Raw genomic sequence first — 113,097 nt, 5'->3', positions numbered from 1 at the left:
GGTTGCCGGTCAGGGCGTCGGCGTAGTTGTCCAGACCCACGAACTCGTAGGTGGCGGGCATCTCGTTGACGCCGATGGACCGGGCGACGTTGCGCTCGTTGGCGTCGGTCATCGACAGCCAGATGCCGCGGACCAGCGGGTAGCCGATGATCACGCCGATCACGAGCACGACCGGGGCGACCATGGTCCAGGCGTACCAGTGGACCGACAGGGCGCGCCGGAACCTGCTCGGCGGCGGGGGGTTACCAGTACCGCGGCTCCGGCCGCGGGCGACGTCGTCGCCCGCGGCCTTCGCCACCGACTGGCTGGTGTGGACAGCCATCAGCCGGCCTGCCTTCCTGAGTTACTTCCAGCCCTTGAGGAGCTTGCGGTAGGAGTCGCCGGTCGCCTTGGCGGCCTTCTCCGGCGTGGTCTGGCCGGTGAGGACCTTGGTGTACTCGACGTTCAGCGGGGCGAAGAGGCTGCCGGTCTCCGGGATCCACGGACGCTCGACCGCGGTCTCGACGACGGGCTTGAAGAACTGGACGATCTCGCTGTTCACGGCCTCCTTCTTGGAGTACGCGGAGGTGCGGGTCGGCAGCAGGTTGAGCTCACCCGCGGTCTGTGCCTGGGCCTCGACCGAGGTCATGTACTCGACGAACGCGTAGGAGGCGTCGAGGTTCTTGGAGCCCGCGTAGACACCGAGGTTGTGGCCGCCCTGCGGAGCGCCCTGGCCCGCGGTGCCGGCCGGCACCGTGGAGATGCCCAGGTTCGCCTTGTCGGTGAACTCCTTGCCGGTCAGGGTGTCGGCCACGGCCCAGGGGCCGTTGATCATCATGGCGACGTCGCCGTTCTTGAACGACTGCATCATGTTCTCCCAGCCGTCCGTGGCGTCGGTCTTCGCCGTCCCGGAGTCGACGAGGTCCTTCACGACACCGAACGCCTTGACGCCCGCGGCGTTGTCCACGGTGACGGTCTTCGCGTCGGCGTCGACCAGGTCACCGCCCTCGCCGTAGAGGAAGGAGAGGAAGTAGTACGAGTCGTCGCCGCGCAGGTAGAGGCCGGTCTTGCCGGTCTTCTTCTTGATCTTCTCGGCGACGGTCTTCAGGTCGGCGATCTTCGCCGGCGGCTCGACGCCCGCGTCAGCGAACATCTTCTTGTTGTAGAAGATGCCCATGGAGTCGATCACCTGCGGGACCGCGTACGTCTTGCCCTTGTACTTGGTCGAGGCGGCGGCCTGCTTGAGGAAGTCGCTGTCGTCCTTGAGCGCCGCGGTGCCGTCCAGCGGGGCCAGGTAGCCGAGGTCGGCGAACTCGGGGGTCCAGGCGACCTCGGAGCGGATGACGTCGGGGGCGCCGGAACCGGCCTGGGCCGCGTTCTTGAACTTGTTCTGCGCCTCGCCGAAGGGAACGTTGACGTACTTGACGTCGACCTTCGGGTGCTTCTTCTCGAAGCCCTCGGCGATCTTCTTGAAGACCTTGTCCTCGCTGCCGACGTTCGAGGTGTCCCACCAGGTCACCGTGCCGGAGAGCTCGCCCGAGCTCTTGCTGCCGCCGGACTCGTCGTCGCCTCCGCAGGCGGTCGCCGCGAGCGCCAGGGTCGCGACCAGGGCGGTGGCCGTTATGCCACGTCGCATCTGAACTCCTTCAACTGCCGTACCGCTCCGTCGCGGCGCCGGGTCGACGTGAACGTAACAAGGATGAAAGACGACCGAAAGACCTTGCGGAATATTTCTGCAAGCACCGCTGATCGTTACATTGGCGTGTCCGCAAGGTTGCCGTCAAGCCTCTTGACGGAAGCCCTTTCACCCTGCCCATGCCTGGCCAGGCCCGCCGTAGCAGCGGTACGACGATCTGATCGCAGGGGGCCGGGTGCGCCCGCAAGGACTTGCAAGATGTTGCTGCGGGAGGGCCGTCCAGCGGTGACGGCCGGGGCCGTCCGGCCGGATCCCGTGCATGGTGGGCAATCCGACACGCGCCCGGTACAGTCCATTGCCATGACCGCACGGCTTGCCGATATCGCAACTCAGGCGGGGGTCAGCGAAGCGACGGTCAGCCGCGTACTGAACGGCAAGCCCGGTGTCGCCGCGACCACCCGTGAATCCGTCCTGGCGGCGCTCGACGTCCTCGGCTACGAACGCCCCGTCCGGCTGCGCCGGCGCAGCGCGGGCCTCGTCGGCCTGATCACGCCCGAGCTGGAGAACCCGATCTTCCCGGCGCTGGCCCAGGTCATCGGCCAGGCGCTCACCAGGCAGGGCTACACACCGGTCCTGGCGACGCAGACGCCGGGCGGCTCCACCGAGGACGAGCTCACCGAGATGCTCGTCGACCGCGGCGTCTCGGGCATCATCTTCGTCTCCGGACTGCACGCGGACACCTCCGCCGACATGCAGCGCTACGAGCAACTGCGCGCCCAGGGTGTCCCCTTCGTCCTGGTCAACGGCTTCTCCCCCAAGGTGCAGGCGCCGTTCATCTCCCCCGACGACCGTGCGGCGATGCGGCTCGCGGTGACACACCTGGTGGCACTGGGGCACCAGCGCATCGGACTGGCGGTCGGGCCGAAGCGCTTCGTTCCGGTGCTCCGCAAGATCGAGGGGTTCCACGCCACGATGCGGGAGCAGCTCGGTCTCACCGCCGACGCGGTGGAGGAGCTGATCCAGCACTCCCTGTACACGCTGGAGGGCGGGCAGGCGGCGGCCTCGGCACTGATGGAGCGCGGGTGCACCGCGGTGGTGTGCGCGAGCGACATGATGGCGCTCGGTGCCATCCGGGCGGCCCGCAGGCTGTCGATGGAGGTCCCCCGCGACCTCTCGGTGGTCGGGTACGACGACTCGCCCCTCATAGCGTTCACCGATCCGCCGCTCACCACGATCCGGCAACCGGTGACCGCGATGGGCCAGGCCGCGGTGCGCACCCTGCTGGAGGAGATCGGCGGCACCCCGGCTCCGCACAGCGAGTTCGTCTTCATGCCCGAGCTGGTCGTACGCGGTTCAACCGCATCGGGTCCGGCCCCTTCCTCCCCGGGGCACACCCGCCGGTGAAGTGCTGGATGTGCGACCGGAACCCGACCGGAGGATCATCGGGCGGAGGGGGATGTATCTGGCAGACTCTGCGCCTATGGGTGAATCGCACGTGACCACACAGGAAGACCGCACGGCGGCCACCCCGTCACCCGTCGCGGACGGAGCGACGGCGTCCGGTTTTCACGGTCCAGCCGGTTCATCCGGTTCGTCCGGTTCGTCCGGTTCGACGAGAGCGATCATCCCTCCCCGTATGCGCACCCGCCTCGCCCTCAGCTCCCTGCGTTCCCCGCGCCGCCCGCGTCTCTGGTTCGAGATCCTGCTGATCGCGGTCAGTTACTGGCTCTACTCGCTGGTGCGCAACGCCGTGCCCGAGCAGAAGGCCGCGGCCCTGCGCAACGCCGACTGGATCTGGTCCCTGGAACACAGCATGGGGCTCGCCTTCGAGCAGACGGTCAACCACGCCGTCAACTCGGTGACATGGCTGATCGTGTCGATGAACTACTACTACGCGACGCTCCACTTCGTCGTGACGATCGGGGTGCTGGTCTGGCTGTTCCGCCGGCATCCGGGCCGTTACGCGGCAGCCCGTCTGGCCCTCTTCGCCACCACCGCGGTGGCCCTGCTCGGCTACTACGTCTTCCCGCTGGCGCCGCCCCGGCTGATGAACGGCGGCGGCTTCTTCGACACGGTGATGCTGCACGAGACCTGGGGTTCGATGGCCTCGGGCAACTTCAAGCACATGTCGAACCAGTACGCGGCGATGCCGTCCATGCACATCGGCTGGTCGCTGTGGTGCGGGCTGACCATCTGCGCCCTGGCCTCCGCCCCGTGGGCGCGGATCCTGGGGGCGCTGTACCCCGTGGCCACGCTCGTGGTGATCGTGGCGACCGCGAACCACTTCTGGCTGGACGCGGTGGGCGGGATGGCCTGCCTGACGTTCGGCGTGGCGATGTCCTACGCCTGGTACGGAGCTCTGCCGCACCGGCTGCCGAAGCGGATCCAGGGGCCGGGCAGGAGCCGTCTGCGCGCTCTGCGCCGGCCACCCCGGCGAGCGCCCGAGCCGGTCTCCCGGGCAGCCGGGCCGGGCACCGTCGCGGACTGAGACCGTCGACGAAGCCCGCCGACCGGGACGGGCGGCCGAGGCGCCGCCCGGGTGGTCGAACGGGGTGGCGGCGTGTCCGGCGCCTCAGCCCGAGGCGCCGTAGAACCGCTCCTCCACCACCGCCCGTGCCCGCCGGGTGATCCGCCGGTAGTCGTCCAGCATGTCCCCCACGTGCCCCTCCTCGTACCCGAGGTAACGGCCCACCGCCGTCAGCTCACGCGGGTTCGAGGGGAACGTGTCGCCCGGCCGCCCCCGCACCAGCATCACCGCGTTGCGCACACGGGAGGCCAGCACCCAGGCCTCGTCGAGCATCTGGGCCTCCTCCGCCGGGATCAGGTCCGCCGCGCACGCGGCCGCCAGCGCCTCGCGGGTCCGCGTGGTCCGCAGGCCGGGTTCCGCCCAGCCGTGCCGCATCTGCATGAGCTGCACCGTCCACTCGACGTCGCTCAGCCCGCCGCGCCCGAGCTTCGTGTGGAGCGTCGGGTCGGCGCCGCGCGGCATGCGCTCCGACTCCATCCTCGCCTTGAGCCGCCGGATCTCCCGGACCGCCTCGTCGCCCGGTCCCTCGACCGGGTAGCGCAGCGGGTCGACGAGCTCGACGAAGGCGCGTCCCAGCTCCTTGTCACCGGCCATGGGCTCGGCGCGGAGCAGCGCCTGGCTCTCCCAGACCAGCGACCAGCGCCGGTAGTAGGCCCCGTACGACTTCAGGGTGCGGGCGAGGGGCCCGGTCTTGCCCTCCGGCCTCAGGTCGGCGTCGATGAGCAGCGGCGGATCAGCGGTCGGCAGCTCCAGCAGTCTGCGCATCTCCGACACGACGGCGTTCGCGGCCCGGCTGGCCTCCTCCTCGCCGACCCCCTCCCGGGGCTGGTGGACGAACAGGACGTCCGCGTCCGATCCGTAGCTCAGCTCGTGCCCGCCGAAGCGGCCCATGCCGATGACGGCGAACCGGGTCGGCAGGGTGGAGCCCCACCGCTCGCGGACCGCGGCGCGCAGCGCCCCGGAGAGCGTGGCGGCGTTCAGATCGGTGACCGCGGACCCGACCCGGTCGACCAGGGCACCCGGGTCGGTCTCGGCCGGGTTGTCCTCGGTGCCGTACGAGCCGATGATGTCGGCCGCCGTCGTCCGGAACAGCTCCCGCCGGCGCACCCCGCGGGCCACCGCGACGGCCGCCTCGGCACCGGGGGCGCGGCCGACCGCGGCCAGCACCTCCTGCTCCAGGTGGTCGCGGCTGCGCGGTTTCAGCCCTTCGGGGTCACCGAGGATGGCGACGGCCTCCGGGGCGCGCATGAGGAGGTCCGGGGCGAGACGCCCGGCGGACAGGACCCGGGCGAGGTTCTCGGCGGCGGCGCCCTCGTCGCGCAGGAGGCGGAGGTACCAGGGGGTCTTGCCGAGCGCGTCGGACACCTGGCGGAAGCCCAGGAGACCGGCGTCCGGATCGGCGGAGTCCGCGAACCAGCCGAGCAGCACCGGCAGCAGCGTCCGCTGGATCGCGGCCTTGCGGGAGACCCCCGAGGACAGGGCTTCCAGGTGCCGCAGCGCGGCGGCGGGGTCGGCGTAGCCGAGGGCCTCCAGCCGGACGCCGGCGGCCTTGGCGCTGAGCCTGCGCTCGCCGGGGGCGAGCTGGGCCACGGCGTCCAGGAGCGGCCGGTAGAAGAGCTTCTCGTGCAGCCGCCGCACGACGGAGGCGTGCCGACGCCACGCCCGGTTGAGTTCGGCCACCGGGTCCGTGCGCAGCCCGAGGGACCGCCCGAGCCTGCGCAGGTCGGCCTCGTCCTCGGGGACCATGTGGGTGCGGCGGAGCCGGTAGAGCTGGATGCGGTGCTCCATCGCCCGCAGGAAGCGGTAGGCCTCGTCGAGCTGGGCGGCGTCCGCCCGCCCGACGTATCCGCCGTCGGCGAGCGCCCCCAGGGCCTCCAGGGTGGAGCCGACGCGCAGGGTGCTGTCGCCGCGCCCGTGGACGAGCTGGAGCAGCTGGACGGCGAACTCGACGTCCCGGAGCCCTCCGGGGCCGAGCTTGAGCTCGCGGTCGACGCGGTCGACGGGGATGTTGTCGACGACGCGGCGGCGCATCTTCTGCACGTCGCCGACGAAGTTCTCCCGGTCGGCGGCCTGCCACACCAGGGGGGAGACGGCTTCGAGGTACTGCGCCCCCAGCTCCGGGTCGCCCGCGACGGGCCGGGCCTTGAGAAGGGCCTGGAACTCCCAGGTCTTGGCCCAGCGCTGGTAGTAGGCGAGGTGCGAGGAGACGGTCCGTACCAGGGGTCCGTTGCGGCCCTCGGGGCGGAGGTTGGCGTCGACGGGCCAGATGGTGCCCTCGACGGTGGTGTCGGAGCAGATCCTCATCATGTGGGCGACCAGCCGGGTGGCGGCCTGCAGTGCGCCGCTCTCCTCCGCGCCGTCGACCGGTTCGCCGACGAAGATCACGTCGACGTCGGAGACGTAGTTCAGCTCGTGTCCCCCGCACTTGCCCATCGCGATGACGGCGATGCGGCACTGGGCGGCGTCGGAGGGCGCGTCGGCGCGGGCGATGGCGAGCGCCGCGCGCAGGGTGGCCGTCGCGAGGTCGGCGAGCTCGGCGGCGACCTCGGCGACGTCCGTCGTCCCGCAGACGTCACGGGCCGCTATCGACAGCAGGGACCTGCGGTAGGCGACCCTCAGCGAGTCCGGGTCGACGACGTCGCAGAGCATCTGCTCGAACTCCCGGACCCCGGGGTGCAGATCGGTGGCCTCGTAGGTGACCAGCACCTGCCAGTCGCGCGGATGCCGTGCCAGATGGTCCCCGAGCGCCTCGGAGGCACCGAGGGCCCCGAGCAGCCGGTCCCGCAGCGGCTTCGCGGTGACGAGGGTGTCCAGCAGGATCTGCCGCTCGTCGGGCTCCTCGGCCTCGACCAGCCGCACCAGGCCGTGCAGGGCCAGATCGGGGTCGGCCGTCGCGCCGAGGGCGTCGAAGAGCACGGGATCGGCGCGCACGGAGGAGAGCTCGGGCAGGTCCAGCAGCCTTTCGGCGGCCGAGGGATCGGTGAAACCGTGCCGCAGCAAGCGGGTGAACGTACTGCTTCTGCGTCCCGGCACCGTCGTCATCCCGTGTCTCCTGCCCGCCGCTCACATATCCGCCCTACGAGCCTAGCCCCGCGCAGTTGAATACGGAGCGGCGGCGTGGCCCGACCGCGGGGCCGCGACCGGTGCAAAGGCCACGCACACCGCCATACCCGCCCGGGTTCCGCCCGGCCGTCTCCTCGCCTACCGGGGTCTGGTGCCGATGACGACGGTGGCGTACAGCTCCTCGGAGACCACGACGCGCGCGGCCAGTCCGCCGCCGCGCACCGTCTCCTCGGCCGCCGGCGCCTGCCGCTCGCTCGTCTCGACCAGCAGGCTGCCGCCGGGGGCCAGCCAGTCCGCCGCCTCGGCGACGACGCGGCGCATCACGTCGAGGCCGTCGCCCCCTCCGTCGAGCGCGACGAGCGGCTCGTGGACGCGCGCCTCGGCGGGCAGCAGCCCCACGTCGCCGGTCGGCACGTACGGCACGTTGGCGAGCAGGACGTCGACCCGTCCCCGCAGGGCGCGGGGCAGCGGCGTGAAGAGGTCGCCCTCGTGGACGGTCCCGAGCGCGCCGACGTTGCGCCGGGCGCAGCGCACGGCCGCGGGCTCCACGTCGGCGGCGTGCAGTTCCACGTCCCGCAGCGTCGAGGCGAGCGCACGGCCGAGCGCCCCGGTACCGCAACAGAGGTCGACCACGACCGCCCGGTCGGGGGCGAGTGCGGCGGCCTGCCGCACGAGGAACTCCGTACGCCGCCGGGGCACGAAGACCCCCGGGTCCACGGCGATCCGCAGTCCGCAGAACTCGGCCCAGCCGAGGACGTGTTCGAGGGGGTTTCCGGCCACCCGGCGTTCCAGCATGGCCGCGAGTGCGGCGGGGTCGGCCGCTGTCGAGAGGAGGAGCTCCGCCTCGTCCTCGGCGAAGACGCAGCCGGCGGCCCGGAGGGCGGTGACGAGGGTGGCGAAGGTGAGCGGTGGGGCGAAGTCCTGCACGGTGCGGAGCCTTTCGGGAGTACCGATGGGCGCTCCGCGATCGCTCAGGCCCGGTCGGCCCTACGACGGCGAGGGGTGAGCGCCCAGCCTGCTGAAGCGGTAATGGGTCTCACCTCCTGGGTCGGTCCCGGTCTCGGGAGGGGTCACACTACCCGAGACCGTCCGCGCCGACACCGGCCGAGACGGCGCACGACCGCTTCCCCTCGCCCCGGACCTCAGACCACGACCCGGTAGTGGGTGGTCAGCCGCCCGTCGTCGTCCAGCACGTGGAAGGCGAGGCCGGGAGGCTGGTCACGGTCGGCCGCGTGGTCGCCCTCCCAGGGCATCCGCAGCGTCCAGGTGACCGCCGGCCCCACGATCAGGGGGCGTCTGGCGAAGGCGGAGGCCGCCGCGGTGTGGGCGTGTCCCGTGAGGACGGCGGCGACCTCCGGATGCGCGTCGAGCAGGGCCGCCAGATCGCCGGGACGCTCCAGCATGCAGGAGTCCGGCAGCGGGTGGTGGAGCTCGACAGGCGGCTGGTGAAAGGCGATCAGGGACCGTGTGCCGCCGGGGAGTTCCGTGAGGGTGGTGTCGATCCAGGCGAGGGTCTCCTCGTCGAGGCGGCCCTCGTCACGCCCCGGAACGGTGGAGTCGCACATCAGGATCGCGACCCCCGCGATGTGGTGCACCCGGTTGACCGGTCCGGTTCCGGGCTCCTCCCCCAGCAGCGCCGTCCGGTAGGCGGGCCGGGCGTCGTGGTTCCCGGGGCAGGGCAGGACCGGGAACGGCGCGGCCAGGATCCGCCTCGCCTCCTCGTACTCCGCCTCCGCCCCGTGGTCCGCGATGTCCCCGGTGACCAGCACGGCGTCGACGGGGCGGGGCAGGGCCCGCAGGTGGTCCATGACGCGCTCGGCGCGCCGGGTCGCCCTCTCGCTGCCGTCCAGATGCAGATCACTGATCTGCGCGAGCAACACGGTCATGCCGTCCCCCTCCAACGGTTGCTCCACGGTATCCGCCGGCGACCTCGGGGTGTGCCTGCCATCACGGTCAACCGGCCCGGACGGCCGCGTCCTTCACGGACCGCTGGGCGGCACCGGAACGCGCGAGCACGGTCCGCCGGGACGGCACAGGCGGTGTCGGAGGCAGGCGGCCCTGCTCCGTTCCACGTCCCGCGATACGCACTTCCGCTGCCCGACCCATGAGTGTACGTTCGTACATGCTGAGCCCCGGGGTGACGTCCGCCCCGTCGCATTCTCGTGAAAGACGTGCCTGATGGACCTGTCCACCCGTCGCCGCAGGACGGCGTTGTTCCTCTTCTTCCTCATCCCCGGCCTGTCGATCTCCTCGTGGGTGACGCGGACCCCCGACATCAGGGATCAACTGGGCGCTTCCACGGCCCAGATGGGACTCGTCCTGTTCGGCCTCTCCGTCGGCTCGATGCTCGGCATCCTGGTCTCAGGGGCTCTGGTCGCACGGTTCGGCACCAGGCCGGTCATGGGCCTGGGGGTGGCGCTGGTCATCGTCAGCATGGTGGTCATCGGCTTCGGGGCACAGATGCAGTCCGCCCCCACCGTCACGGCGGGGCTGTTCCTCTTCGGCGCCGGGATGGGCGGTGGAGAGGTCGCGGTCAACATCGACGGGGCCGAGGTCGAGCAGCTCATCGGCAGGACCGTACTGCCCACCCTGCACGGCTTCTTCAGCCTCGGCACGGTGGTGGGGGCCGCCGTCGGCATCCTGTTCACCGCGACCGAGTTCCCGGTGCAGTGGCACCTCGCGGCGACGGCCCTGATCACGGCCGGGATGTTCCTCTACGCCTTCCGCGCCATCCCTCCCGCGGTCGGCAGGACCAAGGGGCTCCGGCCGGCCGACGGCGGCACCGCACCGGCGCGGAGCGCGGTGTGGAAGGACAAGCAGCTGCTGCTGATCGGCGGCATCATCCTCGCCATGGCCCTGGCGGAGGGCGCCGCCAACGACTGGCTCCCCCTCCTCATGGTCGACGGCCACGGCGTGGACCCCGCCCTCGGATCGGCCGTCTACGCGGGCTTCGCCGCCGCCATGACGATCGGCCGCTTCTGCGGCGCCTTCTTCATCGACCGCTTCGGCCGCGTGCCCGTGGTGCGGGCCAGCGCCCTGTCCGCCGCCCTCGGACTCGCGCTCGTCATCTTCGCCGACTCGCCCGTGTTCGCGGGCGCCGCGGTGCTGTTCTGGGGCCTGGGTGCGTCGCTCGGATTCCCCGTGGCCCTGTCGGCGGCCGGCGACTCGGGTCCCGACTCGGCCGCCCGCGTCAGCCTGGTGGCGATGATCGGCTACATCGCGTTCCTCGTCGGGCCCCCCGGGCTCGGCTTCCTGGGCGACCACTACGGGCTGCGCTCCGCCATGATCCTCGTCCTCGCCTTCGTCGCCGTGGCGGTCTTCCTGGCCCCGGCCATCGGCACGCGCCGGACCCCGCAGCCGGAGGTGCACCCGGCGCAGCCGGCCGCCCCCGACGCCACCCCGGACGTCACCCGGACGGCCCAGGGCGACTGACGGGCCCGGGGCGGCTGACCGGCCCCGATACGGCGACGAACGGTACGCCGTGTACCGGACCCGCCCCGCGCCGGACGGCCCGGGGACGGCCCGGACGGCAGGAGGGCCCGCGGCCGGTGGCCGCGGGCCCTCCACCGGACGTGCCGTTACAGCACCGGCAGCAGGTTCTTCAGCTCGAAGGCCGTGACCTCGCTGCGGTACTCCTCCCACTCCTGCTTCTTGTTGCGCAGGAAGAAGTCGAAGACGTGCTCGCCCAGCGTCTCGGCGACCAGTTCGCTCTTCTCCATCAGCGAGATCGCCTCGCCCAGGTTCTGCGGAAGCGGCTCGATGCCCATCGCGCGGCGCTCCGAGTCGGAGAGGGCCCAGACGTCGTCGTCGGCTCCGGCCGGGAGTTCGTAGCCCTCCTCGATGCCCTTGAGACCGGCGGCGAGCAGTACCGCGTACGTCAGGTAGGGGTTGGCGCCGGAGTCGATGGAGCGGACCTCGACGCGGGCCGAGCCGGTCTTGCCGGGCTTGTACATCGGGACGCGGATCAGGGCCGAGCGGTTGTTGTGGCCCCAGCAGATGTACGAGGGGGCTTCGCCGCCGGCGCCCGCGGAGCGGCTGGAGCCGCCCCAGATGCGCTTGTACGAGTTGACCCACTGGTTGGTCACGGCGGAGATCTCCGCGGCGTGCTTGAGCAGCCCCGCGATGAAGGAGCGGCCGACCTTGGAGAGCTGGTACTCGGCGCCCGACTCGTAGAAGGCGTTGCGGTCGCCCTCGAAGAGGGAGAGGTGGGTGTGCATGCCCGATCCCGGGTACTCCGAGAACGGCTTCGGCATGAAGGTGGCCTGCACCCCCTGCTCCAGCGCGACCTGCTTCATGACGAGGCGGAACGTCATGATGTTGTCGGCCGTGGAGAGCGCGTCCGCGTAGCGCAGGTCGATCTCCTGCTGGCCGGGGGCGCCCTCGTGGTGGCTGAACTCGACCGAGATGCCCATCGATTCGAGCATGGTGATCGCCTGGCGGCGGAAGTCCATGCCGACGTTCTGCGGGGTGTGGTCGAAGTAGCCGGAGCTGTCGGCCGGGGTGGGGCGGCTGCCGTCGACCGGCTTGTTCTTCAGCAGGAAGAACTCGATCTCGGGGTGGGTGTAGAAGGTGAAGCCGAGGTCGGAGGTCTTCGCCAGGATGCGCTTGAGGACGAACCGCGGGTCGGCGAAGGAGGGCGAACCGTCCGGCATCAGGATGTCGCAGAACATCCGTGCCGTCCCCGGGGCCTCCGCACGCCACGGAAGAATCTGGAACGTGCCGGGGTCCGGCTTCGCGATCATGTCCGATTCGTATACACGGGCGAAGCCCTCGATCGCCGAGCCGTCGAAGCCGATGCCCTCGTCGAACGCCTGCTCCAGCTCTGCGGGGGCCACGGCGACGGACTTGAGGTAACCGAGAACGTCGGTGAACCACAGCCGTACGAAGCGGATGTCGCGCTCCTCAAGCGTCCTGAGGACGAATTCCTGCTGCTTGTCCATAGCCACATCCTTGCAGTTCAGACGGTCCGTGCACCACCGCCCGGGGTAGGGGGGACACCTCAGTATCACGACCCGGGATTTCACCCAGATTACGCACACGGTGTGAGAGAGAGCACGCGGCCACCCACTACGATCGGCGCCCATGGTGTGCACGGGTCGCAGCCTCCGCGCCACGGCCCGCCACGACCAGGTTCCCCACGCTCCGCTCCCGTCCCTCCCGACCCCTTGGCAGAAGGACCCGACCTCATGAGCTTCGACCGCAGGACCCGCATAGAGCAGATGCGCAGCGCCGACCGTGCGCGCGACCGCCGCAACAAGGTCCTCGCCATAGGCCTGAGCGCCGTCGTGGTGGCCGGCCTGCTCGGTTTCGGCTCGTACATGCTCCTGGAGAAGTCCGAGGCGAAGGAGAAGACGGAGGAGAGCCAGGCGCAGGACGCCAAGCAGACCGAGCAGGAGAAGAAGAAGCTCGCCACCGAGCCGATCGCGGACGAGAAGTCGTGGGACGCGAAGAAGCTGACCCGTGACCACGTCACCACGGAGGTGACGTATCCCATGGAGCCGCCGGTCGGCGGGAACCACAATCCGGCCTGGCTGAACTGCGACGGCGTCGTATACGAGAAGGCCGTCCCGAACGTCAACGCCGTGCACGCCCTGGAGCACGGTGCGGTCTGGGTGACGCACAACGCGAAGGCCTCCGCGAAGGACGTCGACGCGCTGGCGTCGCGCGTCGGGAGCACCCCGTACTCCCTGATGTCCCCGTACGAGGGCCAGGCCGGGGCGATCATGCTCAGCGCCTGGGGCAAGCAGGTCACGGTGGACGGCGCGGACGACCCGCGGGTGGCCCGGTTCTTCGCGAAGTACGTCCAGGGCGCGCAGACGCCCGAGCCGGGCGCCCCCTGCACCGGCGGGGTCGACGGGTGACCGCCTCGCTCACCCGTCGTACGCGGTGGGCCCTGGGGTCCGCGGTGGCTTTGGCCGCGCTGTTCGCGGGGGCGGCCACGGTCGCCTCCGCGCGGGGGGACGGGGCGGCGTCCGCGCCCCTCACGCCCGCCGCGGACTCGGCCGACGCGGGCTTCGCGCGGGACATGGCCGTCCACCACCAGCAGGCCGTGGAGATGTCCTTCGTCGTGCGGGACGTGACCGACGACGAGGACGTACGGCGTCTCGCCTACGACATCGCGCAGACGCAGGCCAACCAGCGCGGGATGCTGCTCGGCTGGCTCGACCTGTGGGAGCTGCCGAAGACGGCGCCCGACGGGCAGGGCCCGATGTCCTGGATGCCGGACGCCCACAGCGGCCACGACATGCAGGACATGAAGGGCATGGACCACGACGGGGCCCTGATGCCCGGTATGGCCACCAGGGCCGAGCTGGCGCGGCTCCGCTCGGCCCGCGGCGAGCAGGCCGAGATCCTCTTCCTGCAGCTGATGACCGACCACCACGAGGGCGGCGTCGCGATGGCCCGGGGCTGCGCCGAGCGGTGCGCCGTGCCCGTGGAGAAGCGGCTGGCACAGGGAATGGTCGAGGCCCAGCGGTCCGAGCTCGGCCTGATGGCCGACATGCTCGCGGAGCGCGGGGCCGCACCCCGTCCCTGAACACGGAACCGGCTCGGCGTACGCCCGGACGAGTGACAGCACTCGCGTGCGCCGGGCGGTCCCGGCACGATGGAAGGACTCGGGGACCGTCGAGCAGTGCCCATCGGCACGCAGGAGGCAACCCCATGACCACGGCCAAGGACATCATGCACCCCGGGGCCCACTGGATCCCCGCCCACGAGACGCTCGACCGCGCCGCGCAGATGATGCGTGACCACACGGTGGGCGCCCTGCCCGTCTCCGCCGGCGGCGAGAAGGACCGGATGGTCGGGATCATCACCGACCGGGACATCGTGACCAAGTGCGTGGCGTCGGGGCACGACCCGTCGACGGTGACGGCGGGCGAGCTCTGCGACGGCACTCCGCGCTGGATCGAGTCGTCGGCGGACGTCGACGCCGTGCTGGAGACGATGCAGAGCCGACGTATCCGCCGGCTCCCGGTGATCGAGGACAAGAAGCTGGTCGGCATGATCAGCGAGGCCGACCTGGCGCTCCACCTCTCGGACGAGCAGGTCGCCGGCTGGGCGGAGAAGGTCTACTCCCGGGCCTGACCGCCGCCCCCGCCGCCCGGCACCGCGCACGGCGGCCCGTGGCACGGACGAACCCGTGGTGCCCCGGACCGGGCCGTCGGGTGTCGGGTGCCGTACCCCTCTACCTGACAGGGGTACGGTGCGCAATATGTCTGAAATGCACACTCGCCGCGCCGTGCTCGGCGCGGGTGTCGCCCTGGCCGGAGCAGCGGGACTCGCCTCGCAGGCCGTCACCCCCTCCCGGGCCCACGCCGCTCCCCGCCGCACGCCCGCCCCCTCCCCCGCGCGAGCCGCCGACCAGTACGTCACGCCCGACGGTCCCGAGGTGGTGGACGCCGAGGCCCGCCGGGGTGCCGGCCCGGTGCGGAAGGTCTCGCTGACCGCCACCTCCTCGCGCCTGGAGCTGGGCGGCGGCCTCACCGTCCCCAGCTGGGCCTACGGCGACCGCCTGCCGGGTGAGGCGATCCGGGTCACCGCGGGCGAGATCCTCGAACTCGCCCTGGCCAACAACCTGCCGCAGGCCACCACGATGCACTGGCACGGTCTCGCCCTGCGCAACGACATGGACGGCGTGCCGGCGCTGACGCAGCAGGCGGTGAAGGCGGGCGCCGACTTCACCTACCGGTTCGCGGTCAGCCACCCCGGGACCTACTGGATCCACCCGCACTCGGGCGTGCAGCTCGACCGGGGCCTGTACGCGCCGCTGATCGTCGAGGACCCGAAGGAACCGCTCGCGTACGACAAGGAGTGGGTCGTCGTCCTCGACGACTGGCTCGACGGGGTGGACGGCTCCACCCCCGACGCGGTCCTCGACGAGCTCACCGAGGGCCGGGGGTCCGCCCATGACGCCACCGGCCACCAGGCGGCCCGCCGCGCGGCCGACGGCGACGCCCCCTCGCGGCTCCTCGTCGGCGCGAGCAGCGATCTGCTCGGCGGCCACGCCGGCGACGTCGCCTATCCGCACTACCTGGTCAACGGCCGCAGGGCGAGCGACCCTTCGGTCTTCGAGGCGGCTCCCGGCGACCGCATCCGGCTGCGCGTCGTCAACGCCGGCGGCGACACGGCGTTCCGGCTGGCGCTCGGGGGCCACCGGATGACGGTGACGCACACGGACGGCTTCCCGGTGCGGCACACCGAGACCGACACCCTGCTGCTGGCGATGGGTGAGCGGTACGACGTGCTGGTGACCGCGGGGGACGGGGTGTTCCCGCTGACGGCGCTCGCCGAGGGCAAGGAGGCGTCGGCGCTGGCCGTGCTGAGGACGGGGCTGGGAGCGATCCCGCCTGCCACGGTGCGGCCCGCGGAGCTGGACGGCGAGCTGGTCACGGCCGACCGGCTGGCCCCGGACGAGGCGGTGGCACTGCCGGAGCGCGCACCCGACCGGACCGTGCGCATGACGCTCACGGGTTCCATGGACGCCTACGACTGGGCCTTCGACGGCAAGCCCTACGACCCGGCGGTCCGGCATCCCGTCAAGGCCGGGGAGCGCGTGCGACTGGTCTTCACCAACCGCACCGCGATGTGGCATCCGATCCATCTGCACGGCCACACGTTCGCGATGGCCGGCACGGCGCTCGGCGCCCGCAAGGACACCGCCGCGGTCCTGCCCGGACGCTCGCTGACGGTCGACTTCGACGCGGACAACCCCGGCCTGTGGATGCTCCACTGCCACAACGTCTACCACGCCGAAGCCGGGATGATGACGGTCCTGGGCTACCTGCGCTGACCGGGCGGCGTGCCGCCGTCCGGGGGCGGTCCGCCGCTTCCGGGCGGAGATACGCCGGGACATAGCGTCAGTCAGACGATTACACTGGCCACGTGCCTCAACTACGTCTCGCACTCAATCAGATCGACGCGACGGTCGGAGACCTCGCCGGCAACTCCGAGTCGATCCTCCACTGGACCCGGCACGCCGCCGAGCAGGGCGCCCACCTGGTGGCGTTCCCCGAGATGGTGCTGACCGGCTATCCCGTCGAGGACCTGGCCCTGCGGTCGTCCTTCGTCGAGGCCTCGCGGCGGGCGCTGCGCGCGCTCGCCGTCCGCCTCGCCGACGAGGGCTTCGGGGAACTGCCGGTCGTCGTCGGCTACCTCGACCGCTCGGAGCACCCCGCGGTCCGCTACGGCCAGCCCGCGGGGTCCCCGCGCAACGCCGCCGCGGTGCTGCACCGCGGGCGGGTCGCGCTGAACTTCGCCAAGCACCACCTGCCCAACTACGGCGTGTTCGACGAGTTCCGGTACTTCGTGCCGGGCGACTCCATGCCGGTCGTGCGGGTGCACGGCATCGACGTGGCGCTCGCGATCTGCGAGGACCTGTGGCAGGACGGCGGCCGCGTCCCGGCCGCGCGCGCCGCCGGAGCGGGGCTGCTGCTGTCGGTCAACGCCTCCCCGTACGAGCGCGACAAGGACGACACCCGGCTCGAGCTGGTCCGCAGGCGGGCCCGGGAGGCCGGCTGCACCACGGCCTACCTGGCGATGACCGGCGGCCAGGACGAGCTGGTCTTCGACGGGGACTCCATCGTGGTCGGCAAGGACGGCGAGGTCATCGCCCGCGCACCGCAGTTCTCCGAGGGCACCGTGATCCTCGATCTCGACCTGCCCGCCGCCTCCGCCGAGGCACCGTCCGGTGTCGTCGCCGACGGGCTGCGGATCGACCACGTGGTCCTGAGCGAGGAACCGCTGCCGGCCTACGAGCCCGAGCTGGCCGGCGGGTACGCCGAGCGGCTGGACGACGACGAGGAGCTGTACTCGGCGCTGGTCGTGGGTCTGCGCGCGTACGCCGCGAAGAACGGTTTCAGCAGTGTGCTGATCGGGCTCTCGGGCGGTATCGACTCGGCCTTGGTCGCGGTGATCGCCTGCGACGCGCTGGGCGCCGACAACGTGTACGGCCTCTCGATGCCGTCGAAGTACTCCTCGGACCACTCCAAGGGCGACGCGGCGGAGCTGGCCCGGCGGACGGGGCTGAACTTCCGCACCGTACCGATCGAGCCGATGTTCGACGCGTACATGGACTCGCTCGGGCTCACCGGGCTGGCGGAGGAGAACCTCCAGTCGCGGCTGCGCGGCACGATGCTGATGGCCGTCTCCAACCAGGAGGGCCAGATCGTGCTCGCGCCGGGCAACAAGTCCGAGCTGGCGGTGGGCTATTCCACGCTGTACGGGGACTCCGTCGGCGCGTACGGGCCGATCAAGGACGTGTACAAGACATCGGTCTTCCGCCTCGCGAAGTGGCGCAACCGCGCCGCCGAGGAGCGCGGGCAGACCCCGCCCATCCCGGAGGCGTCCATCACCAAGCCGCCGAGCGCCGAACTGCGCCCGGACCAGGTGGACACGGACTCGCTGCCGGACTACGACGTGCTGGACCGCATCCTGGAGCTGTACGTCGACCGGGACCAGGGCCGGGACGCGATCGTGGCGGCCGGGTTCGACGACGCGCTGGTGACGAGGACGCTGCGGATGGTGGACACGGCGGAGTACAAGCGCCGGCAGTACCCGCCGGGCACGAAGATCTCGCCCAAGGGCTTCGGCAAGGACCGCCGTCTGCCGATCACCAACCGGTGGCGGGAGTCCCCGGAGCACTGACTCGGCAGGACGGACACCGCCCGGGACGCCTCGGCCTCCCGGGCGGTCCCGTGTGCCCGCCCGCGGTGTGGCACAGGTCACCGGAACCCCCCGGACCGTCCGGAGCGGTAGGTGGTGTGAGCTGTGATGAACAAGAAGAGCGGGATCGGATGCGTGCACGGATCAGGGCCGGCGACCGCGAGGCGTTCGCCGCGCTCTACGAGGAGCACGCGCGGGCGGTCTACAACCACGCCCTCCGGCTGACGGGCGACCGGTCGACGGCCGAGGAGGTCATGTCCGAGACCTTTCTGGCCGCCTGGCGCACCCGTCGCGGCGTCGAACCGGAAGGCGGCTCGCTGCGGCCGTGGCTGTTCGGGATCGCCACGAACAGGGCGCGCAACGCGAACCGCGGTACGGGGCGTCGCCTGGCCTTCCTGTCCCGCCGCAGCGCCCCGGAACCGGTGGCGGACATCGCGGACGCCACGGCGGGACGCGTGGACGACGCGCGGCGGCTCGCCGCGGTCCGGCGGGCACTGGGCGGGCTGCGCCGCCAGGAACGCGAGGTGCTGGTCCTCTGCGTCTGGTCGGGTCTCGACTACGCCGAGGCCGCCGAGGCCCTCGGCATCCCCGTGGGCACGGTGCGGTCGCGGCTGTCCCGCGCCCGTGACCGGCTGCGGCGGCTCACCGACGAGGAACTCGGCCGGACGCGGGACGGGCCGGCGCGGGACGTAGGGCCCGGAGAAGGGGCCCGTACCGCGAGGGAACCCCGCACCGGCCGCGGAGAGGTAGGGAGCAGGGCCGCGTTCGTGGCCCTGCCCATCCAGGAGGAAACCCGATGAACGACCGCACCTCCGGCCCCGAGCAGGCCGAACGCGAGGAACTGGCCCTGCTGTTGCCGGCACCGGCCGAACGGGACCTGCCCCCGGGCCGTCATCTCCATCACAAGGACACCCTGATGCGTCTGATCGACCAGGACGGCGAACGCGCCACCGCACGCCCCCGCCCCCGCCTCCTGCGCCCCGCCGTCCTGCTGCCCGCCGCCGGACTGGCTCTGGGCGGGGTGCTGCTGACCACCCTCGCCGTGACCGGCCAGGACAGCGCTCCGGCACCGTCCGCCTCCGCCACCGGCTCCAAGGCCACCGGTACCCGTGGCGCGGCCGTGCTGCTCGACCGGATCGCCCTGGCCGCCGGGAAGGGCGGCGAACGGACGGTCACCGGGGACCAGTTCGTGTACGTCAGGACACTGGTGTCCGGGAACGAGGGCGAGTTCGGCGGTCCGGTGAAGCTGGCCGAGCCCGGCGAGCGCGAGGTCTGGATGACGCAGAAGGCCGGTCCGGTGATCGACGAGGGCCTGATCCACCAGGACGGCTCGTACATCCCGCTCGTCGTCGGCGTCCCGGACGGCGAGAAGCCCGTCGGCCACCCGGCGGGCCTCGACCGCCCGACGTACGCCTGGCTGGCCTCGCTGCCCACCGACCCCGACGTCCTGCTCCGGCGGCTGACGGCCGAGATCACCCGGGACCAGGACTCCCGCGACACCCCGGCCGAGGACCGGGACGAGGCGCGGGACGCCTTCGACGCCATCGGCGAGCTGCTGCGGGAGACGGTGATGCCCCCGAGGACGGCGGCCGCCCTCTACAGGGCCGCGGCGAGGATCCCCGGCGTGAGGGTGGACCCCGACGCGGTGGACGCGGCCGGCCGGCACGGGATCGGCGTGGCCCGCGACGACACCGCGGCCGGCTGGCGCACCACCTGGATCTTCGACTCGACGACCCTGGAGTACCGGGGCGAGCGGACCTACCTCATCAGGGACACCTCCATGGGCAGGAAGGGCACCCTGATCGGCGTGTCGGCGGTCCTGGAGCGTGCGGTCGTCGACGCCCTCCGCGAGAGGCCGTCGAAGACGACCTGAGAGGACGGGCCGGTGGGGGCGCGCGTCGCGCGCCCCCACCGGCCCGTCGTCGTGAGCGGAGGCCGTGGAGCCGTCCGGTTCAGCCGTCGGAGGAGGAGCGGGCCTCCGCGTACTCCCGAGTCTCCGCCCGGGCTCCGGAGGCCACGACCCGCGAGGGGGCCGGGGTCCGGTCCATGACGCCCGCCGTGACCGCCACGGCGAGTCCGGCCACGGCCAGCACCGCGCCGACCAGGGCCGGGGACGTCCAGCCCCAGCCGGCCGCGATGGCGACCCCGCCGAGCCAGGCGCCGCCCGCGTTGGCCAGGTTGAAGGCGGAGTGGTTGGAGGCGGAAGCCAGCGTGGGGGCGTCCTTCGCCTTGTTCATCACGAGCATCTGGAGCGGCGTGGTCGTCATGAAGCCGATGCCGCCGAGCAGCACCACCATGACCAGGGCCGCCCAGTGGACGTGCACCGTGAAGGGGAAGACCACCAGGACGACGGCCAGGGCCCCCAGCGAGCCGTAGAGGGTGGGCCGCAGCGCCCGGTCGGTCAGCGGTCCCGCCGCCAGCGCGCCGAGGGTCATCCCGATGCCGAAGAGCGCCAGGACGAGCGTCACCGAGGACTCGCCGAAGCCCATCGCCTCGGTCGTCATGGAGGAGAGGTAGGAGTAGACGGCGAAGACACCCGCGAAGCCGAGGACGGCGGTGAGCAGGCCGAGCATGACCTGCCGGTTGCCCAGCGCGCTCAGCTCACGGCGTACGTTCTGGTGCGCCTCGACGGGGATCTGCGGTACGAGCCGGGCGAGCGCGGCCATCGCGCCCAGCCCGATCACCGCGACGACCATGAACGTGGCGCGCCAGCCGAGGTGCTGTCCCAGCAGGGTGGCCGCCGGTACGCCGACGATGTTGGCCACGGTCAGCCCGAGGAACATCGTGGCGACCGCGCGTGCCTGGCGGCCGTCCGGCACGAGCCGCGCGGCGACGACGGCGCCGACCCCGAAGAACGCGCCGTGCGGAAGCCCGGCCAGGAAGCGTCCGGCCAGCAGCCAGCCGAAGTCGGGAGCGAAGGCGGAGGCGAGGTTGCCGACGGTGAAGACGGCCATCAGCAGCAGGAGCATCCGCTTGCGCGGGATCCTGGAGCCGAGACCGGTGAGCAGCGGGGCGCCGACGACGACGCCGATCGCGTACGCCGAGACGAGGTAACCGGCGGTGGGCACGGACGTTCCCAGGTCGTCCGCGACGTTGGGCAGCAGGCCCATCATCACGAACTCGGTGGTGCCGATGCCGAAGGCGCTCACAGCGAGGGCGAGCAGGGCCAGGGGCATGGGGAGAACCTTTCGGGCAGGAGCCGCCCGGACCGTGTGGATCCGGGGGCGGTGGTGTGAGTGCGGGAGCGTCGGCGTCATTGCCGGAACGGGTTATGTATCCCGTCGGAACAAAGTCTCTCAGACGTTTTATGCCCGGACGTGAACATGCCGTTGCGCCGGGGTGTGATCTGGGCGTCACTCGGTGGGGGCGCCCGCACCGGAGCGGGCCGCCGGTAGGGCTCGCGACGACAGCGCCGGAAGTCCGGCAGCCGCGAGCGCCGCGCACATGAGCAGGGCGCTCACCCAGACCGGGGCTCGGAAGCCGAGGCCGGCGCCGAGGGCCAGACCGCCCAGCCACGGTCCGGCCGCGGCACCCACGTTGAAGGCGGCCGTCGCGAAGGACCCTGCCATGGTCGGTGCGTCGGGGGCCAGTCGGAAGACCCGGGTGATCAACGTCGTTCCCGTACCGAAGGCGAGAGCCCCCTGGAGCAGCACCAGTGCGAGGGCCGCGGCCGGGTGCGCGGCGGTCAGCGCCAGTGCCGCCCAGCCGGCGGCCAGCGCGGTCATGCCGATGCCGACGACCGCGGCCGGACGGGCGTCGGCCAGGCGTCCGGCCAGGGTGACACCCGCGAACGAGCCGACGCCGAACAGTGCCAGCACCACGGGGACCCAGCCCGCTCCGAGGCCGGTCACCCGGGTGACCAGCGGTTCCAGATAGGAGAACGTGCAGAAGGTCGCGCCCTGCACGAACGCCATGACCAGCAGCGTCAGCAGCAGCCGGGGCCGGGCCAGGGCACGCAGTTCACTCCTGGCGCTCACCGTCGGTACGTCGTCGGGCGTGCCGCCGGGCACGGCCACCAGCAGGGCGATCGCGGCCGGCAGGGACACGAGGGCCACCGCCCAGAACGCCGAGCGCCAGCCCCACAGTTCGCCGAGCGCGGCCCCCGCCGGAACACCCACCACGCACGCGAGGGTGACCCCGCCGACGACCACGGCGGTGGCCCGCGCCCGCCGGTGAGGGCCGGCCAGGGCCAGAGCGGTGACCAGGGCCACCGCCCAGAAGCCCGCGTTGGCCAGCGCCCCGACGACCCGGGTGGCGAGCAGCACGCCGTAGCTGGGGGTCAGCGCGCCGACGACGTGGACGGCGACGAAGACGCCGAGGAAGAACAGCAGGGCCCCGCGCCGGGGCCAGGAGCGGCAGGCCAGGGCGGTGAGCGGCGCACCGACCACCATCCCGACCGCGAAGGCCGAGGTCAGCAGCCCGGCGGCGCCGAGCGGGACGTGCAGGTCACCGGCGATGCCCGAGAGCAGGCCGGACAGCATGAACTCCGAGGTGCCCTGGGCGAAGACGGCCAGCCCGAGCACGTGAACAGCGAATGGCATGAGAAGGGAACCCCTTGTGCGGAACCGTCGGAGGAACGAGCGGTGTGCAGGGGATGCGGGCCGCGCCCGTCCTCACGCGTGGGATCGCGAGGACGGCGACGCGGTGGAACGCCCGGTGTCCGTCACGGACGTGGAGCCGGCCCGCACCGCCGCGGAGGATCCGGCGGCGGACGACGGCGCGACGGGGGGAGCCCGGTGACCGCAGGGGTCAGGAGCTGCCGGCGTCGGTGACCGGCCACCGGCGAACCGGCGGCCCGGTTCTGTCGGACTCGGGGCTGGACATGGCTGCGAGCGTACCTCCTGTCGGCGGGACGGCGCTCAGCATCGCGCGAAGGCGCTCACCATTGCACGCGGGCCGCGATCGGGAGGTGGTCGCTGTCCGTGGCGGGAAGGGTCCAGGAGGCGCGGGGCTCGACGCCGCGCACCATGATCTGATCGATCCGCGCCATCGGGAAGGACGCGGGCCAGCTGAAGCCGAACCCGTCGCCCGCCGCGCCCTGGGTGGAGCGCATCTGAGCGGTGACCGCGTTCAGCGAGCGGTCGTTCATCGTGCCGTTCAGGTCGCCGAGCAGGACGACCCGCTCCACGGGTTCGTCGGCGATCGCCTCGCCCAGGGCGTCGGCGCTGTCGTCCCGCTGGTTGGCGGTGAAGCCCGCGTTCAACTTGACCCGCACGGAGGGGAGGTGGGCGACGTACACCTTGACCGGGCCCCGGGGGGTGGTGACCGTGGCGCTCATCGCGCGGGTCCAGCCCAGCTTGATGTCGACAGGGCTGGAGTCCGTCACCGGGTACTTGCTCCACAGTCCCACGGTGCCCTGCACGGAGTGGTGCGGATACCGGTCGGCGAGGGCGTCCTCGTACGCCTCCACCTTGCCGCTCGGCAGTTCCTGCAGGGCCAGGATGTCCGCGCCGGAGCCGGCGACCTGCCGGGCGGTGCCCGCGGGGTCGGGGTTGCCCGCGTTGACGTTGTGCGTGGCGACGGTGAGGTCGCCGCCGGCACCCGACTTGTCGGCGAAGAGCAGGCCGCCGAAGAGGTTCAGCCACACGGCGACCGGCAGGACGAGGGCAATCACCGCCGTCGCGGAGCGCCGTAGGAGTCCGAGGATCAGCAGCACCGGCACGAAGAGGCCGAACCAGGGCAGGAACGTCTCGATGAGGCTGCCCGTGTTGCCGATGGTGTTCGGGATGTCCGAGTGGAGGACCAGCACGACGGTCAGGAGGACCGAGCAGAGCGCCAGAAGGATGCCGCGCCGCCAGATCCCCGGGTCCGAGGTCAGTTTTCGGCGCATGGCCCGGAAACGGGAGACCGGCTGCGGACCCGCACCGGCGTTCTCGGTGTCCGCCCTGTACGCCTGCACCATTGCGCTCGTCCTCACTGCCTTGCCGTACACATCACCGCGCCTCCCGACCCTAGGCGATGGGTGACGCCGTTCTCGCCGTCGACGACGGCCGTTCTGCCATCAGGACGACCGGCGCGGCGTCACAGGTTCCGGTCCGTGAGGCCGTTGTGAGGCTTGTGACAGAACAGTCACGCGGGGGCAGCCGTCGGTTCCCCGGCTGTGGCCTGCGGTTTCCGTCCGCGTGGCGCGAGGCCCTGGAGGAGGGTGCCGATGATGCGGTCGGCGAGGTCCTCCGGCAGCGACGCCTCGGGACGGTGGACGGTGCGGACGAGCATCGGGCCCAGGAAGAGGTCGCCCATGAACTCCACGTCGAGGTCGTCGCGCAGTTCCCCCGCGTCCACCGCCCGCTGCACGGCGGCCACCATCGCGACGCGGCGGGGCGCGATGACGGTGCTGTGGTACTCCGTCCACAGCCGGGGGTGCTTCTTCATCTGCACGAACACGTTGTGCAGGAGGGCCGAGGAGCGCTGGGCGAGACCGCGCGTGCGCATGGACTCCAGCAGCACCCGCAGGTCGTCCAGGCCGGCGGTCCCGGAGACGGTGGGGTCGGGGGGCTCGATGTCGCGCAGTACGTCGACGAAGAGCTCCTCCTTGCCGCTCCAGCGGCGGTAGATCGTGGCCTTGCCGACACCCGCCGTACGGGCGATCCGCTCGATGGACAGTCCGTCCAGGGTCTCCCCCGCCTCCAGGAGCTGGACGACGGCGTCGAGGATGGCCCGCTCCACGGCCGCGCTGCGGGGACGGCCGCGACGCGGCTCCCCGTCAGGGCAGGACGGCCCCGCGGGGCCCGTGGCCGGGTCCTGCACCGGGTTCTGTGCCGCCTGCCGCACCTGGTCCGCCTCTCGCCGCGCCGTCGGCCGCTCACTGCGCAGCCGTACCTCTCGATTCTCGCCGACCGGCCGGGGGTGGAGCGACTTCCCCCGGCCGGAGCGGCGCATCAGGACTGGCGCACCGGTTCCCCGGTGTCCTGCGGCGCCTCGGCCCGCTCGTCCCGCACCGCCGGCCTGCCGGGCAGGAAGAGGGCCACCACGGCCGCACCGACCAGCGCGACCGCGGCCGAACCGAGCGCGGTCACGTGCATGGCCCCGATGAACGCGTCGTTCGCCGCGGCGACCAGCGGCTTCCCCGCCGGGCCCAGCTTCTCGGCGACACCGAGGGTCGCCTCGATGGACTCGCCGGCGACGTCGCGGGCGGCGGCGGGGACGCCGTCGAGGTGGCCCTCGATGTCACCCCGGTAGACCGTGGAGAGGACCGAGCCGAGTACGGCGATGCCGAGCGCCCCGCCGACCTGGCGGAACGTGTTGTTGATCGCGGAGCCGGAGCCCGCCCGCTCGCGGGGCAGCGCCTGCATGACCGCGACGGTCACCGGCGGCATGATGTGCGCCATGCCGGTGCCCTGGACGAAGAAGACCAGGCAGAGCACCCACAGCGGGGTGTCCGCGTCGAACAGGGCGAAGGCGGCGAGGCCCACGGCGACGAGCAGCATGCCGACGGTGCAGACCGCCCGGGCCCCGAACCGGTCGACGACCAGCCGGGCGCGCGGCGCGAAGATCATCTGCGCGGCGGCGAGCGGCAGGATCAGCAGCCCGGACTCCAGCGCCGTGTAACCGCGCACGCTCTGGAGGTAGAAGGCGGAGAAGAACGTGACGCCCATCAACGCGAAGAAGACCAGCGCGATGGCGGCGACGGCAGCGGAGAAGGCGGGCTTGCGGAAGTAGGAGATGTCGATGGACGGGTGGCTGCTGCGCTTCTCGTGCCAGACGAAGCCCGTCAGGACCAGCAGGCCGCCGATCAGCGGTGCGAGGACGGTGACGTCGGTGAAGGACGCCAGCTCACCGCCCCGGATGATGCCGTAGACCAGCAGGACCAGGCCGATGATGGACAGGACGACCCCGAACGGGTCGACGCGGCCGGGGGCGGGGTCCTTGGAGTCGGGCACGAGTACGGCCATGGCGATCAGCGCGACGACGACCACAGGCACGTTGACCAGGAAGATCGAGCCCCACCAGAAGTGCTCCAGGAGCAGCCCCCCGGTGATCGGTCCGATCGCGATGCCGAGGCCGACGCTGCCGGCCCAGATGCCGATGGCCTTGGGCTGCTCGTCGCGCTCGAAGACGTTCATCAGGACGGCGAGGGTGGCGGGCATCACGAACGCCGCGCCGAAGCCCATCAGCGCGCGCCAGGTGATGAGTTCGCCGGGGGACGAGGAGAGCGCGGCCAGGGCCGACCCGATGCCGAAGACGAGGATGCCGGCCAGCAGGACCTTCTTGCGGCCGATGCGGTCGCCCAGCAGGCCGGCCGTGAACAGCAGGCCGGCGAAGACGAGCGTGTAGGAGTTGATCGCCCACTCCAGCTCGCTCTGGGTGGCGCCGATACCGGTCGGCGCGGGGCTGGCGATCGTCTTGACCGCGACGTTCAGGATCGAGTTGTCCAGAACGACGATGAGCAGGCTGAACATGAGGACGCCGAGGATGGCCCAGCGGCGGCGGTGGACCGCCTCCGGGACACGGGGCGCGGCGACGGGGGCGCCGGACGGTATGGACATGGCGACGACCCTAGTCCACTTCCAATACGAGACCGTCTCGTATTGTAAAGACTTTACCCGGTTGCCGCGCACCGTTCACCGGGCGCGGCGGGCCCACTTCCCGGGAACCGTTCCGGGATGCCACCATGGAAGGGATCCGGGGACGCCGTCAGGGCGCCTCGAGATGACGAAGGAGCCGTTGGCCATGTCGCTTCAGGCTGCGCAGACCCAGTCCGCCACACCCCCCGCGGGTCCGACTCCCGGCGCCGGCAAGGCGCTGTACGGAGGCACGAGCACCCGCCGCATCAGCGTCCACGACATCGCCGCCGCCACCGAGCGCGGCGAGAAGTGGCCCATGCTCACCGCCTACGACGCGATGACCGCGTCCGTCTTCGACGAGGCCGGCATCCCGGTCATGCTCGTCGGCGACTCCATGGGCAACTGCCACCTCGGCTACGAGACCACGGTGCCCGTCACCATGGACGAGATGGCCGTCCTCTCGGCCGCCGTCGTACGCGGCACCAAGCGCGCCCTCATCGTGGCCGACCTGCCCTTCGGGGCGTACCAGGAAGGCCCGGTCCAGGCGCTGCGCAACGCCACCCGGCTGATCAAGGACGCCGGTGTCGGCGCGGTCAAGCTGGAGGGCGGCGAGCGCTCCCACGAGCAGATCCGGCTTCTGGTCGAGGCCGGGATCCCGGTCATGGGACACATCGGCCTGACCCCGCAGTCCGTCAACGCGATGGGCTACCGGGTCCAGGGCCGCGGCGAGGAGGCCGCCCAGCAGCTGCTCCGCGACGCGAAGGCGGTCCAGGACGCGGGCGCGTTCGCCGTCGTCCTCGAGCTCGTGCCGGCCGAGCTGGCGGCCGAGGTCACCCGCACCCTGCACATCCCGACCGTCGGCATCGGCGCCGGGCCCGACACGGACGCGCAGGTGCTGGTCTACACCGACATGGTCGGTCTGACCGGCGGCAAGGTCCCGCGCTTCACCAAGCAGTACGCGAACCTGCGTCAGGTGATGGCCGACGCCGCGAGGGAGTACGCCGAAGAGGTCGTCGGCGGCACCTTCCCGGCGGCGGAGCACACCTTCCACTGACGCCCACACGACCACTGCCGCACCACCGACAGCCCGCCGACTTCCCCCATCGGCGGGCTGTCGCCTTCCGTCGGCACCCCGTCCGCCTCCCTGTCGGCGCGCTGTCGGCTCCCCTGTCGGCGACATGTCGGTGACTTGTCGGTGGCGGCTGGTCCGATGGTGTCCATGACGCGAAACGACAACGACCTCAAGGGCGGCGTGAACGCCGTCGAGGTACGGGGGCTGGTCAAGCACTACGGCGGGACCAAGGCGCTGGACGGGGTGGACCTCGACGTGCGCGAGGGCACCGTCCTCGGCGTGCTGGGACCCAACGGAGCCGGGAAGACCACCCTCGTACGCTGCCTGTCCACCCTGATCGTGCCCGACGCCGGGCACGCGGTCGTGGCGGGCTGGGACGTGGTGAAGCAGCCCCGGCAGCTGCGCCGCACCATAGGCCTCACCGGGCAGTACGCCTCGGTCGACGAGAAGCTCTCCGGCTGGGAGAACCTCTACATGATCGGGCGGCTGCTCGACCTGCCGCGCAGGAAGGCACGGTCCCGCGCCGACGAGCTGCTGGAGCGCTTCTCGCTCACCCCGGCGGCGAGGAAGGCCGCCATGGACTACTCCGGCGGTATGCGCCGGCGCCTGGACCTGGCCGCCTCCATGATCGGCAGCCCGGCCGTCCTCTACCTGGACGAGCCGACGACGGGCCTCGACCCGCGGACCCGCAACGAGGTCTGGGACGAGGTGCAGCGGATGGTCGCGGAGGGGGCGACCGTGCTCCTCACCACCCAGTACATGGAGGAGGCCGAGCAGCTCGCCAGTGAGCTCACCGTCATCGACCAGGGCAGGATCATCGCCCGGGGCGGGGTCGACGAGCTCAAGGCGAAGGTCGGCGGCCGCACCCTGCAGATCCGGCCCTCCGACCCGGCCGAGCTGGCCGCGATGGCCCAGGCGCTGCGGGAGGCCGGTCTCGACGGCGTCGCCGGCGCCCAGGCGGTCCCGGACGAGGGGCTGCTCCACGTCCCGATCCTCAGCGACGCGCAGCTGACCGCCGTGATCGGGCTGCTCGGCACCCGGGGCTTCTCCCTGGCCCACGTGGCCACCGCTCTGCCCAGCCTGGACGAGGTCTTCCTGGCCATCACGGGCGACAAGGCCACCCACACCGAGACGATCCCCCAGGAGGTCGCGGCATGAGCACGACGACTCTGACGCCCACCCCCACCGGCACCGGCACGTCCGCACCGGCCGCGGTGCTCCACGACGAGGGCCGGATCGGTCTGCGCGGCAACCTGCGCCACATCGGGGCCCTGGTGCGGCGCAACCTGCTCCAGATCAAGAAGGATCCGGAGTCGATGTTCGACGCGCTCCTGATGCCGATCGTCTTCACGCTGCTGTTCGTGTACGTCTTCGGCGGCTCGGTGGGCGGCAGCATGGGAGGGGACCGGCAGGACTACCTCAACTACCTGATCCCCGGTCTGATGGCGATGATGGGCATGAACATCGCCATGGCGGTCGGTTCCGGTGTCAACGACGACTTCCGCAAGGGGGTCATGGACCGGTTCCGCACGATGCCGATCGCCCGCTCCTCGGTGCTCATCGCCAAGATCGTGGTGGAGCTCGGCCGGATGATGGTCGCCACGCTGATCCTGCTGGGCATGGGCTTCGCGCTCGGCATGGAACTCCAGGAGTCGGTGCTCGGGCTCGTCGGGGCCATCGCCCTGTCGGCCGCGTTCGGCGCCGCCATCATGTGGATCTTCATCCTGCTCGGACTGACCATGAAGACGGCCCAGGCCGTCCAGGGGACGGGGATGCTCGTGCTGATGCCGCTCCAGTTCGGTTCGTCGATCTTCGCCCCCACGCAGACCATGCCCGGCTGGCTCCGGACGTTCACCGACTACAACCCGCTGTCCAACCTGGCGGACGCGGCCCGCGCCCTGATGATGGGCGGTCCGCTCGCCCACTCGGTCTGGGTGACGCTCGGCTGGACCGTGGTCATCACCGCGGTGACGGCCCCGCTCGCGGTGTCCCGGTTCCGCAAGAAGTCCTGACGGGTCACTCCCGGTGCGCTTCGACGAGGGCGGTGGCCTCCTCCTGGGAGAGGCCGGCGCCCTCGGCGTACGCCGTCTCGTAGGCGGCGTCACCGAGCACCCCGCGGGCGAGCTCCTCGGCCGCGGCGAAGTTGGCCCGCTCCGTCGACGTCGGCACGTGCCCGTCCGGCAGCAGCGCCTGTCCGGCGGCCAGCAGCCGCGCCGCCAGGGCGGCCCGGTGCTCCCCGCCGAGTCCGCCGAGCGCCCGTGCCACGGTCACCAGGTGGAGCAGGTGCATCTGCGGCGCCACCATCTGCGACAACCGGTCGTCGGCCTGCGCCAGCGCCTCGCGGCCCCGGGCCAGGGCGTCCGCGTACAGCCCCTCCTGGTTGTCCAGCCATGCCATCCCGCCCAGCACGAACGCCTCGAAGACACCGATGGAGGCGGACCTGAAGTCGTCGTGCAGCACTCCGAGCTGCTCGCGCGCCTCGACGGTACGGCCGGACGAGCCCAGCCACATGGCGAGGAAGAACCGGGCGAACGCCGTGCCCTCGTGCCCGACATGCCGTCCCTCGACCAGCACCTCCCGGAGGATCGCCTCGCCCTCCGCGCCACGGCCCAGCTCGATCAGCGCCGAGGCGTACCGGGTACGGAGGACCAGGACCTGGGCCCGGGCGCCGAGCTTCTCCGCGTAGCCGATCGCGGCGTGGTAGTCCTCGGCCGCCCGGCCGTGGTCGCCCCTCTTCTCGCTGGCCTCGCCGCGTGCGGAGAGTGCCTCGGCCGTACCCCAGTCGTCGCCGAGGCGCCGGACGATCTCCAGGCTCTCGTCGGAGTCGGCGAGGGCGGCGGCAGCCCAGTCCGGCCGGTTGGCCAGGACGTTGGCGCGCATCTGGAGCGCGGCCGCCAGATCCCACTCCTGCCCGAGGTCCCGTGCGGCGCGGACCGACTCGTCCAGCAGTCCCCGCAGGTCCGTGGTCTCCCCGGTGAGCACGACGGCGAAGAGCCAGAGCGAGCCGGGGCTGCGGCAGGTCTGCGGCTGACCGGCGCGGTAGGTGGCGGCTATGGTCCGCAGGCGCGCCATGCCGGCCTCGTTCGCCCAGACGTCCATCGCGTGGTCCAGGCTCGCCATCCGGACCAGCGCCACCTGGCGCCGCGCCTCCTGGAGCAGTTCGGGGCCCATCGGAGGCGGTGCGTCGGTGCAGCGTTCGACGAGCGAGGGCGCGGGAGCGGCGGGCGGGGCGAACGGATCCGGGCCGAGCGCCGCGGCGGCTTCGGACCACTGCAGGGCGTCGCCGCGCAGATCGCGCATCTGCCAGTACCAGGCGAGCGAGAGCACCATGCTGAGCGCCTCCTGCTCGTCGCGGGCGGCGACGGCGTGCCGGAGGGCGCTGCGCAGGTTCTCGTACTCCCGCTGGAACAGGTCGAGGGCGGCGAGCTGTCCGGCACCGCGGAGTTCGGGGTCGGTGGTGCGGGCCAGCTCCCGGTAGAACGTGAGGTGCTGCCGCGCCACGGAGTCCCGCTCCCCCGCCTCGTCGAGCCGTTCGGAGGCGTACTCGCCGACCGTCTCCAGCAGGCGGTAGCGCATCCCGCCGTCGGCGCCGGGGGCGGCGACGACGAGGGACTTGTCGACGAGCGAGCCGAGCGCGGCGGCCACGTCGTACGCGCCGCCCGGCAGGTCCGCGCAGATCGCCTCGGCGGCGGCGAGGGTGCAGCCGCCCGAGAAGACGGACAGCCTGCGCAGAGCGGTGCGTTCGTCCTCGTCCAGGAGGTCCCAGGACCAGTCGACGACCGCGCGCAGGGTCTGCTGCCGCGGAAGCACGGTGCGGCTGCCGCTGGTCAGGAGGCGGAAACGGTCGTCGAGGCGGTCGGCGATCTGACGGGGGGTGAGCATGCGCAGCCGGGCCGCGGCGAGTTCGATCGCCAGCGGGAGCCCGTCCAGGCGCCGGCAGATCTCGGCACAGGCCGCCGCCGTCTCCTCGTCCGCGTCGACCCGGAAGCCGGGCAGCGCCGCGGCGCCCCGGTCGGCGAGCAGCCGCAGCGCCGTCGGGTCGGGCAGCGGGTCGACCGGCCGGACGAACTCCCCCGGTACGCCGAGGGGTTCACGGCTGGTCGCGAGGACGGTGAGCCCGGGGCAGCGGGCCAGCAGGTGGTCGGCGAGAGCCGCGGCCGCCTCGACGAGGTGTTCGCAGTTGTCCAGGAGCAGCAGCATGCGGCGCCCGGAGCAGTGTTCGGTGAGCCGGGCGAGCGGTTCACCCGCGCCCCGCTCGGCCGCCCGGAGTTCCTCCGCGCCGGCCCCGCGCATCACGGTCTCGCGTCCGCCGAGCGCGGTGAGGACGGCCTCCGGCACCGCTTCCGGGTCGTCGACCGGGGCGAGTTCGGCCAGCCACACCCCGTCGGGCCAGGCGTCGGAGACCCGCTCGGCCGCCTCCTGGGACAGCCTGGTCTTGCCCGCGCCGCCGGGGCCGAGGAGGGTGATCAGCCGTGCCCCGGGCAGTTCCTCGCCGAGGTCGGCGAGGTCCGACTCACGTCCCACGAAGCTGGTGAGCCTGGCCCGCAGGTTGCCCTGCCGGGCGGCGACGGGCACGGGTACGGGGGCCGGGGCGGGCGCGCTCTGGTGCAGCAGCCCTTCGTGCAGGGCACGCAGGGCGGGTCCCGGGTCGGTGCCGAGCCGGTCGGCGAGCAGGGTGCGCACCTCGTCGTAGGCGGCGAGGGCCTGCGCGGTGCGTCCGGCGTCCCGCAGCGCCCGGACGCGGAGGGCCTGCAGCGGTTCGTCGAGGGGGTGGTCGGCGCAGAGCCCGGTGAGTTCGGGCAGGGCGTCGTCGGCACGGTCCTGTGCGAGGAGGGCCGCGATCCGGGTACGCCGGGCGTCGATCCTTCTGGCCTCCCAGCGGGCCGCCGCCACGGCGCGGTCCGGCAGGTCGGCGAGGGCGGGTCCGCGCCAGAGGGCGAGTGCCTCGTCGAGGATCGTGGCCGCCTTCGGCGCGTCGCCGTTCCCCAGCGCCCTGGCGCCCTCCCCCGTGAGCCGCTCGAAGCGGTGCAGGTCGACGGCGTCCGGGTCGGCGGCGAGACGGTAGCCGCCGGTGACGGATTCGACCGCGTCCCGGCCCACGGCGCGCCTGAGGCGGCCGACGAGTGCCTGAAGGGCTCCGGCGGCGTCGGCGGGCGGGTCGCCGTCCCACACCTCGTCGATGAGCACCCCGGCCGGGACCGCGCGCCCCGGGCTCAGGGCGAGCACGGTGAGCAGGGCGCGCAGCCGCGCCCCGCCGAGGGCGACGGCCGTGCCGTCGGGGCGGAGGACGCGGGTGGTACCGAGGATGCCGTAGTGCACGGGCCCATTGTCCGCGACCTCCCCGTCCCGCGGGGAACTACCACCCGCCGGTGAGACGTTCCCGCCCTGTCACCCGTACGCTCGGGGGCTCACGTCGCCGTTCAGTAAGCCACCGGGAGTGCCTCCGATGACCACCGCGTTCCGCCGCCCCAGCGACCGGCGGGTCAGCCCGATCTTTGTCGGGATCTTCGCCGTGATGGCCGTCTCGGGCTGGGCGGTGTGGACGGACTTCGCCGAGCAGACCGGTTTCGCGGTCTTCCTCTTCGTCACCGCGGCCTGGATCGTCTCGCTCTGCCTCCACGAGTACGCGCACGCGCGGACCGCGCTGCACAGCGGTGACATCTCGATCGGGGCGAAGGGCTATCTGACGCTCAACCCGCTCAAGTACACCCATGCCCTGCTCAGCATCGTGCTGCCGGTCCTGTTCGTGATCATGGGCGGGATCGGCCTGCCGGGCGGGGCGGTCTACATCGAGCGCGGCCGCATCAGCGGACGCTGGAAGCACAGCCTGATCTCGGCGGCCGGCCCCCTGACGAACGTGCTGTTCGCCGTCGTCTGCACGGCACCGTTCTGGCTGGGCGCCCTGGACGGCGTCCCGATGCCCTTCCGGTTCGCGCTGGCCTTCCTGGCACTGCTCCAGGTGACGGCGGCGATCCTGAACTTCCTGCCGGTCCCGGGGCTCGACGGCTACGGCGTGATCGAGCCGTGGCTCTCGTACAAGGTCCGGCGCCAGGTGGAACCCTTCGCGCCCTTCGGGCTGATCGCCGTGTTCGCGCTCCTGTGGATCCCGGAGCTCAACGGTGTCTTCTTCGACGCGGTGGACGCCCTGCTGCGGGGGCTGGGCGTCAGCGAGGTCGAGACGTACTGCGGGCTCGACACCTACCGCTTCTGGCAGGAGTGGTTCGGCGACCAGGACACGGGCTGCGCGATGATCCGTTAGGCGGCGTCGGCGCGGGACTCCGCGCGGTGCCTGCGCACGTAGAACCACGCCATGTTGGAGGAGAGGCCGGCCAGCAGCACCCAGACGATCCCGAGCAGGCTGCCCTCGACGAAGGACACCACGGCTGCGGCGACGGCCAGGACGCAGACGGCGAGGGAGTAGAGAGCGAGGCGGGGCATGAGGGCGGTGCTCCTGTCCGGGGATGGTGCGTGGTCCCGTCCAGTGTCCCTCATGCCCGATTCGGCTCGGGTCAGGGGCTCACACGTCGGTGGTGCGCAGCCCCGCGTGTGCCTTGTAGCGGCGGTTGACGGAGATCAGGTTCGCCACGAGCGACTCGACCTGGTGCGCGTTGCGCAGCCGGCCGGCGAAGACGCCGCGCATACCGGGGATACGGGCCGCGAGCGCCTGCACGGTGTCGGTGTCGGCGCGCGCCTCGCCCAGCACCATCACGTCGGTGTCGATCTCCTCGATGGTCTCGTCCTGCAGGAGCACCGCCGAGAGGTGGTGGAAGGCGGCGGTGACCCGGGAGCCGGGCAGCAGGGCGGCGGCCTGCTCGGCGGCGCTGCCCTCCTCGGGCTTCAGGGCGAAGGCACCCTTCTTGTCGAAGCCGAGCGGGTTGACGCAGTCGACGACGAGCTTCCCGGCGAGCTCCTCGCGCAGGGACTCGAGCGTCTTGGCGTGGCCGTCCCACGGCACGGCGACGATCACGATGTCGCTGCGGCGCGCGCACTCCGCGTTGTCCGCGCCCTCGACGCCGTGGCCCAGTTCGGCGGCGGCGGCCTCGGCGCGGTCGGCGGCACGGGAGCCGATGACGACCTTCTGCCCCGCACGGGCGAAGCGGTAGGCGAGACCGCGGCCCTGGGGGCCGGTTCCACCGAGTACGCCGACGGTCAGCCCGGACACGTCGGGGAGGTCCCAGGGGTCCTTGGCGGGGGGCTTGGGGGCGCTTCCACTGTCATTGGTTGTCATGGCGCCGACCCTACTGCGAGGTAGGGACGGCGTTCCGTCGCCGGCGCCGCTCTGCGACATCCGTCACGGCGACGAGGGCGATGGCGGTGATCACCGCGACCGGCCCCGCCAGGGTCCTGGCGGGGTACCACGCGTCCGTACGGGCCCCGACGAGCGGGAGGACCGCCGAGGTCACGGCGCTCGCCCAGAGGATCAGCCCGCCGACGCCCCGCATCCGGACCATGCGCGGCGTGGCGCGGCGGCGCACCCAGGCGGGCGCCCACCCGCGCAGGAGCGCGAGGGCCGGAGGCAGGACCAGCAGGGTCCAGCCGAGCGACCAGGCCCAGGCGAAGGTGTGTGCGGCAGTCATGGCGTCATCGTGACAGCGACGGCCGGAAGGGGCAGTGCCACGTCCTGGCAGTCCTCGTACGGGTGAACTGCCGCGTTCGGGCAGCCTCGGGTGGAGGGCCGGGGCATGATGCCGGGCCATGGATGCTGTGCGTGTCGCGTTGCTGCGCGAAGTCCTGGCCGGTACCGAGTGGCCCACGGCGGCCCGCGGGTTCGCCCGGACCCTGCGGTCGTCGGTCGTGCCCCGGGGCGGCGGGCTGCTGCTGGTGGGAACCGAGGTCTACGAACCGTGGCACATGGCCGCGCACCTGGCGGACGAGTCCACCTGGTCGGGCCTGCCGCAGCTGCGGCCCACACTCGTACGCCACCGGGTGGAGCCGGACGATCCCGCGCACCTGGCCGTCGGACTCGGCCGGATCGAGACGGCCGGCCGGGGCGAGACCCTGCTGATGGTCGCGCCGGAGCGGCCTGACGCCGGGCTGCTGGAGCGCGTGCACGACGCGCGCAGGGCCGGTGCGACCGTGCTGTCGCTGGACGGCGGCGACACGGAGGTGCGGGGCCTCGCGCACGAGGCGCTCACGGTCCCGGACGACGGCGAGGTCGACCTGGACACCGTGCAGCACCTGGTGAGCGCGGCGGCCGGGGAGAACGTGGCGGTCGCCCCCCGGGGCCGCGGGTCGTTCCGGGACCGGCTGTCCAGGCTCGCCGACCAGCTGACGGCTCCGCCCCCGCCGCGCTGGTGAAATACGGTTGCCGCCGCGGGCGCCGCGACGGACCATGACCCCTCGTGACCTCCCGCCTGCTGCCCGACCTCTCACCCTGGCGCTCCTCGGCCGACTTCCGGCTGCTGTGGGTCCAGGGGCTCGTGACGTACTTCGGCAGCTTCATGGCGCTGATCGCGTTGCCGCTGCAGATCAAGCACCTCACCGGTTCGCCGCTCGCCGTGGGCGCGATGGGCGCGGTGGAACTCGTGCCGCTGGTCGTCTTCGGGCTGTACGGAGGCGCGCTGGCCGACTCCGCGGACCGCCGCAGGGTCATCCTGGGCACCGAGGCGGGGCTCGGTCTGCTGGCCGTGGTGCTGCTGGTCAACGCGCTCGCCCCGGAGCCCGCGCTCTGGCCCCTGTACGTCGTGGCCGCCGGGGTGTCGGCACTGGCCGGACTGCAGCGGCCCGCGCTGGACTCCCTCATGGCCAGGATCGTGCCGCACGACCAGCAGACGGCGGCGGCCGCGCTGAACTCGCTGCGCTGGCAGGTCGGCGCCATCGCGGGGCCTTCGCTGGCGGGGGTGGTGGTGGCCTACGCGGGGCACGCCACCGCCTACGGCGTCACCGTCGTCACGTTCGCCCTCTCGGTGCTGCTCTGTCTGCGGCTCTCCCCGGCGCCGCCCGCCCATGACGCCGAGAAACCGTCCCTGCGCGGGATCGCCGAGGGCGCCCGCTACGCGTGGAGCCGCCCGGTGCTGCTCGGGACGTACGCCGTCGACCTCGCCGCGATGTTCTTCGCCTTCCCGAACGCGGTCTTCCCGTTCCTGGCGGACGATCTCGACGCGGAGTGGGCCCTGGGCCTGATGTACGCGGCGGGGTCGGTCGGCTCCCTGGCGCTGGGCCTGACCAGCGGCTGGACCTCGCGGGTGCGCCGGCACGGGCTGTTCGTCGCGGGCGGGGCCGCGGGCTGGGGACTGGCGATCGCGGCCGCCGGGTGGTTCCAGAACATCTGGATCGTCCTGGTCTGCCTCGCCCTCGCCGGGGCGGGCGACATGCTCAGCGGTCTCGGCAGGTCGACGATCTGGAACCAGACGATCCCGGACGAACTGCGGGGGCGGCTCGCCGGGATCGAGGTGCTGTCGTACAGCGTGGGCCCGCAGCTGGGCCAGGTACGGGCCGGTGCGATGGCCGGCTGGACGGGGACCCGCTCCGCCGTGTGGTCCGGCGGGGTGGCGTGCGTCGCCTCGGTGGCGCTGCTGGCCGCGGCGCTGCCGAAGCTGCTGACGTACGACTCCGCGACGGACGAGGACGCGAGCCGCAGACGTGCGGCGGGGGCCGGCCCCGCGGGGGACCGGCCCGACGCGGAGCCCGGCGTCCTGCCCGGCGTCTAGCGGCCGTCGTCCGTCGTCCCGTCCTGGCGGTCGTGCCACTTCGGGTCGTTCTCCCACTCCAGGTTCCGCTCACGCGCCGTGTCCATCGCGCGCTGCGCCTCCCCCCGGGTGGCGTACGGGCCGAAACGGTCCTTCGCGGGGCACTCGGGGCCCTCCTCAACCGATTTGTGCTCCAGGCAGTAGTACCATTCGCCCGGTTTGCCCACCGTGCGCTTCTTGAACAGGGCCATTGCGGGATCCTTTCCTCGTTGCCATGGTGCCCCGAGCACGCTGGTTAGACTCGCTGACATGTCTGGCCAGTCACTTCTCGTACCAGGGGAGATCACTCCCGTCCGCTCCGTCCCCGGAAGGATCCGGCGCCCCGAGTACGTGGGGAAGCCCGCACCCACGCCGTACGACGGACCGGAGATCCAGGACTCCGACACCGTGGAGCGCATGCGGATCGCGGGCCGCATCGCGGCGCAGGCGATGGAGGAGGCCGCCAAGCTCATCGCCCCGGGGGTCACCACCGACGAACTCGACCGGGTCGCCCATGAGTTCATGGTCGACCACGGGGCCTACCCGTCGACCCTCGGCTACCGGGGCTTCCCGAAGTCGCTGTGCACCTCGCTCAACGAGGTCATCTGCCACGGCATCCCGGACTCCACCGTGCTGCGGGACGGTGACATCGTGAACCTCGACGTCACCGCCTACATCGACGGCGTGCACGGGGACAACAACGCCACCTACCTCTGCGGCGACGTCGACGAGGAGTCGCGGCTCCTCGTCGAGCGCACCCGGGAGTCGCTGAACCGCGCGATCAAGGCGGTGCGTCCCGGCCGGCAGATCAATGTGATCGGCCGTGTCATCGAGTCGTACGCGAAGCGGTTCGGCTACGGGGTGGTGCGGGACTTCACGGGGCACGGGATCAACTCCTCGTTCCACTCCGGCCTGATCATCCCGCACTACGACAGCCCGCACGCGACGACCGTGATGCAGCCCGGGATGACCTTCACCATCGAGCCGATGCTGACGCTCGGGACCCATGACTACGACATGTGGGACGACGGCTGGACCGTGGTGACGAAGGACCGGAAGCGGACCGCCCAGTTCGAGCACACCCTGGTGGTGACCGGGACCGGGGCGGAGATCCTGACGCTTCCGTAGGACGGCGCCACCCGAGGCGCGCCCCTTACCGACAGCAGGTCGGGAACCTGTTGACTTAGGTAAGCCTAAGTAGGAGGATCGTCGTACCGGTGCGCGGCGGCGTACGCAGCTGCTGCCGGGATGAGCATTTCCGTCCGGACTTCCCGTCCCTCTCGGTCCCCGGAGGCCCGCCTTGGACTCGACCGCCACGACCGCCACGCCCTTCTCCACCCTGATCCGCACCGCTTCGCACGAGCAGCACACGGAGGCGGAGTCCTCGACCTTCATGAGCGACATGCTCGGCGGACGGCTGGGCGTGGAGGCGTACACGCGCTACACCGAGCAGCTGTGGTTCGTCTACCGGGCGCTGGAGGACGGGGCGGGGGCCCTGCGCGAGCACCCGGTCGCCGGGCCGTTCGTCCAGCCGGAGCTGATGCGCACGGCCGAACTGGAGCGCGACCTCGCCCACCTGCGGGGCGAGGGGTGGCGCGAGGGCCTGGAGCCGCTGCCCGCCACCGCCGCCTACGCCGCACGGGTCGCCGAGTGCGCCCGCGAGTGGCCCGCGGGATACGTGGCGCACCACTACACCCGCTACCTGGGCGACCTCTCGGGCGGCCAGATCATCCGCGGCACCGCGGAGAAGACCTGGGGCTTCGAGCGCAAGGGCGACGGGGTCCGGTTCTACGTGTTCGAGCAGATCTCGAACCCGGCGGCCTTCAAGCGGGAGTACCGGGAGCTGCTGGACGCGGTGGACGCCGACGATCTGGAGAAGCAGCGGATCGTCGACGAGTGCAAGCGCGCCTTCGCGCTGAACACCGCCGTCTTCCGTGAGCTCGGCGAGGTCTTCCCGCTCAGCGCGTGAGGCCCCCGTGCTGACGGGCCGGGGCCCGCGGGTCCCGGCCCGTCAGGACGCGACCGCCAGCAGGACGCGGCCCCCCACCTCCATCGTGCCGTCCGGCGCGGGCGCGGTGAGGATCTGGGAGCCGCGCCCCTGGGTGATGTTGAGGGCCCGGCCGAGCTCGGCGCTCAGCTGCATGGCCGCCGCACCGGTCGCCTCGTCCTCGTCCGTCCCCCCGGCGTGAGCCCCTGCTCCACCGGAGCGACTGTCGCCGGGCTCCTCGGAGCTGCGGGGGAAGGACCGTGCCCGTACCCGGCCGGCCGCCTCGTCCTCCCAGGCCCAGACGTAGAGCCGGCCCTCGCCCGGCGGCGGGCCCGTCAGCGCCTCGACCTCGGCGGCCGACGCGTACTGCTCCAGCGTCCTGGGCGGTGCCCATTCGGGCCGGCCCGTGATCCAGGTGAACTCGCCGTCCTGGCGCGCCGTCACGTCCCCGATGGGCAGTTCGAGGATCTCCAGGTCGAGCAGCCACGCGGCGCCGACCAGAGGGTGCCCCGCGAAGGGGAGCCTCAGGCCGGGGGTGCGGATGTCGACGGTGCCGCGCTCGGGATCGTCCACGAACACCGTCTCGCTGAAGCCGAGTTTGCGTGCGAGCGCCTGCCGGGAGTCGTTGTCGGGATACCTGCGCCCGTCGCGCACGACACCGAGTGCGTTGCCGTTGCTGCCGTCCGGGCCGCAGAACACACGCAGGACGTCGATGCCGTCGGGTACGTCGAAGTCGTTCACACACGCATTCAAGCACCGCTCGGAGCCCCGAACCTGACGGGCCGCACCGGCGGGTGCGCCGGTGCGGCCCGTGTACCGCGGGGACGGGGTCAGACCGTACGACGACGGCGTGCGGCGATCACCACGCCGGCGCCCGCCGCCACGACGACGCCGGAAGCCGCGATCAGCGCACCGGCCGGGAGCCCGGCGCCCGTGGAGGCGAGGGAGGCCGAGCCGCCCACGGTTCCGCCGCCCCCGACCGTGGCACCGGTCGCGGAGCCGGTTCCGCCCGAGCCCGTGGTGGTGCCCGAGCCGCCGGTGGCGCCCGATCCGGCGGTGGCGGCGGGGAGTTCGGCGTCCTCGTCGAGGGCGACGGAGACGGTCAGCGCGTCGAGCTGGGTGCCCTTGGCGTACATCCCTCCGAACGCCTCGGTGCCGTCCGCGGTCAGGGTGGCGGGCACCGCCGAGAGCGTCACCACGCCGTCCTTCGCCTCGAGTTCGCCGGCGGGGAGCTTCAGGTCGGCGATCTCGAGGTCCGTGCGGGTGGTGACCTTCCTGGTCTCGCGGTCCTTGCTGGAGACGTCGGCGACCAGGGTGCCCGCACCGTCCTCGAGCCGGATCTCGAGTCCGGTGAGGGAGAGGTCCAGCGTGTAGGCGTCGCCCTCCTTGTGGCCGAGGAAGCGGACCGTGCCGTCGAACGCGGCGTCCAGGGTCTGCTCGTCGGCGTCGAAGCCGCCCGTCGCGTCGGGGAAGCGGTAGCCGGCGGCCGACGCGGTGGCGCCGCCCCCCGTCTCGACCCTGCCGTTCGCCACGGGACCGGTGACGTACGAGCGGAAGGACTCCTTCACGCCCCAGTCCAGGGCGCCGTCGACGATCTCGCCCTGCCCGTCCGCCGGGGCGGAGGCGGAGGGCGCGGGGGTGGTGGGCCTGTCCGTGGGCGCGGCGGTGGGCGCCTCGGTCGGCTCCTTCGTGGGCTCCTTCGTCGGCTCCTCGGACGGCTCCTTCGTGGGTTCCTCGGTGGGTTCCTTCGTCGGCCCCTCGGTCGGGGGCGTCGTGACCGCCTTCACCGAGAGGGTGGCCGGGTCGAGGGCCTCGCCCTCCGCGTACATGCCGTTGAAGGCCGCCGAGCCGGCCTTCGTCAGCTTCGAGGGGATGTCCTTGAAGACCATCGCGCCGCCCTCCCCCTGGCCGGGCCGGACCGCGGACAGGTCGAGCTCGGCGAACTCGACGTCGTTCTCGGTGCCCTGCGGGGTCTTCAGGTCGACGGTGACGGCGCCGGACGTTCCGCTCGTGGAGACCTTGACGCCGGAGAGGGTGATGTCGAGGACGCCGCCGTGGGCGCTGAAGTTGACGCTGCCGTCGAAGGCCGTGTCGGTGCCGTGCGTGGCCGTGTCGTACGTGCCCCTGCCGTTGCCGAACGTGAAGATCCCGTTCCCGGCCGCCTGGGTGGCGCCGTCCTTGACCGTGATCGTGCCCGCGCCGCCGATGTACCGGCGGAACGACTCCTTGAAGCCCCAGTCGAGGGTGCCGTCCGTCAGTTCCATGACGGACGCGGGCGCGGCGGCGGGAGCCGCCTCGCCGGCCGCGAGGGCGGGGAGGGCGAACGTCGCCCCGAGGGCGGCGGCCGTGGCGACCGCCGCGGCGAGGGTGACGGGTCTGCGGCTTGCTGACATGACGGTGACTCCTGGGGGACGTGGCTGATGAGAGGGGTGGTCAGGTGTTCCGTGCACGGCGGCGCCGGGCCGCGTACAGCACGGCGGCGACGGCCGCGGCGATCGCGGCCCCGCCCCCGACGGCGAGAGGGGTTCGGGAGCCGGACTCCGCGGCCGCGGGGCGGGCGGCGGGGGTCCCGGCGGAGTGCGTCGCGGGCGCGTCGGACGGGTCGGCCCCGGTGCCCAGGTCGGGCAGCGCGGGCAGTTCCGCCTTCGCGTCGAGGGCGACGGCGAGGGAGACCGGGTCCATCTCGGTACCGGCCCTGTAGAGGGAGCCGAAGGCCTTCGCGCCCTCGGCCGTCAGGGTCGCGGGTGCCTCGGTGAGGACGGCGAGTCCGTCCTCGGGAGCGAGGCCCCCGGCGGCGAAGGTGACGAGGGGGACGGCCTTCTCGGTGGCACCGCCGCGGGTCACGTCCGCGAGCAGCGTGCCCGTGCCGGAGGACACCCGGGCGGTGAGCCCGGCGAGCCGCAGGTCGAGGCCGTCGGCCGCGGTGAAGCGGACGGCACCGGCAAAGACGGCCTCCAGCTTCTCGCTCCCGGCGTCGTACGTGCCCTTGCCCTGCGGGAAGCGGAACACCGCGCCGCCGTCCTGGGCGCCGCCGGAGAGGGCCCATCGCCCCCGGCCGACTGAGCCGGTGACGTACTCACGGAAGGTGCGGCGCACGCCCCAGTCGACGGCGGCGTCCTCGACGCGGGCCGCGCTCTCCTTCTTCCTCGTCGCGGACGGCGACGGTGAGGGCTGCGGGGACTTCGTGGTCTTCGCGGCCGCCGGGGCGTTCGTGTCGACGGAGAGGCTCACCGGGTCCAGAGGGGTCCCGGCCGCGTAGTACCCGGCGAAGGCGCTCGCGCCCTGCGGAGTGAGCGTCGCCGGGACACCGACGAGGCTGACGGGTGTGGAGCCGCCCCTCATGTCGATCCCGGAGAGGCCGAGGGTGGCCAGCGGCACCTGGGAGGAGGTGGTGACCCGGCCGCTCCCCCTCTCCTTGCCGGCCATGTCGGCGTAGAGGGTTCCGGTGCCTGACTCGATCCGGACCGTGGGGCGGCTGATGGTGAGGTCGAGCTCGTGTCCGCCGTCGGCCTGCCGGTGGCCCACGAAGTGGACCCCGCCGGAGAACCCCGCCCGGAAGGCGCCGCTCCCCGGGTCGTAGGAGCCGGTGGCCGAGTGGAAGCGGAACTGACTCCCGCCGACGGTCGCCGCCCCGCCGGTCAGGCTCCAACTGCCCTGCGCGACAGGTCCGGTGACATAGCTCTGGAAGGAGGACCTGATGCCCCAGTCCAGTCGGCCGCCCTGCACCGTGCGGCTCGCCGCCTGTGCGGCGGGGGCCGGAAGCAGCGCCCCGAGAAGCACCGCGAGAAGCACGACGGCCGGCGCGCGGACCGAGGGGGACGACGGCATGGGAGCCCTCCCGAGGGCTAGAAGGTGAGGTAAGGCTAACCTAATATTTCATCTCGCCAGTGCGAACCGGAACCCCCTCCGGCACTTCGCTCCCGCAACAGCCCCAGGACGGTGCCCCGTGCGATTGCCCCAGTTCTCCGCCCCGGCGGACCGCAGAGCTCCGCGCCGGCGGACAGGCCGGACCGGGGTCCTGGCCGCCGTCGTGGCCCTCGGCGCCGCTCTCGCCGGCTGCGGCACGGGAGCGGTCCCCGCCCCCGGGGCCGTCGCACCGGCCCCGTCCACGGCGGCCGACGCCGTCGAACCCCTGACCGGGAGCGCCGGACCACGACTGCCCGTCACGGTGCCCTCGGCGGACGGCGAGGACGTCACCGTCACCTCGGCGGACCGGATCGTCCCGCTGACCGGATCGCTCAGCGAGATCGTGTTCACGCTCGGGCTCGGCGAACGGGTCGTGGCCCGCGACATCACCGCCACCTTCGAACAGGCAGCGGACCTGCCCGTGGTGACGCGGGCTCATGACGTGTCGGCCGAGAGCGTGCTGTCCCTGCGGCCGACGGTCGTCCTCGCGGACACCACGACGGGACCCGCCGAGGCGATCGCCCAGATCCGTGACGCGGGGATCCCCCTCGTCGTCGTCGAACCGGCGGCGGAACTGGCCGACGTGGGCCGCCGGATCGGCACGGTCGCCGAGGCCCTGGGCGTGCCCACCGCGGGCGACCGGCTGAAGGAGCGCACCGAGGCCCGCATCGCCGCCGTACGGAGGACGATTCCCGCGCGCGGCGACGACGCGGCACCTCGCGTCGCCTTCCTCTACCTGCGCGGTTCGGCCTCCGTCTATCTGCTGGGCGGCGCGAGGTCCGGGGCGAGCTCGCTGCTCGAAGCGGCGGGCGCGGTCGACGCGGGCAAGGCCTCCGGGCTGACCAAGGACTTCACCGCGATCACCGGCGAAGCGCTCGCCGAGGCCGCGCCGGACGCGATCCTCGTCATGACCAAGGGCCTCGACTCCGTGGGCGGCGTCGACGGCCTGGTGAACATCCCCGGAGTGGCGCAGACGCCCGCCGGGATGGACCGCCGGGTCGTCTCGGTCGACGACGGGGTGCTGCTGAACTACGGGCCGCGCACCGACCGGGTGCTGGCCGAACTGGTGGAACAGCTCTACCCGGAAGCCGGGGAGGGCGCGTGACCGCGGCCCCGTGCGACGGATCCACCGCACCGTCCGCCGGCGCCCCGGCTCGGCGCGGCAGGACGTTCGCCCTCACAGCCGCCCTGTCCGCCGCGCTCCTCGTCGGCTGCCTGCTCTCCGCGGGCCTCGGCGCGTACGACATCCCGCTCGGTGACGTCCTCTCCTCCCTCCAGCACCGCGTCGGTCTCGGCGGTCAGGCGCTGGACCGGGTCGCCGAGAGCGTCCTGTGGAACGTACGGCTGCCGAGGGTCACCCTCGCGCTGCTCGTCGGGTCCTCACTCGGCTGCGCGGGCGCGCTGATGCAGGGGGTGTTCGGCAACCCCCTGGCCGAGCCCGGCGTCATCGGGATCTCCTCGGGGGCCGCGGTCGGCGCGGTCGCCTCGATCGCCCTGGGGCTGACGTTCTTCGGCAACTGGACGATCACCGTCTGCGCGTTCGTCTCCGGTCTCGCCACGGTCCTGCTGGTGTACGTGCTCTCCCGTTCCGGGGGCCGGACCGAGGTCGTGACGCTGATCCTGACCGGTATCGCCGTCAACGCCTTCGCCGGGGCCCTGATCGGTCTGTTCATCTTCTTCGCCGACAACGCCCAGATCACCCAGATCACGTTCTGGCAGCTCGGTTCGCTGTCCCAGGCGACCTGGCCGAAGGTGCTCGCCGTGCTGCCGTGCGCGGCACTGGGACTCCTCGTCGCCCCGTTCCACGCCAGGAAGCTGGATCTGCTCGCGCTCGGCGAGCGCCCCGCGCGGCACCTGGGCGTCGACGTCGAACGGCTGCGGATCGTCCTCGTCCTGGTCGTGGCACTGCTGACGGCCGCGGCGGTCGCCGTCGCCGGGATCATCTCCTTCGTCGGGCTGCTCGTCCCGCATCTGCTGCGGATGGCGAACGGCCCCGGACACCGCTTCCTCGTCCCCGGCAGTGCGCTCGGCGGTGCCCTCGTGCTGGTGGCGGGCGACCTCGCGGCGCGCACCGTCGCCGATCCCGCCGAGCTTCCGCTCGGCGTGCTGACCGCCCTCTTCGGCAGCCCGTTCTTCTTCTGGCTGCTGCGCAGGACCCGTCGCAGGCAAGGTGGTTGGGCATGAACCCGTTCAAGGCGCTGCTCGCGCCCCGTCGCCGGGAGCTCCCCTTCCCGGTTCCGGCCGGCTCCACCGCCGCCGAGGCGGCCGGGGTGGGCGTCCGGCTGGGCGGGCGTCCGGTCCTCGACTCCGTGGACCTCACCGTCCGGGCCGGCGAGGTACTGGCCCTCGTCGGCCCGAACGGCGCCGGGAAGTCGACCCTGCTGGCGGCGCTGGCCGCGGACCTGCCCGTGGACAGCGGCGAGATACGCGTGGACGGCCGGCCGGCCACGCGCTGGACGGCCGCGGAACTGGCCCTGCGCCGGGCCGTCCTGCCGCAGTCCGCCGCGCTCGCCTTCCCCTTCCCGGTCGAGGACGTCGTACGGATGGGACGGGCGCCCTGGGCGGGGACGGCACGGGAGGACGAGGACGACACCGTGGTCGCCGCCGCGATGGCGGCCACGGAGGTGACCGGTTTCGCCACCCGTCCCTTCTCGGCGCTGTCCGGGGGCGAACGCGCCCGGGTCGCCCTGGCCCGGGCCCTGGCCCAGAGCGCCCCGCTGCTGCTCCTGGACGAACCGACGGCCGCGCTGGATCTGCGCCACCAGGAACTGGTCCTACGGATCTGCCGCGAACGGGCCGCCGCCGGGGACGCCGTGGTCGTGGTACTCCACGACCTCGGGCTCGCCGCGGCCTACGCGGACCGGGCCGTGGTGCTCCACGGCGGCCGGGTCGCGGTGGACGGTCCCCCCGCCGAGGTGTTCACCGGCGCGCTGCTCGGGGAGGTCTACCGGCAGCCGGTCGAGGTGTTCCCGCACCCGCGGACCGGGGTGCCGCTCGTCGTTCCGAAAAGGCTTGCTTGACCCGCGTTTGACCTTCCTGTGGGTTCCCCATGAATACACCGTGACCGGTCCGTTTCCGGCGCGGTCGAGTGAGACCCGAATCACCTCACCGACGGGTGGCGGCACCGCGGGACACGGTTAAGTTAGGCCAGCCTCACCTGCTTTCTCCTCGTCGTCCCCCCGCTCTTTCACCCCTGTGGAGCCCTCATGCGAGCCCTTCGTCCCTCCGTCGTCACCGCTGTCGCCGCGGTGGCCGCACTGACCGCCGTCACGGGCTGCGCCGAGAAGAGCGACGGCAAGGGCGACGGCGCCGTCCAGGTGGTCGCCAAGGACGACTCCTGCGAGGTGTCTTCGAAGAAGATCCCGGCCGGGCACGTCGAACTCGCCGTGCAGAACAAGGGCTCCAAGGTCACCGAGGTCTACGTCCTCTTCCCGGACGACAGGATCGTCACCGAGCGCGAGAACATCGGTCCGGGCACCAAGGCGAAGATCACCGCCGAGATCAAGGCCGGCACCTACGAGATCGCCTGCAAACCCGGCATGAAGGGCAAGGGCATCCGGCAGACGGTCGAGGTCACCGGAGGCACCGCCGCCGCGCGCAGCCCCGAGATGGACAAGGCCGTGGCCGGCTACCGCACCTATGTGCAGGCGCAGGCCGACGAGACGCTGCCCAAGGTGAAGGTGTTCACGGACGCCGTCGCCGCGGGCGACGTCGAGGCGGCGAAGAAGGCGTACGCCGCCTCCCGGATCGGCTGGGAGAGGACCGAGCCGGTCGCCGAGTCCTTCGGCGACATCGACCCCAAGGTCGACGTCCGTGAGGACGGCCTGGAGGACGGCCAGGAGTGGACCGGGTGGCACCGCCTGGAGAAGGCGCTGTGGCAGGACGGGAAGCTGGGCGCCGAGGAGAAGGCACTCGCCCCCACCCTCTACAAGGACCTCCAGGACTGGCAGAAGCGGGTCGGCCGGGCGGACATCAGCCCGACGTCGATGGCGAACGGCGCCAAGGAGCTCCTCGACGAGGTGGCCACCGGCAAGGTGACCGGCGAGGAGGAGCGCTACAGCCACACCGACCTGGTCGACTTCAAGGCGAACGTCGAGGGCGCGGAGCGGTCGTACGAGCTCCTGAAGCCGATCGCGGCCAAGAACGACGCCGCGCTGACCGCCTCCCTCGACAAGCAGTTCGCGGCGCTGGACGCGCTCCTGGACCGGTACCGCGCGGACCGGACGTCCTACGACTTCACCTCGTACGACAAGGTCGGCAAGGCGGACCGCAAGGAGCTCTCCGACGCGGTCAACGCGCTCGCGGAGCCGCTGTCCAAGCTGGCCGCCGCGGTCACGAAGTAAGGGAAAGCGATCATGAGCGAGACCGGGACCGAGGGCGGCGAGCCGGCCGGCGCGACCGCCCCTTCGCGCCGCGCCCTGCTGGGCTGGGGCGGTGCCGGGCTGGCGCTCGGTGCGGTGGCGGCGGGCGGCGCGGTCGCCGCGGTGCGCTCCGGCGGGGACACGGAGCCGGCGTCGGACAGCGGCGCGGCGGTGCCCTTCCACGGGGCGCACCAGGCGGGGATCGCCACCGCCGTGCAGGACAGGCTGCACTTCGCCGCGTTCGACGTGACCACGAAGGACAGGGCGGAACTGATGGCCCTCCTCAGGGAGTGGACCCGGGCCGCCGAGCGGATGACGGCGGGACGCGCCGTCGGCGAGGGCGCGTACGGAGGGGCCGCGGAGGCGCCGCCGGACGACACGGGTGAGGCGCTGGGGCTCAGGCCGTCCCGGCTGACGCTCACCATCGGCTTCGGCCCGTCCCTGTTCGCCGAGGACCGCTTCGGTCTGGAGGACCGGCGGCCCGAGGCCCTGGTGGACCTGCCGAAGTTCCCCGGCGACAACCTGGACGCGGCGCGCAGCGGCGGGGACCTGTGCGTACAGGCCTGTGCCGACGACCCGCAGGTCGCCGTGCACGCCATCAGGAACCTCGCCAGGATCGGGATGGGACGCACGGCCGTGCGCTGGTCGCAGCTGGGGTTCGGCAAGACGTCCTCGACGACGCCGGGCACCCAGACCCCGCGCAACATGATGGGGTTCAAGGACGGCACCCGGAACATCGCGGGCACGGACGAGGCCGCCCTGACGAAGCACGTGTGGGCCGGCGCCGCGGACGGCACCGACTGGATGGCCGGCGGGTCGTACCTGGTGGCCCGGCGCATCCGTATGCACATCGAGACGTGGGACCGGGCCCCTCTGCAGGAGCAGGAGGACATCTTCGGCCGTGACAAGGGCGAGGGCGCCCCGGTCGGGAAGGCGAAGGAGCGGGACGAACCGTTCCTGAAGGCGATGCTGCCGACCGCGCACGTACGCCTGGCCCACCCGGACAGCAACGACGGGGCGACGATCCTCCGCCGCGGCTACTCCTTCACCGACGGCACCGACGGACTGGGCAGGCTCGACGCGGGCCTGTTCTTCCTCGCCTACCAGCGGGACGTCCGCAGGGGCTTCATCCCGGTGCAGCGCCGCCTCGCCGCCTCGGACGCGCTCAACGAATACATCCAGCACGTGGGTTCGGCGGTCTTCGCCGTTCCGCCCGGCGTCCGTGACGCGGACGACTGGTGGGGCCGGGCGCTGTTCGCCTGACCCGGACGGGCCCGCGCGGCCCGGACACCGTTCTCATGATCCGCACCCTGGAAGGACCGGCATGTTCGGCAACTATCTGATCGGCCTGCGCGAGGGCCTGGAGGCCGGCCTGGTCGTCTGCATCCTCGTCGCCTACCTGGTCAAGACCGGGCGCCGCGACGCGCTGCGCCCGGTGTGGACCGGCATCGCCATCGCCTGCACCATCTCGCTGGCGTTCGGCGCGGCGCTCGAATTCGGTTCCCAGGAGCTGACGTTCGAGGCGCAGGAGATGCTCGGCGGCTCGCTGTCGATCATCGCCGTCGGGCTCGTGACCTGGATGGTGTTCTGGATGCGGCGTACCGCGCGGCACCTGAAGAAGGAGCTGCACGGCAAGCTGGACTCGGCCCTCGCGATGGGCACGGGCGCCCTGGTCGCCACCGCCTTCCTGGCGGTGGGCCGTGAGGGCCTGGAGACCGCGCTGTTCGTGTGGGCGTCGGTGCGGGCCAGCGGTGAGGGGTCGTCGTCGCCGCTGATCGGGGTGCTGCTGGGCATCGCGACCGCGGTCGTGCTGAGCTGGCTGTTCTACCGGGGCGCGCTGAAGATCAACCTGTCGAAGTTCTTCACCTGGACCGGCGGCATGCTCGTGGTGGTGGCGGCGGGAGTGCTGGCCTACGGCGTGCACGACCTGCAGGAGGCGCGCTTCCTCGGCGGTCTGGGTAACAAGGCGTTCGACGTCACGAGCACGATCCCGCCGGACAGCTGGTACGGCACCCTGCTCAAGGGCGTCTTCAACTTCCAGGCGGACCCGACCGTCCTTCAGGTCACGGTGTGGGCGCTGTATCTCATCCCCACGCTCGCGCTGTTCCTCGCCCCGGTAGGGTTCAGGCGGTCAGTGCGGACGACGGATCAGAAGGCGCAGAAGGCAACGGATGAGAAGGCTGGGTCGACTGGCGGCGGGGCTCGCGACGACAACGGTACTGGTCGTGACGGCGAGCGGCTGCGTGACGGTACACGGTGAACTGGAAGTAGTACCGGGAGCCACGAAGGCCGAGGCCGCGAAGGCACTCGAGGACTTCACCGCCGCCTACAACAAGGCCGACAAGGCGTACGATCCGGCGCTCGACGAGGACCGGGTGACCGGTTCGCTCGGTGCGATCAACCAGGCCGGTCTGGCCGCGCGGCGCAAGAACAACCCGCAGGGCAACCCCGAGCACGAGCCGCTGGAGCTGACCGACGCGTCGTACACCATCCCCAAGAAGGCGGGCTGGCCGCGCTGGTTCCTCGCGGACACCGACTCCAACCGCGACCAGGACAGCGAGAAGGCGGACACCCGCTGGCTGCTGGCGTTCGTCCGCACCGGGCCGGACGCGCCGTGGAAGGCCGCCTATCTGGCGGTCGCCTCACCGTCCGAGATCCCGAAGTTCCGTAAGGACGCCGACGGCTGGGCCGAGCCCGTCCCCTCCGCGGACACGGACGCCGCGCTGGCCACCCCGCCGGCGGACCTGAGCACGACGTACACGGACTACCTCACCGACGGCGCGCCGGACGTGTTCGCCCCGGGGTCGATGACCTCGGGCTGGCGGGACGCCCGGAAGAACACCCGCAGAGCGGGCTTCTCGTACCAGTACATCGACCAGGAGCTGGATTCCGGGACGTTCGCGCCCCTCGGCCTGACGACGGAGGACGGCGGGGCACTGGTCTTCTTCAGCAGCAAGCACTTCGAGCGGCAGACGGCTGCCGAGGGGCTGCGTCCGACGGTGACGGCGGACGTGCGGGCGCTGCTGACCGGTGAGGTGAAGAGCACCCTCACCAAGGAGCGGGTCTCCAGTCAGCTGGTCTACGTACCGCCGAAGGGCGCGGACGGGGGCACCGGCGGCCGGGTACGCGTGCTGAACCGGCTGCCCGGTCTGGTCGCGGCCCAGGGGTCCTGACAGCTGCGGACGGCACGTCCGGAGCCGCGGCCCCGGACGGCCCGGCGGGTCCCGCGGTGGCCGGGCCGTCACATCCTCAGCGGCTGAGCGGCCAGGCCACCGATCCGTGGTCGAGCTCGCCTTCGTCGGCCGTGTCCGCGTACTGCGCGCAGGCGTCGGTGAGGGTCTCCAGCAGGGTCAGCGGGTCGGGCAGCGGGTTCTCCGGTCCGCGGATCCAGTGCACGTCCAGATCACCGGGAAGCCTCGCGGGGGGCAGGAGGACGTAGCTGCCCCGGCAGTGCCAGCGGAGACCGGGATGCTCGTCCATGGTCTCGGGGTGGCAGTCCAGCTCGCACGGCCACCACTCGTCCTCGTCGTCCGGTGTGCCGCGGGTGGCGGTGAAGAAGAGCATCCGGTCGGCACCGGACCGGGCCACGGGCCCGACGTCGATGCCCGCGGCGGTGAGCCGGTCGAGCGCGGCCTGCCCGGCGGCGAGGGGGACGTCGAGGACGTCGTGGATCATGCCGGTGGCGGTGATGAAGTTGGCCAGCGGCTGGTTGGCCGCCCACCGCTCGATCTGGCCGCGGTCCGTCGTGGACTGCGTCTGCCAGGCGAAGGAGATGGGATGCCGCGCGGGCGTGGGGCAGCCGATGCGTTCGCAGGAACATCGGTAGCCGGACGGATGCGCGGCGGGTGAGATCGGCATTCCTGCCTCCGCGACGGCCAGGAGCAGCTCCAGCCGCGCCGCGTCGTCGGCCTCCGGCTGCGGTTTGGGCCGCCTGCGCAGCCACTGGGAAATCCTGCCCTCTGTGCCGCGATAGCGGCCGGAATCGGCGCCCATCTATCCCCTCACCTGAGTGGTTACCCGTCCATGGTCGCACCATCCTGCTCCTCGGGTGGCCGAAGTGGCCAAGCGGGTACCCCGACGGTCACGCGGTGGCTTCCTTGCGTGTACGGAGGGTCATGGGGATCATGGCCGGATTCAGCCGCGGGCCGAGAGTCCCCGGAGGGCGTGGTCGACGACGGCGTCCGCGTAGGCGTGGGTGAGCGGGAGCGTTCTGAGCAGCCAGCGGTGGGCGAGAGGGGCGACCAGGAGCTCCACGGCGACCCGTGGATCGACGTCCGCGCGCACCTCGCCGGACTCCTGGCCGGCCCGCAGCCGTGTGACATACAACTGGAGCTGCGGTTCGAGCAGACTCTCGACGAACTGGGCCCCGAGGACCGGATCCACGACACCTTCGGCGGTCAGGGCGCGGGTGGGCGCCTCGGTCGCGGGGTCGTTCAGTTCGTCGACCGTGGCGCGCAGGACCAGCTTGAGGTCCGTGGCCAGATCGCCGGTGTCGGGGATGCCTCCCTCGCCGCCTCCGCCGGAGGCGTCCGCCTCCGCCGCCTGCCGGGCGGCCATGTCGAGGAACGCGTCCAGGAGCACGGCCGCCTTCGACGGCCACCAGCGGTAGATGGTCTGCTTGCCGACCCCGGCGCGGGCGGCGATGCCCTCGATGGTCGTCCGGGCGTACCCCACCTCGCCGACGAGGGCGAGCGCGGCTTCGTGGATCGCGCGGCGGGAGCGGTCGCTGCGGCGGCTGGAGTCGGGGGTCCTGTGAGGTGACATCCGGCCACCCTAGAGGGTCACGGTCCGGTACGTATCGTCTTGTCCGGTGCCGTCCTACCCACCTTCCCGTCCGTGTGAACCACCCGAACGGATCACAGCGCAACGGCCCGGTCCGGCGCACCATGAACTCACGCACACACCCCGTGCGCATCCCACCGTGCCGCGGCGGAGGCCGCCGTTCGTGAGGAGCCTTCATTGACCCGTGACGCCACCCCTCGTCGCTACCTGATGTGCGCCCCGGCCCACTTCGAGGTCACGTACTCCATCAACCCGTGGATGGATCCGTCGAAGCCCGTCGACCTGCCCCTGGCAACCACCCAGTGGGAGGACCTGCGCGACCGCTACCGGGCCCTCGGCCACACCGTGGAGCTCCTCACCCCCCGCCCGGACCTGCCCGACATGGTGTTCGCCGCCAACGGGGCCACCGTGATCGACGGACGCGTGCTGGGTGCCCTGTTCGCCTACCGGGAGCGCTTCGCGGAGGCCGAGGCGCACCGGGAGTGGTTCCGGGCCAACGGTTTCACCGAGATCCACGAGCCGGCCCACGTCAACGAAGGCGAGGGCGACTTCGCCGTGACCGCCTCGTACCTGCTGGCCGGGCGTGGCTTCCGGTCGAGTCCGCTCTCCCACGACGAGGCCCAGGAGTTCTTCGGCCGCCCGGTGATCGGCCTCGACCTGGTGGACCCGCGCTACTACCACCTGGACACGGCACTGTGCGTGCTCGACGAGGCGGCCGACGAGATCATGTACTACCCCGGGGCCTTCTCGCCGGGCAGCCGGTCGGTGCTGGCCCGGCTCTTCCCGGACGCGCTGCTGGCCGAGGAGGCGGACGCCGCCCGGCTGGGCCTCAACGCGGTCAGCGACGGCCGCCACGTGCTGCTGCCGCAGGCCGCGGTGGGCCTCCTCGACCCGCTGCGGGACCGGGGCTTCGAGCCGGTGCCGATGGACCTGGGCGAACTGCTCAAGGGCGGCGGCAGCGTGAAGTGCTGCACCCAGGAGCTGCGGGCCTGAGCCCGGCCTCCGAAACGTGCCGGTGGAGATGTCGAGAACGTGCCAGCGGCTCCGTCCCAGGACGGTGAGCGGCCACCACCGGCCGCACGAGGACGAGGGAGAGACGCAGATGGCGGTTCAGCGGATGGACAACGTCGGCATCGTGGTCGAGGACATGGACGCCGCCATCGCGTTCTTCGTGGAACTCGGTATGGAGCTGGAGGGCAGGGGCGAGGTCCAGGGTCCCTTCGCCGACCGGTGCACCGGGCTCGACGGCGTGCACTGCGACATCGCGATGGTCCGGACCCCGGACGGGCACAGCCGGCTCGAACTGGCGAAGTACCGCAGCCCCCGGGCGATCGACGCCGGGGCGAGCGACCGGCCCCACAATGTCCTGGGCACGCACCGCGTCATGTTCGCGGTCGACGACATCGAGGACACCGTCGCGCGCCTGCGGCCGCACGGCGGCGAACTCGTCGGCGGGATCGCCCGTTTCGAGGACAGCTATCTCCTCTGCTACCTGCGCGGCCCGGACGGCATCATCGTCGGACTGGCCGAGCAACTGCGCTGAGGGGCGGACCGGGCCCCGCCGCACCCGTCAGTCGTCCTCGGGCGGCGGCCAGGCGTCGCCCCACGCGGTGTCCCGGGCGGCACGGTAGAGCGGGCCGTGCCGCTTGGTGACCGTGGCGCGTTGCAGGGCCTCGTCCTTCGTGCAGAGCTCCAGCAGCACCTGTCCCTTGCGGATCTGCGGCTTGCGGGTGACCCGTGCGGTGGCGGGCACGGTGGGGAACCGCGTCGCCACGACGTAGCTGAACTTCTCGTCCTCGTGGCTGAGCGAGCCGCCCTTCACCTGGCGGTGCAGGGACGAGCGGCTGACACGGGCCGAGAAGTGGCACCAGTCGGTGCCGCGCTCGATGGGGCAGGCGTCGTCGTGCGGACAGGGCGCGGCGACGGTCAGGCCGGCGCCGATCAGCCGGTCGCGGGCCTCGATGATCCGGTCGTAGCCGTCCGGGGTGCCTGGTTCCACGATCACCACGGCCTGCGCGGCCGCGGCGGCGTCCACGACCACGGCCCGGTTCTCGGCCGTGAGCTCCTTGAGTACGTACGAGACGGTCACCAGGTCGGTGGGCGCCGGAGCCGGTGACGTACCGATCCTCGCCCGCTCCCAGGTGGCGGACCGCAGCCCGGGGATGCCGGAGGCCTCGGCCAGCTCACGGCCGAGTGCGAGGGCCGGCTCGGACCAGTCGAGGACCGTCGTCCGCGTCCCGTCCCAGGCTCCGGCGACCGCCCAGCTCGCGGCGCCGGTGCCGCCCCCGATGTCGGTGTGGGTGGCGGGCGCCCAGCCCGGCGCGGCCTCGCGGAGCGCGTCGAGGCAGGACCGTACGGCCTCGAAGGTCGCGGGCATCCGGTAGGCGGCGTACGCGGCGACGTCCGAGCGGTCCCGCAGGATGGGGGCGTCGGTGGGGGTGGTACCGCGGTAGCTGGCGATCAGCCGGTCGACGGCCTGCGCGGCCTGGGTCGGGGGCAGCCCGTCGAGCAGGGCGGCCAGCGCCGCACGCAGGGTTTCCGCGGTGGGGAGGGTGGCGTTCACCGCCGAATTGTAGGCGCAGTGGGCCCTCCGCCCGCAGTCCGGTGGCCGGTGCGGGCCCGGCCTGCGGGCTGTTGGGACACGCACAGGGCCCGGACGGTTCCGTCCCGTCCGGGCCCTGTGCGCGGTCCGCCCTCGCAGCGGCGCCGTTCAGTCCTTGGCGAGCGGCTCCCGCGCGGCGCCCGCGTCCCGCCACGGCCTGCACAGCAGCAGGAAGCACGTCACCGCGGCCAGCGCGCAGACCACCTGCACGACGGCCATCGGCACGGCGGTCTTCTCGCCGGCGATCCCGACCAGAGGTGAGGCGATGGCACCGATCAGGAACTGGGACGTCCCCAGGAGCGCGGAGGCCGAGCCGGCGGCGTGCCTCGTACGCATGAGGGCCTGGGTGTTGGTGTTGGGCATCGCCAGGCCCATCGCCGACATCAGCACGAACAGCCCGGCGGCCACCGGCACCAGGCCGACCTCGCCGAAGACCCCGGAGGTCATCAGCAGCAGGGCGACCGCCGCCACGGAGATCACGGCGAGGCCGAGGCCGAGTGCCTTGTCCAGGCTGACCCTGCCGACGAGCAGCTTGCCGTTGATCTGGCCGACGGCGATCAGCCCGATGGAGTTGATCCCGAAGAGCAGGCTGAAGGTCTGCGGCGAGGCCCCGTAGATTTCCTGCACGACGAACGGCGAGGCGCTCACGTAGGCGAAGAGCGCCGCGAAGGCGAGGCTGCCCGCGATCATGTAGCCGGTGAACACCCGGTCGGCCAGCAGCCCGCGCATGGTCCGCAGCGCGTCGCCGACACCCCCGGTGTGCCGCTCCGCCGCGGGAAGTGTCTCGTGGAGCCACTTCCAGACGACGAAGGTGAGCAGCACGCCGACGACGGTGAGGACGACGAAGATGCCGCGCCAGTCGGTGAACTGCAGTACCTGGCCGCCGATCACGGGCGCGACGACGGGCGCCACTCCCGAGATCAGCATGAGGGTGGAGAAGAACCGGGCCATCTCGTCGCCGTCGTACAGGTCGCGTACGACGGCCCGGGAGATCACGATGCCCGCGGCGCCGGCCAGGCCTTGCAGGAGGCGGAAGCCGATGAGGAGTTCCGCGGTGGGGGCGACGGCGCAGATCGCGGTGGCGATCACGTAGACGACCATGCCGAGGAGCAGCGGGGTGCGCCGGCCCCAGCGGTCGCTCATGGGGCCGACGACGAGCTGGCCGAGCGCCATGCCCAGGAGGCAGGCCGTCAGGGTGAGCTGGACCGTCGCGGCGGGGGCGTGCAGCGCGTCGGTGACCTCCGGGAGTGCCGGGAGGTACATGTCCATGGAGAGCGGCGGCAGGGCGGTGAGCCCGCCCAGCACCAGGGTGACCAGGAGGCCGGCCCGCCGTGCGGTGGTCGTGGGGGCGCCCGGAATGCCTGGCGCGAGGGGGGTGGAGATGGCCGGCACACCCGCGGCGGTGGGGGTGGCGGTGGCCTGGGCGCCGAGTGCGGCGCCTTCGGTGTTCTTCGTCGGTATGTGCTCGTGCTCTTGCTGGGCCCGGCTCGCGCCGCTGTCCGGCATCCTCTTCTCCGCTTCGTTGAATCCGCATCTATGCTCTCAGGTCAGTCGTAGTGGTCGATACCTTTGTGTGAGGGCGGGCGGCATGAGCGGGACTGTGCGTTGGGGTGTTCTGGCGACGGGCGGCATAGCCGCGAGGTTCACCGAGGACCTGCTGGCGATGCCGGACTCCGGGGCCGAGGTCGTGGCCGTCGCCTCCCGTACCGAGGCCTCCGCGAGGGCCTTCGCCGACCGGTTCGGGATCGAGCGGGCGTACGGCAGCTGGGCGGAGCTCGTCGCGGACGACTCCGTCGACGTCGTGTACGTCGCAACCCCGCACTCGGCGCACCGGGAGGCGGCGGGGCTCGCCCTGGAGGCCGGCAAGCACGTCCTGTGCGAGAAGGCGTTCACGCTCAACGCGCGTGAGGCGCGGGAGCTGGCCGGACTGGCCCGGGAGCGCGGGCTGTTCCTGATGGAGGCCATGTGGACGTACTGCAACCCGCTGATCCGCCGGATCACCGAGCTGGTGCGGGACGGCGCGATCGGTGAGATCCGCACGGTGCAGGCCGACTTCGGCTTCGCGGGCACCTTCGGGGCCGAGCACCGGCTGCGCGACCCCGCACTGGGCGGCGGCGCGCTGCTGGACCTCGGGGTCTACCCGGTGTCGTTCGCCCAGCTGCTGCTGGGGGAACCGGACCGGGTGCAGGCCGACGCGCTGCTGTCCCCGGAGGGTGTCGACCTGAACACCGGGATGCTGCTGGGGTGGGACTCCGGTGCCACCGCGCTGCTGAGCTGCTCGATCGTCGCAAACCTGCCCACCTCCGCGACCGTCACCGGCACGGAGGGGCGGATCGACCTCCCCCGGGACTTCTTCCACCCGGACCACTTCTTCCTCCACCGGTCGGGCCGGGAGCCGGAGAAGGTCGTCACGGGCCCCGGCCCGCAGGGCCTTTCGGGGATGCAGTACGAGGCGGCCGAGGTGACGCGCGCGCTGCTGGCGGGCGAGACGGAGTCGCCGCTGGTGCCGCTGGACGGTTCGCTCGCCGTGATGCGGACGCTCGACGCGGTGCGTGACCGGATCGGTGTCCGTTACCCGGCGGACGACCGCGCCTGAGACACGGTCCCTCTCCTCGGTACCGGTCCGGGCAGGCGGGCCCCGGACCGGTACCGGCTGCGGGTCAGGCGGGGGTGAGCCCCGGGTTGCCGGCCTCGGTCACGAAGGAGCCCGCCGTGCCGACCGGCGCGCCGGGCGTGGTGACGGCCGACACCGTGCGGAAGTCGGCGCGTGCCTCGCGCGTGCCGAGGGTGACGAGTGCGTAGCCGCGGCGCCCGTTGTAGAACTTCATGTGCGGGTTGGCCTGGGTCAGGTTGTTCCAGTTGGCCGGCTTCTCGGAGCCGTCCTTGCCGCTGGTGATCGAGGTGGCCACGATCTCCGTGCCGACGGTCCGGGAGGCCGGGTCGTCGAAGTCCTTCTTGAGGTCGAAGCCGTAGCCGACGTGCACGTCACCGGTGAGCACCATCAGGTTCTCGATCCCGGCGGCCTCGGCGCCGTCCATGATCCGCTGCCGGGAGGCGGGGTAGCCGTCCCAGGAGTCCATGGACAGCTTGTAGGCGTCGGACGGGACGTCGCGCCGGCGGGCGAAGGTGACCTGCTGGGGTACGACGTTCCAGCGGGCGTCGGAGGCCTTCCAGCCGTCGATCAGCCAGCGTTCCTGGGCGGCTCCCGTCATGGTGCGCGCCGGGTCCTCGGACTCGGGCCCGGGGACCTTCCAGCCGTCGCCGTAGGCCTGGTTGCTGCGGTACTGGCGGGTGTCGAGGATGTCGAACTGGGCGAGCCGGCCGAAGCGCAGCCGCCGGTAGAGCCGCATGTCGGGGCCGGTGGGGCGCTGCGGGGCGCGCAGCGGCTGGTTCTCCCAGTAGGCCCGGTAGGCGGCGGCCCTGCGCAGCAGGAACTCCTCCGGGGGGACGCTGTTCTCCGGGGTGTCGCCCGCGTAGTTGTTCTCGGTCTCGTGGTCGTCCCAGGTGACGACGAAGGGGTGCGCGGCGTGCGCGGCCCGCAGGTCGGGGTCGGACTTGTAGAGCCCGTACCGCATGCGGTAGTCGTCCAGCGTGAGCGTCTCGCGGTTGAAGTGGCCGGGCAGGACGCGGTCGGTGTAGTTGCGGGCGCCTCCGACGGCCGTGACGGCGTACTCGTAGAGGTAGTCGCCGAGGTGGAAGACCACGTCGACGTCCTCGTCGGCGAGGTGCCGGTAGGCGGTGAAGTAGCCGTCGTGGTACGCCTGGCAGGAGACGGCGGCCAGTGTCAGGGAGCTGTTGCGTACGCCGGGAGCGGGCGCGGTGCGGGTGCGGCCGGTGGGGCTGGTCCAGTCGCCGGCCCGGAAGCGGTAGTAGAAGCCCCGGTCGGGAGCGAGCCCTCGCACGTCCACGTGGACGCTGTGCCCGAACTCCGGGTGGGCGGTGGCGGTCCCGCGCCGGACGGTGCGGCGGAAGCGTTCGTCGCGGGCGATCTCCCAGCGGACCTCGACGCGCTCGGCGGGCAGCCCGCCGTCGGGCTCGAAGGGGCGGGGCGCGAGTCTGGTCCACAGCAGTACGGACGTCGGCAGGGGGTCCCCGGAGGCCACCCCGAGGGTGAACGGGTCCTCCGTGATCCTCCGGGCGTCGAGCTCGGCGGCCGCGGCGGTGCCCGCGCCGGGCAGACCGGTCGCGAAGGCGAGCGCGGCGGCGGCACCGGTGACGGTGAGGAAACGGCGGCGGCCCACTCCGGCTCCGAGCCTGCGTGCGGCATCGCGGAGTTCGGCGGACCGGCCGTCCTGGCCGGGCGTCCTGCTGATCTGTGCGGGTGTCATGTGCCCCTCCCCTGCCGGATGCTGTCAGAGGCATTGGAGTGCGGGACGACGACTTTCCGTTGGCACGTACACAACATCCGAATGGCGGTGCGATGAGCACCTGGGTGCCGCCCTCCGCGAAACCTCCCGTACGCTGCCGGGCCATGAACGCTGAGCGGAAAGTCGCCGTCGTCACGGGCGCGGGATCGGGAATCGGCAGGGCGGTCGCCCTCACCCTCACGGGTGCGGGCTGGACCGTGGCCCTGGCGGGACGGAGGGCCGCCGCCCTGGAGGAGACGGCCGCCGCGGCCGGCCCGGGCACGGCGGTCGGCCTGCCCACCGACGTGAGCGATCCGGACGAGGTGGCCGCGCTCTTCGCCTCCGTACGGGAACGCTTCGGCCGGCTGGACCTGCTGTTCAACAACGCGGGGACGTTCGGGCCGCGCTCGACGCCGGTCGAGGACCTCGCGTACGAGGACTGGCGGACGGTGGTCGACGTCAATCTGACGGGTACGTTCCTGTGCGCCCAGGCGGCGTACCGCCTGATGAAGGAACAGGACCCGCAGGGCGGACGGATCATCAACAACGGGTCGGTCTCGGCCCACGCGCCGCGCCCGCACTCCCTCGCGTACACGGCGACGAAGCACGCGGTGACCGGCCTGACGAAGTCGCTGTCGCTGGACGGCCGGCCGTACCGGATCGCCTGCGGGCAGATCGACATCGGCAACGCGGCGACGGACATGACCGAGCGGATGAGCGCGGGGATCCTCCAGGCCAACGGCGAGGTGGCGGCCGAACCCGTCATGGCGGCCGACGACGTGGCCCGGACGGTGCTGCACATGGCCGAGCTGCCGCTGGAGGCCAACGTCCAGTTCGCGACGGTACTGGCGACGGCCATGCCGTATGTGGGTCGCGGCTGATCAAGTCCAGCCGAAGTTCGCCCCGAACTGACCGCCAAATGACAGAATTTGCAAATTTCCGCCTGTGGGACCAGGTGGGCTCCTACCGCCCGTATGCTACTGACCTTCACCGAATGAACACAGAAGGACCACACAACATGCGCATACGTACCGCCGCGCCCCTCGCTCTGGCCGCCGCCACCGCACTGGCCGGCTCGCTCCTCGCCTCTGCCCCGGCCTCGGCGGCCTCCCATCAGGGCGGGCTGCACCTCGGCAAGATCCAGTACGACAGCCCCGGCAAGGACACCCGGACGAACACGTCCCTCAACGCCGAGTACGTGGACATCCACAACAACGGCAAGGCAAAGCTGCAGCTCAAGGGCTACAAGCTGAAGGACGACACCGGCTATACGTACACCTTTCCGAGCTTCACCGTCGCCGCGGGCAAGACGGTCCGGGTCCACACCGGCAAGGGCAAGAACTCCGGCACGCACGTGTACTGGAACCGCGGCTCGTACGTCTGGAACAACACCGGCGACAAGGCCCGGCTCATCAAGCCGAGCGGCACCCTCCGGGACTCCTGCTCCTGGGGCAAGGGCAACGGCGTGAAGGTCTGCCACTGACCGAGGTGAACGGCCGCCACGGCCGGGGGGTCCGTGGAGCGGCCAGGGGGTGGGCCGGGGAGTCAGGACCCCGGACCACCCCCTACGTCTCCCGGTGGCACTCCGTGACGCCACCGGGAATGCGGGGCCCGGGGCCCTGGTTGGCCTGTGGCATGAGTACACACTCCGGCACCGAGGTCCTCCGCTACACCGCGTTCTCCGCCGACCCGGAGGGGGGCAACCCCGCCGGGGTCGTCCTGGACGCGTCCGGGCTCGGCGACGCCGAGATGCTCGCCGTCGCCGCGGACCTGGGCTACAGCGAGTCGGCCTTCCTCACCGACCCGGACGGGCACGGCGGACACACCGTCCGCTACTTCAGTCCGAAGGCCGAGGTCCCCTTCTGCGGCCATGCCACGGTCGCCGCCGCCCTCGCGCTCGCCGAGCGGGACGGGCCGGGGGACCTGGTGTTCTCCACACCCGCCGGCCCGGTGCCGGTCACCGTCGTCCGCGAGGGCGGCGCGCTCCGCGCCACCCTCACCAGCGTCGAGCCGCACACCGAGGACGCCGCACCCGAGGATCTGGCGGAGGCCCTGGCCGCCCTGGACTGGCCGGCCGCGGACCTGGACCCGGCGCTGCCGCCCCGCATCGCGTACGCGGGCGCCCGGCACCTGGTGCTGGCCGCCGCGACCCGGGAACGGCTGGCGGACCTGGCGTACGACTTCGCCCGCCTGGAAGCCCTCATGCGCCGGCTCGACCTGACGACCGTGCAGCTGGCGTGGCGGGAGTCCGCCACCGTCTTCCACGTCCGTGACCCGTTCCCGGTCGGCGGCGTGGTCGAGGACCCGGCGACGGGTGCGGCGGCCGCCGCGTTCGGCGCGTACGCGCGGGAGCTCGGCCTGGTCCCGGACGACGCGGTCCTCACCCTGCACCAGGGCGCCGACATGGGGCGCCCCGGCACCCTCACCGTCGAGCTGACGCCGGGGGACGCCCGTGTCCGCGTGAGCGGCACGGGCACCCGGATCGGCTGACGGGGAGGGCGGGCCCGCCGGGCACGCCCGAGTCGGTAGCGGAGGGCCGCCCCACCTCGTCCGACCCCAACGCCCCTATGCTGCTGCCAGGTTGATCGGTCAGCCGGTATCGCCGCCCAGAGCGGCGATACCCGCATCGGAGAACGGGACGGCGATGGCGCCTGCAGACATCGACACCAGCAAGCCGCACCCGGCGCGGCTGTACGACTGGTACCTCGGCGGGAAGGACAACTACCCGGTGGACGAGGAGCTGGGCAGGCGGCTGACCGCGTTCGCCCCCGTCATCCCCGTCATGGCGCGCATGAACCGGGCGTTCACCCACCGGGCCACCAGGTGGCTGGCGGGGCAGGGGATCCGGCAGTTCCTGGACATAGGCACCGGCATCCCCACCGAACCCAATCTGCACCAGGTGGCCCAGGCCGTCTCCCCGGACGCCCGGGTCGTCTACTGCGACAACGACCCCGTCGTCCTCAGCCACGCCCAGGCCCTGCTGAACGGGACCCCCGAGGGGGCTCTCGGCTATGTGCAGGCCGACGCACGGGAGACCGACCGCATCCTGGCCGAGGCGGCCGAGGTCCTCGACTTCGACCGCCCGGTCGGCCTGTCCCTGAACGCGCTGCTGCATTTCCTGAGCGACGAGATGGGTGCCTACGCGGTGGTGGAGCGGCTGACCGCGGCGCTGGCGCCCGGCAGTTACCTGGTGATCTCGCACCTCACTCCCGACTTTCACCCCGCGGAGGCGTCCCAGAAGGTCCGCGACATGTACCGGGCCAACGGCCTGACCCTGGACATGCGTGACCGCGACCGCTTCGCCCGCTTCTTCGACGGGCTCGACCTGGTCGCTCCCGGGATCCTGGCCGCCGAGGAGTGGCACCCGGAGCTCGGCGAGCCGGTCCCCGGCCAGGAGGGCGCGCACAGCGGGGAGTACGTGGCGGTGGCCCGCAAGGCCTGACCCCGGCCCGTCCACACGGGCGGCGGCCCGCGCCCGCTCGGACGGACCGGCGTGCCGGGCCTCAGGCGAGCAGGCCGGCGATCTCCTCCATCTGCCCGTGCCGCAACGGGCCGCGGGTGAGGGCGGCCGCGTTCTCCTCGGCCTGCGCGACGGTCCGGAAGCCGGGGATCGGCACCGTCCGTCCGCTGCGCGCCCACAGCCAGCCGAGTGCCCCCTGCGCCAGGGTGCGGCCGTCGGCCGTCAGCACCTCGCGGACGGCCTCGACCCGCTTCACCCAGTGCTCCGACGGCACCCCGCCCTCCTCGAACCAGCTCAGCCAGGCGGGCGGGGCGGACCGGATGTCCCCCGCGTCCGCCCGTGGGCTCCTGCCCCGGGCCCCGGCGAGGAGGCCCATGGCCAAGGGGCTCCGGATGACGCTGATCAGGCCTTGCTCCTCACTGAGGTCCAGCATTCCGGGGGCGTCCTCCAGCACGTTGCAGGCGTGCTGGACCGCCGCGCAGTGCTCACCCGCGGCGAACAGCGCGGCGCGTCCCGGGTCGTCGGTGCTCCAGCCGTAGGACCTGATCAGCCCTTCGGCCACGAACTCCTCGCAGGCGTCGCGCAGTTCCGCCGCCTCGGCGAGCGGGGTGTCGCCCAGGTGCAGCTGGTACAGGTCGATCCGGTCGGTCCCCAGCCTGCGCAGCGAGGCGACGAGCGCCCGGCGGGCGTACTCCGGGGACCGGTCGGCGCCGTCCATCGTCCGGGTCCGCTCGTCGAAGAGGTTGCCCCATTTGGTGGCGACGACGACCTCGTCCCGCCTTCCCGCGAGCGCCCTGCCCAGCACCCGCTCGCTGTGCCCGGCCCCGTACACGTCCGCGGTGTCGAAGAAGGTCACCCCGAGGTCGAGCGCCCGGCGGACCGCGGCCACCGACTCGTCGTCGTCGACCACGCCCCAGCCGAGCGGGCCCCCGTCGGGCGTCGACCACTCACCGCCGATCGCCCAGCACCCGAAGCCGAGTGCACCCACGTCCGTCCCGCTGCCGCCGAGCGTCCTGCGCCGCCGTTCCGTTTCGGTCCTCATGCCGCAGAAGCTAGGAGTTGAAGTGCACAGGAGGTCAAGCGCCGCCCTCGGGTCCGTTCCCGCGCCCCTGCGTCAGCTCACGTACACGCCCGCGCGCGCCGCGACCGCCGCCGCCGCGGCCGCCCGGTCGGCGACCGTCTCGTCGAGCGGGTCCCCGCTGGCCAGAAGCCGGTAGTAGAGCGGCGCCGACACCGCCCGGATCACCTCGCGGGCATCGGTGCCCGGGGGCAGTTCACCCCGGCCGGCGGCCGCGTCGACACAGCCGGCCCACTCCTCGATGCGCACCGCGTAGAAGCGGTGCAGCGCCTCGGCCGTCCGGCGGTCGCAGGTCGCGGCGGCGACGACGGCGGCGAAGAGGGGGCCCTGGCGCGCGTCGGTCAGCGTCCGCACCACCAGACGCGCGTTGGCCCGGAGGTCCTCGTCCAGGGATCCCGTGTCGCTGCGCGGCTCGGACTGCTCCGCCATGTCCGTCAGCAGGTCGGCGACCAGTCCCGCCGTGGTGGACCAGCGCCGGTAGACCGTGGTCTTGCCGACCTCGGCGCGGCGGGCGACATCGGCGAGATCGAGCCCGTTGAAACCCTGCTCGACCAGCGCGTCACCGGCCGCGCGCAGCACGGACTCCCGCACCCGGGCCGTGCGACCACCGGGCCGGACCGTGCCCGGCTCACCATCGACCGCATCCATAACGGCACTCCAGTTCCATTAGTTGACCGACCCCTGTTACGGTGTGCTCCATCTTAACGGAACCAGAGAACCATTAAAGCTTCGGGTCTCCAGGAAGGGCACCCCATGTCCACGTCCAGCACGGCATCCGTCACCGCGCCTCCCCGGACTCCGGGACCGCGGATGACCGGCCGGCAGAAGCTCGTCCTCGTCCTCCTCCTCGGCGCACAGTTCATGATCGCCGTCGACTTCTCGATCCTGAACGTCGCCCTGCCCGCCGTGGGCGAAGGGCTCGGGTTCTCCCTCGGCCACCTCCAGTGGATCGCCACCTCCTTCGCCCTCGCCGCGGCCGGATTCACCCTCCTGCTCGGGCGCGTCGCCGATCTCGTCGGGCGCAAGCGCCTGTTCGTCGGCGGCATGGTCGTCCTCGGGCTGTCCTCGCTGCTCGGCGGACTGGCCACCTCGCCGCAGGTCCTGCTCACCGCACGCGTCCTCCAGGGTCTGGCCACCGCGGCGGTCACGCCGGCCGGACTCGCCCTGCTGACCACGGCGTTCAAGGAGGGCCCGCTGCGCGAGCGCGCCCTCGGCCTCAACGGTGCCCTGATGTCCGCGGGTTTCACGGCGGGGGCGGTCCTCGGCGGCCTGCTGACCGACCTGCTCTCCTGGCGCTGGGCCTTTTTCGTCAACGTCCCCGTCGCCGCGCTCGTCGTCGCGCTCGCCCCGTCCGTGATCTCCGAGTCCCGGCCGGCCGAGCGTCCGAAGCTCGACCTGCCGGGCGCCGCGGCCGTCACCGGCGGTCTGCTCCTCCTCGTCCACGGACTGACGCAGGCCGGCGAGTCCGGCTGGACCACGCCCACCACGCTGACCGCCCTCCTGGCGGGTGCCGCTCTCCTCGTCGCGTTCTGGTTCGTCGAGAAGCGGGCGGCGGCCCCCCTGGTGCCCGTGCACATCCTCCGGCGGCGCAGCGTCATCTGGGGGAACGCCACCGGGCTGATCGCCTTCGTCACGGAGACCTCCCTCGTCTTCCTGCTGACGCTCTACCTCCAGGAGGTCCTCGGCTACTCCCCGCTCGCCACCGGACTCGCCTTCGGCGTGCTGGGGGCCGGCACCGTGACCGGCGGCCTGCTCGGCGGACGGGCGGTCGGCAGGTTCGGCAACCGGCGCGCCATCGTCCTCGGCGGCGTCGCCCAGGCCGCCGCGACGCTCTCCCTGGTGGCGCTCGGCACCTCGGACGGCTGGATCGCGTTCCTGCTGGCCGCGACCTTCGTCGGCGGCGTCGGCAACATGCTGATGATCGTGGGCTTCATGGTCACCGCCACCTCCGGTCTCCCCGACACGGAACAGGGCCTGGCCACCGGGCTGGCCACGATGACGCAGCAGGTCGGGATCACCCTGGGCATCCCGGTCATGAGCGCGGTCGTCACCGCCCGGACGGGTACGGCCACCGGGCCCGGTGCGGTGCTGTCCGGTGTCTCGGCGGCGGTCCTGGTCAACTCCGTCCTCGTCCTCGCGGGAGCGCTGCTCGCGGGGGGGTGTTCCTCGGCCGGTCCGGCAGCCGTACGCCCGCCGGGTGAGTCGGGCCCCTGCGGCGGGGCACGGGCGCGGCAGGATGGCGGGCATGGCCCCACCGCTGACCGTCCCCAGCCTGACCGCCGGAGCCGATTTCGTCCTGCGCCCGTGGGAGATGAGCGACCTGCCCCTCGTCCGCGAGGCGGCGGCGGACGACTACATCCCACTGATCACGACGATTCCCTCGCCGTACTCCGACGAGGCGGCGGAGGCCTTCGTCCGGCGCCAGTGGGACCGGGCAGCCGCCGGGACCGGGTATCCGTTCGCCATCGCGCGCACCCGGGACCGGCGGCCGGTCGGCGCCATCGGGATCCGGCTCACGGACGCGGCCGAGGGCCGGGCGACGCTCGGCTACTGGATGACGGCCCCAGGGCGCGGCCAGGGGGTCGCGGGGGCGGCACTGCGCACGGTCACCACGTGGGCCCTGCACGAGCTGCGCATCCCTCGGGCGCAGGTCCTCATGGAGCCCTGGAACACGGCCTCGGTGAGGACCGCGGAGAGCGCCGGCTACCGGTGCGAGGGCCTGCTGCGCGGCTGGCGGGAGATCGGGGGCCGGCGCCGGGACATGCTGATCTACGCCCGGTTGAACGAGGACCGTCATCCCGATGACCGGGCGCCCACCGGGGTCTGAACGCGGGACGTTACGATCACGGGCACCGCGGCGCACCCGCGGTCGCGCAGCCCACCGGGAACCCAGGAGCCGAGCCTTGTCCGAACCACGCATCGGTGTATCCGTCGTGACGATGGGAGACCGCCCCGAGCAGGTCGAGGCACTGCTGGCGTCGGTGGCCATGCAGGACGTCCGCCCCTCCCGCGTGGTCGTCGTGGGCAACGGCTCGCCCCTCCCCGACTACGGCGCCTTCCCCGGACTGACCGGCCTCGCCGGCGGGGTCACCCTGCTCGAACTCGACGAGAACCTCGGCTGCCCCGGCGGCCGCAACGAGGCCCTCGACGCGCTCGCCGGCTTCGGCGACGTGGACGTGGTGATCGAACTGGACGACGACGGACTCCTGGTGGACAAGGACGTCTTCCGCAAGGTCCGGGATCTGTACGCCGCCGACCCCGGCCTCGGCATCGTCGGCTTCCGTATCGCGGACGAACGGGGCGAGACCCAGCGCCGGCACGTCCCGCGCCTCCGCGCCAAGGACCCGATGCGTGGCGGTCCGGTCACCGCGTTCCTCGGCGGCGGCCACGCGCTGTCCATGAAGATGCTCGCGGAGACCGGCCCCTGGCCCGCCGAGTTCTTCTTCACGCACGAGGAGACGGACCTGTCCTGGCGGGCCCTCGACGCGGGCTGGAAGATCCTCTACGAGCCCGGGCTGCTGCTCCAGCACCCCAGGACGTCCCCGGCCCGGCACGCGGTCTACTACCGCATGACCGCCCGCAACCGCGTCTGGCTGGCCCGCCGCAACCTTCCCCTCCTCCTGGTGCCCGCCTACCTCGGCACCTGGGTCCTGCTCACCGTCGCCCGTACGCGCTCGGCCGCCGGCCTGCGCGCCTGGGCGGCCGGCTTCGCCGAGGGGGTGCGCACCGAGTGCGGCGTGCGCCGTCCGATGCGCTGGAGCACGGTGTGGCGCATGACGCGCCTGGGCCGCCCGCCGGTCATCTGACGTCCGGGTGGCCCGGTCGGCGGGCCGCCGTCCACCGGTACAGCACGTCCGGCTCGTTCTCCTCGTTGCGGCTGCCGTCGTCGTACGCCACGGCGACGAAGCCGTGGCGCTCGTAGAAGGCGCGTGCGCCGGATTTGCGCCGGAAGGTGTAGAGGCTCAGCTCCCCGCGCGAGGCCGCCTTCACCCGCTCCAGCAGCCGTGTGCCCACGCCCTGCCGCACCGTGTCGGGCCGCAGGTAGAGCTGGTCGAGCTCGTCCCCGTCGAGCGAGGCGAAGCCCAGCAGCTCCCCCGACTCCCCCTCGGCCACCCATGTCCTGCTGCCGGGCAGCAGGACATGGGTGATCCAGGCGAGCGTGTCCTCGTCGCTGTGCACCCGCCGCAGACCGGGCAGCGCGGCTGCCCGCGAGGCGAGGAAGACGGCGGTGATCTCCTCCGCGTCCCGGTCGGTCGCGTCCCTCAGCCGTACGGACCTGTCCTGAGCCATCGTCCCGCTCCCCCTCCGTGGTGAACGCACAGGTATACCAGGGGCGTCCGTCGGCCCGGCGCCCCGCGCGTCCGGAAGCCCCCGGCCGCGCGGACCGCGGCCCTCCTCCCCGTGTGTCCGTCCGCGGCCGGGCCGGTGTTCCGGCGGATAATGCGGCCCGACGCAACGACCACCGCAATCGGAGGAGTCCCCGCTGTGGCCCTGACCCGTGAAGAGCGTGAACAGTTCCTGGCCGAACCGCATGTGGCCACCGTGGCGGTGAACGCGACGGAGGAGGGCCGCGCACCGCTCGCCGTCCCGATCTGGTACGCGTACGAGCCGGGCGGCGACCTGTGGATCATGACGGGTCGCGACTCGCGCAAAGGCGTCGCCATCGCCCGTGCGGGGCGCTTCAGCATCGTGGTCGACCGTGTGTCGCCGACCGTCCGCTACGTCTCCGTCGAGGGCCCGGTGGTCGCCACGGTCCCGGCCACCCGCGAACAGCTGGTGGAGATGTCGTCCCGCTACCTGCCGGCCGAGAAGGTCGACGCCTACGTCGACTTCGCCTGGAGGGAGCACGGCGAGCAGGTGGTCGTCCGCATGCGTCCCCAGCACTGGCTGAGCTCGGATCTGGGCGAGGTCTGAGACACGGAGTCCCCGGAGTCCCCCCGGGGGGCGGGCTCCGCGTCGCGCCGCCGCCGGGCGGCGGCCGAAACGGCGCCCCTCCCCCGTCTCCGGGAGGCGGACCACCGCGGACCGCCCGGGGAGGGCGGCCTCCGCCCCCCTGTCCGCCGCGTCCGTCGCGTGTGCCGGGTGTGGCCGCGGGCGCACCCCTGCGACCTCGCCGTACTCCACCGCGAGGGGCTCCGACCGGGAGTGCGGGCACCGGGTGAAGCGCTGATTCCGGAAAGTGATCCTCGAAGCCGATCTTGCGGCATAGATCGTTTAGGGTCTGGGCAGCATCAGTGCGCACATGATGAGCCATCAAATTCGGGTTCAAAACGTGCACTTCAAGTCAATGGGCGTCAATCCCGATCGCCCCGATCACAGGACGGGGGCCTGTGAATCGTCTCAAGAGAGGACGCCAATGCCGCAGGACGTCACCTTCGACCTCCCCTTCCAGGCTCCGGTCAGCAAGCACCTCGCCCACGCACGGGAGCGCCACCTGCGCTGGGTGTGGGAGATGGGCCTGGTACGCAGCCAGGCCGGGTTCGAGGAGTACCAGTCCTGGGACCTGCCCCAGGCCGCGGCACGGACCTATCCCTACGCCTCGGCCGAGGACATGGTCGTCCTGATGAACTGGTTCTCCCTGGCCTTCCTCTTCGACGACCAGTTCGACTCGGGGAGCCCCGACCGCGCGGACCGCATAGCAGAGGTCGCGCGGGAGCTGATAGCCACGCCGCTCCGGCCCGCGGGGACGGCCCCCCGCGTGGTCTGCCCGATCACCGTGGCCTGGGCGGAGGTGTGGGCCCACCTCTCGGATGGCATGTCCCTGACTTGGAAGACCAGGTTCGCCGCCTCCTGGGGGCGCTTCCTCGTGGCACACACCGAGGAGGTCGACCTGGCTGCCGAGGGCCGGGCCGGAACCCTCGGCATCGAGGAGTACGCGGACTTCCGCCGCCGCACCGTGGGCATCCACCACAGCATCGACGCGGGTGAACGCAGCCGCGGCTTCGAGGTGCCGGCCCAGGTGCAGGCGCACGAGCTGATGGTCAGGATGCGGGACCTCGCCGCGGACACCATCGGCTTCATGAACGACATCCACTCCTTCGAGCGGGAGAAGCGCCGCGGCGACGGCCACAACCTCATCGCCGTGCTGCACCGCGAGCGCGGCGGCACGTGGGAGCAGGCCGCCGACGAGGCGTACCGCATGACCACCCGGTGCCTGGAGGAGTACCTCGCACTCGAGGCGCGCGTACCGGCGATGTGCCAGGAGCTCGGTCTCGGCGCCGAGCAGCGGGACCAGGTGCGGATGGGCGTGGAAGCCATCCAGCACTGGATCAGCGGCAACTACGAGTGGGCGCTGACCTCGGGCCGGTACGCCGCCGCGAAGGAGGGCCCCGCCGCCACGGCGGAACTGGCCGGCCGGGGGTCGCTGGACGATCTGCTGGCCGTCTGACACGACGTCCCCGCCCGGCCGGAAGGACCCGGCCGGGCGGGGACGGCGGGCGCGGTCAGACCGGGGCGAACGCGACCGGAAGGGCGTCCAGACGCGCTTCCCAGGTGGAGGCCGTGGCCGTGAGCTCGTCGGCGGGTACCGACAGGTGCAGCCCGGGCAGCCGGTGCAGCAGGACGTCGACGGCGGTCTCGATGATGGCCTGGCCGATGTTCTGCGCGGGGCATTCGTGCGGCCCGCCGCTGAACGCGAGGTGCGACTGGTTGCCGTGCACGGAGACACCGGAGTCCGGCCGGATGTCCGGGTCGGCGTTGCCCGCGGCGAGCCCCAGCACCAGCAGGTCGCCCTCCTTGATCTGCGTACCGCCGAGCTCGAGGTCCGCCGTGGCGAAACGCCCCGGCAGGACCGCCAGCGGCGGGGTGTTCCACATGACTTCCTCGACGACCTCGGAGACGGACCGCTGGCCGCTGACGAGCCCGGCGAGCCGTGAGCCGTCGGTGAGGACCATCTCCAGGACCCGTGCCAGCAGGTTGCTGGTCGTGGTGTGGGCGGTGATCAGCACCAGGCGCAGATGGCTGAGGATCTCGCCCTCGTCGAGGCCCGCGGCGTGCGCGAGCAGCCCGGTGGTGAAGTCGGGGCCGGGCTCGGCCCGCTTGCGTTCGGCGAGCCCCCCGAGGATCTCCATGATGCGGTCGTTGTGCTCCAGGGCGTCCGGGCCGCCCTTGATGACCTGGGCGCAGGAGACCGCGAGGCTCCGCCCCCCGGCCGCCGGGAGTCCGAACAGCCGGGTCAGCACGAGCATCGGCAGGTACTCGGCGTACTCGCCCACCAGGTCGGCGCTGCCTTTCCCGGCGAACGCGTCGATCTGCTTGTTCGCGAAGTGCGTGACGTGGCGCCGGATGCCGCGTCCCGCGAGCGTGTCCAGGTTGTCGGTGACGGCCCTGCGCAGCCTGCGGTGCGGCTCGCCGTCCTGGGACACGCAGTCGGGGCGCCAGCCGAGCATCTGGATCAGCGGCGACGTCTCCTCGACGCCCCCTTCCTTCCAGTCCCGCCAGATGCGCGAGTCCCGGCTGAACTGGAGGGGGTTGTCGAGCACCCGCCGGCTCTCCCGGTAGCCGAGGACCAGCCAGGCGCGGACGTCCCCCTCCAGGAGCACCGGCGCGACCGCCCCGTACTCCTTGCGGAGCCGCCCGTAGATGCCCTGCGGGTCGATCGCCGCCTCCGGCCCGTAGAGCCGGGTGAGCTCGGACCCGTCGCCGTGCATGACGGGGCAGCCGCCGAGGGGGGCCTCCGCGTCGTTCGCGGAGTGCTCGGTCATCGGGGCTCCAGGGCTGAGTCGGAGCGTTCCTTGAGGTGGCGGATCAAGGCGATCAGCACGTCACGGCTGGAGTTGCGGTCACGGGCGTCGCAGGTCACCACCGGGGTGTTCTCGGGGATGTCCAGGGCGTCGCGGATCTCCTCGACCGGATGGTCCTGGGAGTCGGGGAACACGTTCAGGGCGATGACGAAGGGCACGTCCTGCCGCTCCATCTCCTCGATCGCCCGGAAGCTGGAGGCCAGCCGCCGGGTGTCCACCAGCACGACGGCCCCGAGGGCGCCCTTGAACAGGCCGTTCCACAGGAACCAGAACCGCTCCTGCCCGGGTGTCCCGAACAGGTACAGCACCAGCTCCTCGTTCAGGCCGATCTTGCCGAAGTCGAGGCTGACGGTGGTCTCCTGCTTGTCCGCCACCCCGATCAGGTCGTCGACGTCGACGCTGGCCTGGGTCAGCGTCTCCTCGGTGGTGAGCGGCTTGATGTCGCTGACCGATCGCACCAGGGTGGTTTTCCCGGTACCGAATCCGCCCGCGATCATCACCTTCACCGAGCGGGTGCCCCCGGCCGTCTGCCGGTCGGGATGGTCAAAGCCTTTGAAGTCCACTGAGTACCTCCTCAAGGAGCGCGAGGTCGGGCCCGCGGCCGGCGCCTGACGCCGGGATGGGATCACGGGCCTCGACACGGCCTGCGTCCAGCAGATCGGCCAGGAGTACCGCGAGAATGTTGAAGGGCAATCCGAGATGGGCGCCGAGTTCGGCCACCGACAGCGGATCACGGCAGCGCCGCAGAATCTCCTCGTGCTCGTGCTGCAGGCCCGTCTCGGCCGCGGCGCGGGAGATGATGAGGGTCGCCACGTCCAGGGTCGACGCCGAACCCCCCGGTCCGCTGCGTCCTCCGGTGAGGACGTAGTAGCGCTCGAGACCGGGCGGGTCCGTCGGTCGGCGGGGACCACTCATCCAGAGTGCTCCTCCAGGCGCGGGCTGGTGCCGAGAAGCTCACCCATCCTGCGCGCCAGGTCCCTCATCTGATGTCCGAGCAGGCCCTGGTCGAGCCCCTCCTTGGCGAGAACTCCGAGATACGTCTCCACGCCCGCCCGCACCACGAAGAGGTGACCGCCGTCGACCTCGATCATCGCCAGGCGCAACTGCCCCGCGTAGTTCGGGAATTGCTCGGCCACGGGCTGCGCGAGGGCTTGCAGGCCGGCGACCACGGCGGCGAAGCGGTCCACGTCGTCCGGGTCCTCGGCACCGTAGGAGGTGATGGCCTTCCCGTCGCTGGAGGCCACGAGGGCGAAGCGGATCTCCCTGATGCTCTCCGTCAGATCCCGGAGTGCCCAGCTCACGTCGGTTCCCTGTTGCGTCATGTGGACTAGTCGCTCTCTTCCGTGCGGTTCATCTCGCGGCCGGCATTCTTCTCACGGGCGTCCGGTCCGGTGTACGCGGCCGTGGCGGCGGGCGGGACACTCTCGCGTCCGGCCGTGGCGAAGGCGGCGAGACCGGCGAACGAGGCGTCCGGCGGCACGGCTGCCACGGACTCCATGGCCCGTCCGGCGGTGGCCTGGCGGGCGCTCGGCGCGTCCGCCCGCCTGCTCCTGCGGCGGGGCAGGCCGCCGGGTGTGGTGTCCATGGTCTCGGTGGGCTCGGCGCTCTCCACGGGCACGGCGTACCCGGCCGGCTCGGGGACCGGCGCGGTCCGTACCGGGAGGCCGGCGGACGGGTCGGCCCTTCCCGCGACGGGCCTGGCGGGCTCGGTCACGGGGGCGGACAGGTGGCTGAAGTACTTGTGGGGAACGACCACGACCACCGAGGTGCCGAGCCACGGCGAGTCGGCGAAGGTGACCCGGATGCCGTAGCGGCGCGCCAGGGCGCCCACCACGCGCAGGCCCAGGTTGGCGTCCTCCGAGATGCCTCCGAGGCCGGGACCCTTAGCGGTGCCGGCGATGGACTGCTCCGCCTCGCGCTTGCGCTCGTCGCTCAGCCCCTTGCCCGCGTCCTGGATCTCGATGCCGACGCCGTTGGGGACCTCCTTGCCGGAGACGACCACGGGCTCGGTGGGCGGCGAGTAGCGCGCCGCGTTGTCGAGCAGGTGGGCGAAGATCAGCGTGAGGTGGTCCACCAGGCCGCCGTCGACACCGAGTTCGGGCAGGTGCCGGACCTGGATGCGGTTGAAGTCCTTGATGCGGCCGATACCGCCCCGCACCACGCTGAGGAGCCGCTGCGGCTCCTGCCACTGGCGTCCGGGCCGGTCCGAGCCACCGAGCACTCCGATGCTGGCCGCGAGACAGTCGGCGGGACCGATCTCCTGGTCCAGTTCCATGAGTCCCTGGGCCACCGCGGGCAGCCGTCCGTGTTCGCCCTGCATCTCGTGCAGACGGCCGCGCAGACGGCCCGTCAGCACGTGGATCCGGCTGCCGATGCCGACCACGGCCTGCTCGGCCGACGTGGAACGATTCAGCTCCTCTTCCACACCGAGCAGCGCGGTTCTGAGGACCTTGCGCTGCGCGGCGCGCAGCTCCGGGCTCACCCGGGCGTCCTGTTCGGCCTCGTCCAGGATGTCGTCGATGGCCTCGCCGTCGCGCAGCCGCTGGATCGCCTCGGGGAGGTCGCTGTCGCCGAGCCTGGCGACGGCTGCCTGCTGGAGTGCGAGGTGCCCCTCCATGGCGTCGGTCCGCGAGGCGAGTCCGGCCTCGTACGCCTGGGCCTGCTCCGCGAGCCGGGCCTCGAAGGCCGCGGCCTGCTCGCCGAGTTGCGCCTCGATGGCGGAGCGTTCGGCGGCGAACCTCTGTTCCCGGCTGCGCACATCCGCGTAACGCTGCTGGGAGTGCTCGGTCTGGGCCGAGAGGAAGTCGTTCTTCGCACGGCCCAGTTGGGTCCGGGTCCGGACGAGGAGCCGTACACAGGCGGCGCCTGCGACGGTGACCGCGGCACCCGCGAACGTCGCGGGTATCTGGACCTGTTCAGGTCCCGCCACTGCGGTGGCGACGGTTCCGGCTCCTAAGGCCAGCGGCATCAGCCACCAGCCGTACCAGGCGACGGGTGCACGTGCCGCTGGTGGTGGAGTGGCAAGTTCCATCTAAATCCTTCGAGAGCAACACAATCGAACAGGGGGGGTCGTTCGGGCGCCGCACACGTCGAGCGGGCAGCGCGACGGCGGCCGAGTGAGTTCGAGTCAACTCGCCGCGCCGCAGGGGAGCCTATCGGGTTAGGGGTCAAGGTGATCAACTTCCCTCCGCATACCGGAAGCATTCGTTCATGCCGTGGCCGGAAACCTTCCGCACGGACCTCGCCGGAAACGGGCGGCGGGAGCAGGGCAGGACGACGGGCCCACGTCGCCCCGGACAGGCGGGCACGGGCTGCGGCCCCCGGTGGCCGGGCGGCGGAGGGCACGTCCGGGAAGGGAGGCACGGGGCCGCTGGCGTGTCCGCGCGCAGGCGCGGCACGTGGGATCAGGACGGCTGCCGGAGCAGGAAGGAGGCGGCAGACGAGTCGGGCTGTACGCCGGGTTCTGTCGCCCGGTCGCCTCGCGGCGGCCGGGGAGACGGCCATCCATCTAGGACCGGCATTGCTGCCGGCCTCGTGCGGTCTACCCGCGAACTCGGGCGGGCAGCCCTCGGACGTTCGCGCAGGAGCACCGGGGTGCTCCCTCTTGACCTTGCTCCGGGTGGGGTTTACCTAGCCGTCCGAGTCGCCTCGGACGCTGGTGGTCTCTTACACCACCGTTTCACCCTTACCGGGGACCGAGATCCCCGGCGGTCTGTTTTCTGTGGCACTGTCCCGCGGGTCACCCCGGGTGGCCGTTAGCCATCACCCTGCCCTGTGGAGCCCGGACGTTCCTCGGGAGGATCCGGAGATCCTCACGCGGCCGTCCGCCCGGCTCGTCTGCCGTGGTGACCATGCTACCCGGCGGGGGTGGGGGTGAAGGCCGCGATGCCCGCCTCCCAGGCCGCGGAGAGGTCGGCACCCGGAGGGAAGCGGCCGTTGAGTTCCAGGACGACCATGCCGTGGGCGAAGGCCCAGGCCGCTCGTGCCCGGTCCTCGTCACCGCCGGCGGCACGGTACAGCGGAGCGGCGGCGGCGTCCGCCGCTCCCCCGGCGGGGAGTGCGCGGCCCATCGTGAGGAGGTAGAGGTGCGGGTGCGCCAGGGCGTAGGTGCGGTAGGCGGTGGCGAGGGCGGAGAAGGAGCCGGGGGCCGCCGCCTCGGCGGCCGTGAGGACCCCGGCGGTCTCGCGGAGCATCTCGGCGGCCAGCGCCGCCACGACGGAGGACTTGTCCGGGAAGTGCTTGTAGAGGGACGGCGCCTTGACGCCCACCCGGTCGGCCAGCCGGCGCATGGTGAGGGCCTCGGGGCCCTCCGCCTCCAGCAGGGCACGCGCGGCTGCGACGATCTGCCGGGGCCGGTCGGCGGTGGGGGCGATGGCGAGGTCACTCACGCATGAGACCTTCCCTGGTACGGAGTCGGTACGCGGTCCGCGGCCGAGGACGTGATCGTACGAGATGGGGACAAGCCGGTCGTCACGGACCTCGGGACGCGCGCGATGACCGAGGCGTGCGCCGGGGCCGGGGCGCTCAGGCGGGCACGAAGAGCACCTTCGACGGGCCGAGGTCCGCCCGGGCCAGGCGGACCCGGAGCCGCTCGCCCAGCGGGAGCGGGGAGCCGGACTCGATCCGGGCGACGATCGCCGGGTCCTCGACGCGGACGGTGCCCACGGCGGGGTCGTCGTCCTCGACGTCGATGACGTACGCGTCGAAGGTCCGGCCGGTCCGGTCCGGTCCCCGAGCAGTGCCGCCTCCACGAGGTCGACGCACTCGCGCTCCACGGTGTTCGCGCGGCGGGTCCCCTCGGCCATCTCCTTCGGCAGGGCGTCCAGTGCCCGGAGCACCCACTCCGGAGGCTCCTGCCCCGCGGTCGCCGCGAGGCACAGCTCGGCGGCGTAGCGGTCGACCAGGCGGCGCAGCGGGGCGGTGCAGTGGGTGTAGAGCGCGGCGACGGCGGCGTGCACGGCGGGGGTGGGCAGGTCTCCGTGTGTGAACACGCTGTAGCCGGCGCCGCGCAGGAGCGTGGTGCACTCCTGGAGGAACGCCGCGTGGCTGCTCCTCGCGGGGTCGAGGGAACGCACCACCGCGGCGTACGCGACGTGGTGCGGCCAGTCGATGCGGAGTGCGTCGGCGGAGCGCCTGAGCCGGGCGACGGCACCGTCGGGGGCCACGGGCAGGGTCCGGAGGATGCCGGTGCCCGAGTCCCGCATGATGCCGGCGGCGGCCATGCCGGTGAGCAGGGAGATCTGGGCGTTCCAGCCCTCGGCGGCCACGGGCGCCCGGTAGGCGAGGCCGTAGCCCCCGTCGCGTTCGACGATCTCCTGCTCGGGCACGTCGAGCGAGATTCCGCCCCGGGCGGTCTCCTGCTGTTCGCGCAGCAGGCCGATGGTCCTCAGCAGGGCGAGCGGTTCCTCGGCGCTGCCCGCGTCGATCCGGCGCTGGACGCCGGCGTGGTCGAGCTTGGCCCGGCTGCGTACGAGGGCACGGCGCAGTTCGGTGGCGACCGTACGGCCCTCGGTGTCGAGGTCGATCCGCCAGAGCGCGGCGGGACGGGTCTCGCCGGGAAGGAGACTGGCGGCCCCCTCGGAGAGCACCGGAGGGTGCAGGGGGATCCTGCCGTCCGGGAAGTACAGGGTCGTCACCCGCCGGTGGGCCTCGGTGTCCAGCGCACCGCCGGGCCGGACGAAGGCGGCGACGTCGGCGACGGCGTAGTGCACCCGGTAGCCGTGCGGGCGGCGCTCCAGGTACATCGCCTGGTCGAGGTCCGTGGAGTCCGGTGGGTCGATGGTGAACATCGGCAGGCCGGTGGCGTCCTGGTGCCCCGGCAGGTGCGGGGCCCTCGCGGCCTCCCCGGCCTCGGCGAGGACGGCGGGCGGGAAGCCCGCGGGCAGGTCCAAACGGGTACGCGGCGCGTGCAGGGCGGCCCGCAGCGGGGCGCCGTCCGCGCCGGTCATGCGTAGCTGGCGGCGGGGCATGCCACCGAGCGTAGGCCGGGGCGCCGGGGTCGGCATCCCGGTCGCCCGGCGGGCGGGGCGCGGACCGGACCGTACCCTTGCCGGAGGGTCTCCCGCGCGTGAGGGGGCCCGTGCCGCGTATGAAGGAGATCGCCCGTGCTCGTGCTGTTGCCGCCCTCCGAAGGTAAGGCCGCCTCGGGGCGCGGGGCACCGCTGAAGCCGGAGTCGCTGTCCCTGCCGGGTCTCGCGGACGCCCGCGCCGCGATCCTCGACGAGCTGGTCGAGCTGTGCGTGGCGGACGAGGACAAGGCCCGCGAGGTGCTCGGGCTGAGCGAGGGCCTGCGGGGCGAGATCGCGAAGAACGCGGAGCTGCGCACGGCCGGCACCCGGCCCGCCGGGGAGATCTACACCGGGGTGCTGTACGACGCGCTCGGCCTGGCCACGCTGGACACGGCGGCCAAGCGGCGGGCCGGGGCGTCCCTGCTGGTGTTCTCGGGGCTGTGGGGCGCGGTGCGGATCGGCGACCGGATCCCCTCCTACCGCTGCGCGATGGGGGTGAGACTGCCCGGCCTGGGCGCCCTGAACGCGTACTGGCGCACTCCGATGGCGTCGGTCATGCCGGAGGCGGCCGACGGCGGGCCGGTGCTGGACCTGCGTTCGTCCGCGTACGCCGGGGCGTGGAAGCCCTCGGGCGAGGTCGCGGAGCGCACGGTGAGCGTGCGGGTGCTCCAGTCCCGGGTGGTGGACGGGGTGGAGAAGCGGTCCGTGGTCAGCCACTTCAACAAGGCTACGAAGGGCCGGATGGTGCGCGATCTGCTGCTGGCCGGGGCCCGCCCGAAGGGGCCCGCGGAACTGGTGGAGGCTCTGCGCGACCTCGGCTACGTGGTGGAGGCGCAGACCCCCGCGCGGGCCGGACGGCCCTGGGCGCTCGACGTGGTGGTCACGGAGATCCACTGAACGGAGTGGCGTTGCATCATACGCAACGCTCGTTGCGCATTGTGCGGTTCTCGCGGCAGGATGAGTCCATGACCTCCTCCGCGCCCGCCGCCGTGTCCGCTTCCGTGCTGGACCTCGCCCCCGTCGTCCCCGTCGTCGTCCTGGAGGACGCGGCCGACGCCGTGCCGCTGGCCCGCGCCCTCGTCGCGGGCGGGCTGCCCGCGATCGAGGTCACGCTGCGGACGGCGGCCGCCCTCGACGCGATCCGGGCGATCGCCTCGGAGGTCCCCGGCGCCGTGGTCGGCGCGGGCACGGTGATCTCCCCGGCGCATGTGGCGGACACCGTCGCGGCGGGGGCCCGCTTCCTGGTCAGCCCCGGCTGGACGGAGGCTCTGCTGGACGCGATGAAGGCCTCGGGCGTGCCGTTCCTGCCGGGTGTCTCGACGACCTCCGAGGTCGTGGCACTGCTGGAACGCGGGATCACGGAGATGAAGTTCTTCCCCGCCGAGGCCGCGGGCGGCACCGCTTATCTGAGGGCCCTGGCCTCTCCGCTCCCTCAGGCCCGGTTCTGCCCGACGGGCGGCATCTCCCTGGCCTCGGCGCCGTCGTACCTGGCGCTGCCCAACGTCGGCTGCGTCGGCGGCAGCTGGATGGTGCCCGGCGACGCCGTCGCGGCGAAGGACTGGGCGCGCGTGGAGCGGCTGGCCGCCGAGGCCTCGGCGCTGGGCCGAGGCTGACCCCGGCGCGCGGCGGGCCGGGGCCCGCCCCGCCGTCCGGAACGTGACGCCCCGCGGCCTACCGCAGGTGCGAGGTGTCGTTGAGGAGTCTCAGCGACGGGTTCCCGTCGGCGTAGTACGCCACCGTCGAGACGGAGGCGGGTGAGAGCTCCATGCGGTACAGCGACTCCGGAGGAGCGCCCAGTGCGAGCCGGACCAGGGTCTTGATCGGGGTGACGTGCGTGACCAGCAGCACCGTGCGGCCCGCGTAGCGGGCGATCAGCCGGTCCCGTGCCGCCGAGACCCGCTCCGCCACCTCGGCGAAGCTCTCGCCGCCACCCGTGGGGGCCACGTCGGGGGACGCCAGCCAGGCGGTGAGGTCCGCGCCGTGGCGCTCCCGCACCTCGGCGAAGGTGAGGCCCTCCCACAGGCCGAAGTCCGTCTCGCGCAGGCCGTCCTCGACACGGACCTCCAGACCGAGCCGCCCGGCCACGGCTTCCGCCGTCTCACGGCAGCGTCGCAGCGGGGAGCTCACGATCTCCTGGACCGTGCCCCGGGCGGCGAACGCCTCCGCTGCGCAGGCGGCCTGCCGGCGGCCCGTCGCCGACAGTTCGGGGTCGCCGCCACCACTCCCCGAGAAGCGCTTCTCGGGGGTGAGGGCGGTCTCGCCGTGCCGGAGCAGGAGGAAGGTGGCGGGCGCGCCCAGGTCCGGCGCGCTCCCCCAGCCCACCTGCGGGGTCTCCGCAGGATCGGCCTGCGGAGTCTCCGCCGGACCGGCCTGCGGGGCCGGCGTCGCCGGGCGGGCGGCGGCCAGGGCGGCACGGACCTTCGCCGCACCGGCGACCGCGTCACCGGGCGGTCCTGACGGGGGCTGCTCCTCGTGGAGGACGCGCGTGCGGGTCGTCTCCACGTCGGCCGTCGAGGCCCCCGGGTCCCACTGCTCGCCCCGTCGGCCGGCGTCCATCGCCTCGTTGGCGAGCCGGTCCGCGTGCTTGTTCTCCGCGCGCGGGATCCACTCGTACGTGACCGAGGAGGCGGGCAGGATGCGCGCGGCCTCCTCGGCGAGCGGCTTCATGTCGGGGTGCTTGATCTTCCAGCGCCCCGACATCTGCTCGACCACCAGCTTGGAGTCCATCCGGACGCGCACCTGCACGGGGGTGTCCGGGAAGAGGTCCCTGACCGCCTTGAGACCGGCGATCAGGCCGCGGTACTCCGCCACGTTGTTCGTCGCGACCCCGATGTACTCGGCCGCCTCCGCGAGCGTGGCGGTGTCGAGCGGGTCGAGGACGACGGCGCCGTAGCCGGCGGGCCCCGGGTTGCCCCGGGAGCCGCCGTCCGCCTCGACGACCAGCCGGCGGGGAACGGGCATTACAGGCCCGACTCCGAGGTGCGGACCAGGATGCGGTGGCAGTTCTCGCAGCGCAGCACGGTCTCGGGGGACGCGGCCTTCACGTCGTTGACCTCGGTGATGTTCAGCTCCAGGCGGCAGCCCTCGCAGCGGCGCTGGTAGAGCCGGGCCGCGCCGACGCCGCCCTGCTGGGCGCGCAGCTTGTCGTAGAGCTTCAGCAGGTCGGCGGGGACGGCGCCCGCGACGACCTCGCGGTCCTTGGCCACGGTGGCGGCCTCGGCGTCGAGCTCCTGGGTCGCGGCGTCCCGGCGGGCGGTCGCGTCGTCGACCTTGGCCTGCACCGCGCCGACGCGCTCGGTCAGTTCGGCGACGCGCTCCTGGGCGGACTCACGGCGCTCCATGATCTCGAGGACGACGTCCTCCAGGTCACCCTGGCGCTTGGCGAGCGAGGTGATCTCGCGCTGCAGGTTCTCGAGGTCCTTCGGCGAGGAGACCGCTCCGGAGTCGAGCCGCTGCTGGTCGCGGACGGCGCGCTGGCGCACCTGGTCGACGTCCTGCTCCGCCTTGGTCTGCTCGCGGGTGGTGTCGCTCTCCTCGGTCTGCGAGGCGACGAGCAGGTCGCGCAGCTGTGCGAGGTCGCTGTTGAGCGAGTCGAGCTCGGCGTGCTCGGGCAGCGACGTGCGCTTGTGGGAGAGCTGCGACAGACGTACGTCGAGTGCCTGGACTTCGAGGAGTCGGATCTGGTCGGCGGGCGCGGCGTTCAGTTGGGGGCTCCAGAAGAGTGGTGGGTGGTCCAGGGGTCGGTGACCTGCTTCGAGACGTGGACCCGGAGGTCCCATCCGTGGCGGTCGGAAATCGCGTCGAGCTGCGCGGCGGCCTGCTCGCACCAGGGCCATTCGGTGGCCCAGTGTGCGGCATCGACGAGGCCGAGCGGCGAGTGCTGGACGGCCTCGGAGGCCGGGTGGTGGCGCAGGTCGGCGGTGAGGAAGGCGTCCACGCCGACGGCTCGTACGGCGTCGAAGAGGCTGTCGCCGGAGCCGCCGCTCACCGCGACGCGGCGCACGAGCGCGTCGGGGTCACCGGCGAGCCGGATGCCCTGCGCGGTGGCGGGCAGCCGGGCGGCGGCGCGGGCGGCGAGGTCGCGGAGGGTCACCGGGTGGTCCAGCTCGCAGACCCGGCCGAGGCCGCGGCGTCCGGTGGCGTCGGTGGGGTCCGGCACGAGGGGGCCGGTGACCCGGAGGTCCAGCGAACCGGCGAGGGCGTCGGAGACCCCGGGGTCGGCGGTGTCGGCGTTGGTGTGCGCGACGTGCAGGGCGATGCCGTGCGTGATCAGCCCGTGCACGACCCGGCCCTTGAAGGTGGTGGCCGCGACCGTCGTCGTACCGCGCAGATAGAGCGGGTGGTGGGTGACGATCAGCTGGGCACCGAGGGTGCGGGCCTCGTCGGCGATCTGCTGGACGGGGTCGACGGCGAAGAGGACCCGGTCGACCTGCGCTTCGGGGTCGCCGCAGACCGTGCCGACGGCGTCCCATCCTTCGGCCCGCTCGGGAGGCCAGAGGGCGTCGAGCTCGGCGATGACTTCAGACAGACGGGGCACGGGGGAAAGGCTACCTGTCCGCCGTGCCCCGCCGCCCCTGGCCGCCGGAGCCCCGGGACCGGGACCGGCGGCCGGTGCGAATCGTTACTTGACGAGGTCGGCGCGGAGGTCGTCGAGGACGAGGTTCGCGGAGGTGACGCCGAGACCGAGGTACCAGGTCTCGTCGGAGACGTCCTTGGCCCGGCCCGCCTTCACCGCGGCGAGGTTCTTCCACAGCGGGTTGGCGCGCGCGGTGTCGCGCTTGGTGGCCTTCGCGTCGCCGTAGACACCGGTGAAGATCCAGTCGGCGTCCGCCTGGTCGATGTTCTCGGGGCTGATCTCGGCGGCGAGATCGTCGATCTGCTGGTTCTTCGGCCGCGGCAGGCCCACGTCCTGGAGGATCGTGCCGATGAAGGACGCCTTGGCGTAGAGGCGGATCTTGTCCGGCAGGTAGCGGACCATCGAGATGGTCGGCTTGTCCGGGCCGATCTCCTCGCCGAGCTTCTTCGCGTTCGCCTCGTAGGCGGCGAGCTCGGACTTCGCCTTCGCGGTCCTGTCGAGCGCGGCGGCGTTCAGGAGGTAGTTCTCCTTCCAGGTGAAGCCGGGGCGGATGGAGAACACGGTCGGCGCGATCTTCGACAGCTCGTCGTACGTGTCGGCGGCGCGCAGCTGGCTGCCGAGGATCAGGTCCGGCTTCAGACCGGCGATCGCCTCCAGGTTGAGGCTGTTGATCGTCCCGACGCTCACCGGGTTCCCCGCGTCCTTCGCCAGGTACGACGGGATGGCCTCGTCGCCCTCGGAGGGGGCGTAGCCGACCGGCTTCACACCGAGCGAGACGACGTTGTCGAACTCGCCGACGTCGAGCACGACCACGCGCTTGGGCGCGGCCTCGATCGACGTGCTGCCCATGGCGTGGGTGACGGTGCGGGGGAACTCGCCGGCCTCGGCGTCCGTCCCGTACTCCGCGGTCTTCTTCGCCGCGTCGGCGAAGTCCTTGCCGCCCGTGGCGACGGCCGCCTTCTTGTCACCGCCGGTGTCGCCGCCGGCCGAGCCGCCCGACGTGTCGTCGCCGCCGCACGCCGAGAGGGACAGTGCGGCCGCGACCGCGAGACCGATCGCGGCGGTGCCGCGGCGCCTGAAGGACATGTTCTGCTCCGGTTCGGGGAGGACACAGGAAATTCTTAGGGCAGCCTCACCTTAGATGTGTACAGACAAGACAGCACAGGCACCCCTACCTCCGCAGGCGAATCTGGACATCAACACCCTTATGTGTGAAGTGGGGTGGCTGATGTTGTCCGGTGGGGAGTCCGAAACCTAGCTTCTGTTGCCGGAGGTGACCGGACCATGACTGCCTGTGCCATCGAGGACAAGACCGCCGGAGTCGCAGGGACTGCCGCGACGGCCGAGCCCGCGCTCGAACCCGCTGATCCGGACGGACCGGCGGAGCCGGTGAAACCCCGCGTCACGGATGCGTCGGACGAGAGCGCGGACCCGGTCAGAGCGGGTGCGGCGGACCGGGACGCCGATCCGGCCACGGCGGCGGCGCCGGGCCTGGGCGCCGGTCCGGCCGCAGGAGTGGCGCGTGCCCCGGGCCCGCGTGACCCGGGGGTGTTCCGCACCACCGCCACCGTCGTCGCCATCGCCCCCGGCAGTGCCGACCCCGGGCGGCTCGGTCCGGGAAGCCTCGGTGCCGGAAGCGTGGGCCTCGGAAGTCTCGGCCGCCGGACCCCGTCCGAGGTGCCGCGGGAGAGGGCCGGGACGCGCGACGAGCCTGTGCGGGCCGCCGCCCCCACGCCACCCCTCCCTGCCGCCGCCTCCTCCGCACCGCCGGTCCCGCCGATGCCGACGGTTCCCCCCGCACCGGCGCCCTCCGTACCGCTCGTGCGGACCGGTTCACCCCTGCCTCCCGCGCCCCCCGTCGCGGCCCACGCGGCAGCCCTCCCCGCGAGTCCGCCGCGTCCGGTGCCGCAACCGCTCACCCTGTCCGCCGACCACGCGTACGCGGCGCGGCTCACCACGGCCGGGACTGCGGGCGGGCCCGCCTGGTTCGCCGAGCGCTGGACGCTGGACGGCCCCGAGCCCTACGCCGTACCCCTCCCCCTCGACCAGCCCGAGGAGCCCGAGGCCGATGTGGTGCCGCTCGCGGACGGGCGGGTCCTGATCCGGAGACGGGTGGACGCCGACCGGCACACGTTCTCGCTGCTCTATCCGACCGGGCCCGGCACGGGTGAACTCCTGCTGGGCGCCCTCGACTGCGCGGATCTCGTGCTGCTGCCGCCGTCACCGGACGGTGCGAGCGTCCTCGCCCTGCTCCCCGGCGCGCGTTCCACCGCTGTATGGCTGGTGGCCGGCGGGGGGTTCGGTCCCGAGCACGTGGCGGACGTCCCGGGCCGCTGTTCCGGCGGTGTCTGGCTGGACCGGGAGGGCCGGCTGCTCGCCCTGGACCGGCAACTGCCCGGCGGCGGCCCCGTGAAGGCGGTCGTGCTCGACCTGGAGCGCGGCGGGGAGGTGACCCCCCTGCTGCAGATCGCGCCGGAGAGCAACGACAGGCTGCTGACGGCGGACGCCGACAGCGGACTGCTGCTGGTCAGGTCGGACGCTCCCGGTCACGACCGGCTCGGCTGGGGGGTGCTCGGCAGCTGCCTGCCGGTGCGGTTCCCGGAGTGCCTGCGCGCGGCGGACGCGACCGTGACACCGTTCGCCGTGCAGCCCGGCCAGATGCTGATGCCGGAGAGCTGTGCGGTGGCCCTGCGGATCGACGGGGCCACGGACAGCTGGGTGGGGCTGTGGCGTCCGGCGGGCCGTCGGCTGCACCAGTTCGCGGCGCCCGACGGGTGGGCGGCCGGGTCCGGTTTCTGGACCCGGGAAGGCGTGCTGCACCTGCCGTACGCGCAGGAGGGCGCGCCCTGCGCCGTGGCGCTGCTGGAGGCCCCCGTGGACGAGCCCCGCCGGGCCGCCGTGTCCGGAACGGGCGCGTCCGGGAGCACGCCGGCTTTCGGGATGTGCAAACCCGTCCCGTTGGGGCAGGCGCCTCTCACCGGCCGCACCGCACCTGGATAAACTCTCGGCGGGGCTACGCAGCCGTTCCGTGCGGGCGCCGACGGTGACCGTGCCGGGGGGCGGCGGGGCTGCGACACACACGTAAGCGATTGCAACGGGGAGATCTCCCACATGTCTGAAGCCCGAACCGACACGACCCAGACCCGTCCGCCCGAGGCGGACACGGGCCGGGGCGACGCCGGCGGCTACGGAAAGCACCGAGGAGGCGCATCCGCGGAGAGCGTTACCGCACAGCCGCACGGCCGTCACCGCCGTCCCTCCGAAGGGGGTGGCGGCGCGGCGGCCTGAGTACCGCTCCGCAGGACAGAGGGCCGTCGCAGCCACCCGGCTGCGGCGGCCCTCGGCCGTGCGGGACCCGCCGTCCCGCGGCCCGGGCCTCGCGTCCGGCCTCGCGGAGGAGGGCTACGCCTCGGGTGAGCGCAGCGCCGGGGCCGGTGCCTTCCCCGGCCGTCCCGCCCGGTTCCCGGCCCGGGTGCCCGGCCCGCCGCCGGGGCCGTTGGCTCCGCGGCCCGGCAGCCAGAGCAGCATCATCACCGCTCCGGCGACCAGCACCAGGGCGGACGTACGGAAGGCCAGGGCGTATCCGGCCGTGATCTCCGCCGCGCCCCCCGATCCCGCGGTCCGGGCCGCGGCGACCGTGGAGAGCACGGCGAGGCCCAGCGCACCGCCCATCGTCCGGGAGGTGTTGACCAGTCCGGAGACGAGTCCGGCGTCGCCGGGCGCCGCACCGGAGGTGGCGAGCGTGGCCAGCGGGGTCGAGGCCAGTCCGGCCCCCGTCATCATGAGGAGGCCGGGGAGGCAGACCGAGGTGAGATAGGAACCGTCCACGCCCATGGTGGACTGCCAGCCGAACCCGGCGGCGGTGACCAGGACACCCGTCACGGCCAGGGCCTTCGCGCCGGATCTCGTCATGATCCTGGGGGCGGCCTTCGACGCGACGAAGACGGCGACGGACGCCGGCAGGAGGGCCAGGCCGGCCTGCAGCGGTGTGTAGCCCAGGATGTTCTGGGCGTAGACGGTCATGAAGTACCACATGCCGAACGTCGCCGAACCGAGCAGCAGCATCGACACGTTCGCCGCGGAGACGGCGCGTACCCCGAGCACCCGCAGCGGCATCAGCGGCGCCGCCGCCCTCGCCTCCACCAGGACGAACAGACCCAGCAGCACCAGGCCGCCCAGCAGGGGCACCAGCGTGGCGGCGGCGGTCCAGCCCTCGGCCTCGGTCTGCACGATGCCGTACGCCGTCGTCGCCAGGCCGGCCGTGACGAGCACCGCGCCCAGCAGGTCCATCCGGCGCCGGTCACCGGCCGCGCCCTCGGCCAGCCAGACCGCCGCGCCCACGATGACCAGGGCGCCGATCGGTACGTTGATCAGCAGGACCCACCGCCAGGACAGGGTGTCGGTGAGCACTCCGCCGATGAGCCCCCCGGCCGCTCCGCCGCCCGCGCCGACCGCCATCCAGGTGCCGATGGCCCTGGTCCGCGCGGGGCCTTCGGGGACGGCGGCGGTGAGGATGGTGAGCGTCGCGGGTGACAGCACGGCGGCGCCCAGCCCCTGCCCGGCGCGGGCGGCGAGGAGCTGCCAGCCCTCCTGCGCGAACCCGCCGGCCAGGGAGGCGACGGTGAAGAGGCCGATCCCGGTCAGGAACATCCTCTTGCGGCCGTAGATGTCCGCGGCCCGTCCGCCGAGCAGCATGAACCCGGCGAAGGCGATCGAGTAGGCGTTGACGACCCACTGCAGTCCGGGCGCGCTCAGGCCCAGGTCGGTGCGCATGGACGGTAGCGCGACGTTGACCACGGACACGTCGAGGACGACGAGGAACTGACCGGTGCAGGCGGCCGCGACCACGGCCCACGTGCGGGTCCGGGACCGGGCGGGGGGCTGCTCGTGCGGGGAGGCGTCAACCATGGGTGTCATCCTCTCAGGCCCCCAGCGACCCGTACATCGGTTTCAGGTCCGGGGGGCTCTCCGCCCCTGGGCGCAGGACCTGTGCCGACTTCCCTGTTTTTACGCCGCGTTCACCGGAATATCGCGGGAGTACGAAAGTGTTCAACATGCACACACTTGGCGGTGGGCGCTGCCCTGGGCGCGTCGCCGCAGGCACCACCCCGCTCGAACGTCCGACCCTTTCCCTGCCCCGGAGGCCACACGTATGCGACGGACCACGAACGAACAGCGCGCGGGGGAGCTCCCCGGCCCACGAAAGGCCGGGGGCGGCGGCGTCGTTCCGGTGCTCGCGTTCGCGGGGATCACCGTCGCGGTGATGCAGACCCTGCTCGTTCCCGTCATCAAGGACCTGCCGTCGCTGCTGGGTACCGCCCCGGCGAACGCGACCTGGGTGATGACGGCCACCCTGCTCGCCGGAGCCGTCGCGACGCCGATCATGGGGCGGCTCGGCGATCTGTACGGCAAGCGGCGGATGCTGCTGGCCAGCCTCGCCGTGATGGTGGTCGGCTCACTGATCTGCGCCACCACCGACGACCTCGTGGTCATGATCGTCGGCAGGGCGCTCCAGGGCTTCGCGATGGGGGCCATTCCGCTGGGCATCGGCATCATGCGCGATGTGCTGCCGCGCGAGAAGCTCGGCTCGGCGATGGCCCTGATGAGCTCCTCCATAGGCGTGGGCGGCGGTCTCGCGCTGCCCGCAGCCGCGATCGTCGCCCAGCACGCCGACTGGCACGCCCTCTTCCTGGCCTCGGCCGGGCTGGGAGTGCTGGCCATGGCCCTGACGGTCCTCGTGGTGCCGGAGCCCCCGCTGCGCGCCCCGGGGCGTTTCGACCTGGTCGGAGCGCTGGGGCTGTCCCTCGGTCTGGTCTGCCTGCTGCTGCCGGTCACCAAGGGCAGCGACTGGGGCTGGACCTCTCCCCTGACGCTCGGACTGATCGCCGGATCCCTGGTGATCCTGGTGCTGTGGGGCCTGTTCGAGCTGCGCTCGAAGGCGCCGCTGGTGGATCTGCGGACCAGCGCCCGTCGTGAGGTGCTGCTGACCAACCTCGTCTCGATCATGGTCGGGGTCGCCTTCTACGCCGTCTCGCTGGTCCTTCCGCAGCTGCTCCAGCTGCCGGAGTCGACGGGGTACGGCCTGGGGCAGTCGATGGTCGTGGCCGGGCTGTGCGTGGCGCCGCTGGGCCTGACGATGATGTTCGTCGCCCCGCTGTACGCCCGGATCTCCGCCCGCCGCGGTCCCAAGACCACGCTGATCCTGGGCATGCTCGTCATCGCCGTCGGGTACGGGGCCGGGCTCGGCCTGATGAGCGCCGCCTGGCAGACCGTGGTGATCGCGGTGGTCCTCGGAGCAGGGATAGGACTCGCGTACTCCTCGCTGCCCGCCCTCATCATCGGAGCCGTCGACGCCTCCGAGACCGGCGCGGCCAACGGCCTCAACACACTGATGCGGTCGATCGGCACCTCGCTGTCGAGCGCGGTGATCGGGATGGTGCTGGCGAACACCTCGGTAAAGATGGGCCCGGTGGACGTGCCCAGCATGGAGGGTTTCCGCGTCTCGTTCATGATCGCCACCGGGGCGGTGCTCATAGGTCTGGTGCTGGCCGCGTTCCTGCCGGCCCAGCGGAAGGCGCATCCGGTGCTGCTGGCCAGCAGTGCGGGCGACGCGCTCGCCGCTGCGGAGGCCGCCCCCGTGGCGGTGCCGGTCAGCGCTCCGGAGCGTCGCACCCCGGCTCCGTAGCCGGACACCTCGGTTCCGGCCGTGACGTCGGGCCGGGGACCACGCCGGCCTCCGGCCGACGCGATGTGGCAGACGCGGTGTGCGGGCGGTCCGCAAGGGCCCCGGGCCCGTCCCACCCGTACGCCCCCGCCGCTGCCCGCGGCGGGGGCGTACGGCACGATGGGACGCCGTCCGACCCGCAGCCCCACCAGGAGGAACCCCGTGACCGCCGAGTCGTCCGCCCGTCCCGACCCGGAGGTTCTCGCCGCGTTCGAGGCCGCCAAGGGCTTCATGCCGGTCCACGAGGGGCTCGCCCTGTACGCCGCCGCGGTCGAGGCCGCCGCCCTGGGACTGCCCCTCCTGGAGGTCGGCACCTACTGCGGGCGGTCCACGATCCTGCTGGCGGACGCGGCGCGGACCGCGGGCGTGACCGCCCTGACCGTCGACCACCACCGGGGCAGCGAGGAGCAGCAGCCGGGATGGGAGTACCACGACCCGTCGGTGGTGGACCCGCAGATCGGCCTGATGGACACGCTCCCGGCCTTCCGGCGCACGCTGCACAGGGCGGGTCTGGAGGAGCACGTGGTGGCGCTCGTGGGGCGGTCCCCTCAGGTGGCGGCCGTCTGGGGCGGTTCGCTCGGCCTGGTCTTCATCGACGGCGGGCACACCGACGAGCACGCGAACGGCGACTACGAGGGCTGGGCCCCGAAGGTCGCCGACGGCGGTCTGCTGGTGATCCACGACGTGTTCCCGGACCCGGCGGACGGCGGCCAGGCCCCGTACCGGGTCCACCGACGCGCCCTGGAATCGGGGGCGTTCACGGAGATCTCGGTGACGGACTCGCTGCGCGTCCTGCGGCGTACGGGACCGGGGATCTGACGGTCACGGATAGCATCGCGACGTGCGTCACCATGAATGCTTTCCCCCCACATCCCGCTCGGGCCCGCGTCACCGGCCCGTGTTCGCCGCCGCGGCCCTGGCGGGTGTCTGCCTGACCGCCGCGGGGTGCGCGGGCGACGGCGGCCCGGGTCCCGGTGCGGGCCCGGAATCCGCCACCCGGCCGGCCTCGTCCTCGCCGTCCGCCTCCGCCCCGCCGGGGACGCCGGCCGCGTCCGCGAGTCCTTCCGACGGGTCCACGTCCGCCCGCCCGCTGCCCCGGGGCCCGCTCACCGGCCGCACCGTGGTGATCGACCCCGGGCACAACCCGGGCAACCGCGACCACACGCGGGAGATCAACGGCCAGGTCGACATCGGGACCGGCCGCAAGGAGTGCGACACCACCGGCACCGCCACCGACGCGGGGTACGCGGAGGCCCGGTTCACCCTCGACGTGTCCCGGCGGCTGCGGACGCTGCTGGAGGAGCAGGGCGCCGACGTCGTCCTCACCCAGGACGGTGACCGCCCCTGGGGTCCGTGCGTCGACGAGCGCGCACGGATCGGCAACAAGGAGAAGGCGGACGCGGTCGTCTCGATCCACGCGGACGGTTCCGCGACCGGCAACCGGGGTTTCCACGTCATTCTTCCCGCGGCGGTGAAGGAAGGCGGGGCCGACACCTCGGAGATCGTGGTCCCCTCGCGTGAACTGGGACTGCGGATTGCCGGGAATTTCGTACGCGTCACCGGAAGCGCCCCTTCCAATTACATCGGCGACGACACGGGGCTGGACACCCGGGACGATCTCGGCGGTCTGAATCTGTCGACCGTGCCCAAAGTGTTCATCGAATGCGGCAATATGCGTGATCCGAAGGACGCCGCCCTGCTCACCGATGCGGGCTGGCGTCAGAAGGCCGCCCTCGGTATCGCCGGGGGCATCGGCAGCTATCTGAAGAGGTAGTTCTGCGGTGATGGTGGCGACATTGGGGGGATAGCCAGTCCGAGGTGCGGGCAGCACCGCAACGCGCCCGGGCAGACGATAGATTCATCCGTACGATGGGGAGCCGCCCCCGAGCTTCGCGCCGTACCCGCCGTTCAGGCGGCATCGACGACCGCCCCGACGAGACGACCGACTAAGGACCTTCACGTGAATATCCGCTCCCTCACTCGAGGCGACGGCGTGGTGATCGGAGCAGCGGTCGTGCTGTTCATCGCCTCTTTCCTCGACCTCTCCGGCTACGAATGCCCCTCGGGCGTGGACTGCTCGGGCTACAGCGCGAACGCCTGGGACTCGCTCTCCGTCCTGATGGGCATCTACCTGGCCGGCATCATCGGCGCGGCGCTGCTGATCGTCAGCCGCGCGATGCCGGGCCGCAAGGTGGTCGGCTTCGAACTCGGCCAGTTCGGGGCCGCGTTCACCGTCTACTCCCTGTGGACCATGTTCTGGACGATCATCGACGCCGGTGACGCGGGCGCCGGCCTGATCCTCGGGCTGCTCGCGACCCTGGCGCTGGCCGGCGGCGCCGTGGCCACTCCGCTGGTTCCCGCGCTCAAGGCCCCGCTCATGGGCGCGCCCCGCCCGGCGCAGGCCGTGCAGCCGGCCTACGGCTCGCAGCCCGGCCAGGGTTACGGCTACCCGGGTGCCCAGCAGCAGTTCGGCACCCAGCCCGGCCAGCAGCAGCCCTACGGGGCGCAGCCCGGCCAGCAGCAGCCGGAGCACCAGGCCGCCCCGCAGGCTTCGCAGGGCGGTGGAGCACCGGCCGGTGACTTCACCCCCTTCTGGTTCGCGGTGCCGGTGGCGCGTCCGCTGTACGGCGAGGACGGCGCCCCGAACCCGATCGCCGAACTGGCGCCCGGTACCTGGTACCTCGCGGTCGAGCAGCGTGGTCCCGGGCTCGTCGCCCAGACGCAGGACGGCCGTCGCGGCGTCCTCCAGGACACCACGGGAATCCAGCGCGGCTGATCCCTCGTGTGCACCACGGTGGCCCCCGCCCCTCCGGGCGGGGGCCACCGGCGTTCCCGGGTCCGGTGCGCCTCAGCCGGAGGACGGCCTGGCCGCCCGGAAGCCCGGTGCCTGTACGCAAGGGGCCGTTCGCCCACCTGCGCAGAGAACAAGTCAGCGCATCAGCAGGTCAGTTGGGAGGTGGAGGGGACCTTGTTCGTCACCTCGACGCGGCCCCGGCACCCGTCGCCAGGCTCGCCGGTGCGGGAACGCCGCCACCCGGCGCCCTCCGTACGGGTTTCACTCACGGTAAAGCGGCAATCCGGAGAGCATGTCTCCCAGAACAGGCTCAGGAAGCAGTACCGCCGCACGTGTCATAGCCGTCGTCGCGGACATCATGGCGTTCATCATCATCCTGTGGATCCTGATGTATCTGCTCGACGCCAACCGGGGCAACGACCTGGTCCAGTGGATCCAGGACTCGGCCCATTGGCTGGCCGGCTGGTCGTACGACCTGTTCACCTTCGACGAAGCGTGGGCACGGGTCGTCGCGGGTTACGGTCTGGCCGCCGTCGTCTATCTGTTCATCGGTCACGCCGTGGCGGGCAGGGTCCGCCGCTTCTGACCACCGCCGACAGCCGTGGCCTCCCGTCGGGACCGAGCCCTCGCTCGGTCCGGACCAGGGGCCACGGCTGTTCGCGGCGGGGCCTCAGCCGGTGAGGTCGCCCTCCCGGTCAGCGGCAGCAGTCCGGTTCGAGTCCCACCGGGAGCCGTTCGCCGCCGAAGACCGCCGTGGTCGCCTCGTCGCCCCCGAGTGCCGCGACCGCGAGCAGCAGCGACCCGGCCGTCCAGGTGGTGAGTTCCTCCGGCCATACGGCCTTCTCGCCCTCGAAGACGTACCCCGTCCAGTACAGGCCGCCCTCGGCCCGCAGGTGCTGGACCGACTGCAGGATCTCCAGGGCCCGGTCCGACTCGCCCGTCACCCAGAGCGCCAGGGCCAGTTCGCAGCTCTCGCCGCCCGTCACCCAGGGGTTGGGGAGCACACAGCGCACCCCGAGGCCGGGCACCACGAAGCTGTCCCAGCCGTCCTTGATCCGCCGCGTCGCGTCGGCGCCGGTCACGGCGCCGCCGAGGACCGGGTAGTACCAGTCCATCGAGTAGCGGCTCTTGTCCAGGAAGCGCTCCGGGTGGCGGCGGATCGCGTGGCCGAGCGCACCGGCCGCGAGCTCCCAGTCCGGCTGGGCCTCCTCACGCTGTTCCGCCAGTGCCAGGGCGCAGCGCAGCGCCTGGTGGACGGAGGAGGAGCCGGTCAGCAGGGCGTCGGTGACCGGGGTGCCGTCGGGTTCCCGCTTCCAGCCGATCTCCCCGCCGGGCTGCTGGAGCCGCAGCACGAATTCGATCGCCGCGTAGACCGTGGGCCACATCCGGTCGACGAACGCGTCGTCGCCGGTGGCGAGGTAGTGGTGCCAGACGCCGACGGCCACGTACGCGCAGAAGTTGGTCTCGCGTCCCAGGTCGGTCGGCCGCTCGGGGTCGCCGTCGTGGTAGGCGGCGTACCAGGAGCCGTCCTCGTTCTGGTGGCGGGCCAGCCACGCGTAGGCGCGGGCGGCGGCCTCGTGTTCCCCGGCCGCGTCCAGCGCCATCGCGGCCTCGGTGTGGTCCCACGGGTCGAGGTGGTGGCCGCGGAACCAGGGCAGCGCCCCGTCCTCCCGCTGCACCGCGAGCAGCGCCGCCACGGTCTCGGCGGCCTGTTCGGCCGTCAGGACGCCGGGCAGGACGAGGTGTTCGGTCCGCTCCGGCGTGCTCACGCCTCGGCCTTCGGCAGGTGCGGCTTGGTCGCGTAGGCCACGAAGCTCTTGCCGACGACCGGGTTGAGCAGCTGCTCGGCGACCCGCGTGGCCAGGGGCTTCTTCATGATGTCCCAGACGAGCAGCTTGTGGTAGGCGCGTACCGGCAGCGCCTTCTCGTTGTCCACCCCGAACGCGCACTTCAGCCACCAGTAGGGGCTGTGCAGCGCGTGCGCGTGGTGGGTGCCGTAGGGCTTGAGGCCCGCTTCGCGGATCTTGCCGAGGAGTTCGTCGGCCTTGTAGATGCGGATGTGGCCGCCCTCGACCTCGTGGTACGCGTCGGAGAGCGTCCAGCAGACCTTCTCGGGGCCGTAGCGGGGCACGGTGATCGCGATCCGGCCGCCGGGCTTCAGCACGCGGACCATCTCGGCGAGCACACCCTTGTCGTCGGGGATGTGCTCCATCACCTCGGAGATGATGACGACGTCGAAGGAGGCGTCGGGGAAGGGCAGGTTGAGGGCGTCGCCCTCCATCGCGGTGGCGGTCGCACCGGCGGGGGCCTCACCGGCCTCCTTCATCGCGGCGAACCACTTCGCGACCTCGCGGATCTCCTCGGCGTTCTGGTCGAGGGCCACGACCTGGGCGCCGCGCCGGTAGCACTCGAAGGCGTGCCGGCCGGCGCCGCAGCCCAGATCGAGCACCCGGTCGCCTGCGGCGAGCGGGAAGCGGGTGAAGTCGACGGTCAGCACGAGGGCCTGCCTTCGAGGTCGGAGGTACGGGTTCCGGGAGCCGTGGGGGCGCTCACCTGCGGGCTCCCCGGGCGGCGATCGACTGACGGTACAGCTCGACGGTGCCGAGGGCGGCCCTGGCCCAGGTGAAGTTGGCGAGCACGCGCGCGCGGCCGGCCTCGCCGAGGCGGGCGCGCAGTTCGCGGTCGCCGAGGAGCCGGCCGAGTGCGGCGGCCAGGGCACCCGCGTCGCCGGGCGGCACGGCGAGGCAGGTCTCCCCGTCGGGCCCGGTGACCTCGGGGATGGCGCCGCCGGTGGTGGCCACCAGCGGGGTCCCGGTGGCCATGGCCTCGGCGGCGGGCAGCGAGAAGCCCTCGTACAGCGAGGGGACGCAGGAGACCTGGGCGCTACGGACCAGGTCGACGAGCTCGGCGTCGCTGATGCCCTTGACGAACTCGACGGCGTCCTGGAGTCCGTAGCGCTCGATGGCCTGGGCGACGGGTCCGTCCTCGGCGCGCTTGCCCACGACCACGAGGTGCGCCGCGGGGTTCTCGGTGCGGAGCTTGGCGAGGGCCTCCACGAGGTGGACGAGGCCCTTGAGCGGGACGTCGGCGCTGGAGGTGGTGACGATCCGCCCGGGGACCTCGGCGACCGAGGGGTCGGGCGACCAGAGGTCGGTGTCGGCACCGATGTGCACGACCTGGACACGGTCCCGTCGTACCCCGAGGTGCTCGATGATCTCCTGCTGCGACGAGCCGGAGACGGTGAGCACGGACGGCAGGCGGCGGGCGACCCGCTTCTGCATCCGCGTGAAGCCGTACCAGCGGCGGACGGAGAGCCGGCGGCGCGTCGACTCCGCGGCGTCCAGGTCGAGTCGGCGGTCGACGGTGATCGGGTGGTGGATCGTGGTGACGAGGGGGGCGCCCAGGTCCCCGAGCAGGCCGTAGCCGAGCGTCTGGTTGTCGTGCACGACGTCGAAGTCCCCGCGCCTGGCGAGGAGATGACGCCGCGCCCGCAGGCTGAAGGTGAGGGGTTCCGGGAAGCCGCCGGTCCACATGGTGGCGACCTCGGCGAGGTCGATCCAGTCGCGGTACTCGCCGCGTCCCGGGGTGCGGAACGGGTCGGGCTGGCGGTAGAGGTCGAGGCTCGGCAGCTCGGTGAGCGGGACGCCCTCGTCGAGTACGGGGTAGGGCTGGGCGCCGATCACTTCGACGCTGTGGCCGAGCCTGGCCAGCTCGCGGCCGAGGTGGCGGACGTAGACGCCCTGGCCTCCGCAGAAGGGGTTGCCCTTGTAGGTGAGGAGTGCGATGCGCAACGGCCGGTCACCGTCGGTGGCCGACGCGCCGCCGCCCTCGAAGGGGCCCGTCTCTATGGCCTCAGCGGTCACACTCGGCCCCCTTCTCACTGCGTTTTCGCCGGAGCGTAACCGGTCGCGCTAATCTAGAACAAGTTTCAGACTTGTTCGTTCAAACACGCACCGAATCTACCGGCAGGTAGCGTCGGTGTGACGGCCGGATCAGGTGATTCGCGCCACGGTGGAGGCCCTGGCATGCTGTGCCCGCCCGTGAGCCGGCGCCCGGCCGGACGGGGAACCGGTTCTCCCTTCGTGGATGGGGACAGATGACAGCCGAAGCCAGGCCGGCGGCACCGCCCCTGACGGAACGCCAGGAGGCCCGTCGCCGCGGCATCCTGCGGGCGGGCGCGCAGCTCGCCGGGCGGGGTGGTTTCGAGGCGGTGCAGATGCGTGAGGTGGCGGACGCCGCCGGGGTCGCCCTGGGCACGCTCTACCGCTACTTCCCGTCCAAGGTCCATCTGCTCGTCGCGATCATGCAGGACCAGCTCCAGCACCTCCAGGTCACGCTCCGCAGAAGGCCCCCGGCGGGGGACGACGCCGCCCAGCGGGTCGCCGAGACCCTGATGCGGGCCTTCCGGGCGCTCCAGCGCGACCCCCATCTCGCGGACGCCATGGTGCGGGCCCTGACCTTCGCGGACCGCGGGGTGAGCCCCGAGGTGGACGCCGTCTCCCGGCTGACCACGGCGATCGTGCTGGACGCGATGGGGCTGGAGGAGCCCACGCAGGAGCAGCTGTCGGTGGTGCGCGTCATCGAGCACACCTGGCACTCGGCGCTGATCACCTGGCTGTCGGGGCGGGAGTCGATCGCACAGGTGAAACGGGACATCGAGACCGTGTGCGGGCTGATCGACCTGTCGGCGGACACCCGCTGAGGCCTGCCCATGTGCGGTGCCCACACCGGTATCCGCTCAGGTGAGGTGGCCTGCACCATGTCGACGGCGCCTCGGTGTTCGTACGGTTCGGCCGACATCACCCGAACCCTGCCGAGGAGCCGGTCACCATGCGTCGCAGAGCCGTAGGCACCGTCCACAGAAGAATCCTGACCACGGCCGTGCTCGGCACCGCGGGTCCGCTCCTGGTGGGCTGCACCGCCGCCGGACAGGCGGGCGGCGAGTCCGGGTCGGGCGGCGACGAGACCGTCAAGGTGGGCCTCGTCTACTCCCGTACCGGACTGCTCGCCGCCTACGGGAAGCAGTACCGCGACGGGTTCTTGGCGGGCCTGGACCACGCGACGAAGGGCACCGGCAAGGCGGGCGGCCATCGCATCGAGGTGACCGAGCAGGACGACGCGGGCGACCCCGGCAAGGCGGTCTCCGCCGCGAAGAACCTGATCGGCAAGGGGTACAAGGTGCTGGCCGGCACCACCGACTCCGGCGTCGCGCTCCAGATGGCCCCGCTCGCCGCGCAGAACAAGGTGCTGTACGTCGACGGACCCGCCGCCACGGACGCGGTGACCGGGGTCAACACGTACACCTTCCGGTCCGGACGGCAGTCCTACCAGGACATCCTCACCGCGGGCACCATGCTCGGCGACCCTAAGGGCAAGAAGGTCACCGTCCTCGCGCAGGACTCCACCTTCGGCCAGGCCAACGTCGCCGCCGTCAAGGCGGTCCTGGAGGCCGAGGGGGCCACGGTGGGCTCCGTCCTGGCCCCGCCCAGCGCCACGGATCTGACGCCGTTCGCCCGTCAGGTCAAGGCGGGCGGTCCGGATCTCGTCTTCGTCGCCTGGGCGGGCGCGACCGCCCCCGCGCTGTGGACCGCCCTGGACCAGCAGGGTGTCCTGAGCGCCGGCAAGGTCGTCACCGGGCTGGCCGGGACCGCGTCGTACCCCGTCTTCGGGGCCGCCGGGGCCAAGGTCTCCTTCCTCGCGCACTACTTCCCCGGCGCGGGCGGCGGCAACGCCGTGGAGAAGGCGATGATCGCCGGTGTCGAGAAGGAGGGCGGCACGCCCGACCTGTTCAGCACCGACGGTTTCACCGCGGCCCAGATGATCGTGCGGGCCGTGGAGAAGGGCAGCGCCACCGACACCGACGCGATGGTGAAGGCCCTGGAGGGCTGGAGCTTCGACGGGGTGAAGGGCGCACAGCGGATCCGCGCGGAGGACCACGCGTTGCTGCAGCCGATGTTCACGGCCAGGCTCAAGGGCGTGGGGGCCTCGGCGGAACCCGAACTGGTCAGCACGCAGCCAATGGACGCCGTGGCTCCGCCCGCGAAGCCCTCGGCGGGCTGACCCGTGACCGCATCCGGCACCGCCACCGCGCGGGACCAGGGGGCGAGCACGGGGGCCCCGGTGCTCCGGCTGGACGGCCTCGGCTGGCGTGTCGGCGGGGCGGCCATCGTCGAGGACGTCACCTTCGACGTCCGGGAGGGTGAGTTCCTCGCCTTCATCGGCCCCAACGGGGCCGGGAAGACATCCCTGTTCAACCTGATCAGCGGGATCGTCCCGGCCACCGCGGGCACCCTCGCGCTCGACGGGGCGGACCTGACCGGCCTGCCGGTGCACACCCGCGCGCGGCTCGGGATCGGGCGGACGTTCCAGACGTCCAGCCTCTGGCCGCGGATGACGGTGGCCGAACACGTGCGGCTGGCCGCGCAGGCCAGGCACGGCGGTTCGCACCGGCTCTGGCGGCGCGCCTCCCGCTACGCCTCGGAGGTGGCGGGCGTGCTGGAGCGCACCGGGCTCGCGCACCGCGCCGCCGCCACGGCCGCCGAGCTCTCCCACGGCGAGAAACGCAAGCTGGAGCTGGCCGTCCTGCTGGTGGGCGAGCCCAGGCTCATGCTGCTCGACGAGCCGATGGCCGGGGTGAGCGCCGAGGAGGTCCCCGCCCTCACCGAACTGATCCGCACGCTGCACCGCGAGGAGGGCCGCACCGTGCTCATGGTCGAGCACCACATGGACGTCCTGCTGGGACTCGCGGACCGGCTGGCCGTGATGCACCACGGCCGGCTGCTCGCCCTGGACACCCCGGGTGCCGTGACCGCGGACCCCGTCGTCCAGCAGGCCTACCTCGGGGAGGGACTGTGACCGCGTCCCCCCTGCTCGCCGTCCGGGACCTGCGTGTCCTCATCGGCGGCCGGCACATCCTGCACGGGGTCGACCTCGACGTCGCGCCCCAGGGCGTGACCGCGCTGCTCGGCCGCAACGGGGCGGGCAAGACCACGACCGTGCGCGGCGTCCTCGGACTCGTACCGCGCACCGGCAGCGTGCTCCTCGACGGCGAGGAGACGGTCGGCCTGCCCACCCACACCCTGGTCCGCAGGGGCATCGGTTACGCCCCCGAGGACCGGGGGATCTTCGCCGGTCTCACCGTCGCGGAGAATCTGCGCCTGGCCGAACGCCGGGGCGCGGACGGGCCCGCGTACGGCCTGGTCCATGAACTCTTCCCCGAACTCAAGCGCCGCGAGAAGCAGTCGGCGGGGACCCTGTCCGGCGGCCAGCAGCAGATGGTGGCCATCGGGCGCACCCTGCTCAACGGAAACCGGCTGATCATCGCCGACGAGCCGACCAAGGGCCTGGCCCCCAAGGTCGTCACCGAGGTCGCCCAGGTGCTGGAGCGCGCCGCCGAGGCGGTGCCCGTGCTCCTGGTCGAGCAGAACCTCGCCGTCGTACGCCGGCTGGCCCGGCACTGCGTGGTGCTCGCCGACGGACGCACCGCCCACCAGGGCGAGGCCGACGGACTGCTGGGCGACGCGGAGGCCACACGCAGGCTGCTCGGTGTCGGCCGGGGCCCGCTCGCCCCCTTCACCGCGGAGGCGGATTCCTGATGTCCACCATCGTGCTGCTCACCATGACCGGACTCGGTCTGGGGGCGCTCTACTTCCTCGTCGCGTCCGGGCTCTCACTGATCTTCGGCCTGATGGACGTGCTCAACTTCGCGCACGGGGCGCTGCTCTCCATCGGGGCGTACGGCACCTGGTGGGCGGCCTCGGGCCGTCTTCCGGGTGCCGGGCCCGGCGGCTGGGGCTTCGCGCTGGCCGTCCTGTTCGGTACGGCGGTGGGCACGCTGGCCGCCGTGGTGCTCGAACTGGCCGTCGTACGCCCCCTGTACACCCGGCCGCGGGAGCAGGTGCTGGCGACGGTCGGCGTGGGGCTGGCCGTGCCCGCCCTGCTGTCGGGCGTCTGGGGTTCGGACGCCAGGACCTTCCCCGGCCCCGAGGCGCTGTCCGGCACCTTCGCGCTGCTGGGCGCGGACGTCCCGGTCAACCGGCTCGTGCTCGTCGCGGCGGCGGTCGTCGTCCTGGTCGCGCTGCGGCTGTTCCTCGGCCGGACCCGGCACGGCCTGGTCGTGCGCGCCGGGGTCGAGGACCGGGCGATGGTCACCGCCCTGGGCATCGACGTCCGCAAGGCGTTCACGCTGGTCTTCGCCATCGGCGGCTGTGCCGCCGCGCTGGGCGGGGCGCTCGGCGGGCTGTACTTCGGCTCGGTCGACCCCCGTCAGGGCACCTCGCTGCTGATCTTCGCCTTCGTCGTCGTGGTCACGGGCGGCATGGGGTCGGTGACCGGCGCGGCCGTGGCCGCCGTGGTCATCGGCCTGGTCCAGCAGTTCGCCAACTACTACACCGCAGCGGGCCTCGGCGACCTCGCCGTCGTCGTCCTGCTCGCCGCGCTGCTGCTCGTCCGGCCGCGCGGACTGACCGGGAGGCTCGCGTGAGCACCGCCACCACACCCGCACCCGCCGCCGTGAGCACGGCCCCGGAGCACGGCAGGACCAGGCTGCTGCGCTGGTGGCCGGCCGCGGTCCTCGCGCTCCTGGTCGTCGCGCCCTGGAGCGCGCTGCCGCTTCCGGGGCTGCTGGACGGCCCGGTCGGGAGCCCGGGAAGTCTGCAACTCCTGGCGACCTGTCTGCTGTTCGGCGCGCTCGCCACCGGCTACGACCTGCTGCTGGGGCGTACGGGGCTGCTGTCCTTCGGGCACGCCCTGTACTTCGCGGCGGGCAGCTACGCCACGAACATGTTCCTGCTGGAGGCGGGTCTGCCGTTCGCCGCGGCCGCGGTCCTCGGCGTGTGCTTCGGCGCCGCGCTCGCCCTGGTGCTGGGCTCGGTGAGCCTGCGGGTCACGGGCATCGGCTTCTCCATGGTGACGCTCGCCTTCGCACAGGCCGGGTCGATCCTCGTCTCGCGCGACCCCGGGGGGTTCACCGGTGGCGAGGAGGGCCGGGCGGCCCCGGCGGAGCTGCTGCCCTCCTGGCTGGTCGGCATCGACCACACCGCGAACCTGTACTGGATCGCGCTGGCCTATCTCGTCCTCACGCTCGCCGTCGTACACCGGGCGGTTCGCTCCCCCACCGGCCGGGTCTGGGAGGGCATCAAGGAGAACGAGCGCCGGGTGGAGGTGCTGGGCCTGAAGCCGTACGGGTTCAAGCTGACGGCCTTCGTCCTGGCCGGGGCGCTGGCGGCGGTGGGCGGACTCGTCCACCTGCTGCTGACCGGTGGTTCCACGCCCCAGACGACGACCTCGGACTTCACCCTGTCGCTGCTGGTGATGGTGGTGCTCGGCGGAACGGGCACCCGGTGGGGTCCGATGGTCGGCGGCATCCTCTACACCTGGGCCGACCACCGGCTCGGTGACCTCGCCGGGTCGGGTGCGGTCGCCGACCTGCCCGCGGTGCTGCGCGTGCCGCTCTCCCAGCCGCTGTTCCTGCTCGGGGTGCTGTTCGTGGCCGTGGTACACCTGCTGCCCGGCGGCCTGGCCCGGCTGCCGTCCCGTCTGCGCAGGACCCGTGAGGAGAACCGATGATCCCGTACGAGGAGATACGCGTCCCCGTCACCGGCGGTGAGCTGGCCGCCCTGCGCTGGCCCGCCCGGGACGCCGGAGCGCCGGTGGTGGTGGCCCTGCACGGGATCACGGCCAACTCGCTGTCCTGGGGCGCGGTGGCCCGGCTGCTCGCCGGCCGGGTCACCCTGGTCGCCCCGGACCTGCGGGGACGGGCCGGCAGCTCCGGGCTGCCGGGCCCCTACGGGATCGCCGCCCACGCGGACGACGCCGCCGCTCTGGCCGGCGCCCTCGGCCAGGACCGGGTGGTGCTCACGGGGCATTCGATGGGCGCTTTCGTGGCGGCCCTCGCGGCCGTGCGCCATCCGGACCGCTTCGGCCCGGTGGTGCTCGTCGACGGCGGTTTCGGCTTCCCCGCTCCCACGCATCTGTCGGCGGACGAGCTGATGACGGCGGTGATCGGGCCGGCCATGGACCGGCTGTCCATGACCTTCCCCGACCGGGACGCCTACCGCTCCTTCTGGCGGGCCCATCCCGCGTTCGCGGGCGACGCCTGGTCGCCGGAGGTGGACGCGTACATCCAGCGCGACCTGACCGGTGAGGAACCCGCCCTGCGCTCCGGGTGCCGGCTGGAGGCGGTCCGCACGGACGGCGTGGGCCTGTTCCAGGACGAGGTGCTCGCGGCCGCCGGCGAACTCCCGGGACCTGCGGTGCTGTTGTGGGCGCGGCGGGGGCTGATGGACGAGGAGCAGGGGCTGTACGACGAGTCCCGGCTGGCAGCGGCGGGACAGCCCGGCACGAACGTCACGGCCGTACCCGTCGAGGACGTCAACCACTACACGGTGCTGACGGGCGACAAGGGGGCCGGTGAGATCGCCGGTGCGCTGCTGCGGGCGGTGGCCGTCCCGCGGTGAGGCCGGCGGGCGGCCCGGGGCTCAGCGGTCCCGGCCGCCCGACAGCAGGTGCAGGCGCAGGGCGAGCTGCAGTTCCAGGGCGCGGTCGGGCTCGTTCCAGTCGCGGCCCAGCAGCACCTGGATCCGGTCGAGGCGCTGGACGACGGTGTTCACGTGCACGTGCAGCTCGTCCTTGGCCCGGATCAGGCTGCCGCCCGCGCCGAAGTACGCCCGCAGCGTGCGTACGAGCTGGGTGCCGCGCTGCTCGTCGTAGCGCAGCAGCGGTCCCAGCACCGCGGTCACGAAGCCGTCCACGTCCTTCGCGTTGCCCAGGACGACGCCCAGGAAGCCGAGTTCGTCGACGCAGGCCCCCTCCCCCTCGCGGCCCAGCACCCGCATGGCGCGCAGGCAGCGCGCGGCTTCCGCGTAGGCGGCGGCGAGTTCACGGGCGCCGCGGGCGGGTCCCGTGCCGGCGACGGTGACGGGGGCCTGGACCAGGTGGCCGAGCTGCGTGGCCGCCGCACGTGCGGCGTCACCCGGGGTCGTGCCGCCACCGTCGCAGTCGATCAGCAGCACGACGGTGCCGGCGTGTTCGGCGCTGACCCCGTGGATGTCCCCGCCGAACAGGTAGCGCATCGCGGCGCCTCCGAGCTTCTCCCGGGCCGCCGCCTCCGCCACCAGCAGGACGTGGGGCCGGTCCAGGTCGATGCCCAGTCTCCGGCCCCGCTCGGCGAGACCGGCGGGATCGCGCTCCGGGTCACCGAGCAGATCGCTGATCAGCTCGCCCCGTATCCGGTTCTCGGTCTCGGCGACCGTGCGGCGCAGCAGCAGGAGGAGGCCGGTGACGACGGCGGCGCGTTCGTAGAGCCGCCGGTCGGAGTCGTCGAGCCGGTCCGGCCGGTGCAGCACCAGGCTGGCGAGGAGTTCGTGGCCGGCGAGCACCGCGCAGATCCACCGGCCGTCGCGGTGCACGGCGCGTGCGCCGTGGCGGGACTCCTCGGCGGTGCCGGCGAGCCAGCCCGCGTCCATGCTGTCGGCGGCGAAGCCGGTGCCGTCGGGCCGCACGGCGGCCAGCGGACGCCCGCCGGGATCGTGGATCGTCAGGGGACTGTCCAGCAGCCCGGCGACGGACAGGGCGACGTCCTTCACGTCGCCGCCGCGCAGGACCAGGTCGGTGAGCCGGTCGTGGGCCTCCTCGGCCCGCTGCATGGCGGCCGAGTGGGCGCGTACGGCGGCGTTGGCCTCGGCCAGTTCCGCGTTCGCTCCCGCGAGTTCGGCGAGGGCGGTGCGAGTGTCGTCCAGGGCCCGGGCGGTGTCGATCGCGATCGCGGCGTGCGCGGCGAGCGAGCAGAGCAGGGCCACCTCGTCGGGGCTGAAGACCCGCGCGGCGCGGTCGGCCGCGAAGAGGACCCCGATGACCTTCCCGGTCCCGCCCCGGCTGGAGCCGAGCAGCAGGGGGACGCCGAGGATCGCCACCAGCCCTTCGTCCAGCACCCCGGCGTTGATGTTACGGGTGTGGCGGAAGCGTTCGTCGGTGCGGTAGTCGGGGGTGGCGTAGGGGCTCGCGGTCTGGGCGACCAGCCCGCCGAGCCCCTCGCCCAGTTCGAGCCTGAGCCGCTGGAACACGACGGACACCGATCCGTCGGTCACCCGCATGTAGGTGTCCCCGGCCTCCTCGTCGGGGAGCGTGAGGTAGGCGGTGTCGGTGCCCAGCAGCATCCTGGCGCGCCGCACGATCGCCTTGAGCACGTCGTCGAGGTCCCGGGACGCCGCCAGGTCGCCCGCCGTGTCGAAGAGGGCGGTGAGCTGGAGCTCCCTGCGCCGGTGCTGGCGCAGGGCACCCCGGATGCGCAGTGCGGTGGCGGCCGCCCGCTCCACCTCGGCCAGTTCGGCCGCGGGCACACCCGCGGCCCTGGCCCGCGAGGTGACGGCGCCCAGGGCCTCTGCGGGGGCGTCGTCGGCCAGCAGGTCGAGGAGGCCGGCCAGCAGGGGCGCGACGGAGGGGGACGGTTCAGACATGGGCGGTCATCGTTCTTCCGGCTCGCACGGGTGGTGGGTGGTCGGTCGGCGCTCCCGTCCGGTCAGTTGGCGGTCCAGCCGCCGTCCATCGTGAGGGAGCTCCCCGTGATGTGCGTCGTGCCCGGTCCGCACAGCCACAGGACGGCCTCGGCCACGTCACCGGGTTCGATCAGCGACTTGAGGGCGCTGCGCTCCAGCAGGACCCGGCCCACCACCTCCTGCTCGGAGATGCCGTGGCTGCGGGCCTGGTCGGCGATCTGGTCCTCGACCAGGGGCGTGCGGACGTAGCCGGGGCTGACGCAGTTGCTCGTCACGCCGTGCGGCGCCGCTTCGAGTGCGACCACCTTGCTGAGACCCTCCAGTGCGTGCTTGGCCGAGACGTAGGCCGACTTGTAGGGACTCGCGCGCAGCCCGTGCACGGACGAGATGTTGACGACGCGGCCCCAGCCGCGTTCGTACATGCCGGGGAGCGTGCGGCGCAAGACGCGGAACGGGGCTTCCACCATGACGCGGTGGATCAGGGCGAAGCGGTCCGGCGGGAACTCGTGCACGGGCGCCACGTGCTGCAGCCCCGCGTTGTTGACCACGATGTCCACGTCGGCGGGCAGCCCGTCCACCTCCTCGGCCACGGAGAGGTCGGCCACCCAGGCCGTTCCGCCGATGCGTTTCGCCAGGCTCTCTGCGGCGTCGCGCGCCTTGTCCACCACGTGCACACGGGCTCCCGCGGCGGCGAGTGCCTCTGCGCAGGCCAGTCCGATGCCGCTCGCGGCACCGGTGACCAGGGCGGTGCGTCCGGCGAGGGTGCGGGGGTCGTGCTCGGGGGTCCGGGAATTCTGCATGGGCGTCACCGTAAGGACGTCGCCGCGCGCATCACACGGGGTCGGTGCACACACCCTGGGGCGTCCGCATGGTGGCGGCGTACATGGTGCGGTCCGGCGGGCACGGCGGGCGGCCGGAGGCCCGGAACGTGCGCAAGAGGAGCGCCGCACACAGTGGCGGGCGGCGGATGTCCCCCTGCCACATGGGCGGCCAGGCCCCCGGCTCGTAGGTTCCGGCAGCAGTTCCGCGGACCGGCCGGTTGCGCGGACGCGCCGGTTCCGCCCCTCGGTCGGCCCCGTACGTCGCCGTTCCGCACGTCCGCCGTTCCGCGCGTCCGCCGTTCCGCACGCCTGTCCGTTCCGCACGTCCGACGAGGAGGCCCCACCGTGCGCCCACCGATCCTGCGACGCCTGCTCCGCCGCGTCGCCTCCGCCACCGCCTGTGGCCTGCTCGCCGTGCTCGGCGCGCACCCGGCCCCCGCCGTCGCCGCCCCCACGGCCGCCGCGGCCGCCGGACTCCAGCAGGTCACCGGCTTCGGCTCGAACCCCGGCAATCTCCAGATGTTCGCCTACACCCCCGACGGCGTACCGGCGGGCGCGCCCTTGGTGGTCGCCCTGCACGGCTGCACGCAGTCGGCGAACGCCTACTACACCAACTCCGGCTGGACCAAGTACGCCGACCTGTGGGGCTTCGACGTGGTCTTCCCGCAGACCACCTCGGCGAACAACGCCCTGTCGTGCTTCGGCTGGTTCGACCCGGCGGACAGCACGCGGGGCAGGGGCGAGGCGGCGTCCGTGGTGCAGATGGTCGAGTACGCGAAGCAGACCTACGGCTCCGACGGCCGCCGGGTCTTCGTCACCGGGCTGTCGGCGGGCGGCGGGATGACCGCCGATCTGCTGGCCGCCTACCCGGACGTCTTCGCGGGCGGGTCCGTGGCCTCCGGCCTGCCCGCGCAGTGCGCCACCAGCCAGGCCGCCGCCTCAGGCTGCCAGACGGGCCCGCAGAAGCTCACGCCCGCCCAGTGGGGCGACAAGGTCCGTGGTTCCCACCCGGGATGGACCGGGCCCTGGCCGCGGGTGGCGATCTGGCAGGGCACGTCGGACTACACGGTCCACCCGGCCAACGCCACCGCGCTGCGCGACCAGTGGACCGACGTGTGGGGCATCGGCCAGACCCCGTCCCGCACGGAGAGCCTGCCGGGCAACACCACCCGGAGCGTCTACGACGACGCGTCCGGGCGGCCGGCCGTGGAGACCTTCTCGGTGTCGGGCATGGGGCACGGTCTGCCGGTGAGCCCCGGATCGGGCGCCGAGCAGTGCGGCTCGACTGCCGCGTACTTCCTGGACACCATCTGCTCGGCCTACCACACGGGCGTGTTCTGGGGGCTGGACAGGACGGCGCCGGGAGGGGGGACCGGGCTGCCCGCCCCGGCCGGCCTGAAGGTCACCGGGGTCACGTCGAGCAGCGCGTCACTGACGTGGAGCGCGGTCACGGGCGCGGCCTCGTACACGGTGTACCGCGACGGCGCGAAGGTGGCCACGACCGCGTCCACGTCCTTCACGGACACCGGCCTGACCGCCGGCACCGCCTACCGCTACTCGGTGACGGCGGCCGACCCGTCGGGGACCGCCGGAGCGGGCTCGTCCGCCGTGACCGCGACCACCACGGGCGGCGCCGCCCCCGCCACGTGCTTCACCGCGACGAACTACGCGCATGTGACGGCCGGCCGGGCCCACGTCTCCGGGGGCCACGCCTACGCGAACGGTTCGAACCAGGACATGGGGCTGTACAACGTGTTCGTCACCCACACCCTCCGCGAGTCCCCGGCCGGCCACTTCGTGATCGCCGACTCCGGCTGTCAGACCGGGTCCTCGTAGTCGGCCCTGACCTTCCCGGGCAGTCGGCAGCTGTCCTCGACCGCGTTGAGCGACACGGTCCGCGCGGTGCCGGCGCCGTCACCGTCGTAGTACCGGGCGTACAGCATCCAGCCCCGCTTGCTGAGGGTGCGGTAGGTGATGTCCTGCTCGGTGTGGCTGGAGACGATCTCCCAGTCGTGCTGTCGCAGGCGTGTCACCGTCGCGTCGAAGGCTCCGGCGGCTCCGGCCGTCGGCGCCTCCCCGGTCCAGGGCGCCACGCAGGCCCGCCAGTCGCCCTGCGCCGGACCGGCCTCCGAGGTGTCCCCGTCGGGCAGCCCCGCGGCCCGGGCGAAGCCGGCTATCTCGTCGGCGACCGTCTGCGCGGTGAACGGCGGGGTGGGGTCCGGGGAGGGGGCCGGGGCACTCCCGGCGTCCCCGACGAGGCCGCAGCCCGCCGTCAGCGTCATGAGTCCGGCCGCCGTGACGGCGACCGCCGCCGTGCCTCTTCTGGTTCCGCGCACTGGTGCTTCCCGCCCCGGTCGTTCCTCCCCCACGGGCACGCGCCCATGTGACCCCCGCCGGAGTCTCGCACGGGCTCTGACCTGCTGGGAAGGCCCGCGGCGGAGCGGGGTCGACTGTCCGCCCGGAGGGGGTGGGGAGCGCCCCGGTAGAGTGGGCTGGTCGTCATCATGCCCGTACGGGGGAAGCCGGTGCGAATCCGGTGCCGACCCGATCCCTACGCTCTCGGCCCAGCTCGAGCGGGGGAAGACCCCATTCGAGAGGCCCCACCCGCCATGTCCGTACGCCGCCGCGCGGCAGCGCTCGCGTTCACCGCCGTGCTCTGTGGAGCGGCCGCCCCGGCCGCGGTCGCCGCGCCGAGCCCGTCCCCGTCCTCCTCCGCACCGGACCTCCCGGAGGGGCTGTACGGCACGAAGGACCCGACGTACGACGGGGTGTGGCGCCAGTCGCTGGCCTTCCTCGCCCAGAAGATCGAGCTGGTCACCCCCGCCACGAAGTCGGTGGACTGGCTCGTCGGCCAGCAGTGCGACAGCGGGGCCTTCGCCTCGTACCGCGACGCCTCCCGCCCCTGCGACGACAAGACGGTCGCCGACACCAACGCGACGGCGGCGGCGGTCCAGGCCGTGGTCGAGCTCGGGGTGCACCGCGAGGTCGTGGACAACGGGGTCGCCTGGCTCAAGTCCGTGCAGAACGACGACGGCGGCTGGGGCTACAACCCGGGCAGCCCGAGCGACGCCAACTCCACCGCCGTCGTCAACGGCGCCCTGGCCCGGGCGGGCGTACCGCTCGCCGACCTCACCAAGGCGGGCGGGAAGACTCCGTACACGGCGCTGCAGACCTTCGCGCTGCCCTGCGGCGGCGAGGACGGCGGGGCATTCGCCTACCAGCCGGACAAGACCGGCAAGCTGGCCGCGAACGCGGACGCCACGGCGGCCGCGGTGCTCGGTTCGATGGGCAAGGGCATGGCCGCGGGGAACTACAACGCGGTGAAGGCCCCCGTCTGCACGAAGGGCGACGGTCTCACCCCCGAGCAGTCCGCGCAGAACGGCGCCTCCTACCTGGCGAAGGCGCTGGCCGGGAAGGGCTATCTGGACCTGCCTCCGATGCCGGGTGCCGAGGAGTCCGACCCGCAGCCCGACTTCGGCAACACGGCCGACGCCGTCGTGGCGCTTGCGGCGGCCGGGCACAAGGACGCGGCGGCCGACTCGGTCGCGTATCTGGCGAAGCACGCCCAGGGCTGGGCGAAGGAGGGCGGCCCGGCCGCCACCGCCCAGCTGGTCCTCGCCGCCCACGCGACGGGCGCCGACGCCCGTGACTTCGGGGGCGTCGACCTGGTCCGGCAGCTCAACGCCACGGGCCCGGCGCCCGCCGCCACGGCCGTGCCCTCGCCGACCGCGACGACGCCGTCCAAGCCCGCGGACACGAGCAGCGACGACGAGGGGCTCGGCCTCTGGTGGATCATCGGCATCGGCCTCGCCTTCGGCGCGGGGATCGGATTCCTTCTCAGCGGCCGCCGGAAGAACCAGCAGCTGTGAGCCGCCCGCCGGGCAGGGCGACGCCGCTTCTCGTCGTCGCCGCCCTGCTGGTCCTGCTGGGCGCCGGGAACGCGCACGCGGCCGGCTACCGCTACTGGTCGTTCTGGGAGGGCGACGGCGGGAAGGGCTGGACGTACGCCACCCAGGGGCCGTCCTCGGTCCGGCCGGACGACGGCGCGGTGCAGGGATTCCGCTTCTCGGTGAGCGAGGACTCCCGGGACGCGGCGCAGCCGCGGCGCGCCCCGGACTTCGGGACCGTCTGCGCGGACACCCCGCAGAAGGACGGCCTCAAGCGGATCGCGCTGGTCATCGACCCGGGCACGGCGGCGGACGCGCCGGACGGGGAGCAGGCGCCGGCTCCGCGCACCGCCTGCGCCCGGGTCGCACCGGACGCGAGCACGGCGGAAGCCCTCGCCTCGGTGGCGAAGCCGCTGCGGTACGACAGCTCCGCGATGCTCTGCGCCATCTCGGGTTACCCGCGCTCCGGATGCGGTGAGCAGGTCGCCGGGCAGCCGGAGGCCGCGAAGTCCGACGGCACGGCCCCGGCACCCGCCGCGGACGGTGCGAGGGGCGCGTCCGGCGACGGCGGCCCGTCGGCGGGTGTGCTCACGGGTGTCGGTGCGGTGCTCGTCCTGGGTGTCGCCGGCGTGCTGCGGGCCCGCCGCCGCCGATGACCCGCGCCACCGGCCCGGCCCGGCTCCGCCCTGCCCTGCGCGCGCCCGCGGCGACGCGCGGCAACGCGCTTCCGGCGGGGGCCTGGTGGCTGTGGGCGCTCGGGCTGGCGACGGCCGCGTCCCGCACCACCAACCCGCTGCTGCTCGGACTGCTGGTCGGGGTGGCGGGCTACGTGGTGGCGGCGCGCCGTACGGACGCGCCGTGGGCCCGGTCGTACGGGGCGTTCATCAAGCTCGGTCTGTTCGTCGTCGCGGTGCGGCTGGTGTTCACCGTCTTCCTCGGCTCGCCCCTGCCGGGTACGCACACCCTGTTCACGGTGCCGGAGGTGCCGTTGCCCGACTGGGCGCAAGGGGTCAGGATCGGCGGCCGGGTCACTGCGGAGCAGGTGGTCTTCGCCCTGTACGAGGGCGCGAAGCTGGCCACCCTGCTCATCTGCGTCGGTGCGGCGAACTCGCTGGCCAATCCGGCCCGGCTGCTGAAGTCCCTGCCTGGCGCCCTGTACGAGGTGGGGGTCGCCGTGGTCGTCGCCATGACGTTCGCGCCGAACATGGTCGCCGACGTGGCCCGGCTGCGGACGGCCCGCAGGCTGCGCGGCCGCCCGACCGGCGGGGTCCGGGCGGTGCTCCAGATCGGGCTTCCGGTGCTGGAGGGCGCGCTGGAGCGTTCGGTGGCGGTGGCGGCGTCGATGGACGCGCGGGGGTACGGGCGCACCGCCCAGGTTCCGCCCGCCGTCCGGCGCACCACGCACGTGCTGACGCTGGGCGGGCTGCTCGGCGTGTGCGCGGGGACGTACGGACTGCTGGCCGCGCAGGGCGGGGTGCACGGGCTGCCGTTGCTGCTGGCCGGGCTGGTCGCGGCGGGGGCCGGGCTCAGGCTGGGCGGCCGCCGCACGGTCCGCACCCGCTACCGGCCGGACCGCTGGGGCCTGCGCGCCTGGCTCGTCGCGGGCTCGGGCGCGTCCGTCGCGGTGCTGATGATCTGGGCGGGTGCCGCCGACCCGGAGGCCCTGCGCCCCGGTGTCCTGCCGCTCACCGCTCCCGTGCTGCCGCTGTGGCCCGCCGCCGCCGTGCTGATCGGCCTGCTGCCCGCCGCGGTGGCACCGCTTCCCCCCTCTTCCTCGGACTCCAAGGAGCACGCATGATCCGGTTCGAGCAGGTCTCGGTGCGGTACGACGGCGCCGAGCGCCCCACCCTGTCCGGGGTGGACCTCACGATCCCCGAGGGCGAACTGGTGCTGGCCGTCGGCCCCTCCGGTGTCGGCAAGTCGACTCTGCTGGGTGCGGTGTCCGGTCTGGTGCCGCACTTCACCGGCGGGGTGCTGTCCGGCCGGGTCGTCGTGGGCGGCCGCGACACCAGCACCCACAAGCCGCGTGAACTCGCCGATCTGGTGGGCACGGTGGGCCAGGACCCGCTCGCCCACTTCGTGACGGACACCGTCGAGGACGAGCTGGCGTACGGCATGGAGTCGCTGGGCCTCGCCCCGGACGTGATGCGCCGCAGGGTCGAGGAGACGCTGGACCTGCTGGGACTCGCCGAGCTGCGCGACCGGCCGATCGCCACGCTCTCCGGAGGCCAGCGGCAACGGGTCGCGATCGGCTCGGTCCTGACCCCGCACCCCAGGGTCCTGGTCCTCGACGAGCCGACGTCGGCCCTGGACCCGGCGGCGGCCGAGGACGTGCTGGCGGTGCTCCAGCGGCTGGTGCACGACCTGGGCACGACGGTGCTGATGGCCGAGCACCGGCTGGAGCGTGTCGTCCAGTACGCGGACCAGGTCCTCCTGCTGCCCGCCCCCGGTGCCGCCCCGGTGCTGGGGGCACCCGCGGACGTCATGGCCCTCTCGCCCGTCCGTCCGCCGGTGGTGGACCTGGGCCGGCTGGTGGGCTGGGATCCGCTGCCCCTGTCGGTGCGTGACGCCCGGCGCCGTGCGGTGGACCTGCGGGAGCGGCTGGCCGACGTGGATCCGCCGGAGCGTGGGATACCGGCGGGCGCCGCCCCCGCCCCGCTGCCCGGACCGGCCGCGCCGCGCCCCGGCCTCCTCGGCCGGCTGCTCGGCCGCCGTCCGGCCCCGGCCCCCGCACCCGCTCCGGTCGCCGGCGTGGTCACCCGGGCCGAGGGGGTCGGGGTACGGCACGGGCGGGTCCAGGCACTCCGCGGGGTGACGCTGTCCGTCGCGCCCGGTGAGACCGTGGCCCTGATGGGCCGCAACGGCGCGGGCAAGTCGACCCTGCTCTCGACCCTGGTCGGGACGGTCAGGCCGAGCACGGGCTCCGTCCTCGTCGGCGGTCTCCAGCCCTCGGGCACGCCGCCCCGCGACATGGTGCGCCGGGTCGGGCTCGTACCGCAGGAACCGCGCGATCTGCTGTACGCGGACACCGTCGCCGCCGAGTGCGCGGCCGCGGACTCCGACGCGGGGGCGTCCGAGGGCAGTTGCCGCGCCCTGGTCTCCGAGCTGCTGCCCGGTGTGCCGGACGGCGTCCATCCGCGCGACCTCTCGGAGGGCCAGCGGCTCGCGCTCGCCCTCGCCCTGGTGCTCACCGCCCGCCCTCCGCTGCTCCTCCTCGACGAGCCGACACGCGGTCTGGACTACGCCGCGAAGGCGCGGCTCGTCGGCGTCCTGCGACGGCTGGCCGCGGAGGGCCATGCCATCGTCCTGGCCACCCATGACGTGGAGCTGGCGGCGGAGCTGGCGGACCGGGTGGTGATCCTCGCCGACGGTGAGGTCGTCGCCGACGGTCCGACCCGGCAGGTCGTGGTGTCCTCCCCCGCCTTCGCCCCGCAGACAGCGAAGATCCTGGCGCCGCGGCAGTGGCTGACCGTGTCCCAGGTACGCGGGGCCCTGGAGGGTCTCGCGTGACGGAACGTTCCGCCCGCCCGGTACGGCTCGGCCGGCACGCCGTCGCGGCGCTGGTCCTGGTCAGCGCGGTCGGGCTGGTCGGCTTCGGCTGGCCGCTGCTGGCGGGGGCCGACTCCGGTCTCGCGCACGCCGAGGACGCGCCGTGGCTGTTCGCCGTGCTGCTGGTGCTGCTCGTCGGCGTCGTCCTCGCGACGATCGCGGACTCCGGCCTGGACGCGAAGGCGGTGGCGATGCTGGGGGTCCTCGCCGCGGTCGGCGCGGCGCTGCGTCCGCTGGGCGCGGGGACGGCGGGCCTGGAGCCGATGTTCTTCCTGATGGTGCTGAGCGGGCGGGTCCTGGGCCCCGGTTTCGGATTCGTCCTCGGCTCGGTCACGATGTTCGCCTCGGCCCTGCTGACGGGCGGGGTCGGGCCGTGGATGCCGTTCCAGATGCTGTCGATGGGCTGGTTCACCATGGGCGCGGGCCTGCTGCCCGGCCCGGACCGGCTGCGCGGCCGGGGCGAGCTGCTGATGCTCGCGGGCTACGGCTTCGTGGCGGCGTTCGCGTACGGCACGGTGATGAACCTGTACGGCTGGACGATCGTCTCCGGGCTCGGTTCCGGCATCTCCTTCATCGCGGGCGACCCGCTGCACGAGAACCTGGTCCGCTTCCTCGCGTACTGCGCCGCCACCTCGCTCGGCTGGGACCTGGGCCGCGCCGCCCTCACCGTGGTGCTGACCCTGGCCGTCGGCCCCACGCTGCTGAGAGCTCTGCGCCGGGCCACCCGGCGCGCCGCGTTCGACGCCCGCGCCGAGTTCGAGGCCCGCGCGGACTGACCCCTCCGGCCCGGGCGTGCTGTGCGGCCGGCCGTTCGGCCCGCGTACCGGGCCCTACGCCTTGCTGCTCGCGGGGCCGGCCACCACGACCGG

At 72.8% G+C, this 113,097-nt stretch carries 101 protein-coding genes, 1 other RNA gene and 3 pseudogenes (2 of these 105 only partly in view); 58 read left to right on the top strand and 47 right to left on the bottom strand.

Features of this window, described 5'->3' with window-relative positions:
* Positions 1–322, bottom strand: partial view of a carbohydrate ABC transporter permease gene (locus IA22_RS0103750; RefSeq protein ID WP_014156612.1) — the 5' portion only. Its footprint begins 695 nt before the window's first position; the window shows 322 of its 1,017 coding nt (coding positions 1–322); its start codon is at positions 320–322; the stop codon falls past the left edge of the window.
* A gap of 21 nt (positions 323–343) precedes the next feature.
* Positions 344–1,615, bottom strand: a complete 1,272-nt coding sequence (locus tag IA22_RS0103745; RefSeq protein WP_014156611.1) for an extracellular solute-binding protein — start codon at positions 1,613–1,615, stop codon at positions 344–346.
* 360 nt (positions 1,616–1,975) lie between these two features.
* Between IA22_RS0103745 and IA22_RS0103740 the strand changes: the two genes are divergently transcribed.
* Both IA22_RS0103740 and IA22_RS0103735 read left to right on the top strand, forming a co-directional pair.
* Complete coding sequence (locus tag IA22_RS0103740) at positions 1,976–3,019, top strand: LacI family DNA-binding transcriptional regulator (RefSeq protein ID WP_030122728.1); 1,044 nt, start codon at positions 1,976–1,978, stop codon at positions 3,017–3,019.
* A gap of 232 nt (positions 3,020–3,251) precedes the next feature.
* Positions 3,252–4,103: a phosphatase PAP2 family protein gene (locus IA22_RS0103735; protein WP_386167421.1), complete on the top strand. Its 852-nt coding sequence runs from the start codon at positions 3,252–3,254 to the stop codon at positions 4,101–4,103.
* An 84-nt stretch (positions 4,104–4,187) separates the two neighbouring features.
* Here IA22_RS0103735 and IA22_RS0103730 read toward each other — a convergent pair whose 3' ends face one another.
* The 3 genes from IA22_RS0103730 to IA22_RS0103720 form a co-directional block, all read right to left on the bottom strand.
* A complete protein-coding gene (locus IA22_RS0103730) occupies positions 4,188–7,184 on the bottom strand; it encodes a bifunctional [glutamine synthetase] adenylyltransferase/[glutamine synthetase]-adenylyl-L-tyrosine phosphorylase (RefSeq protein ID WP_014156608.1) in 2,997 nt (998 codons plus the stop codon).
* Between the two features lie 159 nt (positions 7,185–7,343).
* Positions 7,344–8,132, bottom strand: coding sequence for a putative protein N(5)-glutamine methyltransferase (locus tag IA22_RS0103725; protein ID WP_030122726.1), 789 nt, complete (start codon positions 8,130–8,132; stop codon positions 7,344–7,346).
* Positions 8,133–8,347: 215 nt separating this feature from the next.
* Positions 8,348–9,091 (bottom strand): metallophosphoesterase, encoded by a 744-nt coding sequence (locus IA22_RS0103720; RefSeq protein WP_030122725.1) that lies wholly within the window; start codon positions 9,089–9,091, stop codon positions 8,348–8,350.
* A gap of 292 nt (positions 9,092–9,383) precedes the next feature.
* On the opposite strand from IA22_RS0103720, the gene IA22_RS0103710 reads away from it, so the two are divergent.
* Positions 9,384–10,637, top strand: a complete 1,254-nt coding sequence (locus IA22_RS0103710; protein WP_030122724.1) for an MFS transporter — start codon at positions 9,384–9,386, stop codon at positions 10,635–10,637.
* Between the two features lie 146 nt (positions 10,638–10,783).
* Here the strand turns inward: IA22_RS0103710 and glnA are convergent, their stop codons facing one another.
* On the bottom strand, positions 10,784–12,145 hold the full coding sequence (glnA, locus tag IA22_RS0103705; RefSeq protein ID WP_014156604.1) for a type I glutamate--ammonia ligase: 1,362 nt from the start codon (positions 12,143–12,145) through the stop codon (positions 10,784–10,786).
* A gap of 246 nt (positions 12,146–12,391) precedes the next feature.
* Between glnA and IA22_RS0103700 the strand changes: the two genes are divergently transcribed.
* From IA22_RS0103700 to IA22_RS0103670, 7 genes are all read left to right on the top strand, one after another.
* Positions 12,392–13,066, top strand: coding sequence for a DUF3105 domain-containing protein (locus IA22_RS0103700; RefSeq protein ID WP_030122723.1), 675 nt, complete (start codon positions 12,392–12,394; stop codon positions 13,064–13,066).
* A complete protein-coding gene (locus IA22_RS0103695; protein WP_014156602.1) occupies positions 13,063–13,740 on the top strand; it encodes a DUF305 domain-containing protein in 678 nt (225 codons plus the stop codon). The genes IA22_RS0103700 and IA22_RS0103695 overlap by 4 nt, the downstream gene beginning before the upstream one ends.
* A 125-nt stretch (positions 13,741–13,865) precedes the next feature.
* Positions 13,866–14,291 carry a CBS domain-containing protein gene (locus IA22_RS0103690; protein ID WP_014156601.1) on the top strand — a complete coding sequence of 142 codons (426 nt, stop codon included), beginning with the start codon at positions 13,866–13,868 and terminating at the stop codon, positions 14,289–14,291.
* A gap of 127 nt (positions 14,292–14,418) precedes the next feature.
* The gene (locus IA22_RS0103685) at positions 14,419–15,996 is read left to right on the top strand and encodes a multicopper oxidase family protein (protein ID WP_030122722.1); all 1,578 of its coding nucleotides are present in this window, start codon (positions 14,419–14,421) and stop codon (positions 15,994–15,996) included.
* Positions 15,997–16,088: 92 nt separating this feature from the next.
* Complete coding sequence (locus IA22_RS0103680) at positions 16,089–17,849, top strand: NAD+ synthase (protein ID WP_014156599.1); 1,761 nt, start codon at positions 16,089–16,091, stop codon at positions 17,847–17,849.
* A 149-nt stretch (positions 17,850–17,998) separates the two neighbouring features.
* Positions 17,999–18,667, top strand: coding sequence for an RNA polymerase sigma factor (locus tag IA22_RS0103675; RefSeq protein WP_030122721.1), 669 nt, complete (start codon positions 17,999–18,001; stop codon positions 18,665–18,667).
* A complete protein-coding gene (locus tag IA22_RS0103670; RefSeq protein WP_030122720.1) occupies positions 18,664–19,740 on the top strand; it encodes a CU044_5270 family protein in 1,077 nt (358 codons plus the stop codon). The genes IA22_RS0103675 and IA22_RS0103670 overlap by 4 nt, the downstream gene beginning before the upstream one ends.
* Before the next feature lie 79 nt (positions 19,741–19,819).
* On the opposite strand, the gene IA22_RS0103665 is transcribed toward IA22_RS0103670, so the two are convergent.
* The 5 genes from IA22_RS0103665 to IA22_RS0103640 form a co-directional block, all read right to left on the bottom strand.
* A complete protein-coding gene (locus IA22_RS0103665; RefSeq protein WP_015576933.1) occupies positions 19,820–21,043 on the bottom strand; it encodes an MFS transporter in 1,224 nt (407 codons plus the stop codon).
* A gap of 177 nt (positions 21,044–21,220) precedes the next feature.
* Positions 21,221–22,408, bottom strand: coding sequence for a Cmx/CmrA family chloramphenicol efflux MFS transporter (locus IA22_RS0103660; protein ID WP_030122719.1), 1,188 nt, complete (start codon positions 22,406–22,408; stop codon positions 21,221–21,223).
* A 338-nt stretch (positions 22,409–22,746) separates the two neighbouring features.
* A complete protein-coding gene (locus IA22_RS0103650; protein ID WP_063828342.1) occupies positions 22,747–23,697 on the bottom strand; it encodes an endonuclease/exonuclease/phosphatase family protein in 951 nt (316 codons plus the stop codon).
* A gap of 239 nt (positions 23,698–23,936) precedes the next feature.
* On the bottom strand, positions 23,937–24,746 hold the full coding sequence (locus tag IA22_RS0103645) for a TetR/AcrR family transcriptional regulator (RefSeq protein WP_030122717.1): 810 nt from the start codon (positions 24,744–24,746) through the stop codon (positions 23,937–23,939).
* Positions 24,746–26,353 (bottom strand): MFS transporter, encoded by a 1,608-nt coding sequence (locus tag IA22_RS0103640; protein WP_015576937.1) that lies wholly within the window; start codon positions 26,351–26,353, stop codon positions 24,746–24,748. The genes IA22_RS0103645 and IA22_RS0103640 overlap by 1 nt, the downstream gene beginning before the upstream one ends.
* 184 nt (positions 26,354–26,537) lie before the next feature.
* Here IA22_RS0103640 and panB point away from each other — a divergent pair, with 184 nt between their 5' ends.
* The 3 genes from panB to IA22_RS0103625 all read left to right on the top strand — a co-directional run bounded on the left by panB (position 26,538) and on the right by IA22_RS0103625 (position 29,455).
* Complete coding sequence (gene panB, locus IA22_RS0103635) at positions 26,538–27,425, top strand: 3-methyl-2-oxobutanoate hydroxymethyltransferase (RefSeq protein ID WP_014156591.1); 888 nt, start codon at positions 26,538–26,540, stop codon at positions 27,423–27,425.
* 156 nt (positions 27,426–27,581) lie between these two features.
* Positions 27,582–28,601, top strand: a complete 1,020-nt coding sequence (locus IA22_RS0103630) for an ATP-binding cassette domain-containing protein (RefSeq protein WP_014156590.1) — start codon at positions 27,582–27,584, stop codon at positions 28,599–28,601.
* Positions 28,598–29,455 carry an ABC transporter permease gene (locus IA22_RS0103625; RefSeq protein ID WP_014156589.1) on the top strand — a complete coding sequence of 286 codons (858 nt, stop codon included), beginning with the start codon at positions 28,598–28,600 and terminating at the stop codon, positions 29,453–29,455. The genes IA22_RS0103630 and IA22_RS0103625 overlap by 4 nt, the downstream gene beginning before the upstream one ends.
* 4 nt (positions 29,456–29,459) lie before the next feature.
* Here the strand turns inward: IA22_RS0103625 and IA22_RS0103620 are convergent, their stop codons facing one another.
* Positions 29,460–32,762, bottom strand: coding sequence for an ATP-binding protein (locus IA22_RS0103620; protein ID WP_030122716.1), 3,303 nt, complete (start codon positions 32,760–32,762; stop codon positions 29,460–29,462).
* A gap of 127 nt (positions 32,763–32,889) precedes the next feature.
* Between IA22_RS0103620 and IA22_RS0103615 the strand changes: the two genes are divergently transcribed.
* Positions 32,890–33,702: a site-2 protease family protein gene (locus IA22_RS0103615; protein ID WP_014156586.1), complete on the top strand. Its 813-nt coding sequence runs from the start codon at positions 32,890–32,892 to the stop codon at positions 33,700–33,702.
* Here the strand turns inward: IA22_RS0103615 and IA22_RS0103610 are convergent.
* The 3 genes from IA22_RS0103610 to IA22_RS0103600 form a co-directional block, all read right to left on the bottom strand.
* A complete protein-coding gene (locus IA22_RS0103610) occupies positions 33,699–33,881 on the bottom strand; it encodes a hypothetical protein (RefSeq protein ID WP_014156585.1) in 183 nt (60 codons plus the stop codon). The two genes, IA22_RS0103615 and IA22_RS0103610, sit on opposite strands and share 4 nt — an antisense overlap.
* 79 nt (positions 33,882–33,960) lie before the next feature.
* The gene (gene npdG, locus IA22_RS0103605) at positions 33,961–34,671 is read right to left on the bottom strand and encodes an NADPH-dependent F420 reductase (RefSeq protein ID WP_014156584.1); all 711 of its coding nucleotides are present in this window, start codon (positions 34,669–34,671) and stop codon (positions 33,961–33,963) included.
* A 10-nt stretch (positions 34,672–34,681) separates the two neighbouring features.
* Positions 34,682–35,020 (bottom strand): hypothetical protein, encoded by a 339-nt coding sequence (locus IA22_RS0103600; RefSeq protein WP_030122715.1) that lies wholly within the window; start codon positions 35,018–35,020, stop codon positions 34,682–34,684.
* Between the two features lie 118 nt (positions 35,021–35,138).
* On the opposite strand from IA22_RS0103600, the gene IA22_RS0103595 reads away from it, so the two are divergent.
* Positions 35,139–35,741: a hypothetical protein gene (locus IA22_RS0103595; RefSeq protein WP_014156582.1), complete on the top strand. Its 603-nt coding sequence runs from the start codon at positions 35,139–35,141 to the stop codon at positions 35,739–35,741.
* Positions 35,742–35,785: 44 nt separating this feature from the next.
* Positions 35,786–37,093, top strand: coding sequence for an MFS transporter (locus IA22_RS0103590; protein ID WP_030122714.1), 1,308 nt, complete (start codon positions 35,786–35,788; stop codon positions 37,091–37,093).
* Here the strand turns inward: IA22_RS0103590 and IA22_RS0103585 are convergent.
* On the bottom strand, positions 37,090–37,323 hold the full coding sequence (locus IA22_RS0103585) for a hypothetical protein (protein WP_014156580.1): 234 nt from the start codon (positions 37,321–37,323) through the stop codon (positions 37,090–37,092). The two genes, IA22_RS0103590 and IA22_RS0103585, sit on opposite strands and share 4 nt — an antisense overlap.
* A 58-nt stretch (positions 37,324–37,381) precedes the next feature.
* Between IA22_RS0103585 and map the strand changes: the two genes are divergently transcribed.
* Together map and IA22_RS0103575 are read left to right on the top strand one after the other, a co-directional pair.
* The gene (gene map, locus IA22_RS0103580; RefSeq protein ID WP_015576942.1) at positions 37,382–38,239 is read left to right on the top strand and encodes a type I methionyl aminopeptidase; all 858 of its coding nucleotides are present in this window, start codon (positions 37,382–37,384) and stop codon (positions 38,237–38,239) included.
* 172 nt (positions 38,240–38,411) lie between these two features.
* Positions 38,412–39,080, top strand: a complete 669-nt coding sequence (locus IA22_RS0103575) for a biliverdin-producing heme oxygenase (protein ID WP_014156578.1) — start codon at positions 38,412–38,414, stop codon at positions 39,078–39,080.
* Between the two features lie 42 nt (positions 39,081–39,122).
* On the opposite strand, the gene IA22_RS0103570 is transcribed toward IA22_RS0103575, so the two are convergent.
* The 3 genes from IA22_RS0103570 to IA22_RS0103560 form a co-directional block, all read right to left on the bottom strand.
* A complete protein-coding gene (locus tag IA22_RS0103570) occupies positions 39,123–39,839 on the bottom strand; it encodes a PhzF family phenazine biosynthesis protein (protein ID WP_015576943.1) in 717 nt (238 codons plus the stop codon).
* Between the two features lie 89 nt (positions 39,840–39,928).
* On the bottom strand, positions 39,929–41,491 hold the full coding sequence (locus IA22_RS0103565; protein ID WP_030122713.1) for an HtaA domain-containing protein: 1,563 nt from the start codon (positions 41,489–41,491) through the stop codon (positions 39,929–39,931).
* A gap of 40 nt (positions 41,492–41,531) precedes the next feature.
* Entirely contained in the window at positions 41,532–42,926 is a 1,395-nt protein-coding gene (locus IA22_RS0103560) for an HtaA domain-containing protein (protein ID WP_015576945.1), read from the bottom strand.
* A gap of 118 nt (positions 42,927–43,044) precedes the next feature.
* Here IA22_RS0103560 and IA22_RS0103555 point away from each other — a divergent pair, with 118 nt between their 5' ends.
* The 7 genes from IA22_RS0103555 (at position 43,045) to IA22_RS0103525 (ending at position 50,538) form a co-directional block, all read left to right on the top strand.
* Positions 43,045–44,109, top strand: a complete 1,065-nt coding sequence (locus tag IA22_RS0103555) for a heme/hemin ABC transporter substrate-binding protein (RefSeq protein ID WP_015576946.1) — start codon at positions 43,045–43,047, stop codon at positions 44,107–44,109.
* Positions 44,106–45,188 carry a FecCD family ABC transporter permease gene (locus IA22_RS0103550; protein WP_030122712.1) on the top strand — a complete coding sequence of 361 codons (1,083 nt, stop codon included), beginning with the start codon at positions 44,106–44,108 and terminating at the stop codon, positions 45,186–45,188. The genes IA22_RS0103555 and IA22_RS0103550 overlap by 4 nt, the downstream gene beginning before the upstream one ends.
* On the top strand, positions 45,185–46,024 hold the full coding sequence (locus IA22_RS0103545) for a heme ABC transporter ATP-binding protein (protein WP_015576948.1): 840 nt from the start codon (positions 45,185–45,187) through the stop codon (positions 46,022–46,024). The genes IA22_RS0103550 and IA22_RS0103545 overlap by 4 nt, the downstream gene beginning before the upstream one ends.
* 186 nt (positions 46,025–46,210) lie before the next feature.
* Positions 46,211–47,347: an iron uptake system protein EfeO gene (gene efeO, locus IA22_RS0103540; RefSeq protein ID WP_030122711.1), complete on the top strand. Its 1,137-nt coding sequence runs from the start codon at positions 46,211–46,213 to the stop codon at positions 47,345–47,347.
* A 12-nt stretch (positions 47,348–47,359) separates the two neighbouring features.
* Entirely contained in the window at positions 47,360–48,628 is a 1,269-nt protein-coding gene (gene efeB / locus IA22_RS0103535; protein ID WP_014156570.1) for an iron uptake transporter deferrochelatase/peroxidase subunit, read from the top strand.
* A gap of 61 nt (positions 48,629–48,689) precedes the next feature.
* On the top strand, positions 48,690–49,625 hold the full coding sequence (gene efeU / locus IA22_RS0103530) for an iron uptake transporter permease EfeU (RefSeq protein ID WP_030122710.1): 936 nt from the start codon (positions 48,690–48,692) through the stop codon (positions 49,623–49,625).
* The gene (locus IA22_RS0103525; protein ID WP_030122709.1) at positions 49,537–50,538 is read left to right on the top strand and encodes an SCO2278 family lipoprotein; all 1,002 of its coding nucleotides are present in this window, start codon (positions 49,537–49,539) and stop codon (positions 50,536–50,538) included. The genes efeU and IA22_RS0103525 overlap by 89 nt, the downstream gene beginning before the upstream one ends.
* Before the next feature lie 76 nt (positions 50,539–50,614).
* Here IA22_RS0103525 and IA22_RS0103520 read toward each other — a convergent pair whose 3' ends face one another.
* Both IA22_RS0103520 and IA22_RS0103515 read right to left on the bottom strand, forming a co-directional pair.
* Positions 50,615–51,358 (bottom strand): bifunctional DNA primase/polymerase, encoded by a 744-nt coding sequence (locus IA22_RS0103520; RefSeq protein WP_030122708.1) that lies wholly within the window; start codon positions 51,356–51,358, stop codon positions 50,615–50,617.
* A gap of 141 nt (positions 51,359–51,499) precedes the next feature.
* Entirely contained in the window at positions 51,500–52,129 is a 630-nt protein-coding gene (locus IA22_RS0103515; RefSeq protein WP_014156566.1) for a TetR/AcrR family transcriptional regulator, read from the bottom strand.
* Between the two features lie 174 nt (positions 52,130–52,303).
* On the opposite strand from IA22_RS0103515, the pseudogene ddaH reads away from it, so the two are divergent.
* Positions 52,304–53,140: pseudogene (gene ddaH, locus IA22_RS0103510) on the top strand (dimethylargininase); the annotation flags it as partial.
* Between the two features lie 109 nt (positions 53,141–53,249).
* Positions 53,250–53,690, top strand: coding sequence for a VOC family protein (locus tag IA22_RS0103505; RefSeq protein WP_015576955.1), 441 nt, complete (start codon positions 53,250–53,252; stop codon positions 53,688–53,690).
* Between the two features lie 27 nt (positions 53,691–53,717).
* Here IA22_RS0103505 and IA22_RS0103500 read toward each other — a convergent pair whose 3' ends face one another.
* Both IA22_RS0103500 and IA22_RS0103495 read right to left on the bottom strand, forming a co-directional pair.
* Complete coding sequence (locus IA22_RS0103500) at positions 53,718–54,710, bottom strand: small ribosomal subunit Rsm22 family protein (protein ID WP_030122707.1); 993 nt, start codon at positions 54,708–54,710, stop codon at positions 53,718–53,720.
* A 147-nt stretch (positions 54,711–54,857) separates the two neighbouring features.
* Entirely contained in the window at positions 54,858–56,255 is a 1,398-nt protein-coding gene (locus tag IA22_RS0103495; RefSeq protein WP_030122706.1) for a Bcr/CflA family multidrug efflux MFS transporter, read from the bottom strand.
* Between the two features lie 82 nt (positions 56,256–56,337).
* Between IA22_RS0103495 and IA22_RS0103490 the strand changes: the two genes are divergently transcribed.
* Positions 56,338–57,345 (top strand): Gfo/Idh/MocA family protein, encoded by a 1,008-nt coding sequence (locus IA22_RS0103490; RefSeq protein WP_014156562.1) that lies wholly within the window; start codon positions 56,338–56,340, stop codon positions 57,343–57,345.
* Between the two features lie 64 nt (positions 57,346–57,409).
* Here IA22_RS0103490 and IA22_RS0103485 read toward each other — a convergent pair whose 3' ends face one another.
* On the bottom strand, positions 57,410–59,077 hold the full coding sequence (locus IA22_RS0103485; protein ID WP_030122705.1) for an alkaline phosphatase D family protein: 1,668 nt from the start codon (positions 59,075–59,077) through the stop codon (positions 57,410–57,412).
* A gap of 143 nt (positions 59,078–59,220) precedes the next feature.
* On the opposite strand from IA22_RS0103485, the gene IA22_RS0103480 reads away from it, so the two are divergent.
* The 4 genes from IA22_RS0103480 to IA22_RS0103465 all read left to right on the top strand — a co-directional run bounded on the left by IA22_RS0103480 (position 59,221) and on the right by IA22_RS0103465 (position 62,537).
* On the top strand, positions 59,221–59,976 hold the full coding sequence (locus IA22_RS0103480; protein WP_030122704.1) for an SDR family oxidoreductase: 756 nt from the start codon (positions 59,221–59,223) through the stop codon (positions 59,974–59,976).
* 137 nt (positions 59,977–60,113) lie between these two features.
* The gene (locus tag IA22_RS0103475) at positions 60,114–60,578 is read left to right on the top strand and encodes a lamin tail domain-containing protein (RefSeq protein ID WP_014156559.1); all 465 of its coding nucleotides are present in this window, start codon (positions 60,114–60,116) and stop codon (positions 60,576–60,578) included.
* Positions 60,579–60,730: 152 nt separating this feature from the next.
* Positions 60,731–61,585 (top strand): PhzF family phenazine biosynthesis protein, encoded by an 855-nt coding sequence (locus IA22_RS0103470; RefSeq protein WP_030122703.1) that lies wholly within the window; start codon positions 60,731–60,733, stop codon positions 61,583–61,585.
* Positions 61,586–61,739: 154 nt separating this feature from the next.
* Positions 61,740–62,537, top strand: coding sequence for an SAM-dependent methyltransferase (locus IA22_RS0103465; protein WP_014156557.1), 798 nt, complete (start codon positions 61,740–61,742; stop codon positions 62,535–62,537).
* 61 nt (positions 62,538–62,598) lie between these two features.
* On the opposite strand, the gene IA22_RS0103460 is transcribed toward IA22_RS0103465, so the two are convergent.
* Both IA22_RS0103460 and IA22_RS0103455 read right to left on the bottom strand, forming a co-directional pair.
* Complete coding sequence (locus tag IA22_RS0103460; protein WP_030122702.1) at positions 62,599–63,597, bottom strand: aldo/keto reductase; 999 nt, start codon at positions 63,595–63,597, stop codon at positions 62,599–62,601.
* Between the two features lie 72 nt (positions 63,598–63,669).
* Complete coding sequence (locus IA22_RS0103455; RefSeq protein WP_030122701.1) at positions 63,670–64,281, bottom strand: TetR/AcrR family transcriptional regulator; 612 nt, start codon at positions 64,279–64,281, stop codon at positions 63,670–63,672.
* 105 nt (positions 64,282–64,386) lie between these two features.
* Here IA22_RS0103455 and IA22_RS0103450 point away from each other — a divergent pair.
* The 3 genes and pseudogenes from IA22_RS0103450 to IA22_RS0103445 all read left to right on the top strand — a co-directional run.
* Positions 64,387–65,598, top strand: a pseudogene (locus IA22_RS0103450) (MFS transporter); the annotation flags it as partial.
* Between the two features lie 280 nt (positions 65,599–65,878).
* Positions 65,879–66,460, top strand: coding sequence for a GNAT family N-acetyltransferase (locus IA22_RS33945; protein WP_015576964.1), 582 nt, complete (start codon positions 65,879–65,881; stop codon positions 66,458–66,460).
* A 76-nt stretch (positions 66,461–66,536) separates the two neighbouring features.
* A complete protein-coding gene (locus IA22_RS0103445) occupies positions 66,537–67,439 on the top strand; it encodes a glycosyltransferase family 2 protein (RefSeq protein ID WP_030122699.1) in 903 nt (300 codons plus the stop codon).
* On the opposite strand, the gene IA22_RS0103440 is transcribed toward IA22_RS0103445, so the two are convergent.
* Positions 67,432–67,923 (bottom strand): GNAT family N-acetyltransferase, encoded by a 492-nt coding sequence (locus IA22_RS0103440; RefSeq protein ID WP_030122698.1) that lies wholly within the window; start codon positions 67,921–67,923, stop codon positions 67,432–67,434. The genes IA22_RS0103445 and IA22_RS0103440 overlap by 8 nt on opposite strands.
* A gap of 195 nt (positions 67,924–68,118) precedes the next feature.
* On the opposite strand from IA22_RS0103440, the gene IA22_RS0103435 reads away from it, so the two are divergent.
* Entirely contained in the window at positions 68,119–68,547 is a 429-nt protein-coding gene (locus IA22_RS0103435) for a pyridoxamine 5'-phosphate oxidase family protein (protein WP_014156550.1), read from the top strand.
* A gap of 442 nt (positions 68,548–68,989) precedes the next feature.
* Positions 68,990–70,021, top strand: a complete 1,032-nt coding sequence (locus tag IA22_RS0103430) for a 7-epi-alpha-eudesmol synthase (protein WP_014156549.1) — start codon at positions 68,990–68,992, stop codon at positions 70,019–70,021.
* A 55-nt stretch (positions 70,022–70,076) separates the two neighbouring features.
* Here IA22_RS0103430 and IA22_RS0103425 read toward each other — a convergent pair whose 3' ends face one another.
* The 8 genes and pseudogenes from IA22_RS0103425 to IA22_RS33940 all read right to left on the bottom strand — a co-directional run bounded on the left by IA22_RS0103425 (position 70,077) and on the right by IA22_RS33940 (position 77,323).
* Positions 70,077–71,336: a cytochrome P450 gene (locus IA22_RS0103425; protein WP_015576967.1), complete on the bottom strand. Its 1,260-nt coding sequence runs from the start codon at positions 71,334–71,336 to the stop codon at positions 70,077–70,079.
* Positions 71,333–71,938, bottom strand: coding sequence for a GTP-binding protein (locus IA22_RS0103420; RefSeq protein ID WP_014156547.1), 606 nt, complete (start codon positions 71,936–71,938; stop codon positions 71,333–71,335). Before IA22_RS0103420 ends, IA22_RS0103425 begins: the two co-directional genes overlap by 4 nt.
* The gene (locus tag IA22_RS0103415; protein WP_014156546.1) at positions 71,919–72,290 is read right to left on the bottom strand and encodes a DUF742 domain-containing protein; all 372 of its coding nucleotides are present in this window, start codon (positions 72,288–72,290) and stop codon (positions 71,919–71,921) included. The genes IA22_RS0103420 and IA22_RS0103415 overlap by 20 nt, the downstream gene beginning before the upstream one ends.
* Positions 72,287–72,697, bottom strand: a complete 411-nt coding sequence (locus IA22_RS0103410; protein ID WP_014156545.1) for a roadblock/LC7 domain-containing protein — start codon at positions 72,695–72,697, stop codon at positions 72,287–72,289. The genes IA22_RS0103415 and IA22_RS0103410 overlap by 4 nt, the downstream gene beginning before the upstream one ends.
* A gap of 5 nt (positions 72,698–72,702) precedes the next feature.
* Positions 72,703–74,406: an ATP-binding protein gene (locus tag IA22_RS0103405; protein WP_015576969.1), complete on the bottom strand. Its 1,704-nt coding sequence runs from the start codon at positions 74,404–74,406 to the stop codon at positions 72,703–72,705.
* Between the two features lie 405 nt (positions 74,407–74,811).
* Positions 74,812–75,211, bottom strand: an RNA gene (rnpB, locus tag IA22_RS34715) — RNase P RNA component class A.
* A gap of 18 nt (positions 75,212–75,229) precedes the next feature.
* Entirely contained in the window at positions 75,230–75,763 is a 534-nt protein-coding gene (locus IA22_RS36750) for a TetR/AcrR family transcriptional regulator (RefSeq protein WP_014156543.1), read from the bottom strand.
* A gap of 136 nt (positions 75,764–75,899) precedes the next feature.
* Positions 75,900–77,323: pseudogene (locus IA22_RS33940) on the bottom strand (RNB domain-containing ribonuclease).
* A 156-nt stretch (positions 77,324–77,479) separates the two neighbouring features.
* Between IA22_RS33940 and yaaA the strand changes: the two are divergent.
* Both yaaA and eda read left to right on the top strand, forming a co-directional pair.
* Positions 77,480–78,280: a peroxide stress protein YaaA gene (gene yaaA / locus IA22_RS0103390; protein WP_030122697.1), complete on the top strand. Its 801-nt coding sequence runs from the start codon at positions 77,480–77,482 to the stop codon at positions 78,278–78,280.
* Positions 78,281–78,348: 68 nt separating this feature from the next.
* Positions 78,349–78,996 (top strand): bifunctional 4-hydroxy-2-oxoglutarate aldolase/2-dehydro-3-deoxy-phosphogluconate aldolase, encoded by a 648-nt coding sequence (gene eda, locus IA22_RS0103385; protein ID WP_030122696.1) that lies wholly within the window; start codon positions 78,349–78,351, stop codon positions 78,994–78,996.
* A 58-nt stretch (positions 78,997–79,054) separates the two neighbouring features.
* Here eda and IA22_RS0103380 read toward each other — a convergent pair whose 3' ends face one another.
* From IA22_RS0103380 to IA22_RS0103365, 4 genes are all read right to left on the bottom strand, one after another.
* On the bottom strand, positions 79,055–80,344 hold the full coding sequence (locus IA22_RS0103380; protein ID WP_014156540.1) for a bifunctional RNase H/acid phosphatase: 1,290 nt from the start codon (positions 80,342–80,344) through the stop codon (positions 79,055–79,057).
* Positions 80,344–81,087, bottom strand: coding sequence for a zinc ribbon domain-containing protein (locus tag IA22_RS0103375; RefSeq protein WP_014156539.1), 744 nt, complete (start codon positions 81,085–81,087; stop codon positions 80,344–80,346). The genes IA22_RS0103380 and IA22_RS0103375 overlap by 1 nt, the downstream gene beginning before the upstream one ends.
* On the bottom strand, positions 81,084–81,920 hold the full coding sequence (locus IA22_RS0103370) for a Nif3-like dinuclear metal center hexameric protein (protein ID WP_030122694.1): 837 nt from the start codon (positions 81,918–81,920) through the stop codon (positions 81,084–81,086). Before IA22_RS0103370 ends, IA22_RS0103375 begins: the two co-directional genes overlap by 4 nt.
* An 84-nt stretch (positions 81,921–82,004) precedes the next feature.
* Positions 82,005–83,045 (bottom strand): ABC transporter substrate-binding protein, encoded by a 1,041-nt coding sequence (locus IA22_RS0103365; RefSeq protein ID WP_014156537.1) that lies wholly within the window; start codon positions 83,043–83,045, stop codon positions 82,005–82,007.
* A 693-nt stretch (positions 83,046–83,738) separates the two neighbouring features.
* Between IA22_RS0103365 and IA22_RS37465 the strand changes: the two genes are divergently transcribed.
* Positions 83,739–84,959 carry a hypothetical protein gene (locus tag IA22_RS37465; protein WP_051694771.1) on the top strand — a complete coding sequence of 407 codons (1,221 nt, stop codon included), beginning with the start codon at positions 83,739–83,741 and terminating at the stop codon, positions 84,957–84,959.
* Positions 84,960–85,361: 402 nt separating this feature from the next.
* Here the strand turns inward: IA22_RS37465 and IA22_RS0103355 are convergent, their stop codons facing one another.
* On the bottom strand, positions 85,362–86,876 hold the full coding sequence (locus IA22_RS0103355) for an MFS transporter (RefSeq protein ID WP_389440504.1): 1,515 nt from the start codon (positions 86,874–86,876) through the stop codon (positions 85,362–85,364).
* Positions 86,877–87,111: 235 nt separating this feature from the next.
* On the opposite strand from IA22_RS0103355, the gene IA22_RS0103350 reads away from it, so the two are divergent.
* The 5 genes from IA22_RS0103350 (at position 87,112) to IA22_RS33935 (ending at position 92,063) form a co-directional block, all read left to right on the top strand.
* Positions 87,112–88,644, top strand: a complete 1,533-nt coding sequence (locus IA22_RS0103350) for an MFS transporter (protein ID WP_030122692.1) — start codon at positions 87,112–87,114, stop codon at positions 88,642–88,644.
* A gap of 159 nt (positions 88,645–88,803) precedes the next feature.
* A complete protein-coding gene (locus IA22_RS0103345; protein ID WP_389436548.1) occupies positions 88,804–89,502 on the top strand; it encodes a class I SAM-dependent methyltransferase in 699 nt (232 codons plus the stop codon).
* Positions 89,503–89,524: 22 nt separating this feature from the next.
* Positions 89,525–90,457 carry an N-acetylmuramoyl-L-alanine amidase gene (locus IA22_RS0103340; protein WP_030122691.1) on the top strand — a complete coding sequence of 311 codons (933 nt, stop codon included), beginning with the start codon at positions 89,525–89,527 and terminating at the stop codon, positions 90,455–90,457.
* A 186-nt stretch (positions 90,458–90,643) separates the two neighbouring features.
* A complete protein-coding gene (locus IA22_RS0103335; protein WP_014156530.1) occupies positions 90,644–91,459 on the top strand; it encodes a DUF5336 domain-containing protein in 816 nt (271 codons plus the stop codon).
* 310 nt (positions 91,460–91,769) lie between these two features.
* Positions 91,770–92,063, top strand: coding sequence for a hypothetical protein (locus tag IA22_RS33935; protein WP_015576980.1), 294 nt, complete (start codon positions 91,770–91,772; stop codon positions 92,061–92,063).
* Between the two features lie 109 nt (positions 92,064–92,172).
* On the opposite strand, the gene IA22_RS0103325 is transcribed toward IA22_RS33935, so the two are convergent.
* The 3 genes from IA22_RS0103325 to IA22_RS0103315 are packed head-to-tail and all read right to left on the bottom strand — an operon-like array spanning position 92,173 to position 95,340.
* Positions 92,173–93,246 carry a prenyltransferase gene (locus IA22_RS0103325; protein WP_030122690.1) on the bottom strand — a complete coding sequence of 358 codons (1,074 nt, stop codon included), beginning with the start codon at positions 93,244–93,246 and terminating at the stop codon, positions 92,173–92,175.
* The gene (locus IA22_RS0103320; RefSeq protein WP_014156527.1) at positions 93,243–93,974 is read right to left on the bottom strand and encodes a class I SAM-dependent methyltransferase; all 732 of its coding nucleotides are present in this window, start codon (positions 93,972–93,974) and stop codon (positions 93,243–93,245) included. The genes IA22_RS0103325 and IA22_RS0103320 overlap by 4 nt, the downstream gene beginning before the upstream one ends.
* Positions 93,975–94,026: 52 nt before the next feature.
* On the bottom strand, positions 94,027–95,340 hold the full coding sequence (locus IA22_RS0103315; protein WP_014156526.1) for a glycosyltransferase family 4 protein: 1,314 nt from the start codon (positions 95,338–95,340) through the stop codon (positions 94,027–94,029).
* A gap of 233 nt (positions 95,341–95,573) precedes the next feature.
* Here IA22_RS0103315 and IA22_RS0103310 point away from each other — a divergent pair, with 233 nt between their 5' ends.
* The 7 genes from IA22_RS0103310 to IA22_RS0103280 all read left to right on the top strand — a co-directional run bounded on the left by IA22_RS0103310 (position 95,574) and on the right by IA22_RS0103280 (position 101,934).
* A complete protein-coding gene (locus IA22_RS0103310) occupies positions 95,574–96,179 on the top strand; it encodes a TetR family transcriptional regulator (RefSeq protein WP_014156525.1) in 606 nt (201 codons plus the stop codon).
* A gap of 128 nt (positions 96,180–96,307) precedes the next feature.
* A complete protein-coding gene (locus IA22_RS0103305) occupies positions 96,308–97,537 on the top strand; it encodes a substrate-binding domain-containing protein (protein ID WP_030122689.1) in 1,230 nt (409 codons plus the stop codon).
* A 3-nt stretch (positions 97,538–97,540) separates the two neighbouring features.
* Positions 97,541–98,332, top strand: coding sequence for an ABC transporter ATP-binding protein (locus IA22_RS0103300; RefSeq protein ID WP_078468338.1), 792 nt, complete (start codon positions 97,541–97,543; stop codon positions 98,330–98,332).
* Positions 98,329–99,072: an ABC transporter ATP-binding protein gene (locus IA22_RS0103295; RefSeq protein WP_014156522.1), complete on the top strand. Its 744-nt coding sequence runs from the start codon at positions 98,329–98,331 to the stop codon at positions 99,070–99,072. The genes IA22_RS0103300 and IA22_RS0103295 overlap by 4 nt, the downstream gene beginning before the upstream one ends.
* The gene (locus IA22_RS0103290; RefSeq protein ID WP_014156521.1) at positions 99,072–99,959 is read left to right on the top strand and encodes a branched-chain amino acid ABC transporter permease; all 888 of its coding nucleotides are present in this window, start codon (positions 99,072–99,074) and stop codon (positions 99,957–99,959) included. The genes IA22_RS0103295 and IA22_RS0103290 overlap by 1 nt, the downstream gene beginning before the upstream one ends.
* Entirely contained in the window at positions 99,956–101,044 is a 1,089-nt protein-coding gene (locus IA22_RS0103285) for a branched-chain amino acid ABC transporter permease (protein WP_030122687.1), read from the top strand. Before IA22_RS0103290 ends, IA22_RS0103285 begins: the two co-directional genes overlap by 4 nt.
* Positions 101,041–101,934 carry an alpha/beta fold hydrolase gene (locus tag IA22_RS0103280; protein WP_030122686.1) on the top strand — a complete coding sequence of 298 codons (894 nt, stop codon included), beginning with the start codon at positions 101,041–101,043 and terminating at the stop codon, positions 101,932–101,934. The genes IA22_RS0103285 and IA22_RS0103280 overlap by 4 nt, the downstream gene beginning before the upstream one ends.
* Before the next feature lie 21 nt (positions 101,935–101,955).
* On the opposite strand, the gene IA22_RS0103275 is transcribed toward IA22_RS0103280, so the two are convergent.
* Positions 101,956–103,932, bottom strand: coding sequence for a helix-turn-helix domain-containing protein (locus IA22_RS0103275; protein ID WP_030122685.1), 1,977 nt, complete (start codon positions 103,930–103,932; stop codon positions 101,956–101,958).
* A 62-nt stretch (positions 103,933–103,994) separates the two neighbouring features.
* Positions 103,995–104,771, bottom strand: a complete 777-nt coding sequence (locus tag IA22_RS0103270) for a 3-hydroxybutyrate dehydrogenase (protein WP_030122684.1) — start codon at positions 104,769–104,771, stop codon at positions 103,995–103,997.
* Positions 104,772–105,137: 366 nt separating this feature from the next.
* Between IA22_RS0103270 and IA22_RS0103260 the strand changes: the two genes are divergently transcribed.
* Positions 105,138–106,628: an extracellular catalytic domain type 1 short-chain-length polyhydroxyalkanoate depolymerase gene (locus IA22_RS0103260; protein ID WP_030122683.1), complete on the top strand. Its 1,491-nt coding sequence runs from the start codon at positions 105,138–105,140 to the stop codon at positions 106,626–106,628.
* Here IA22_RS0103260 and IA22_RS0103255 read toward each other — a convergent pair.
* Positions 106,610–107,128, bottom strand: a complete 519-nt coding sequence (locus tag IA22_RS0103255; RefSeq protein WP_015576991.1) for a hypothetical protein — start codon at positions 107,126–107,128, stop codon at positions 106,610–106,612. The two genes, IA22_RS0103260 and IA22_RS0103255, sit on opposite strands and share 19 nt — an antisense overlap.
* A 273-nt stretch (positions 107,129–107,401) precedes the next feature.
* Between IA22_RS0103255 and IA22_RS0103250 the strand changes: the two genes are divergently transcribed.
* From IA22_RS0103250 to IA22_RS0103230, 5 genes are read left to right on the top strand one after another with little or no spacing between them, the layout of a single operon-like run.
* A complete protein-coding gene (locus IA22_RS0103250; protein WP_015576992.1) occupies positions 107,402–108,661 on the top strand; it encodes a prenyltransferase/squalene oxidase repeat-containing protein in 1,260 nt (419 codons plus the stop codon).
* Positions 108,658–109,335, top strand: coding sequence for an SCO2322 family protein (locus IA22_RS0103245; RefSeq protein ID WP_030122681.1), 678 nt, complete (start codon positions 108,658–108,660; stop codon positions 109,333–109,335). Before IA22_RS0103250 ends, IA22_RS0103245 begins: the two co-directional genes overlap by 4 nt.
* Complete coding sequence (locus IA22_RS0103240; RefSeq protein ID WP_030122680.1) at positions 109,332–110,477, top strand: CbiQ family ECF transporter T component; 1,146 nt, start codon at positions 109,332–109,334, stop codon at positions 110,475–110,477. The genes IA22_RS0103245 and IA22_RS0103240 overlap by 4 nt, the downstream gene beginning before the upstream one ends.
* Entirely contained in the window at positions 110,474–112,189 is a 1,716-nt protein-coding gene (locus IA22_RS0103235) for an ABC transporter ATP-binding protein (protein WP_030122679.1), read from the top strand. Before IA22_RS0103240 ends, IA22_RS0103235 begins: the two co-directional genes overlap by 4 nt.
* Entirely contained in the window at positions 112,186–113,004 is an 819-nt protein-coding gene (locus tag IA22_RS0103230; protein ID WP_014156510.1) for an ECF transporter S component, read from the top strand. The genes IA22_RS0103235 and IA22_RS0103230 overlap by 4 nt, the downstream gene beginning before the upstream one ends.
* A 54-nt stretch (positions 113,005–113,058) precedes the next feature.
* Here the strand turns inward: IA22_RS0103230 and IA22_RS0103225 are convergent, their stop codons facing one another.
* Positions 113,059–113,097, bottom strand: partial view of a bifunctional glycosyltransferase 87/phosphatase PAP2 family protein gene (locus IA22_RS0103225; RefSeq protein WP_038271661.1) — the 3' portion only. 2,052 nt of this gene lie beyond the right edge of the window; only the last 39 of its 2,091 coding nucleotides appear in the window; the start codon falls outside the window, past its right edge; its stop codon occupies positions 113,059–113,061.

The organism is Kitasatospora papulosa, assembly GCF_000717245.1.
GTDB lineage: Bacteria > Actinomycetota > Actinomycetes > Streptomycetales > Streptomycetaceae > Streptomyces > Streptomyces papulosus.
This window is presented reverse-complemented; position numbering and strand designations above follow the sequence as displayed.

Excerpts from the sequence above, each read along its gene's own strand:
- IA22_RS0103745 (WP_014156611.1), bottom strand. The coding sequence starts at position 1,615 with ATGCGACGTGGCATAACGGCCACCGCCCTGGTCGCGACCCTGGCGCTC.
- IA22_RS0103740 (WP_030122728.1), top strand. The coding sequence starts at position 1,976 with ATGACCGCACGGCTTGCCGATATCGCAACTCAGGCGGGGGTCAGCGAA.
- IA22_RS0103735 (WP_386167421.1), top strand. The coding sequence starts at position 3,252 with ATGCGCACCCGCCTCGCCCTCAGCTCCCTGCGTTCCCCGCGCCGCCCG.
- IA22_RS0103730 (WP_014156608.1), bottom strand. The coding sequence starts at position 7,184 with ATGACGACGGTGCCGGGACGCAGAAGCAGTACGTTCACCCGCTTGCTG.
- IA22_RS0103720 (WP_030122725.1), bottom strand. The coding sequence starts at position 9,091 with ATGACCGTGTTGCTCGCGCAGATCAGTGATCTGCATCTGGACGGCAGC.
- IA22_RS0103710 (WP_030122724.1), top strand. The coding sequence starts at position 9,384 with ATGGACCTGTCCACCCGTCGCCGCAGGACGGCGTTGTTCCTCTTCTTC.
- glnA (WP_014156604.1), bottom strand. The coding sequence starts at position 12,145 with ATGGACAAGCAGCAGGAATTCGTCCTCAGGACGCTTGAGGAGCGCGAC.
- IA22_RS0103700 (WP_030122723.1), top strand. The coding sequence starts at position 12,392 with ATGAGCTTCGACCGCAGGACCCGCATAGAGCAGATGCGCAGCGCCGAC.
- IA22_RS0103690 (WP_014156601.1), top strand. The coding sequence starts at position 13,866 with ATGACCACGGCCAAGGACATCATGCACCCCGGGGCCCACTGGATCCCC.
- IA22_RS0103685 (WP_030122722.1), top strand. The coding sequence starts at position 14,419 with ATGTCTGAAATGCACACTCGCCGCGCCGTGCTCGGCGCGGGTGTCGCC.
- IA22_RS0103675 (WP_030122721.1), top strand. The coding sequence starts at position 17,999 with ATGCGTGCACGGATCAGGGCCGGCGACCGCGAGGCGTTCGCCGCGCTC.
- IA22_RS0103670 (WP_030122720.1), top strand. The coding sequence starts at position 18,664 with ATGAACGACCGCACCTCCGGCCCCGAGCAGGCCGAACGCGAGGAACTG.
- IA22_RS0103665 (WP_015576933.1), bottom strand. The coding sequence starts at position 21,043 with ATGCCCCTGGCCCTGCTCGCCCTCGCTGTGAGCGCCTTCGGCATCGGC.
- IA22_RS0103660 (WP_030122719.1), bottom strand. The coding sequence starts at position 22,408 with ATGCCATTCGCTGTTCACGTGCTCGGGCTGGCCGTCTTCGCCCAGGGC.
- IA22_RS0103650 (WP_063828342.1), bottom strand. The coding sequence starts at position 23,697 with ATGCGCCGAAAACTGACCTCGGACCCGGGGATCTGGCGGCGCGGCATC.
- IA22_RS0103645 (WP_030122717.1), bottom strand. The coding sequence starts at position 24,746 with ATGCGCCGCTCCGGCCGGGGGAAGTCGCTCCACCCCCGGCCGGTCGGC.
- IA22_RS0103640 (WP_015576937.1), bottom strand. The coding sequence starts at position 26,353 with ATGTCCATACCGTCCGGCGCCCCCGTCGCCGCGCCCCGTGTCCCGGAG.
- panB (WP_014156591.1), top strand. The coding sequence starts at position 26,538 with ATGTCGCTTCAGGCTGCGCAGACCCAGTCCGCCACACCCCCCGCGGGT.
- IA22_RS0103630 (WP_014156590.1), top strand. The coding sequence starts at position 27,582 with ATGGTGTCCATGACGCGAAACGACAACGACCTCAAGGGCGGCGTGAAC.
- IA22_RS0103625 (WP_014156589.1), top strand. The coding sequence starts at position 28,598 with ATGAGCACGACGACTCTGACGCCCACCCCCACCGGCACCGGCACGTCC.
- IA22_RS0103615 (WP_014156586.1), top strand. The coding sequence starts at position 32,890 with ATGACCACCGCGTTCCGCCGCCCCAGCGACCGGCGGGTCAGCCCGATC.
- IA22_RS0103610 (WP_014156585.1), bottom strand. The coding sequence starts at position 33,881 with ATGCCCCGCCTCGCTCTCTACTCCCTCGCCGTCTGCGTCCTGGCCGTC.
- npdG (WP_014156584.1), bottom strand. The coding sequence starts at position 34,671 with ATGACAACCAATGACAGTGGAAGCGCCCCCAAGCCCCCCGCCAAGGAC.
- IA22_RS0103600 (WP_030122715.1), bottom strand. The coding sequence starts at position 35,020 with ATGACTGCCGCACACACCTTCGCCTGGGCCTGGTCGCTCGGCTGGACC.
- IA22_RS0103595 (WP_014156582.1), top strand. The coding sequence starts at position 35,139 with ATGGATGCTGTGCGTGTCGCGTTGCTGCGCGAAGTCCTGGCCGGTACC.
- IA22_RS0103585 (WP_014156580.1), bottom strand. The coding sequence starts at position 37,323 with ATGGCCCTGTTCAAGAAGCGCACGGTGGGCAAACCGGGCGAATGGTAC.
- map (WP_015576942.1), top strand. The coding sequence starts at position 37,382 with ATGTCTGGCCAGTCACTTCTCGTACCAGGGGAGATCACTCCCGTCCGC.
- IA22_RS0103565 (WP_030122713.1), bottom strand. The coding sequence starts at position 41,491 with ATGTCAGCAAGCCGCAGACCCGTCACCCTCGCCGCGGCGGTCGCCACG.
- IA22_RS0103560 (WP_015576945.1), bottom strand. The coding sequence starts at position 42,926 with ATGCCGTCGTCCCCCTCGGTCCGCGCGCCGGCCGTCGTGCTTCTCGCG.
- IA22_RS0103545 (WP_015576948.1), top strand. The coding sequence starts at position 45,185 with ATGAACCCGTTCAAGGCGCTGCTCGCGCCCCGTCGCCGGGAGCTCCCC.
- efeO (WP_030122711.1), top strand. The coding sequence starts at position 46,211 with ATGCGAGCCCTTCGTCCCTCCGTCGTCACCGCTGTCGCCGCGGTGGCC.
- efeB (WP_014156570.1), top strand. The coding sequence starts at position 47,360 with ATGAGCGAGACCGGGACCGAGGGCGGCGAGCCGGCCGGCGCGACCGCC.
- efeU (WP_030122710.1), top strand. The coding sequence starts at position 48,690 with ATGTTCGGCAACTATCTGATCGGCCTGCGCGAGGGCCTGGAGGCCGGC.
- IA22_RS0103525 (WP_030122709.1), top strand. The coding sequence starts at position 49,537 with ATGAGAAGGCTGGGTCGACTGGCGGCGGGGCTCGCGACGACAACGGTA.
- IA22_RS0103520 (WP_030122708.1), bottom strand. The coding sequence starts at position 51,358 with ATGGGCGCCGATTCCGGCCGCTATCGCGGCACAGAGGGCAGGATTTCC.
- IA22_RS0103515 (WP_014156566.1), bottom strand. The coding sequence starts at position 52,129 with ATGTCACCTCACAGGACCCCCGACTCCAGCCGCCGCAGCGACCGCTCC.
- IA22_RS0103505 (WP_015576955.1), top strand. The coding sequence starts at position 53,250 with ATGGCGGTTCAGCGGATGGACAACGTCGGCATCGTGGTCGAGGACATG.
- IA22_RS0103495 (WP_030122706.1), bottom strand. The coding sequence starts at position 56,255 with ATGCCGGACAGCGGCGCGAGCCGGGCCCAGCAAGAGCACGAGCACATA.
- IA22_RS0103490 (WP_014156562.1), top strand. The coding sequence starts at position 56,338 with ATGAGCGGGACTGTGCGTTGGGGTGTTCTGGCGACGGGCGGCATAGCC.
- IA22_RS0103485 (WP_030122705.1), bottom strand. The coding sequence starts at position 59,077 with ATGACACCCGCACAGATCAGCAGGACGCCCGGCCAGGACGGCCGGTCC.
- IA22_RS0103480 (WP_030122704.1), top strand. The coding sequence starts at position 59,221 with ATGAACGCTGAGCGGAAAGTCGCCGTCGTCACGGGCGCGGGATCGGGA.
- IA22_RS0103475 (WP_014156559.1), top strand. The coding sequence starts at position 60,114 with ATGCGCATACGTACCGCCGCGCCCCTCGCTCTGGCCGCCGCCACCGCA.
- IA22_RS0103470 (WP_030122703.1), top strand. The coding sequence starts at position 60,731 with ATGAGTACACACTCCGGCACCGAGGTCCTCCGCTACACCGCGTTCTCC.
- IA22_RS0103465 (WP_014156557.1), top strand. The coding sequence starts at position 61,740 with ATGGCGCCTGCAGACATCGACACCAGCAAGCCGCACCCGGCGCGGCTG.
- IA22_RS0103460 (WP_030122702.1), bottom strand. The coding sequence starts at position 63,597 with ATGAGGACCGAAACGGAACGGCGGCGCAGGACGCTCGGCGGCAGCGGG.
- IA22_RS0103455 (WP_030122701.1), bottom strand. The coding sequence starts at position 64,281 with ATGGATGCGGTCGATGGTGAGCCGGGCACGGTCCGGCCCGGTGGTCGC.
- IA22_RS33945 (WP_015576964.1), top strand. The coding sequence starts at position 65,879 with ATGGCCCCACCGCTGACCGTCCCCAGCCTGACCGCCGGAGCCGATTTC.
- IA22_RS0103440 (WP_030122698.1), bottom strand. The coding sequence starts at position 67,923 with ATGGCTCAGGACAGGTCCGTACGGCTGAGGGACGCGACCGACCGGGAC.
- IA22_RS0103430 (WP_014156549.1), top strand. The coding sequence starts at position 68,990 with ATGCCGCAGGACGTCACCTTCGACCTCCCCTTCCAGGCTCCGGTCAGC.
- IA22_RS0103425 (WP_015576967.1), bottom strand. The coding sequence starts at position 71,336 with ATGACCGAGCACTCCGCGAACGACGCGGAGGCCCCCCTCGGCGGCTGC.
- IA22_RS0103415 (WP_014156546.1), bottom strand. The coding sequence starts at position 72,290 with ATGAGTGGTCCCCGCCGACCGACGGACCCGCCCGGTCTCGAGCGCTAC.
- IA22_RS0103410 (WP_014156545.1), bottom strand. The coding sequence starts at position 72,697 with ATGACGCAACAGGGAACCGACGTGAGCTGGGCACTCCGGGATCTGACG.
- IA22_RS0103405 (WP_015576969.1), bottom strand. The coding sequence starts at position 74,406 with ATGGAACTTGCCACTCCACCACCAGCGGCACGTGCACCCGTCGCCTGG.
- eda (WP_030122696.1), top strand. The coding sequence starts at position 78,349 with ATGACCTCCTCCGCGCCCGCCGCCGTGTCCGCTTCCGTGCTGGACCTC.
- IA22_RS0103380 (WP_014156540.1), bottom strand. The coding sequence starts at position 80,344 with ATGCCCGTTCCCCGCCGGCTGGTCGTCGAGGCGGACGGCGGCTCCCGG.
- IA22_RS0103365 (WP_014156537.1), bottom strand. The coding sequence starts at position 83,045 with ATGTCCTTCAGGCGCCGCGGCACCGCCGCGATCGGTCTCGCGGTCGCG.
- IA22_RS37465 (WP_051694771.1), top strand. The coding sequence starts at position 83,739 with ATGCCGACGGTTCCCCCCGCACCGGCGCCCTCCGTACCGCTCGTGCGG.
- IA22_RS0103355 (WP_389440504.1), bottom strand. The coding sequence starts at position 86,876 with ATGACACCCATGGTTGACGCCTCCCCGCACGAGCAGCCCCCCGCCCGG.
- IA22_RS0103350 (WP_030122692.1), top strand. The coding sequence starts at position 87,112 with ATGCGACGGACCACGAACGAACAGCGCGCGGGGGAGCTCCCCGGCCCA.
- IA22_RS0103345 (WP_389436548.1), top strand. The coding sequence starts at position 88,804 with ATGGGACGCCGTCCGACCCGCAGCCCCACCAGGAGGAACCCCGTGACC.
- IA22_RS33935 (WP_015576980.1), top strand. The coding sequence starts at position 91,770 with ATGTCTCCCAGAACAGGCTCAGGAAGCAGTACCGCCGCACGTGTCATA.
- IA22_RS0103310 (WP_014156525.1), top strand. The coding sequence starts at position 95,574 with ATGACAGCCGAAGCCAGGCCGGCGGCACCGCCCCTGACGGAACGCCAG.
- IA22_RS0103305 (WP_030122689.1), top strand. The coding sequence starts at position 96,308 with ATGCGTCGCAGAGCCGTAGGCACCGTCCACAGAAGAATCCTGACCACG.
- IA22_RS0103290 (WP_014156521.1), top strand. The coding sequence starts at position 99,072 with ATGTCCACCATCGTGCTGCTCACCATGACCGGACTCGGTCTGGGGGCG.
- IA22_RS0103280 (WP_030122686.1), top strand. The coding sequence starts at position 101,041 with ATGATCCCGTACGAGGAGATACGCGTCCCCGTCACCGGCGGTGAGCTG.
- IA22_RS0103275 (WP_030122685.1), bottom strand. The coding sequence starts at position 103,932 with ATGTCTGAACCGTCCCCCTCCGTCGCGCCCCTGCTGGCCGGCCTCCTC.
- IA22_RS0103270 (WP_030122684.1), bottom strand. The coding sequence starts at position 104,771 with ATGCAGAATTCCCGGACCCCCGAGCACGACCCCCGCACCCTCGCCGGA.
- IA22_RS0103250 (WP_015576992.1), top strand. The coding sequence starts at position 107,402 with ATGTCCGTACGCCGCCGCGCGGCAGCGCTCGCGTTCACCGCCGTGCTC.
- IA22_RS0103240 (WP_030122680.1), top strand. The coding sequence starts at position 109,332 with ATGACCCGCGCCACCGGCCCGGCCCGGCTCCGCCCTGCCCTGCGCGCG.
- IA22_RS0103235 (WP_030122679.1), top strand. The coding sequence starts at position 110,474 with ATGATCCGGTTCGAGCAGGTCTCGGTGCGGTACGACGGCGCCGAGCGC.